The 113,651-nt window shown below is 63.3% G+C and carries 101 protein-coding genes (2 of these 101 running past the window's edge); 47 read left to right on the top strand and 54 right to left on the bottom strand.

Features of this window, described 5'->3' with window-relative positions; all coding sequences use genetic code 11:
• The 4 genes from F3J17_RS01510 to F3J17_RS01495 all read right to left on the bottom strand — a co-directional run.
• Positions 1–815 carry the 5' portion of a TauD/TfdA family dioxygenase gene (locus tag F3J17_RS01510; protein ID WP_167053105.1) on the bottom strand. The gene continues 130 nt to the left of window position 1, outside the view, so only the first 815 of its 945 coding nucleotides appear in the window; its start codon is at positions 813–815; its stop codon lies off the left edge, out of view.
• Positions 816–999: 184 nt separating this feature from the next.
• A complete protein-coding gene (locus tag F3J17_RS01505; RefSeq protein WP_167053103.1) occupies positions 1,000–1,839 on the bottom strand; it encodes an ABC transporter ATP-binding protein in 840 nt (279 codons plus the stop codon).
• A gap of 188 nt (positions 1,840–2,027) precedes the next feature.
• Positions 2,028–3,377 (bottom strand): dicarboxylate/amino acid:cation symporter, encoded by a 1,350-nt coding sequence (locus F3J17_RS01500; RefSeq protein WP_167053101.1) that lies wholly within the window; start codon positions 3,375–3,377, stop codon positions 2,028–2,030.
• 134 nt (positions 3,378–3,511) lie between these two features.
• Complete coding sequence (locus tag F3J17_RS01495) at positions 3,512–4,678, bottom strand: mandelate racemase/muconate lactonizing enzyme family protein (RefSeq protein ID WP_167053099.1); 1,167 nt, start codon at positions 4,676–4,678, stop codon at positions 3,512–3,514.
• Between the two features lie 128 nt (positions 4,679–4,806).
• Between F3J17_RS01495 and F3J17_RS01490 the strand changes: the two genes are divergently transcribed.
• On the top strand, positions 4,807–5,766 hold the full coding sequence (locus F3J17_RS01490; protein WP_167053097.1) for a LysR family transcriptional regulator: 960 nt from the start codon (positions 4,807–4,809) through the stop codon (positions 5,764–5,766).
• A 44-nt stretch (positions 5,767–5,810) separates the two neighbouring features.
• On the opposite strand, the gene F3J17_RS01485 is transcribed toward F3J17_RS01490, so the two are convergent.
• The 4 genes from F3J17_RS01485 to F3J17_RS01470 are packed head-to-tail and all read right to left on the bottom strand — an operon-like array spanning position 5,811 to position 9,140.
• A complete protein-coding gene (locus F3J17_RS01485) occupies positions 5,811–6,761 on the bottom strand; it encodes a homocysteine S-methyltransferase family protein (protein ID WP_205194579.1) in 951 nt (316 codons plus the stop codon).
• Between the two features lie 49 nt (positions 6,762–6,810).
• A complete protein-coding gene (locus F3J17_RS01480; RefSeq protein ID WP_167053095.1) occupies positions 6,811–7,578 on the bottom strand; it encodes an ABC transporter permease subunit in 768 nt (255 codons plus the stop codon).
• 10 nt (positions 7,579–7,588) lie between these two features.
• Positions 7,589–8,323: an ABC transporter permease subunit gene (locus F3J17_RS01475; protein ID WP_167053093.1), complete on the bottom strand. Its 735-nt coding sequence runs from the start codon at positions 8,321–8,323 to the stop codon at positions 7,589–7,591.
• A gap of 4 nt (positions 8,324–8,327) precedes the next feature.
• Positions 8,328–9,140, bottom strand: coding sequence for a transporter substrate-binding domain-containing protein (locus F3J17_RS01470; protein ID WP_167053091.1), 813 nt, complete (start codon positions 9,138–9,140; stop codon positions 8,328–8,330).
• A 240-nt stretch (positions 9,141–9,380) separates the two neighbouring features.
• On the opposite strand from F3J17_RS01470, the gene F3J17_RS01465 reads away from it, so the two are divergent.
• Together F3J17_RS01465 and F3J17_RS01460 are read left to right on the top strand one after the other, a co-directional pair.
• Positions 9,381–9,755, top strand: a complete 375-nt coding sequence (locus tag F3J17_RS01465) for a hypothetical protein (protein WP_167053089.1) — start codon at positions 9,381–9,383, stop codon at positions 9,753–9,755.
• Positions 9,752–9,949: a helix-turn-helix transcriptional regulator gene (locus F3J17_RS01460; protein ID WP_167053087.1), complete on the top strand. Its 198-nt coding sequence runs from the start codon at positions 9,752–9,754 to the stop codon at positions 9,947–9,949. Before F3J17_RS01465 ends, F3J17_RS01460 begins: the two co-directional genes overlap by 4 nt.
• A gap of 39 nt (positions 9,950–9,988) precedes the next feature.
• Here the strand turns inward: F3J17_RS01460 and F3J17_RS01455 are convergent, their stop codons facing one another.
• The 3 genes from F3J17_RS01455 to F3J17_RS01445 form a co-directional block, all read right to left on the bottom strand.
• Positions 9,989–10,399 carry a GNAT family N-acetyltransferase gene (locus F3J17_RS01455; RefSeq protein ID WP_167054401.1) on the bottom strand — a complete coding sequence of 137 codons (411 nt, stop codon included), beginning with the start codon at positions 10,397–10,399 and terminating at the stop codon, positions 9,989–9,991.
• Between the two features lie 80 nt (positions 10,400–10,479).
• Positions 10,480–11,175: a glutamine cyclotransferase gene (locus F3J17_RS01450; protein WP_167053085.1), complete on the bottom strand. Its 696-nt coding sequence runs from the start codon at positions 11,173–11,175 to the stop codon at positions 10,480–10,482.
• A complete protein-coding gene (locus tag F3J17_RS01445; protein ID WP_167053083.1) occupies positions 11,172–12,431 on the bottom strand; it encodes a helix-turn-helix domain-containing protein in 1,260 nt (419 codons plus the stop codon). Before F3J17_RS01445 ends, F3J17_RS01450 begins: the two co-directional genes overlap by 4 nt.
• A 171-nt stretch (positions 12,432–12,602) precedes the next feature.
• Here F3J17_RS01445 and F3J17_RS01440 point away from each other — a divergent pair, with 171 nt between their 5' ends.
• The 4 genes from F3J17_RS01440 to F3J17_RS01425 all read left to right on the top strand — a co-directional run bounded on the left by F3J17_RS01440 (position 12,603) and on the right by F3J17_RS01425 (position 17,033).
• The gene (locus tag F3J17_RS01440; RefSeq protein WP_167053081.1) at positions 12,603–13,367 is read left to right on the top strand and encodes a thioredoxin family protein; all 765 of its coding nucleotides are present in this window, start codon (positions 12,603–12,605) and stop codon (positions 13,365–13,367) included.
• Positions 13,368–13,375: 8 nt separating this feature from the next.
• Positions 13,376–14,140, top strand: a complete 765-nt coding sequence (locus F3J17_RS01435; RefSeq protein ID WP_167053079.1) for a DUF2182 domain-containing protein — start codon at positions 13,376–13,378, stop codon at positions 14,138–14,140.
• Positions 14,141–14,169: 29 nt separating this feature from the next.
• Positions 14,170–14,913, top strand: a complete 744-nt coding sequence (locus tag F3J17_RS01430) for a hypothetical protein (protein ID WP_167053077.1) — start codon at positions 14,170–14,172, stop codon at positions 14,911–14,913.
• A gap of 236 nt (positions 14,914–15,149) precedes the next feature.
• Positions 15,150–17,033: a phospholipase D-like domain-containing protein gene (locus tag F3J17_RS01425; RefSeq protein ID WP_167053075.1), complete on the top strand. Its 1,884-nt coding sequence runs from the start codon at positions 15,150–15,152 to the stop codon at positions 17,031–17,033.
• 60 nt (positions 17,034–17,093) lie between these two features.
• Here the strand turns inward: F3J17_RS01425 and F3J17_RS01420 are convergent, their stop codons facing one another.
• Positions 17,094–17,321, bottom strand: coding sequence for a hypothetical protein (locus tag F3J17_RS01420; protein WP_345891108.1), 228 nt, complete (start codon positions 17,319–17,321; stop codon positions 17,094–17,096).
• A gap of 347 nt (positions 17,322–17,668) precedes the next feature.
• Here F3J17_RS01420 and F3J17_RS01415 point away from each other — a divergent pair, with 347 nt between their 5' ends.
• Positions 17,669–18,388, top strand: a complete 720-nt coding sequence (locus F3J17_RS01415; protein ID WP_167053073.1) for a YceH family protein — start codon at positions 17,669–17,671, stop codon at positions 18,386–18,388.
• A gap of 99 nt (positions 18,389–18,487) precedes the next feature.
• Here F3J17_RS01415 and F3J17_RS01410 read toward each other — a convergent pair whose 3' ends face one another.
• Both F3J17_RS01410 and F3J17_RS01405 read right to left on the bottom strand, forming a co-directional pair.
• Positions 18,488–18,823 carry a hypothetical protein gene (locus F3J17_RS01410; RefSeq protein WP_167053071.1) on the bottom strand — a complete coding sequence of 112 codons (336 nt, stop codon included), beginning with the start codon at positions 18,821–18,823 and terminating at the stop codon, positions 18,488–18,490.
• Between the two features lie 213 nt (positions 18,824–19,036).
• Positions 19,037–19,414, bottom strand: a complete 378-nt coding sequence (locus tag F3J17_RS01405) for a DUF4148 domain-containing protein (RefSeq protein WP_167053069.1) — start codon at positions 19,412–19,414, stop codon at positions 19,037–19,039.
• Positions 19,415–19,835: 421 nt separating this feature from the next.
• On the opposite strand from F3J17_RS01405, the gene F3J17_RS01400 reads away from it, so the two are divergent.
• From F3J17_RS01400 to F3J17_RS01370, 7 genes are all read left to right on the top strand, one after another.
• Entirely contained in the window at positions 19,836–20,441 is a 606-nt protein-coding gene (locus F3J17_RS01400; RefSeq protein WP_167054397.1) for a sigma-70 family RNA polymerase sigma factor, read from the top strand.
• On the top strand, positions 20,438–21,175 hold the full coding sequence (locus tag F3J17_RS01395) for an anti-sigma factor (RefSeq protein WP_167053067.1): 738 nt from the start codon (positions 20,438–20,440) through the stop codon (positions 21,173–21,175). The genes F3J17_RS01400 and F3J17_RS01395 overlap by 4 nt, the downstream gene beginning before the upstream one ends.
• A gap of 139 nt (positions 21,176–21,314) precedes the next feature.
• Entirely contained in the window at positions 21,315–22,130 is an 816-nt protein-coding gene (locus F3J17_RS01390; protein ID WP_167053065.1) for a DUF1295 domain-containing protein, read from the top strand.
• Positions 22,127–23,215: a cyclopropane-fatty-acyl-phospholipid synthase family protein gene (locus F3J17_RS01385; RefSeq protein WP_167053063.1), complete on the top strand. Its 1,089-nt coding sequence runs from the start codon at positions 22,127–22,129 to the stop codon at positions 23,213–23,215. Before F3J17_RS01390 ends, F3J17_RS01385 begins: the two co-directional genes overlap by 4 nt.
• Positions 23,216–23,321: 106 nt before the next feature.
• Positions 23,322–24,662 carry an FAD-dependent oxidoreductase gene (locus F3J17_RS01380; protein ID WP_167053061.1) on the top strand — a complete coding sequence of 447 codons (1,341 nt, stop codon included), beginning with the start codon at positions 23,322–23,324 and terminating at the stop codon, positions 24,660–24,662.
• Positions 24,659–25,450, top strand: coding sequence for a DUF1365 domain-containing protein (locus F3J17_RS01375; protein ID WP_167053059.1), 792 nt, complete (start codon positions 24,659–24,661; stop codon positions 25,448–25,450). The genes F3J17_RS01380 and F3J17_RS01375 overlap by 4 nt, the downstream gene beginning before the upstream one ends.
• The gene (locus tag F3J17_RS01370; RefSeq protein WP_167053057.1) at positions 25,447–26,673 is read left to right on the top strand and encodes a cyclopropane-fatty-acyl-phospholipid synthase family protein; all 1,227 of its coding nucleotides are present in this window, start codon (positions 25,447–25,449) and stop codon (positions 26,671–26,673) included. Before F3J17_RS01375 ends, F3J17_RS01370 begins: the two co-directional genes overlap by 4 nt.
• Before the next feature lie 3 nt (positions 26,674–26,676).
• Here F3J17_RS01370 and F3J17_RS01365 read toward each other — a convergent pair whose 3' ends face one another.
• Positions 26,677–27,618: a LysR family transcriptional regulator gene (locus tag F3J17_RS01365; RefSeq protein ID WP_167053055.1), complete on the bottom strand. Its 942-nt coding sequence runs from the start codon at positions 27,616–27,618 to the stop codon at positions 26,677–26,679.
• Between the two features lie 214 nt (positions 27,619–27,832).
• On the opposite strand from F3J17_RS01365, the gene F3J17_RS01360 reads away from it, so the two are divergent.
• Entirely contained in the window at positions 27,833–29,344 is a 1,512-nt protein-coding gene (locus F3J17_RS01360; RefSeq protein ID WP_167053053.1) for a CoA-acylating methylmalonate-semialdehyde dehydrogenase, read from the top strand.
• A gap of 30 nt (positions 29,345–29,374) precedes the next feature.
• Here the strand turns inward: F3J17_RS01360 and F3J17_RS01355 are convergent, their stop codons facing one another.
• The 7 genes from F3J17_RS01355 to F3J17_RS01325 all read right to left on the bottom strand — a co-directional run bounded on the left by F3J17_RS01355 (position 29,375) and on the right by F3J17_RS01325 (position 35,700).
• Positions 29,375–30,085 carry a GntR family transcriptional regulator gene (locus F3J17_RS01355; RefSeq protein ID WP_240160714.1) on the bottom strand — a complete coding sequence of 237 codons (711 nt, stop codon included), beginning with the start codon at positions 30,083–30,085 and terminating at the stop codon, positions 29,375–29,377.
• A complete protein-coding gene (locus F3J17_RS01350; RefSeq protein WP_167053051.1) occupies positions 30,082–31,170 on the bottom strand; it encodes an ABC transporter ATP-binding protein in 1,089 nt (362 codons plus the stop codon). The genes F3J17_RS01355 and F3J17_RS01350 overlap by 4 nt, the downstream gene beginning before the upstream one ends.
• 25 nt (positions 31,171–31,195) lie before the next feature.
• Positions 31,196–32,002, bottom strand: a complete 807-nt coding sequence (locus F3J17_RS01345; protein ID WP_167053049.1) for an ABC transporter permease — start codon at positions 32,000–32,002, stop codon at positions 31,196–31,198.
• Between the two features lies 1 nt (position 32,003).
• Complete coding sequence (locus F3J17_RS01340; RefSeq protein ID WP_167053047.1) at positions 32,004–32,888, bottom strand: ABC transporter permease; 885 nt, start codon at positions 32,886–32,888, stop codon at positions 32,004–32,006.
• Between the two features lie 79 nt (positions 32,889–32,967).
• Entirely contained in the window at positions 32,968–33,999 is a 1,032-nt protein-coding gene (locus F3J17_RS01335; protein ID WP_167053045.1) for an ABC transporter substrate-binding protein, read from the bottom strand.
• Between the two features lie 100 nt (positions 34,000–34,099).
• Positions 34,100–35,062 (bottom strand): flavin reductase family protein, encoded by a 963-nt coding sequence (locus F3J17_RS01330; RefSeq protein ID WP_167053043.1) that lies wholly within the window; start codon positions 35,060–35,062, stop codon positions 34,100–34,102.
• A 350-nt stretch (positions 35,063–35,412) separates the two neighbouring features.
• Complete coding sequence (locus F3J17_RS01325; RefSeq protein WP_167053041.1) at positions 35,413–35,700, bottom strand: putative quinol monooxygenase; 288 nt, start codon at positions 35,698–35,700, stop codon at positions 35,413–35,415.
• 237 nt (positions 35,701–35,937) lie between these two features.
• Here F3J17_RS01325 and F3J17_RS01320 point away from each other — a divergent pair, with 237 nt between their 5' ends.
• Both F3J17_RS01320 and F3J17_RS01315 read left to right on the top strand, forming a co-directional pair.
• Positions 35,938–36,204, top strand: coding sequence for a hypothetical protein (locus F3J17_RS01320; RefSeq protein ID WP_167053039.1), 267 nt, complete (start codon positions 35,938–35,940; stop codon positions 36,202–36,204).
• Between the two features lie 29 nt (positions 36,205–36,233).
• Positions 36,234–36,785 (top strand): GNAT family N-acetyltransferase, encoded by a 552-nt coding sequence (locus F3J17_RS01315; protein WP_167053037.1) that lies wholly within the window; start codon positions 36,234–36,236, stop codon positions 36,783–36,785.
• 18 nt (positions 36,786–36,803) lie between these two features.
• Here the strand turns inward: F3J17_RS01315 and F3J17_RS01310 are convergent, their stop codons facing one another.
• The 6 genes from F3J17_RS01310 to glnT all read right to left on the bottom strand — a co-directional run bounded on the left by F3J17_RS01310 (position 36,804) and on the right by glnT (position 43,632).
• Entirely contained in the window at positions 36,804–37,490 is a 687-nt protein-coding gene (locus tag F3J17_RS01310) for a GntR family transcriptional regulator (RefSeq protein ID WP_167053035.1), read from the bottom strand.
• Between the two features lie 166 nt (positions 37,491–37,656).
• A complete protein-coding gene (locus F3J17_RS01305) occupies positions 37,657–39,048 on the bottom strand; it encodes an ammonium transporter (RefSeq protein ID WP_167053033.1) in 1,392 nt (463 codons plus the stop codon).
• Positions 39,049–39,239: 191 nt separating this feature from the next.
• Entirely contained in the window at positions 39,240–40,601 is a 1,362-nt protein-coding gene (locus F3J17_RS01300) for an FMN-binding glutamate synthase family protein (RefSeq protein ID WP_167053031.1), read from the bottom strand.
• A 45-nt stretch (positions 40,602–40,646) separates the two neighbouring features.
• Positions 40,647–41,336, bottom strand: coding sequence for a protein glxC (locus tag F3J17_RS01295; protein ID WP_167053029.1), 690 nt, complete (start codon positions 41,334–41,336; stop codon positions 40,647–40,649).
• Positions 41,324–42,232, bottom strand: coding sequence for a glutamine amidotransferase family protein (locus F3J17_RS01290; protein WP_167053027.1), 909 nt, complete (start codon positions 42,230–42,232; stop codon positions 41,324–41,326). Before F3J17_RS01290 ends, F3J17_RS01295 begins: the two co-directional genes overlap by 13 nt.
• 11 nt (positions 42,233–42,243) lie before the next feature.
• Positions 42,244–43,632, bottom strand: coding sequence for a type III glutamate--ammonia ligase (glnT, locus tag F3J17_RS01285; protein ID WP_167053025.1), 1,389 nt, complete (start codon positions 43,630–43,632; stop codon positions 42,244–42,246).
• Between the two features lie 261 nt (positions 43,633–43,893).
• Between glnT and F3J17_RS01280 the strand changes: the two genes are divergently transcribed.
• Entirely contained in the window at positions 43,894–44,496 is a 603-nt protein-coding gene (locus F3J17_RS01280) for an XRE family transcriptional regulator (RefSeq protein WP_167053023.1), read from the top strand.
• Between the two features lie 221 nt (positions 44,497–44,717).
• Here F3J17_RS01280 and hutG read toward each other — a convergent pair whose 3' ends face one another.
• Both hutG and F3J17_RS01270 read right to left on the bottom strand, forming a co-directional pair.
• Positions 44,718–45,527, bottom strand: coding sequence for an N-formylglutamate deformylase (gene hutG / locus F3J17_RS01275; RefSeq protein ID WP_167053021.1), 810 nt, complete (start codon positions 45,525–45,527; stop codon positions 44,718–44,720).
• A 571-nt stretch (positions 45,528–46,098) separates the two neighbouring features.
• Entirely contained in the window at positions 46,099–47,064 is a 966-nt protein-coding gene (locus F3J17_RS01270) for a LysR family transcriptional regulator (protein ID WP_167054393.1), read from the bottom strand.
• A gap of 180 nt (positions 47,065–47,244) precedes the next feature.
• Here F3J17_RS01270 and F3J17_RS01265 point away from each other — a divergent pair, with 180 nt between their 5' ends.
• Genes F3J17_RS01265 through F3J17_RS01245 form a run of 5 tightly spaced genes read left to right on the top strand, consistent with a single transcriptional unit; the run spans position 47,245 to position 52,492 of the window.
• The gene (locus F3J17_RS01265) at positions 47,245–48,432 is read left to right on the top strand and encodes an FAD-binding oxidoreductase (RefSeq protein WP_167053019.1); all 1,188 of its coding nucleotides are present in this window, start codon (positions 47,245–47,247) and stop codon (positions 48,430–48,432) included.
• A 22-nt stretch (positions 48,433–48,454) separates the two neighbouring features.
• A complete protein-coding gene (locus F3J17_RS01260; protein WP_205194577.1) occupies positions 48,455–49,228 on the top strand; it encodes an electron transfer flavoprotein subunit beta/FixA family protein in 774 nt (257 codons plus the stop codon).
• A 2-nt stretch (positions 49,229–49,230) separates the two neighbouring features.
• Positions 49,231–50,181, top strand: coding sequence for an electron transfer flavoprotein subunit alpha/FixB family protein (locus tag F3J17_RS01255; RefSeq protein WP_167053018.1), 951 nt, complete (start codon positions 49,231–49,233; stop codon positions 50,179–50,181).
• A complete protein-coding gene (locus tag F3J17_RS01250; protein ID WP_167053016.1) occupies positions 50,178–50,822 on the top strand; it encodes a HutD family protein in 645 nt (214 codons plus the stop codon). Before F3J17_RS01255 ends, F3J17_RS01250 begins: the two co-directional genes overlap by 4 nt.
• A complete protein-coding gene (locus tag F3J17_RS01245) occupies positions 50,819–52,492 on the top strand; it encodes an electron transfer flavoprotein-ubiquinone oxidoreductase (RefSeq protein WP_167053014.1) in 1,674 nt (557 codons plus the stop codon). The genes F3J17_RS01250 and F3J17_RS01245 overlap by 4 nt, the downstream gene beginning before the upstream one ends.
• 7 nt (positions 52,493–52,499) lie before the next feature.
• On the opposite strand, the gene F3J17_RS01240 is transcribed toward F3J17_RS01245, so the two are convergent.
• Positions 52,500–52,976 carry a VOC family protein gene (locus F3J17_RS01240; RefSeq protein ID WP_167053012.1) on the bottom strand — a complete coding sequence of 159 codons (477 nt, stop codon included), beginning with the start codon at positions 52,974–52,976 and terminating at the stop codon, positions 52,500–52,502.
• 248 nt (positions 52,977–53,224) lie between these two features.
• Here F3J17_RS01240 and bfr point away from each other — a divergent pair, with 248 nt between their 5' ends.
• From bfr to F3J17_RS01220, 4 genes are all read left to right on the top strand, one after another.
• Positions 53,225–53,701, top strand: coding sequence for a bacterioferritin (gene bfr, locus F3J17_RS01235; protein ID WP_167053010.1), 477 nt, complete (start codon positions 53,225–53,227; stop codon positions 53,699–53,701).
• Positions 53,702–53,836: 135 nt separating this feature from the next.
• The gene (locus F3J17_RS01230; protein ID WP_167053009.1) at positions 53,837–55,261 is read left to right on the top strand and encodes an ATPase domain-containing protein; all 1,425 of its coding nucleotides are present in this window, start codon (positions 53,837–53,839) and stop codon (positions 55,259–55,261) included.
• A gap of 68 nt (positions 55,262–55,329) precedes the next feature.
• Positions 55,330–55,716 (top strand): response regulator, encoded by a 387-nt coding sequence (locus tag F3J17_RS01225; RefSeq protein ID WP_167053007.1) that lies wholly within the window; start codon positions 55,330–55,332, stop codon positions 55,714–55,716.
• Positions 55,717–55,866: 150 nt separating this feature from the next.
• Complete coding sequence (locus tag F3J17_RS01220; protein ID WP_167053005.1) at positions 55,867–58,080, top strand: GAF domain-containing protein; 2,214 nt, start codon at positions 55,867–55,869, stop codon at positions 58,078–58,080.
• A gap of 27 nt (positions 58,081–58,107) precedes the next feature.
• Here the strand turns inward: F3J17_RS01220 and F3J17_RS01215 are convergent, their stop codons facing one another.
• Entirely contained in the window at positions 58,108–59,001 is an 894-nt protein-coding gene (locus F3J17_RS01215) for a LysR family transcriptional regulator (RefSeq protein WP_167054389.1), read from the bottom strand.
• 181 nt (positions 59,002–59,182) lie between these two features.
• Here F3J17_RS01215 and F3J17_RS01210 point away from each other — a divergent pair, with 181 nt between their 5' ends.
• Both F3J17_RS01210 and F3J17_RS01205 read left to right on the top strand, forming a co-directional pair.
• The gene (locus tag F3J17_RS01210; protein ID WP_167053003.1) at positions 59,183–60,634 is read left to right on the top strand and encodes an amidase family protein; all 1,452 of its coding nucleotides are present in this window, start codon (positions 59,183–59,185) and stop codon (positions 60,632–60,634) included.
• Positions 60,635–60,736: 102 nt separating this feature from the next.
• A complete protein-coding gene (locus F3J17_RS01205) occupies positions 60,737–62,248 on the top strand; it encodes a TIGR00366 family protein (protein ID WP_167053001.1) in 1,512 nt (503 codons plus the stop codon).
• Between the two features lie 29 nt (positions 62,249–62,277).
• Here the strand turns inward: F3J17_RS01205 and F3J17_RS01200 are convergent, their stop codons facing one another.
• The 3 genes from F3J17_RS01200 to F3J17_RS01190 are packed head-to-tail and all read right to left on the bottom strand — an operon-like array spanning position 62,278 to position 64,837.
• Positions 62,278–63,141: a CoA ester lyase gene (locus F3J17_RS01200; protein WP_167052999.1), complete on the bottom strand. Its 864-nt coding sequence runs from the start codon at positions 63,139–63,141 to the stop codon at positions 62,278–62,280.
• Positions 63,131–64,063 (bottom strand): FAD-binding protein, encoded by a 933-nt coding sequence (locus F3J17_RS01195; RefSeq protein ID WP_167054387.1) that lies wholly within the window; start codon positions 64,061–64,063, stop codon positions 63,131–63,133. The genes F3J17_RS01200 and F3J17_RS01195 overlap by 11 nt, the downstream gene beginning before the upstream one ends.
• Positions 64,064–64,087: 24 nt before the next feature.
• On the bottom strand, positions 64,088–64,837 hold the full coding sequence (locus F3J17_RS01190; protein ID WP_167052997.1) for an electron transfer flavoprotein subunit beta/FixA family protein: 750 nt from the start codon (positions 64,835–64,837) through the stop codon (positions 64,088–64,090).
• A gap of 221 nt (positions 64,838–65,058) precedes the next feature.
• Between F3J17_RS01190 and F3J17_RS01185 the strand changes: the two genes are divergently transcribed.
• Positions 65,059–66,192: a sterol desaturase family protein gene (locus F3J17_RS01185; RefSeq protein WP_167052995.1), complete on the top strand. Its 1,134-nt coding sequence runs from the start codon at positions 65,059–65,061 to the stop codon at positions 66,190–66,192.
• Between the two features lie 74 nt (positions 66,193–66,266).
• Positions 66,267–67,604, top strand: a complete 1,338-nt coding sequence (locus tag F3J17_RS01180) for a cytochrome P450 (protein ID WP_167052993.1) — start codon at positions 66,267–66,269, stop codon at positions 67,602–67,604.
• Here the strand turns inward: F3J17_RS01180 and F3J17_RS01175 are convergent.
• The 3 genes from F3J17_RS01175 to F3J17_RS01165 all read right to left on the bottom strand — a co-directional run bounded on the left by F3J17_RS01175 (position 67,601) and on the right by F3J17_RS01165 (position 71,337).
• Positions 67,601–68,473 carry a lysophospholipid acyltransferase family protein gene (locus F3J17_RS01175; RefSeq protein WP_167052991.1) on the bottom strand — a complete coding sequence of 291 codons (873 nt, stop codon included), beginning with the start codon at positions 68,471–68,473 and terminating at the stop codon, positions 67,601–67,603. The two genes, F3J17_RS01180 and F3J17_RS01175, sit on opposite strands and share 4 nt — an antisense overlap.
• Before the next feature lie 150 nt (positions 68,474–68,623).
• On the bottom strand, positions 68,624–70,282 hold the full coding sequence (locus F3J17_RS01170; protein ID WP_167052990.1) for an AMP-binding protein: 1,659 nt from the start codon (positions 70,280–70,282) through the stop codon (positions 68,624–68,626).
• A 92-nt stretch (positions 70,283–70,374) separates the two neighbouring features.
• The gene (locus F3J17_RS01165; protein ID WP_167052988.1) at positions 70,375–71,337 is read right to left on the bottom strand and encodes a cyclase family protein; all 963 of its coding nucleotides are present in this window, start codon (positions 71,335–71,337) and stop codon (positions 70,375–70,377) included.
• Between the two features lie 282 nt (positions 71,338–71,619).
• Between F3J17_RS01165 and F3J17_RS01160 the strand changes: the two genes are divergently transcribed.
• The 5 genes from F3J17_RS01160 (at position 71,620) to F3J17_RS01140 (ending at position 79,820) form a co-directional block, all read left to right on the top strand.
• Entirely contained in the window at positions 71,620–73,323 is a 1,704-nt protein-coding gene (locus tag F3J17_RS01160; protein WP_167052986.1) for an AMP-binding protein, read from the top strand.
• A complete protein-coding gene (locus F3J17_RS01155; RefSeq protein WP_345891107.1) occupies positions 73,320–76,643 on the top strand; it encodes a carboxyl transferase domain-containing protein in 3,324 nt (1,107 codons plus the stop codon). Before F3J17_RS01160 ends, F3J17_RS01155 begins: the two co-directional genes overlap by 4 nt.
• Before the next feature lie 40 nt (positions 76,644–76,683).
• Positions 76,684–77,508: a crotonase/enoyl-CoA hydratase family protein gene (locus F3J17_RS01150; protein ID WP_167052984.1), complete on the top strand. Its 825-nt coding sequence runs from the start codon at positions 76,684–76,686 to the stop codon at positions 77,506–77,508.
• Between the two features lie 19 nt (positions 77,509–77,527).
• Positions 77,528–78,406, top strand: a complete 879-nt coding sequence (locus F3J17_RS01145; RefSeq protein ID WP_167052981.1) for a crotonase/enoyl-CoA hydratase family protein — start codon at positions 77,528–77,530, stop codon at positions 78,404–78,406.
• A gap of 163 nt (positions 78,407–78,569) precedes the next feature.
• Complete coding sequence (locus tag F3J17_RS01140) at positions 78,570–79,820, top strand: mechanosensitive ion channel family protein (RefSeq protein WP_167052979.1); 1,251 nt, start codon at positions 78,570–78,572, stop codon at positions 79,818–79,820.
• A 21-nt stretch (positions 79,821–79,841) separates the two neighbouring features.
• Here F3J17_RS01140 and F3J17_RS01135 read toward each other — a convergent pair whose 3' ends face one another.
• From F3J17_RS01135 to F3J17_RS01100, 7 genes are all read right to left on the bottom strand, one after another.
• Positions 79,842–81,092, bottom strand: a complete 1,251-nt coding sequence (locus F3J17_RS01135) for a patatin-like phospholipase family protein (protein ID WP_167054383.1) — start codon at positions 81,090–81,092, stop codon at positions 79,842–79,844.
• 39 nt (positions 81,093–81,131) lie between these two features.
• Positions 81,132–81,914: a 3-hydroxybutyrate dehydrogenase gene (locus F3J17_RS01130; protein ID WP_167052977.1), complete on the bottom strand. Its 783-nt coding sequence runs from the start codon at positions 81,912–81,914 to the stop codon at positions 81,132–81,134.
• 28 nt (positions 81,915–81,942) lie between these two features.
• Positions 81,943–82,758, bottom strand: a complete 816-nt coding sequence (locus F3J17_RS01125) for an acetoacetate decarboxylase (protein WP_167052975.1) — start codon at positions 82,756–82,758, stop codon at positions 81,943–81,945.
• 367 nt (positions 82,759–83,125) lie between these two features.
• A complete protein-coding gene (locus F3J17_RS01115) occupies positions 83,126–83,674 on the bottom strand; it encodes an acyloxyacyl hydrolase (RefSeq protein WP_167054381.1) in 549 nt (182 codons plus the stop codon).
• Positions 83,675–84,129: 455 nt separating this feature from the next.
• Positions 84,130–84,465 (bottom strand): NIPSNAP family protein, encoded by a 336-nt coding sequence (locus tag F3J17_RS01110; protein WP_167052971.1) that lies wholly within the window; start codon positions 84,463–84,465, stop codon positions 84,130–84,132.
• 14 nt (positions 84,466–84,479) lie between these two features.
• On the bottom strand, positions 84,480–86,234 hold the full coding sequence (locus tag F3J17_RS01105; protein ID WP_167052969.1) for an FAD-dependent oxidoreductase: 1,755 nt from the start codon (positions 86,232–86,234) through the stop codon (positions 84,480–84,482).
• Between the two features lie 39 nt (positions 86,235–86,273).
• Positions 86,274–87,101 (bottom strand): SDR family oxidoreductase, encoded by an 828-nt coding sequence (locus F3J17_RS01100; RefSeq protein WP_240160712.1) that lies wholly within the window; start codon positions 87,099–87,101, stop codon positions 86,274–86,276.
• Between the two features lie 150 nt (positions 87,102–87,251).
• Here F3J17_RS01100 and F3J17_RS01095 point away from each other — a divergent pair, with 150 nt between their 5' ends.
• Entirely contained in the window at positions 87,252–88,148 is an 897-nt protein-coding gene (locus tag F3J17_RS01095) for a helix-turn-helix domain-containing protein (protein WP_167052967.1), read from the top strand.
• 12 nt (positions 88,149–88,160) lie between these two features.
• Here F3J17_RS01095 and F3J17_RS01090 read toward each other — a convergent pair whose 3' ends face one another.
• The 3 genes from F3J17_RS01090 to F3J17_RS01080 form a co-directional block, all read right to left on the bottom strand.
• Positions 88,161–88,640: a pyridoxamine 5'-phosphate oxidase family protein gene (locus tag F3J17_RS01090; RefSeq protein ID WP_167052965.1), complete on the bottom strand. Its 480-nt coding sequence runs from the start codon at positions 88,638–88,640 to the stop codon at positions 88,161–88,163.
• A gap of 94 nt (positions 88,641–88,734) precedes the next feature.
• Entirely contained in the window at positions 88,735–90,168 is a 1,434-nt protein-coding gene (locus F3J17_RS01085) for a nicotinate phosphoribosyltransferase (protein ID WP_167052963.1), read from the bottom strand.
• Between the two features lie 85 nt (positions 90,169–90,253).
• Positions 90,254–91,291, bottom strand: coding sequence for a bifunctional nicotinamide-nucleotide adenylyltransferase/Nudix hydroxylase (locus tag F3J17_RS01080; protein ID WP_167052961.1), 1,038 nt, complete (start codon positions 91,289–91,291; stop codon positions 90,254–90,256).
• A 249-nt stretch (positions 91,292–91,540) separates the two neighbouring features.
• Here F3J17_RS01080 and F3J17_RS01075 point away from each other — a divergent pair, with 249 nt between their 5' ends.
• Positions 91,541–92,005 carry an SET domain-containing protein-lysine N-methyltransferase gene (locus F3J17_RS01075; protein WP_167052959.1) on the top strand — a complete coding sequence of 155 codons (465 nt, stop codon included), beginning with the start codon at positions 91,541–91,543 and terminating at the stop codon, positions 92,003–92,005.
• A 305-nt stretch (positions 92,006–92,310) separates the two neighbouring features.
• Here the strand turns inward: F3J17_RS01075 and F3J17_RS01070 are convergent, their stop codons facing one another.
• Positions 92,311–93,690: a replication initiation protein gene (locus tag F3J17_RS01070; RefSeq protein WP_167052957.1), complete on the bottom strand. Its 1,380-nt coding sequence runs from the start codon at positions 93,688–93,690 to the stop codon at positions 92,311–92,313.
• Positions 93,691–95,037: 1,347 nt separating this feature from the next.
• On the opposite strand from F3J17_RS01070, the gene F3J17_RS01065 reads away from it, so the two are divergent.
• Together F3J17_RS01065 and F3J17_RS01060 are read left to right on the top strand one after the other, a co-directional pair.
• On the top strand, positions 95,038–96,246 hold the full coding sequence (locus F3J17_RS01065) for an AAA family ATPase (protein WP_027816482.1): 1,209 nt from the start codon (positions 95,038–95,040) through the stop codon (positions 96,244–96,246).
• The gene (locus F3J17_RS01060) at positions 96,243–97,235 is read left to right on the top strand and encodes a ParB/RepB/Spo0J family partition protein (protein WP_167052955.1); all 993 of its coding nucleotides are present in this window, start codon (positions 96,243–96,245) and stop codon (positions 97,233–97,235) included. The genes F3J17_RS01065 and F3J17_RS01060 overlap by 4 nt, the downstream gene beginning before the upstream one ends.
• A 2,523-nt stretch (positions 97,236–99,758) precedes the next feature.
• On the opposite strand, the gene F3J17_RS01055 is transcribed toward F3J17_RS01060, so the two are convergent.
• The 3 genes from F3J17_RS01055 to F3J17_RS01045 all read right to left on the bottom strand — a co-directional run bounded on the left by F3J17_RS01055 (position 99,759) and on the right by F3J17_RS01045 (position 102,561).
• Entirely contained in the window at positions 99,759–100,349 is a 591-nt protein-coding gene (locus F3J17_RS01055) for a flavin reductase family protein (protein ID WP_167052953.1), read from the bottom strand.
• Positions 100,350–100,446: 97 nt separating this feature from the next.
• Complete coding sequence (zapE, locus tag F3J17_RS01050; RefSeq protein WP_167052951.1) at positions 100,447–101,529, bottom strand: cell division protein ZapE; 1,083 nt, start codon at positions 101,527–101,529, stop codon at positions 100,447–100,449.
• Between the two features lie 99 nt (positions 101,530–101,628).
• Positions 101,629–102,561 (bottom strand): LysR family transcriptional regulator, encoded by a 933-nt coding sequence (locus F3J17_RS01045; protein WP_167052949.1) that lies wholly within the window; start codon positions 102,559–102,561, stop codon positions 101,629–101,631.
• Positions 102,562–102,779: 218 nt separating this feature from the next.
• Between F3J17_RS01045 and F3J17_RS01040 the strand changes: the two genes are divergently transcribed.
• The 3 genes from F3J17_RS01040 (at position 102,780) to F3J17_RS01030 (ending at position 108,610) form a co-directional block, all read left to right on the top strand.
• A complete protein-coding gene (locus F3J17_RS01040) occupies positions 102,780–103,553 on the top strand; it encodes a putative hydro-lyase (protein WP_167052947.1) in 774 nt (257 codons plus the stop codon).
• A 49-nt stretch (positions 103,554–103,602) separates the two neighbouring features.
• The gene (locus F3J17_RS01035; protein ID WP_167052945.1) at positions 103,603–104,901 is read left to right on the top strand and encodes an MFS transporter; all 1,299 of its coding nucleotides are present in this window, start codon (positions 103,603–103,605) and stop codon (positions 104,899–104,901) included.
• Positions 104,902–104,971: 70 nt separating this feature from the next.
• Complete coding sequence (locus tag F3J17_RS01030; RefSeq protein WP_167052943.1) at positions 104,972–108,610, top strand: hydantoinase B/oxoprolinase family protein; 3,639 nt, start codon at positions 104,972–104,974, stop codon at positions 108,608–108,610.
• A gap of 1 nt (position 108,611) precedes the next feature.
• Here the strand turns inward: F3J17_RS01030 and F3J17_RS01025 are convergent, their stop codons facing one another.
• Entirely contained in the window at positions 108,612–109,853 is a 1,242-nt protein-coding gene (locus F3J17_RS01025; RefSeq protein ID WP_167052941.1) for a DUF2252 family protein, read from the bottom strand.
• A gap of 363 nt (positions 109,854–110,216) precedes the next feature.
• Between F3J17_RS01025 and F3J17_RS01020 the strand changes: the two genes are divergently transcribed.
• The 3 genes from F3J17_RS01020 (at position 110,217) to F3J17_RS01010 (ending at position 113,471) form a co-directional block, all read left to right on the top strand.
• Entirely contained in the window at positions 110,217–110,675 is a 459-nt protein-coding gene (locus F3J17_RS01020; RefSeq protein ID WP_167052939.1) for a hypothetical protein, read from the top strand.
• A 100-nt stretch (positions 110,676–110,775) separates the two neighbouring features.
• Positions 110,776–112,890, top strand: coding sequence for a phospholipase C, phosphocholine-specific (locus F3J17_RS01015; RefSeq protein WP_167052937.1), 2,115 nt, complete (start codon positions 110,776–110,778; stop codon positions 112,888–112,890).
• A gap of 137 nt (positions 112,891–113,027) precedes the next feature.
• Positions 113,028–113,471, top strand: a complete 444-nt coding sequence (locus F3J17_RS01010) for a GFA family protein (RefSeq protein ID WP_167052935.1) — start codon at positions 113,028–113,030, stop codon at positions 113,469–113,471.
• On the opposite strand, the gene F3J17_RS01005 is transcribed toward F3J17_RS01010, so the two are convergent.
• Positions 113,453–113,651 carry the 3' portion of a LysR family transcriptional regulator gene (locus F3J17_RS01005; RefSeq protein WP_167052933.1) on the bottom strand. The gene runs 674 nt beyond the window's last position, so 199 of the gene's 873 nt are visible here — the last part of the coding sequence; its start codon lies beyond the right edge, outside the window; the stop codon is at positions 113,453–113,455. The genes F3J17_RS01010 and F3J17_RS01005 overlap by 19 nt on opposite strands.

Genomic DNA, 113,651 nt, shown 5'->3' with positions numbered 1-113,651 from the left:
TTCACGGCGTAGTGCTGGGTCGCGCGGTTATCCCAGATCGCGACGTCGCCGCTCTGCCAGCGCCAGCGCACGATGTTCTCCAGACGCGTGATATAGCCCTGGAAGACTTCGAACAGGTGATTGGACGCCGAACCCGGCAAATCGACGAAGCGCTTGAAGAAGTGACCCAGCACCAGCGTTTTCTCGCCGGTTTCCGGATGCACGCGCACCAGCGGATGCTCGGTTTCATAACGCGTGGAGACAAACACCTCGCGATAACGCTCGTAAGCGGCCTTGGCCTGCTCAGTGAGCGTGTTGCGTGCGTAGCTTGCGGCGGCCGCATAGTCGTAATCGTTGCTGTGCACGGCCCAGAGTTGTTCGGCCAGGGTCTTCAGCGTATCCGGCAGGTCGTCGTAGGCGGTGGCCGTGTTGGCCCAGACCGTGTCGCCGCCCACTTCCGGATTCGTCACGCCGCGCAGGATCGACGCCTTGGGATAGGCATCGACGAAGGTCACGTCCGTGTGCCACGAATTGGCGCGGCCGCCATGCAGCGAATCGAGTTCCAGCAGATATTCCGTGCCTTCGCGCACCGGAACGGTTGGGTGCGCCACCGGATCGCCGAGCAGCTTCGCGAATGCTTCCTGCTCCTGGTCCGTCAAATGCGTTTGATCGCGAAAGAAAATCACCTTATGACGCAGCAGCGCCGCATTGATGGCCTCCAGCGCAGCCGGTTGCAGATCGCCGGACAGACGCACGCCGCGAATCTCCGCGCCGATGCGACCGGTGATCGGATGGATCGACAGTTCGCCGTTTTCCACTACGTTGAGTTTCGACATTTTCTTTCTCGATTAAAAAAGGAATCCTTATGAACAAAAACGGAAAGACGAACATGGTGATTCGCTTTCCCCGTCATTCAGGCCGTTACCGTCGCTCCGTTATCTGCGATCACGACCATTGCAACCATGCTACCGGGACGCCGCGTGAATATCTGTCTATACCTTGACAGTCCAAAGCACACAATCAGCTATATGAATGCACGGAATGCACGGAATGCGTGGATTGCGTGGAATGCGCACCATGCCCCAGCAGCGCGTGAAGTCGTTCGCGCTCACGCTGGAAAGCGATGTCGGCGCGATTGCGCGGATACTCCAGATCGATCTCGACAGTCGCGCGCAGCGGCCCGGGACGCGGAGCCATCACCACCACGCGATCGGCGAGATAGACCGCTTCCTCCACATCGTGGGTGACCAGCAGCATGGTCAGATCGGCGGCGGCGCGAATACGCAGCAATTGATCGTGCATCTGCGAACGGGTGAGCGCATCGAGCGCGCTGAACGGTTCGTCCAGCAGCAAAAACGCGGGCCGCGCGACGATGGCGCGCGCAAGCGCTACGCGCTGCGCCATGCCGCCCGAGAGTTGATGCGGCAGCGCGCGCTCGAAGCCCGAGAGGCCGACCAGCGCGATGTGTTCGCGCACGCGCTGCTGCACTTCGGCGCGTGCGAGACTGAATCTCGCGAGTCCAAGCGCGATGTTTTGCTCGACGGTAAGCCAGGGGAACAGACGCGGGTCCTGAAACACAATGCCCGCTTCGTCGTTGCCAATCTTCGGCGCGATGCCATCGACGAGAATCTGCCCGTCATAGGCGCTATCGAGCCCGCACAGCAGGCGTAGCAAGGTGGATTTGCCGCAGCCGCTCTCGCCGAGAATCGCGATGAACTCCTCGCGGCGGATGTCGAGATCGAGATCGGCAAGAATGGCGCGCGTATGGCCGGCAAGCTGAAAGCGCTTGCTCACGCCATGCAGGCGCACGAAGGAATCGGACGCGCCAGCGCCGCGCGACGCCACTACGGGAGAGTTCATGGGGAGCCTGATTGTGGGGGCCGTAAGCGTCGGCGCGCTTCACGCGCGACGACGGATCAAGGCATCCATTATCAAAAAGGCTCGGCCGGGCTGTCTGTCAAAGAGTAGTCAGATTACCCGGCGATCTGGGGATATCGATATTCCTGGAATGGTATTACCGCGCGTTCCAGTGAAAGGTGCCCGCAAGCCTAGCGGCTCCGGCCGCCCGTTGCCGGGTCGCCCAAGGCGGGCGCATACGGCGCTTCCTCTGCGGCATCGACCACGCTGTAGTCGACCTCACGATTGAGGACTGCACGCGCACGGTCCCGATCCAGCGCACCCTCCCAACGCGCTACCACGATCGTCGCCACGCCGTTGCCAATCAGGTTCGTAACGGCGCGCGCCTCGTTCAGGAAGCGATCGACGCCCAGCAACAGCACGAGGCCCGATACGGGAATCTTGTGCATCGAGGCGAGCGTGGCCGCCAGTGCAACGAAACCCGCACCGGCCACGCCCGCCGATCCCTTCGACGTCAGCAGCAAAACGCCAAGGACGACAAGTTGATCGGTCAGCGTCAGATGGATATTCATGGCCTGCGCGACGAACATCGCCGCCATCGTGAGATAGATCGCGGTGCCATCGGCGTTGAAGGTGTAGCCGGTCGGCAGCACCATGCCCACCACAGGACGCGAGCAGCCGAGATTTTCCATCTTGATGAGCATCTGCGGCAGCACGGCTTCGGTCGATGCCGTGCCGAGCGTAATGAGGATTTCATCGCGGATATAGCGCAGATACTTCCACAACGACAGACCGCACAGCCGCATGACGACGCCCAGTACGACGGCGATGAAGCAGATCGACGTAAGGTAGAGGCAAAGCATCAGTTGTCCGAACGATGCAAGCGTGCCCAGACCATACTTTGCGATGGTGAACGCCATGCCGCCAAATGCGCCAATTGGTGCGACATACATGACGATGCGCACGACGCCGAACATACCTTGCAAGAACATGTCGAGCATATCGACCAGCGGCGCGGTGCGCGGCCCGAGTTTCGCGAGCGCAATCGCAAACAGGACGGAAAAGAAAATGATCGGCAGAATCTCGCCGTTGGCGAAAGCGCCGACGATACTGTTCGGCACGATGCTCATCAGAAAGCCGAGCGTGGTGTGTTCGTGCGCGGCGTGCGCGTAACTGGCGATGGCTGAGCTGTCGATATGGGCCGGATCGATATTCATGCCGCTGCCCGGCTGGATCACGTTGACTACGACCAGTCCGATTAACAGCGCAAGGGTCGAGGCCACCTCGAAATAGAGCACCGCCTTCACGCCAACGCGCCCCGCTTCGTGCAGGTCGTTCATGCGTGCGATACCCACGACGACGGAAGCGAAAATGATCGGCGCGAGCAGCATGCGGATCAGCTTGATGAACAGGTCGCCCAGTGGCTTGAGATCGACGCCAGTATCGGGGTAGAAATGGCCGACGAGAATGCCCGCCACGATGCCGATCAGCACCTGAACGTAGAGCTTCGAAAGATAGCGTTTGAGAGTCGAGGGCCGCATGTCTGTCTCCTGAGCATGGCGCCTTCATTGGACTGCGGGCGACCGCCAGGCGCCGTACGTGCGGCGCCTGTGTTTCCGGTCGCGGATCGATTCGATTTGCGCTGGATTTGCGCTGGATTTGCGCTGCGAAAGCGTCAGGCCGAAAGCTTCTGCATTTCCGCGTAAAGATCGGCTTTGCCTTCGAAGCCGATGCCCGGCAGATCCGGCATTGTGATGAAGCCGTTGTCGACTTTCACGCCATCGGGGAAGCCGCCGTAGGGCTGGAACAGATCGGGATACGATTCGTTGCCCCCAAGCCCAAGGCCAGCGGCAATGTTCAGCGACATCTGATGGCCGCCGTGCGGAATGCAGCGGGCCGGCGACCAGCCGTGCTGACGCAGCATGTCGAGCGTGCGCAGATATTCCACCAGGCCGTAACTCAGCGCGCAGTCGAATTGCAGCCAGTCGCGGTCCGCGCGCATGCCGCCATAGCGGATCAGATTGCGCGCATCCTGCATCGAGAACAGATCTTCGCCGGTGGCCATCGGCTTGTCGTAGTAGTTGCGCAGCGTCGCCTGCAGTTCGAAATCGAGCGGATCACCCGGCTCTTCGTACCAGAACAGATCGTATTGCGAGAGCGCTTTCGCATACTGGATCGCAGTGTCCAGATCGAAGCGGCCGTTTGCATCGACCGCCAGTTTCTGTCCATCGCCGAGCACGCTGAGAATCGAGTCGATCCGGCGCAGATCTTCGTCGAGCGACGCGCCGCCAATCTTCTTCTTCACGACCGTATAGCCGCGGTCGATATAGCTGCGCATCTCGTCCTTGAGCTTGTCGTGGTTCTGGCCGGGGTAGTAATAGCCGCCCGCCGCATAGACGAAGATCTTGCGGTTCGGCTGGCCGTCGCCATAACGGTCCGCCAGCAACTGGAAGAGCGGCTTGCCTTCGATCTTCGCCACCGCGTCCCACACGGCCATATCAATCGTGCCGATCGCGACCGAACGCTCGCCGTGGCCGCCCGGCTTTTCGTTCGTGAACAGGGTCGCCCAGATCCGGTGCGGATCGAGGTTGTCGCCCGCGTCGTTGACGAGCGTGGCCGGATCGGCTTCGAGGAGACGCGGAATAAAGCGCTCGCGCATGAGCGTGCCCTGTCCGTAACGGCCATTCGAATTGAAGCCGTAGCCCACCACGGGTTTGCCGTCGCGGATCACGTCGGTCACCACGGCGACGAGGCTCAAGGTCATCTTGCTGAAGTCGATGTAGGCGTTGCGGATCGGCGAACTGATCGGAACGGTTTTCTCGCGAATCTCGACGATTCTCATGGTGCTGTCTCCTGGACTGGCGTGTTTGCTGGATGCCTGCTTGCACGGGTACGGCTGCAATGGGACGTAGCATAGCCGCCGGAGATCGCCCTATACTTCACCTCAATTCATTTCATTTTTTACCAAAAGTGAGAACTGACTCCACTTCCGATTTCGAGTTCTTCGTGCAGCTTGCGAAACTCAAGAGCCTGTCCGGCGCAGCGCGATCGATGGGCATCACGCCGCCCGCCGCCACCAAGCGGCTGGGCATACTGGAAGAGCGGTTCGGCACGCGGCTGGTGAACCGGACCACCCGCAGCGTGAGCCTCACGCCCGAAGGCGAAACGTTCGCGCGCTACGCCTCGCAGATACTCGAACAGGTGCGGGAAATGGAAGACGCGATCGCCGGTTCGCCGGACGATCCGCATGGACGCCTGCGCATCAACGCGACGCTGGGCTTCGGACGCAACACCATCGCTCCGCTGGTATCGGAATTCGCCCGGCGCTATCCGCATGTCGATATCCAGTTCGTCGTTACGGATCGTCCCGTCGATCTGGTGGAAGGCGCGTTCGATATGGCGATCCGCTTTGGCGAGTTGCCGGATCAGCGCCTGCGTGCGCGCCGCCTGATGAGCAATCGCCGCTTTCTGTGTGCCTCGCCCAAGTATCTGGAACGGCACGGCGTTCCGCAGCGCAAGGAAGATCTGGTCGATCACCGCTGCATCATCCACACGCAGAACGACGATGCCTTCGGCGTGTGGCGCTTCATGCAGGAAGATCATCTGGAGGCGCTGAAGGTGAGCGGCTCACTGTCCAGCAACGATGGCGATATCGTGCTGCGCTGGGCGCTGGACGGGCATGGTATTTTGATCCGCTCGGAATGGGATCTGGCGAAATACATCCAGAGCGGCAGACTCAAGCTCGTGCTGCCGAATGTGGTGTTGCCGTCTGCGGACCTGTTCGTCTATTACCCTGGGCAACGCAACGAATCGACGCGCGCTCGGGCGTTCATCGACTTTCTGGTCAAGCACTTTGAAGCGCCATTCGTGCCGGTCGATGTGAATCAGGCGCTGCCCGAAAAGAAGAAGCCGGCGCGCGCACGTAAGTGAGCGCCGGGCCGTGGAGTGCGCGCGCGAAGGCCTCTTCCTGGTGCTTACGCGGAATGCGCGCTATCCCTCACCACGCTCGCAAGCCGCTCGATATGTTCAGGCCCGATCCCGCAGCATCCGCCGATCAGCGTCGCCCCCGCCTGCGCCCACGCGCGCGCGAACGCAGCGTAGCCGTCCGGTTCCAGATCGGCGCGCAAGGTGCTCAATCCGTCGTTGGCCGCCATCGATTCGCGCTCGGGCTCGAAGGCGTTCGCGTATACGCCCAGTTCCAGCGATGCGCCCTTGCGCTCGCGCACGACACGCGCTTCCTGCACGGCTGCGCGCATGATTTCGGCCTGACTGCAATTGAAGAGGAACGCTTGTGCACCCAGTTCCAGCGCCACCTCGACAGCCGCTTCAACCGTTTCGCCCGAACGCAGGCGCGCACGCGCGCGCCCTTCGGCAATCGCCTGCACGTCGCCGCTATCGTCGAGCGTGAAGGAGAGCCATAACGGGCGCTGATCTTCGCCGCGCTCGCCCCTGTCGCTGAGCGCCTTGCGCACCGCGCGCGCCTCGGCGGTCGAACTCAGCGTTTCGCCAAGCCACAGATCGACGTGCGCATCAAGCCCGCGCACGAGCGCGTCGAGCAAAGGCGCGGCTTGCTGCGCATCGAACAGATCGGGCCGATACGAGCCGAACACCGGCGGCAAGGATCCTGCCACCTGCACCGCGCGCGCCGTACCCGCCGCCGAAGCCGCCTCACGCGCGAGTCGGCCCGCACGGTCGGCCAGCGCCACGCCCTGTTGTGCGAAGCGCTCTGCCCCGATATGGAACGGCACGACCGCATAAGAGTTGGTCGTCACCACATCGGCACCGGCCCGCACGAAGGCGTCGTGTGCCGCGCGCACGTATTCGGGCGCTTCGATCAGCGCCAGTGCAGACCATTCCGGCTGTTTAAAGGGCGCGCCCATGCGCAGGAGTTCGCGGCCCATGCCGCCGTCGAGAATTCGGATCATCGTGAACAGGAAGTATTGGTCTGGATATCGATACGCGCGATTCCGGCGCTCAGCGCAACGCGCCGAAGGCATCCACGCGTGCACCGCGTCGCGCGGAACGGCCCTTGCCGCCCGCAATGTCGCGTACGAGGTAGCGATTGAGGCGCTTTTCCAGCAGCGATGCAGGCCATGTCAACGCCACGACGAGCACCACGTACACAATCGCCGCACCCGCGAGCGGCTCATAGACGCGCAAGGTCTCGAACCGCAGCGTATTCGCCGTGCCGAGCACGTCGAACACCGTGATGGTGGACGCCAGCACGGTCGATTTCATCAGCAGGATGGTTTCGCCGATCAGCGCAGGCAACGCAAGACGAAACGCGAGCGGCCCGACGATGCTGCGCAGCACCCGCCAGCGCGACATGCCGAACGCGTAGCCCGCTTCCACCTCTCCCGCCGGCACCCCGGCAATCGCGCCGCGCAGGATCGTCGCGACGTAGGCGCTTTCGTTGACGGCAAGCGCCACCACCGCATACCACCACGCATCGCGCAGGAACGGCGAAGCCCAGCTATCGCGCATCCATTCGCGCGGCAAAATCTGGCCGAAGCCGTAGTAAAGCAGATAGATCTGCACCAGCAGCGGCGTGCCGCGAATCAACGTGATCCACGTGCGCGCGGGCCAGCGCCACGCGATATTGCGCGCAGCGGCCGCAAACGCGAGCGGCACACCCATCGCGAGGCTCGCCGCGCCGGAAACAAAGGTGAGCGAGAGCGTGGTGGGCACCGCTTCGATGAGCTTCGGCATCACAGTGCCGGTGAGGAACGCGAGCGAAAACATCGGAGCGAAATCAGAGCGAAGCCAGTCGTACGCCGCGATTCACGCGCTTTTCGAGGCTGCCGAACACGGCCATCGAGCCGATGCTCAACACCAGAAATAGCGCTGCGGTGACGAGATGAAAAAACAGGTAGTGACGCGTCGCGCCCGCCGCAAGCTGGCTGGTCTTGAGCAGATCGGAGAACGAGCCGAGCACGCTGATATACGAAGCGTCCTTGGTTGCGTTGAGCCAGACGTTGCTCACGCCGGGCAACGCCAGGCGCAGCGCGAGCGGCAAACGCACGCGCCGGAACACCTGAGCGCGCGACATGCCAAACGCACTCGCGGCCTCCACCTGGCCAGCGGGCACCGCGATAAACGCGCCGCGAAAGATATCGGTGAGATACGCGCCCTGGATGAAGCCGAGCGAGCAGATCGCCACGGCGAGCGGATCGAACGCGAAACCGGGCGTCACCAGCCCCGTGGCATGCAACGCGCTTTCGAGCGCGGGTGCCAGCGCATAAAACGCGATCAGCAGGCAAAGCAGTTCGGGCAACGCGCGCACGATGGTCGTATAGCCCTGCCCGGCGAGGCGCAACGCGGCGTGCTGCGAGAGCTTCGCGCCGCTGCCCGCCAGACCCGCGAACGCGCCCACGCCGAACGAACCAGCCGCTACCGCGACCGTCTGCGCAAAGGCCGCCCCAAACTCCCGGCCATAGCCGCCGTTGCCGAACGACAGCAGCGCGAAGACGGAGGTATCGATCAGCACGGGATCAGTTGCTCTTTTCGATCGTGCCTTGCAGCTTCGGATAGCGCGCGGTGATTGCGTCCCACGTGCCGTCCTTCTGCACCTGGGCGATGGCGTCGGACAGACGCGCGCGCAGCGCATCGCCGCGACGCACGCCGCCGCCCACGCCAAGACCCAGCACCGGATCGTCCTTGCAGGCGCCCTTGATCTCGAAGTCCTTGCCGTCCGGCGAATTCAGGAAAGCCGTGAAGAGTCCCTTGCCTTCCTGCACGTAGTCGACGCGGCCCGCGACGAGATCGGCCAGCGCGTTGTCGAATTTGTCGAAGGACTTGATCTGCGCGTCGTGCTTGAAGCGCGCGTCGAGGAACGCGGAGAAGTTGGTGCCCGCCTCCACGCCGATCACGCGGCCCTTGAAGGTCGCGGGCACAGCGCAGTCCACCTTGCGCTTGTCGCTTTTCGCGCCGACGAAGACCGTGGGCGACTCATAGTACGGGCGTGTGAAGTCGATCACTTTCTGGCGCTCGCCCGTGATTGTCATCGACGACCAGATCACGTCGATCTTGCCGTTTTGCAGCGAAGGCACGAGCCCGTCCCATGCCACGTCCGTCAACTGGCAATGCACGTTCATCTTCGTGCAGACCGCGTTGAGCAGATCGATTTCCCAGCCTTTCCAGCTACCCGATGCGTCCTTTGAAAAGAACGGCGGATACGATTCGGCATCCACGCCGATGCGCAGCGTCGGCTGTGCGGCGGTGGCGGCAGTCGCCGCATTGGCGGCAAACGAAGCGGCGGTAAGGGACAGCAAGGCAGCGGCGAGACGGGCAATGCGAACGCGCATATCGGAATCCGGATTTGAAATGTTGTGAGCAGGAATCGGAGCGAAGTCCGCAATCTGCCTGGATCGGCGAGGGTGGGACTTTAGCGGCCCGCGCGCCAACCGCCAAATAACCATTGGTTGTTTGCATATGTTCGGGCTGCGTAGCGTTCATTCCACCGCATCAACACGTGTAAAGCGTGCTTTACATGTGTTCAAAGCGCTGCCACAATCGAGGCACTTAATTCTGAAGCGCTGCTCGCCATGAATCGCTATCGCAAGGAGATGACCGCCGCCATCGCGATGTATTGCATCGTGCTGGGCGTATCGCTCTGGTTGCTCTCATTAGTTGATCCCGCAACCAGTTCGCTGCGCGTCCTCATTACGTTATTGCCGATGTTGCCTGCGGTTGCCGTGTGCTGGGTGATCGTGCGCCGTGTGCGTGGGCTCGACGAATTGCAGCGGCGTATTGAACTGGAAGCGCTATCCGTGGCGTTTGCGGGCACGGCGCTGCTGACATTTGCGTATGGATTTCTGGAGAACGCCGGCTTACCGCGCCTTTCTTTCGTGATGGTGTGGCCGGTGATGGGCGCGCTGTGGATCGGCAGTTCGATCGTGTGCAGCCGGCGTTATCGATGAACAACGATTTACGGCGTCTGCGCACGGAAAACGGCTGGTCGCAAAACGATCTGGCGGAGCAGCTTGGCGTATCGCGGCAAACGGTCAACGCCATCGAGAACGGCCGTTACGATCCGAGCCTGCCGCTCGCTTTTGCCATCGCGCGTCTGTTTGGCTGCAAGATCGAGGATATCTTTGACGATGGCGCGTCCTGAGCGCTGAGGCTCTGAACCCGCTCATCGCCCTCCCAGCCTTTAAGCAAAGCGCTTCTTCATAAAAATCCGGCTGTGACCCGGCGGATAGTCCTCGATCACGCCAAACGCTTCATAGCCGAGCTTTTCGTAAAAGCCACGCGCCTGAAAACTGAAGGTATCGAGCCACGCCGCCAGACATCCGCGCCGACGCGCCTCCTCCTCGGCCTGCGTGACCAGTTGCGCGCCCAGCCCGCTGCCGCGCAGTGTTTCGGGCACGTACAGCAGATCGATATGAAGTTGCGTGAACGAAGTATCGGCCCACAAGCCGCCGACGATCTCGCCCGATGCGTCGTCCTTGAGCAGCAGCGCGAGCGTGCGGAAATCGACGGGACGCCCTGCTTCACGCGAATTAAATGCCTTGAGCGGCGCGCTGATGGCGTTGCGCATCTGCAGATCGGGGGCTTCGGGCATGACGATGGTGGGACGGGCGGGCTGCAAGGCGAAGCTCCAATGGGTTGCGCAAGCCTCAAACTCTAGCGGTTTTGACGCGCTTATGTCGCGTCCTCGTCGGCCGCGTTGTCGGCCGCGTTGTCGTCTGCGTTGTCGGCCGCCTCGTGCCGTGGTCTGCGCACCGCGCGAATCTTCCCGCTATTGCCGCCGCCACAGAAAAAGCGCTCGCCTCCGTCCGACTCAAGTCCGGAAACGGCGGTGCCTTCAGGCATCTGCAGCCGCTCCAGCACCTTGCCCGTCTGCGGATCGATACGACGCAGATCGCTTTCATCGCCTTCCCACGTGCCGTGCCACAACTCGCCATCGACCCAGGTCACGCCCGTGACGAAGCGGCTCGACTCGATCGTGCGCAGGATCGCGCCGGTCTGCGGATCGATCTGATGGATCTTGCGCGCGCGATATTCGCCCACCCAGAGCGTGCCCTCGGCCCACGCGAGGCCCGAATCGCCGCCATTGCCCGGCGCAGGGATCGTGGCGAGCACGCGGCCGCTCTCCGGGTCGATCTTGTGTATCTGCGCCTCGGCGATCTGAAACAGGTGCTGGCCGTCGAAGGCCGTGCCCGCATGCGCGGGCATGTCGATCGCGCGCTGGGTCTGTCCGCTTTGCGGATCGAGCGAAGCAAGTTTGTCGCCCGCCGCGAACCACACGCGGTCGCCATCCCAGGTAACGCCGCCCACCTGTTCAACGCCTTCAAAAGGACCATATTCGCGCAGGATGCTGGCTGTGGAATGCTTCATCGAGGGCTCCTTGCCGGTCGGTTCATACGCTCATCCTGCTCGCCTGGCAGCGGCGCGGGGAGTAACAAGGCCGTCGCGAATCCGGGCAGCGGCGGCATGGTCCAACGACGCGCGCGACCCACACCGACCGGCTGCACTTTGTGCGCCGACGTCAGCGCATCGAGCGCGCGCTGCACGGTGCGCTGACTCGTGCCCAGGGCCAGCGCGAGCGCTGAACTGGACCACGCCTCGCCATCGGCGAGCAGCGCCAGCACGGCGGCGTGCGGTTCCTCGACGGGGCGCGCCAGCACCACGACCTCGCTGGCCCGGGCCGGCACGAGTGCAAAGCCCTGCGGCGTCGCGTGGATACCGGCCAGATCGCCGAGCAGCGCGCGCAACCGGCCGATCTCGACGCGCAAGCGCGCCCGGTGCGTCTCGTCCGCGTGTTTCATGCGAAAGGCGCGTGCGATCAGCACGTCGCGCGGCGCATCGGCGGGCCACGCTTGCGCCAGCGCGCGCATCAGCACGAACAATATCGGCCTGCGGGCGAGCGGCACCACGCTGCCGGCCTCGCGCACGGCGTAGCGGCAGGCGTCGATCACCAGTGCGTTCGAGGCCAGTAATGTTTCGACCTCATCGAGCTTCAGGGAGCGCGTCTCGCCTCGCGCGATCAAGCGGGCGGCGGGCGCATCGAGCGATTGCGCCGCTCGCGCGACCTCAGCGGCCAACGGCGCGATGTTGGCGACGCGCACGGCTCGTGCGGCCTCCGCCAGTGCCTTGCGGGCCGCCTGCGGGCGGATCTGGCGCATCGCCACGCCGGCTGCAATCAGTTCGTGCGACGCCCTGAGCGCGGGCGGAAGCGGTTCGGGATTCATCTCGGCGAGCAATTGCGCCGCCTCGCTCAAGCGGCCGATCAGCAGCAGGCGGCGTATCGCCAGGTGGCGGGCGTGGGCGGCATTGAGCGCGTCGCCGTGCGCATCGAGCGTTTGCCGCGCCGCATCGAGCGCCGCCGACGGCCAGCCCAGATCGCGTAACGCCAGCGCGATCTCGGCCTCGGCGACGATGCAGCGCGCGCGGGCCACCGCCTCGCGTGCGCCGAAACCGCGTGCCGCGCTGCGCAAAAGCGCCTTCGCGCGTTCAAGATCCCCCAGTTGCGCCATCGCGATGCCGCGCAGCGCGAGCGCAGGCGCGTCGTCGCGCAGGGCGACGCGGTTCAGCGCGCCCAACGGATCACCGGCGGCCAGTGCGCGCGCGGCGGCAGTGATCAGCGAATCCATGCGTGGCCCGGTTCAGACGCAAAGCCCGACGCGAATCTCGACACACTTGTCACTCCCCTCGTTCGGCCGTCCGGACCTAATCTAACACGGCAGTCACAGCGCAGTTTCCACCCTGGTTCGCTGTCCGGGTCGCTCGCTTTCAGACCCCGGCAGCCCCGACAGGAGCACACGATGACCACGCATGCAACAGGCACCCGCGAACAATGGCTGGCAGCACTGCTCGATCTGCTGGCCGCCGAGAAAGACCTCACGCGGCGCAGCGACGCCCTCGCCCAGCAACGCCAGGCGTTGCCCTGGGTGCGCGTCGACAAGGATTACGCCTTCGACACGGAGCAGGGCCGCGCCTCGCTCGCCGATCTTTTCAAGGGACGCTCGCAACTGCTCGTCTATCACTTCATGTTCGGCCCCGATTACGCGGCGGGCTGCCCATCCTGCTCGGCGCTTGCCGATGGCTTCGACGGCAATGTCGCGCATCTTGCGCATCACGACGTCACGCTGATGGCGGTCTCGCGCGCGCCGCTCGCGAAACTGCTGGCCTATCGCGAGCGCATGGGCTGGCATTTTCCGTGGGCCTCCTCGCAGGGCAACGATTTTAATTTTGACTTCAACGTCTCGTTTACCGCCGAACAGCAGCGCGAAGGCAGCGTCGAATACAACTACGCGCGCGGCCGCCACGCGATGGACGCCGATCCGCCGCCCGCGCCCGTCGCCGAATTCGCCGCAACTTGCGGAACGGATGCCGCGACCTACGCGCGCGACCGGCCGGGCATGAGCGCTTTCGTGCGCGAGGACGGCGCCATCTGGCACACGTACTCGACTTACGCACGCGGACTCGACGCGATCTGGGGCATGTACCAATGGCTCGACCGCGCACCGCTAGGCCGCAACGAAACCGGCATCTGGTGGAAGCGGCACGACGAATACCCCGCGCGCTGAGGCCGATCATGTTTCCCATCGCACGAACGCGGGCCATTTTTGCTGTCGCGGCGGCGCTGCTGTTCGCTGGCAGCGCGACGGCAACGGTGCTGCGATTGATGTCGATGACCGCGATGAGCGGCACGCCCATGCCGGGCGGCTGGACCTTGTCCGCCACCTGGCTGCCGCTGTGCGGAAGAACGTGGCTGCAAACCGCGACGTCGTTCGTATCGATGTGGGCCACCATGACGCCTGCGATGATGCTGCCTGCACTCGCACCGATGCTCTGGCGCGAGCGCAGCACGCTTACGATTCATTCTGGATGGCTAATTATTTTGAATGCGGGTGGCTATTTCATGGTCTGGTTGCTCGCGGGCATGGCGGTCTTTCCGCTGGGCGCGGGGATCGCATCGCTTGCTATCCGCGTGCCGTCGATTGCACGCGCAGCGCCGGTCGCAACGGGCTTCGTTGTGATGGCTGCGGGCGTTCTCCAATGCACATCATGGAAGGCTAAACGCCTGCAATCCTGCCACTCGGTCCGGCAATGCCACGATGCGGTTTCTGCGGTGCGCGTTGGCATGCGTTTCGCCTTGCAGTGCGCAAGTTGCTGCGGCAACTGGATGGCGGTGCTGCTCGCGACCGGCGTGATGAACCGCGAGGCCACGCTCATCGTGAGCGCGGCCATTGCGATCGAGCGCGTTGCGGCTTCGCGCGGGGCGCTCGTGGGCATTTTCCGCGTGACCGGCGCGGCAAGCATGGCGGCGGGTTTCATGCTGATTGCGTACGCAATCTAATGCGCGTTCACACAGCCCGATTTGCGTTTATGCTTGGGTTCTGGACATCACAACAATCAGAAATGAAAGTCATCCGATATCTGGCGATTTTTGCAGTGTGCTTTATTGCGGCGTGCTATCTGGTTCCAGAATATCCCGAGTATCCAAAAACGAGCAGCGAATCGATCGACGAAATCAAGCTCAACGCCACGGGGGACAGGCTGCTGGTCCGCACGAACCTTTCCGATTACGACTTCGCGCTGCCCAGCACGGCGCTCAGCGCCGCGCTCGCGCCATTGAAACACTCGGCTCCCATTCGACCTTCCGATACGCCCTGGTACGCTCACGGCGAACTGGCCGATCTGCAGATCAACACCAATGGCAGCTTCAGTTCGCGTTTGACCGTGAAGTTTATCGGCTATGACCCGGATATCCGTCCGATGGATATCGGGTTGCCCCGCAAGGAAATCACCCGCCTGGAGCAATACGGTTTTACGCGGACCCAGGACCAGTACACCGGTGAATTCAATGCTGTCTGGAGCGCCAGCATCGTCGGTCATCAACACGATCACAACAGTCTGGGCGCATGGAGCGGCGCCGACCTCCTGACCTGCTGCAACAACGATCTCAATGTGATTCTGGAAACGCAGGAGAAGATCGAGCACAACCGGCGACTCAATGCGCGGTTGGCGCCCGTGGCCGTGGTGGCGAACGCCGTGAAGAGCGCGATCGGCGATTGCCTGCTGCTCATTTACCTTATTTTTGGCGGCAAGCTTGCGATACCTCGCGGTTGAGTTACAACTGGGGCGCGTCGCCCCAGCGCATTCCCCACGCGTACCTGTCATCGAAAAATCATATTAAAGCGGGACGCGTCGCCTAGAATTTACGCACTCAAGCGACGCCCGCCAGCTCCGCACGCGGGCCGCCCTTCCGGTTTTGTCCCATTCAATCCATCCCGCTGCCGATGCGCGCGGCGCGCTGGATTCGCCTCGCCACCTCTCGCCACCCATCTCCACAGGAGAGCGTCAACATGAGCGACATCGAATTGCAGGCTTATCGCGGCACCGACAGCGTGTTTCTCGCGTGGTGGCATGAGACGGCGATTCCTGATTGTCTCGGTTATGCGGTCCTGCGCCGTGTCAATGGCAAGAACGCCGCGCCGCTCAATGCTTATGTGGGCTTTTCGACGCAACATGCGGTGCAGTCCAACGCCGACGCGCAGCCCTCGACCTCCTGGCCGTATCAGCGCTTTACGTGGACCGATTTCGAGCCGCCTGCGCAAGGCAAGGTCGAATACAGCGTCATCGCCATGACGGGCGACACCGCGAAGCCTACCGAAAGCGATATCCAGTCGGCGTGGTTCGAACCGGCCACCCCGCAGCCCGAAAAGTACAAGCCGTTCTTTAACGTGGGAATCGTGGGCGCACGCTGGTTCGCGAAATGCGCCGAAGTCTATCCCGAGCAATTCGAAGCGCTGCGCGCCGCGCTCGCACCAAAGCACACGAAAGCCACTGGTGACGATGCAGGGGATCCAGACGTCGCGACGCAGGCGCTTGAAACGGTGCTGCAATTGCCCTTGCCCGCCGAAGCCGTTCCCGCCGCGGCGCACGCCAGGCCGAAACCGACCATCGGCAGCGAACTGGGCGGCGAACTCGCGAAGCAGATGCACGCGCTGCTCGACGAAGCCCAGCAGACCGAAGACATGCATCTGTACCTCGTGCTGTTCGAGCTTTCGGATAGCGACCTGATCGCGCGCCTGGCGAAGCTCGGCCAGCGCTGCCACCTGGTGCTCGCGAACGGCACGCACGAAAAAGGCAGCGACGAAAACGCCAGCGCCGCAGCCGCACTCACCGGCAAGGTCGATCTTTCGCGCCGCATTCTTAAGCCATCCGGCGTCTACGCGCACAACAAATTCGCCGTGTTCGTCACGGGCGGCGCGATCGGGAACAAGGGCAAGGCACAGAAGGTCTGGACCGGCAGCACGAACTGGACACCGCACGGGCTGTATACGCAGGTCAACAACGGCCTGCTGGTCGACGATGCGAAAATCGCCGTCGCTTATCTCGCCGAATGGCAGCGTCTGCGCGACGCCGACTTTCGCACGCCGCCGCCTGCCTCCGATGGCCAGGTTAACACCTTCAAGCACGGCAAGCAGACGACCTCGGTGTTTTTCAGTCCGCATCTGCCGAAGTCGATCGGCGCGAATTCACCCGATCTGGCCTATGCGCGCTCGCTGATCCAGAACGCGAAGTCCGGCATTCTCACGCTGATGCTCGATCCGGGCTGGCAAGGCAGTCTCTTGCAGGACATTCGCGAGCAGGCCGAAGCCGATGCGGGTCTCTACATCCGCGGCGTGGTCAACACCGACCCGACCATCCACGCGCACGCAGGCGACGCGACGGCCGTGGGCTTTCTGCACGGCACCGAGGCGGTGCCCTCGAATTACGACATCGTGCTACCGGCCACGCAGCATCAGAAAGGCGTGCCGATTCTCGATTATCTCGGCCGCGTAGGCATCGTGGTCGTCCATAGCAAGATCATCGTGATCGATCCGCTGGGCGATCATCCGGTTGTCATGACCGGGTCACACAACGCAGGCGTGAAAGCGGCCACCGTCAACGACGATAATCTCATCATCATCGAAAACGACCGCGATCTGGCCATTGCGTACGCAGTCAATGCCATCGCGGTCTTCAACCATTTCTGGTGGCGTCACAATATGGCGCCGCCCGCGAAACGCAAAAACGCCAAGGCCAGCGAGACCACCATCGGCGGTCCCTCGCATCTTACGTCGCCGCACGAATGGACCGGCCTGCGTCCGAACGACGGCTGGCAGGACAAGTTCTATGCGAGCGATGCCAGTGCCGGTGAAGCGCGTTTCTGGGGCCTGGAAGTGAAGGAAAAAGTGGACTGAGGAAGGCAGACCGAAGGCGGCGCCGCGTTCGACTCAAGCGCGGCGGCGCCTTCTGCTCATTCAGAAGGCGAGCGACGCGGCCGGGCTGTCCGGCATGCTGTCGAGCGCACGATCGCCGTCGCGGCGAGCTTCGTTCTCGCCGGCAAAGGTCGTATCGCTATAGGCAATGACCTTGAAGCCACCGCCTGCAGCGCGCGGAATGGTAATGCCCCAGTGCCAGCCGCCTTCCTGTTCGAAGACGTGCAGCTTTAGGGCCGTATGCAATATTGGCGATTGGGATGCGCTCACGACACGCCCTCCTTTTCGGAAAAGTTTCGAAGCAGGTTCGAAACGCCTGACGACTTTGTGCAGTGTAGGCATTCGCGTGTTGCAGTGCAATAAGCGTAAATCTCTATGCAGAAGTTTTTTAACTCGGGAAAATCCCGGATTTTGAACACGATTAGGTAATTGCGGGTAGCGGTTAGTCGCTTTCAGGGTTTGTGGGTAAAAGATACTAATAATCCCTGGGGAAACTTCTGTTGAAATGCAGTTCGTCGGAGGATCGCCAGCGGTGTCGCAGCGCGGCCCGGCCCCTGCGCAGCGGCGCGACGAGCGGGTATGATCGGAATCCCGTGAAAACTCCGCCTGACCCGCTTATGAATACCCCTGTCGATGCTCCCTCGCCCCGCGCGCTGCGCGCGCTCACGCCGCTGGAGGCCCGCATCGTCGGCGTGCTGATCGAGAAGCAGCACACGGTGCCGGACACCTATCCGCTATCGCTCAATTCGCTTGCCTCGGGCTGTAACCAGAAGACTGCGCGCTCGCCGGTCATGAACGTCAGCGAAGCCGAAGTGCTCAGCGCCATTGAAGACCTCAAGCATTTGAGCCTCGTGTTCGAAGGCAGCAGCAGTCGCGTGCCGCGCTTCGAGCACAACCTCAATCGCGTGCTGGGTGTGCCGGGCCAGGCGGTCGCCCTGCTAACGGTGCTGCTGTTGCGCGGCGCGCAGACGGCGGCGGAATTGCGCCTGAATTCGGCGCGGCTGCATGGCTTTGCGGATGTGTCGTCGGTCGAGGCCTTCCTCGACGAACTGGCCGAGCGCGAGCCGCCGCTCGTCGTCAAACTGCCGCGTGCGCCCGGCGAACGTGAAAGCCGCTGGATGCATCTGCTGTGTGGCGAAGTGAGCATGCCCGCTGCGGGCAGTTTCGACGGTGAATATGCGGGCTCAGCTGCGACCGGTGTTTCGAGCGCCGACTATGAATCGCTGCGCGCCGAGCAGCAGCGTCTGGCCGACGAAGTCGCGCGCCTGCAAATCCTCGTGCAACGTATGGCTTCAGAACTGGGTATGTCGATCGAAAAGCTCGAAGGCGAGGAATAAGGCGGCGCTGTTTCGCCCTGCTAAGCAATCCGATTCATCATGACAAAGCGGTCGAACGGAACTCCCCGTTCGACCGCTTTGTTTTTTCCGGCTTATCGCTCACTGGCCGATCTGGCGGCTGACGTGATTTTCCTGCTGGTTGAGCGCACGGTCCTCTGCACGCGTGATGTGGCCGTTGTTCTGACTCGCCATCATGCGTTCTTCGCCGCGAATCTGGCGGTCGTCGCGATGCAGACGCGCGGCTTCGCCGTGTGACATCTCGCCTTCGCGCACTTCCTGATGGATGCGGCGATCCTGATTCGAAAGACGATGATTCACTTCGGCGCGACGCGGATGCGTGGCGTCCCAGTGCGTATTCGGCGTGGCCGAGGCGGTGCCGGCGAAAGCGAGCGTGAGCGTGGCAACAGCAGCAGCGTAGAGGGGCAAGCGGCGCATGATAGGTCTCCCTGGGTTGAGTGCTGCGGTGAGCACTGCGGTGTGCACTGGGTTGTGCGGCGACGGCACGATGCCGTCTATTCGCAAAAACGCAGCCGCTCATGGCGCTGTTGACCCGGGAATTGTGAGTTCTGCAACGGGATGTATCCGCAGACCTATCACTTGCACCTGGGGCCGTCGCGAGCCAGCGCCCGCGACGGTCGCCGCCCTGCATTACGAGTGAGCGTAGATGGGTTCCAGGCCAACCACATCTTGCGGATCGCGGGTGTTGCCGCTACGCGAGGCATGCGATACGTGCGATACAGGCTGCATCGGCGCGACGGCTGCCGGTTCGCCTGCTGCCGATGCGTTGACGCTGCCGCCGTAAGCGGCGTTCGCATTCTGGGTTGCGGCGATGCGCGAGAGCGCGGCTTGCAGGTTTGCCGGGTACTGGTTGTTGTCGCTGGCCGCGTCATAGCCGGCTTGCTGAAGCTGGACCAGCTCGGCGCGCACTTCGGCGCGGGTGATCGTATGATCCTGGGCAAACGAGAGAGCGGGCACGGCGGCGGAAACGACAACGGCGGCGACGACGAGGGAGCGAACGAGGTTCATGACTTTCTCCAGTAACGGACACTTGGTCGTAAAAGATCGGGTTGGGTGCTGCACGCTGGGTTGCGCTGGTCGGGTCCGGCTGCAACGTTGCGTTAGATGTATTTGACGCCCCACACGTATCTCGCTTGTTTCCACTACCCCGGCTTATTGCAAGCGCGTTTTTCAGAACGCCGCGCAGACACATTGCGGTACAAAACTCGCCGCGCGCGCTGCGTCCGGCGGTGCGTGTCGCCCGTATATGCCCGTATATCGGTCAACTCCCTGCCTGCATGCCTCCGCTCGCGTGGAGGCCGCGCCGCCGCCCATGAAGCCTTTGCCCCTGCCGCTGTGCCAGCCGCCGCGTCGTCTGACGCCGGCGATGCTATATTTCGTCGGAACCTTCCGTCCCTTTGGCGCGGGCGCGGCACGCCCCTTCGAGCGCATGACCGACACGGCTGGCAATCTACCAGGCATCGACCCCACCGCACCCGATCCGGCGCGCGAGGCGGCACGTCGCACGCATCTGAACCAGTTGCTCACACGCGTGGGCCAGGGCGACCAGGGCGCGTTCGCCGAGCTTTACCGCCTCGCCTCTTCGCGTGTGTTCGCCACCATCGTGCGCATGGTTCACGACCGCGCCGAAGCCGAAGATCTGCTCCAGGAAGTCTTCACCACCGCATGGCGGCGTGCCGATCTGTTCGATCCCGCACGCGGCGGCGCGATGACCTGGCTGATCACGCTGGCGCGCAACCGCACGATCGACCGCCTGCGGCAGCACCACGAAACGCCGCTGGAGGAAGACAGCGAGCTGGAACTCGCCGACGATCACCCCACGCCCGCCGCCCTTGCCGAGGCCAGCGAGGACCGCCGTCGCCTTGAGCACTGTCTGGAACAGCTCGCCCCGCAGCAGCATCGCGCCGTGCGCGAGGCGTTCTTCGGCGGCGCGACGTACAGCGAGCTGGCCACGCAGTTGAGCGTGCCGCTCGGTACGCTGAAAAGCTGGATCCGGCGCAGCCTGATGCAACTCAAAACCTGCCTCGAGCGATGAGCACGCCCGCCGATCACGACCCCGAACTGCGCTGCGCCGAATACGCGCTGGGCGTCCTCGACGCTCCCGCGCGCGAGGCGCTCGAACAGGCCGTGCGCGCCGACGCCGATCTCGCCGCCACGCTCGCCCGCTGGGAGCGCCGCTTCGCGCCACTGGCCGAAGACCTGACGCCCATCGTCGCGCCCGCGCGCGTGTGGACCCGCATCGAGCGCGATCTCGGCTTCCTGCCCGCGCGTCAGCCCGGTGCGGCTGCGGCAGCGGGCTGGTGGAACGATCTGCGCCTGTGGCGCTTCCTCGGCATCGGCGCGAGCGTGGCCGCACTGGCGCTGGCCGCCGTCAACCTCGTCTGGATGCGCGCGACGCCGGTCACGACCCAGGTGGCAAGCTCCAATCCCTACATGGTCGCGACGATTGCCCGCCCCGACGGCGTCGCGCACTGGACCGCGACTTTCGACCAGCGCCGCCAGGACATCGTGGTGGTGCCCGCCGTGAAGCCGACGATCGAGGCGGGTCGCGCCACTGAACTCTGGTTGATTCCGCCCGGCGAAAAGCCGGTGCCACTGGGCGTATTCCCCGCCGACGCGCCCGCCACCCTGACGCTGAGCGCCGACGTCGCCGCGCGTATCAATGCGCGCGTGGTGCTCGCCGTCTCGATCGAACCGCCGGGCGGTTCGCCGACCGGTCAGCCGACCGGGCCCGTTGTCGCGACCGGCCCAATGAAGGGCGCGGCCTGACGCTGGGCGCGGCTTTCCAGAAAAGTTAGCGCCCACTTCGATCACAGCCAGGCGCGCTTCCCCCGTCCGCAGCCGCGCGCCTGCATCCGTTCGCGCACTTCATCCGTATTTCTGGCATCGACCTCCTGAGGGAGTCCGCATGCCCTTCGCCGCCGCGTTCGCTCTGGCCTTCGTCGCGCTCGTGATCGCCTTCTGCATTGCCTGGCTCGTGCAGTTGCGCACGCGCAATGCGGGCATGATCGATCCGCTCTGGGCGGCCACGCTCGGCCTCGTCGCCGTATTCGCGGCGGCGGTCGGGCCGGGAGCGGGCATCAATCGCACCGCCGTGGCGCTAGGCGGCGGCGCCTGGGGCGGGCGGCTCGCGCTGCACCTGTGGCGGCGCAATCATGGCCAGCCCGAAGACCCCCGCTACGCCGCCCTGCGCGCGCAGTGGGGCGACGCCGCCGCGCTGCGCATGCTCGGCTTCTATCTGCTTCAGGCGTGCGCGTCGATGATCCTGTCGATTGCGTTCTTCGTCCCCGCCTGGAGCACGGCCACGCCCGCGATCCCGCTGGTGGTCGCCGCGCTGGCGACGGGTTTCGCCGCCGTACTTGGCGAGTCCGCAGCCGACCGCCAGTTGCGCCGTCACATCGCCGATCCCGCCAATCGCGGCCGCGTTTGCACCAGCGGCTGGTGGCGTTACTCGCGACATCCGAACTACTTCTTCGAATCGCTGCACTGGTGCGCCTACACGCTTTGGTCGATCGGCCTGCCGTGGGGCTGGGTCACGCTTGCGCCGCCCTTTGCGATGGCGTGGCTGCTGCTCAAGGTCTCGGGCGTACCGATGCTCGAAGCGCGTCTCGTCCACAGCCGCGCGGGCTATCGCGAATACATGCGCACGACCAGCGCGTTCATCCCGTGGCCGCCGCGCCGGGAAGAACATCATCACAACAGCGAGAGGAGACCCCATCCATGACCACCACCGCGACCCGGCCCGACCACAATCCGCCCGCCGCGCCTTACGAGGAGAGTTGGCCGATCCGTTGCTGCGAGCGCGGCTGGCTGCCCGACTGGCTGATCCGCGCAGGCATGCGCACGCTGATCCGCCAGCGTCTGGCTGACGAACACGTCGATGACGGCGAGCTCAGCGCGAATGCCTTCGAAGCCCTCGTCGCGGCTCTGCGGGCCAGTCCCATCGCCCTGCACACCCAGGACGCCAATGCCCAGCACTACGAAGTGCCCGCGGCCTTCTTCGCGGCGCACCTGGGCGCGCGGCTCAAATACTCGTGCGGCTACTATCCGCGCGGCGACGAAACGCTCGATCAGGCCCAGGACGGCATACTCGCGCTCTACGCGCTGCGCGCGGGCATCGAAGACGGCCAGCGCATTCTCGATCTGGGCTGCGGCTGGGGCGCGCTCTCGTTGTGGCTCGCGCAGCGCTTCCCGCGCGCGCAGATCGTCGGTCTTTCGAATTCACACGGTCAGCGGGCCTTTATCCTGCAACGCGCCGCCGAGCGCGGGCTGACCAATCTGCGCATCGTCACCGGCGATGTCGCAAGCTTCGAATTCCCAGCCGAAACGCCCCGCTTCGACCGAGTGATCTCGATCGAAATGTTCGAGCACATGAAGCACTACGGCCTGCTGCTCGCGAAGATCGCGCGCTGGCTCGCCGACGATGGCCAGGTTTTCGTGCATCACTTCGCGCACCGGCTGCTGGCGTACCACTTCGTCCCGCGCGACGGCAGCGACTGGATGGCGCGCCACTTCTTCACCGGCGGCACGATGCCTTCGGCGAATCTGCTGCTGCGCTTTCAGGACGATCTGTGCGTGACGCGCCAATGGTGGCTGGACGGGCGACATTACGCGCGCACCGCGAATCACTGGCTTGCGGCGCTGGATGACGCGCGCGATCAGGTGCTGCCGTTGCTCGCGGCAAACGGCGATGCCCGCCAGGCGCTGCAACGCTGGCGCATGTTCTACATGGCGGTGGCCGAACTGTTCGGCTACGCGCGCGGCCAGGAGTGGGGCGTCGCGCACCTGCTGATGCGCAAGCGGCCGTGACGCGCGCGGCGGCGCGTGCATCCGTTCAGCGCCGCGCCGCGTATCTGCCTGCATTGGGGAACCAACAAAGACAAACGACAACGCAACAATCAGGGAGGCCATCAACATGCACGCGACGCACGCCACGCAAGAAGCACCCGCCGCCCTGCCGCCCGGCCAGCGCGTGGCCGTGGTTGGCGCGGGGATCGCCGGACTGGCAAGCGCGTGGCTGCTTGCGCGGCGTCACCGCGTCACGCTGTTCGAAGCCGCCGATTACCCGGGCGGGCACGCGCATACAGTGGATGTCGAGCTGGAAGGCCAGCGTCACCCCGTCGATACCGGCTTCCTGGTGTTCAACGACCGCACCTATCCGAATCTGATCGCGCTGTTCGCCGAACTGGGCGTGGCTACGCATCGCAGCGATATGTCGTTTTCGGTGTCCGTCGACCAGGGCGCGCGGCAAGGCGCGCTCGAATGGGCCGGCACGAATCTGAACACGGTATTCGCGCAGCGCCGCAATCTGCTTTCACCGAGCTTTATCGGCATGTTGCGCGACATCCTGCGTTTCAACGCCGCCGCCGCGCACAACTATGAGACCGCGCGCCGCGAACGGCTGTCGGTGGGCGAATTGCTGACGGCGGGCGGTTACGGCGCGCCTTTTCAGCACCACTATCTTCTGCCGATGGCGGCCGCCATCTGGTCGAGCGCCGCCGATGACGTGCTGCGTTTTCCCGCCGCCACCTTTCTGCGCTTTTGCATCAATCACGCGTTATTGCAGGTGAACCAGCGCCCGCCCTGGCGGACCGTCGCGGGCGGTTCGCGCGAGTATGTGGCGCGGCTGATCGCTGCGCTTGACGATGTGCGTCTGTCGACGCCCGTGCGTTCGATCCGCCGCGACGAGGTCACGCCCGGTGTCACCCTCGTCACCGATGCCGCCGGCCCTGAGCGCTTCGACGCGGTGGTGCTCGCGAGCCACGCGCCCACGAGCCTCGCCCTGCTCACGGACGCCGACGCCCAGGAACGCGCCACACTCGGCGCAATCCGCTACCAGCGCAATGTCGCGCTGCTCCATACCGATGCCGCCTTATTGCCGCGCCGCCGCCGCGTCTGGTCGGCGTGGAACTACTTGAGCCGGGGCGCGCTCGCGCACGGCGACGTCCAGCCGGTGTGCGTGAGCTATCTGATCAACCAGTTGCAGCCACTGCCGTTTCGCACGCCCGTGGTCGTCACGCTCAACGCCGTGGACGCGCCCGCGCCGCACACCGTGCTCGGGCGTTATGTCTACGAGCATCCGCTGCTCGACCTCGCCGCCATCGACGCGCAGCAGCGTCTGCCCGGCCTGCAGGGGCGCCGCCGCACCTGGTTCGCGGGCGCGTGGACGGGCTACGGCTTTCACGAAGACGGGCTGAAATCCGCGCTGCGGGTCGCGCGCGACTTCGGCGTGATGCCCGCGTGGGCGGCACTATGAACGCGCTCGACACCGCGCGTGCGGGCCTGCTGCTCACAGGCCGCGTGGTTCACGAGCGCCTGCGGCCCGTGCGCCATGCGTTTGCGTATCCGCTGTTCCAGCTCTGCTGCGATCTCGACCGGCTCGATACGCTGGCGTGCTGGTGGTTCGGCGTGGATCGTTGGCGCGTGTTCTCGCTCGCGTCGCGCGACTATGGTCCGCGCGACGGCCGCGCGCTCGCGCCGTGGATGCGCGCGCATCTGGCCGAAGCCGGCATTCCCGCCGATGGAGCGATCTGGCTGCAAACCGTGCCGCGCCTGTTCGGCCATGCGTTCAATCCCGTGAGCTTCTGGTATTGCCACGACCGCGACGGTCATCTGCGCGCGCTTTACGCGGACGTGCGCAATACCTTCGGTGCGCATCACGGCTATCTGCTGAGCGCGCCTGGACACGCCATCATCGACGCGCATACGGTGCTGGTCTGCCGCAAGGTGCTGCATGTCTCGCCTTTTTGCCGCGTCGAAGGCGGCTACGCATTCCGCGTGATCCAGCGCGGCGACATGCTGGCAGTGCGCATCGATTATCAGGATGCCGAAGGTGTCGTGCTGCGCACCGCGCTGGCCATGCGTGCCGCGCCGCTTACCGCGCCACGCGCGTTTGCGGCGCTGGCGCGTGCGCCCGGCAATGCCGTCAATGTTCTGATCCGGATTCACTGGCAGGCGCTGCGCCTCTGGCTCAAGCGCGTGCCCTTCCTCGGCAAGACGCCCGGCGCGCGTGCGCCGCATCCCCGACACGAGGCTCGTCCATGACCCTGTTGCGCTTGTTGCCCGGCATTTCGCATCGGCCGATACCGCTTTCTCCGCGGGTTTCCGCACGCGTTTTTCTGGCCCTGCTGCGCCGTGTCCGTCACGGCCATCTCACGCTCACGACGCCCGACGGCAACCGGCATGTGTTCGGCGATCTGCACGACAGCCGTGGCGCGGCGCTGCATCTGCACGACTGGCGCGCCTGCGCGGCGATCCTGCATGCGGGCGATATCGGCTTTGCCCAGGCGCTGCGCGAGCAATGGGTCGACTCGCCCGATCTGGTGGCGCTGCTGCGCCTGGCGATCCGCAACGAAGCGGCCGCCGCCGCGACGCTGCATGGTGGTCTGTTCGCGCGCCTGTGGTTCGCGCTGCGTCACCGCTTGCGCCGCAATACGCGCGACGGCAGCCGCCAGAATATCCACGCGCACTACGATCTGGGCAACGACTTCTACGCGCTCTGGCTCGACCGTAGCTGGACGTATTCGAGCGCGTACTTCGACGGCGATCCACAACGCCCGCTCGCCGATGCGCAGGCCGCGAAGTATCAACGCGTAATCGATACGCTCGGGTTGCGCGCCGGCATGGAAGTGCTGGAGATCGGCTGCGGCTGGGGCGGCTTCGCCCTGCATGCGGCGCGTCAAGGCATACGCGTGCGCGCGCTGACGATTTCGCAGGCGCAATACGCCCTGGCGGTAGAACGCGTGGAGGCTGCGGCTCAAGGCAAGCGCGTGAACATCGAGCTATGCGATTACCGCGACGCCGTGGGCCAGTACGACGCGATTGTCTCGATCGAAATGTTTGAGGCGGTGGGCGAGGCGTTCTGGCCGGACTATTTCGCCACACTGGAGCGTTGCCTGAAACCCGGCGCGCGGGCGCTGATCCAGTCGATCACCATCGCCGACGACCTGTTCGAGCACTATCGCGCATCGAGCGACTTTATCCGCGAAACGATCTTCCCCGGCGGCATGCTGCCGAGCCCCGCGCAATTCAATGTGGCGGCCCGGCGTGCGGGACTCGATGCGCGCGCAACCTTGGCGTTTGGCCGCGATTACGCGCAGACATTGCGGCTCTGGCGCGCATCGTTCGAGGCGCAACTCGACGCCGTGCGCGCGCTGGGTTTCGACGAGGCGTTCATCCGCGTCTGGCGGCTGTATTTCGCGTACTGCGAAGCGGCCTTCGACGAGGGCCGCACGGACGTGATGCATTTCATCGTCGAGCGAACCTGAACGCTAGTCGAGCGGAAAGCCCGCCTTGAACGTCTGGCGCAGAAAGTCCGCGAAACTCGACACCGCGCGCGGCACCTGCGCGCCATACGGCCGCACCACATGCAGTTGCGACGCGAACGCGCCCACCGGCCGCCAGTTGGGCAGCACCAGCACGAGCTTGCCTGCCTGCAAGGCCGCTTGCGCGCTGAAATCGGGCAGCAGCGCGATGCCCAGATGTTCGAGCGCGGCGTCACGCAGCGCCTCGCTGTTATTGGCGGAAAACGGCCCATTCACCGTCACGTTGACCCGCGTGTTTTCCGCACGGCGCGCCGTCTTTTCGAACGACCACGCGCCCGATCCCAACGCACGCGGATAAAACAGGCAATCGTGCTGGGCCAGATCGGCGGGCGTTTGCGGCGTGCCGCGCTGCTGCAGATACGCGCGCGTCGCGACGATCACCGACCGCGTGTCGCACAGCTTCCATGCCACATGCGTTTCCGGCACCTGCGCACTATGGCGGATCGCCAGATCAAAACCTTCGCTCGCGATGGAGGTAAGGCGGTCCGACATTTCCAGTTGCACGCGCACCTCGGGATGGGCGCGCGCGAATTGCGCGAGATGCGGCACCAGTTGCTGGCGCGCAAACGCCACCGGCGCGGTCACGCGCACCGTGCCGCGCGCGACATCGGCCATCTCGCGCACGCCTGCAAAGCTCGCGGCGATGCGCTCGAATTCGCCGCGCGTTTCCTCCACCAGCCGCTGCCCGGCCTCCGTGAAGCGCACGCTGCGGGTGGTGCGCTGCACCAGCGCCACGCCCGCCACGCGCTCCAGTTCCGCGATGCGCTGGCTCATCGCCGCCTTGCTCACGCCCAGCCGCGCGGCCGCCGCGGTATAGCTGCCCTGATTGGCGAGCACATTGAGCCAGTGCAGATGGGTCCAGAGCGATTCGGCTTTCTGCGTATCCATAGCGGGTTCCGACGTCCTTGATTGCGTGCCGATGATAGCACCCCATCACGCCATCTTTCAGGGTTTCCACGGGTGATTGTTCACGATGGAAAACAATCAATTCAGCCGACGTGTCTTTGCAGCGCCGCCCGCGCTTCGTACACTGGCCGTCATCGATTGAAACACCCCGGATCAAGCAGGATCACCCGGATCACCCTATTCCCGAGGAGATGACATGCAGGCCTTTACCGATTCCGCAGACGTAGTCCACTTCATCGGCGGCAAGACTGAACGCGGCGCGGGCGACCGCACCCAGGCGATCTTCAACCCGGCCACGGGCGCTGCGGCGCGCCGTCTGGTGCTGGGCGAAGTCGCCGACGTCGACGCCGCCGTGGCGAGCGCGAAAGCCGCGTTCCCGGCCTGGCGCGACACGCCGCCGATCCGCCGCGCACGCGTCATGCTGCGCTTCCTCGAACTGATGAACCGCCACAAGGACGAACTGGCCGCGATCATCACCGCCGAGCACGGCAAGGTCTTCGCCGATGCGCAAGGCGAAGTCGCACGCGGCATCGACGTGATCGAATTCGCCTGCGGCATCCCGCAACTGCTCAAGGGCGACTACACGGAGCAGGTCTCCACCGGCATGGACAACTGGACCGTGCGCCAGCCGCTGGGCGTGGTGGCCGGCATCACGCCGTTCAACTTCCCCTGCATGGTGCCGTGCTGGATGTTCCCGGTCGCGCTGGCCGCGGGCTGCACGTTCATCCTCAAGCCGAGCGAGCGCGATCCGTCGGCGTCGCTGTTCATGGCGCGCCTGCTCAAGGAAGCCGGTCTGCCCGATGGCGTGTTCAACGTGGTGCAGGGCGACAAGATCGTCGTCGATGCCCTGCTCGCGCACCGTGACGTGAAGGCCGTGAGCTTCGTCGGCTCCACGCCGATTGCGAACTACATCTACGAAACCGGTGCGAAGCACGGCAAGCGCGTGCAGGCACTGGGCGGCGCGAAGAATCATATGGTCGTGATGCCCGATGCGGACATCGACCAGACCGTCGATGCGCTGATCGGCGCGGGTTACGGTTCGGCGGGCGAGCGCTGCATGGCGATCTCGGTGGCCGTGCTGGTGGGCGATGTGGCCGACAAGATCGTGCCGCGTCTGGCCGAGCGCGCACGCACGCTCAAGATCAAGAACGGCATGGAAGCCGATGCGGAAATGGGCCCGATCGTCACGCGCCAGGCGCTGGAGCGCATCGAAGGTTATATCGCCAGCGGCGTCGAGGAAGGCGCGACGCTGGTGGTCGACGGGCGCGGCCTGAAGGTGCCGGGCCACGAAGAAGGCTTCTTCACGGGCGGCACGCTGTTCGACAACGTCACGCCGGAAATGCGCATCTACAAGGAAGAGATCTTCGGCCCGGTGCTGGCCTGCGTGCGCGTGGACGACTTCGCGCAAGCCGTGCAACTGATCAACGACCACGAGTTCGGCAACGGCGTGGCCTGCTTCACGCGTGACGGCAACGTGGCACGCGAATTCGGCCGCCAGATCGAAGTGGGCATGGTGGGCATCAATGTGCCGATTCCCGTGCCGATGGCGTGGCATGGCTTCGGCGGCTGGAAGCGCAGCCTGTTCGGCGATATGCACGCGTATGGCGAAGAAGGCGTGCGCTTCTATACGAAGCAGAAGTCGATCATGCAGCGCTGGCCGGAAAGCACCGAAAAGGGTGCGGAATTTACGATGCCGGTTGCGAAGTAAATCCGCACTTGCTGTCTGCTTGAGAAACCCTCAAGCAGGCAGCAGCGAAGCGGCGATTTCGGCGACGCGCACCACGTGCGCCGTCGCCGCTTCTCTCGCGCGCTCGCCATCGCGCGCGCGGATCGCCGCGACAATCTCGTTCATCTCCGCCACGGCCTGGCGTCCGCGATCGTCGGAGGCAATCGTCAGGGCGCGCAAACGCGTGATCCGCGCGTTCAGGCTCTGTACGATCTCCCACGCCACCGATTTCGCGCCGCTGCCGAACATCTGCTCGTAGAACTGCCCGGTGAATTCGCGCACCGCCGCGTGATCGTGCGCGGCGAAAGCGCGCTCGATCTGCGTCACGCACGCGGCCAGGCGCTCCACCGTCGCGGCGTCGCCACGCAGCGCGCAGGCCATTGCAGCGTCGCCTTCCACCAGCGCGCGAATCTCGTAGATCTGCGCGGCGGTGCTGGCGTCGAGGCGCGCGACGATCGGCCCCTGGTTGGGCAGCGTATCGACGATGCCTTCCGCTTCGAGATGGCGCAGCACTTCGCGCACCACCGAGCGGCTCACGCCCAGTTCCTCGCAAAGGGTGCGCTCGACCAGCCGTTCGCCCGGCGCAAAATGCGCATCGAGAATCGCCTGGCGCATCTTCTGCAAGGTGAGTTCGCGCAGCGTCGCCGAGGGCCGCTCCACGCGCAGCGTGGCCTGCGCGCTACGTGCCGACGGCGGCGGCGATTGCCCCAGATCGTTCATCATGCGTGCGCAAACAGACGCGTATCGCCTGCATCCCACTCCACGACCGCCTGGGCGCCCACCGCCAGACCGCTATCGTGGCGTTGCGCGGCGGGCAGACGGATCGAAATCTCCTGCGCCCACGGCGTGGCCACCGCGTAGTGCATGGCGTCGCCCAGATAGGTGATATCGCGCACGGTCACCGGCAGTCCGGCAGCCGTGCCTTCGCGCTGCGCGGTAAGGCGCATCTGCTCGGGGCGGATCATGAGCGTGCCGTCGTCGCCCGCAGCGAGCGCCGGATTGAAGTTGCCGCACGCCAGCGCGAGGCCGTTGGGGAACACACCGTTCGCCAGACCATCGCGGCTTGCCGTCACGCGCACCGGCAGGAAATTCGAGTTGCCGATAAAGCCCGCCACGAAGCGCGAAGCCGGATTCGCATACAACTCTTCGCCCGTGCCCACCTGCTCGATGCGGCCTTTGTTGAATACGGCAATACGGTCCGACAAACGCAGCGCTTCTTCCTGATCGTGCGTCACATACAGAATCGTCACGCCGGTTTCCTGATGGATGCGGCGCAGTTCCAGCTGGATTTCCTCGCGCAGCTTTTTATCGAGCGCGGAGAGCGGTTCGTCCATCAGCAGCACGGGCGGATCGTAGGCCAGCGCGCGCGCAATCGCCACGCGCTGCTGCTGGCCGCCCGACAATTGCGCGGGCATGCGGTCGCGGCATTCGGACAGATGCACGAGTGCGAGCATCTTTTCGACCTTCGCCTTGACTTCGGATTCCGGACGACGGCGCACACGCAGCGGAAACGCCACGTTCTCGCCCACCGTCAGATGCGGAAACAGCGTGTAGCGCTGGAACACCATGCCGATATTGCGCTTGTTCGGCGCGACGGAAAGCAGCGGCTTGCCGTCGAGCAGCACGCGCCCTTCGGTCGGCTCCTGGAAGCCCGCGACGATATACAGCGTGGTGCTCTTGCCCGAGCCGGACGGCCCGAGAAAGGTCATGAACTCGCCCTTGCGCACGTCGAGGGACACGCTGTCGATGGCGACCACATCGTCGTAGGTCTTGCGCAGGCGCTGGATTTGCAGGAATGCGGCAGTCATGGCTTACGTCTCCGGATCGATTCGATTACTGGATGGCCTGGCGGGCGCGGCGCAACAAGGCGCTCGCCAGCATCAGCACAGTGGTGAGCGCCACCAGCAGCGAGGACGCCGCCGCCACCACGGGCGTGAGGTCCTGACGCAGCGTCGCCCAGATACGCACGGGCAGCGTCTGCAGCGTGGGGCTCGCCATGAAGATCGACACCACCACTTCGTCCCACGAGGCGAGGAACGAGAAGATCGCCGCCGCCGCGATGCCCAGGCGAATCGCGGGCAGCGTCACGCGCCACTTCACCGCGAGCGGCGACGCGCCGCAAATCAGCGCGGCGTCTTCCAGCGCGGTATCGAAGGCAGACAGCGAATTGCTGATGGCGATGATCGAGAACGGCAACGCAATGATGAGGTGGCCGATCACGAAGCCCGTCATCGTGCCCGCCAGGCCAATGCGCAGGAAGAACGCATAGAGCGCGACCGCCAGCACCACCACGGGCAGCACCATCGGCGTGAGGAAGAAGGCCTGCACGGCGGAGCGGCCGCGAAACTTGCCGCGCACGAGCGCCAGCGAAGCGAGGAAGCCCAGCGCAACGGAAAGCACGGTGACGATCACGGCCAGCTTCATGCTGGTCATCAGCGAGTCGAGCCAGCCCGCGTCGGTGAAGAGCTGGCGATACCATTCCAGCGTCCAGCCCGGCGCGGGAAACGCGAGCCATTGCGAGTCGCCGAACGACAGCGCAACAATGAAGACAATCGGCAGCAGCAGGAACAGCGCCACCACTGCGCCGATGGCGACGAGCAGCGCGCGCACCGCGCCGAGACGATCGAAGTCGAGCAGCATGTCAGCGTCCTCCGGAAGTTTGGCGCGCGCCGTTGGTGAAACGCAGTTGCAGCGCGTAGAGTCCAAGCGTCACGGCGAGCAGCACGAAGGCGGCCGCACCGGCAAGACCCCAGTTCAGCAGTTCCTGCACCAGTTGCGCGATCAGTTCGGCGAGCATCATGTAGGACGGACCGCCGAGCAGCGCGGGCGTCACGAAGTAACCCAGCGCCATCACGAACACCATCAGCGCGCCCGAGGCGATGCCTGGCATCGCCAGTGGCACGAGAATGCGCCAGAAGGCCTGCCAGCGGCTTGCTCCGCACACGGCGGCGGCGCGCAGCGTGGCGGGATCGATGCCGCGCAGCGTCGCGTGCAGCGGCATCACCAGAAACGGCAGCATGATGTACGTCATGCCCACCGTCACGCCGATCAGATTGTTCACCAGCGTCAACGGCTGATCGATGATGCCCAGCGCCATCAACAGGCGGTTGATCGGGCCGGTCTGCTGGAGCAGCACCATCCAGGCGAAGGTGCGCGCAAGCAGATTGGTCCACATCGACAGCAGCAGGATCGAAAACAGCGTGGTGCTGAGCCAGCGCGGCGCGATGGCGAGCAGCCAGGCGGTCGGAAAGCCGATCGCCACTGTCACCGCGGTCACGACACCCGCCACCAGAAACGTATTGCCGAACACGCGCAGATAGGTGCTCGAACCCAGCAGTTGCGCGTAGTTGTGCAGGCCCGGCGTCGGCTCCATCACGCTGCGCAGGAGCAGCGACAGCACCGGCAGCACGAAAAAGATCGCGAGGAGTATTAGCGCGGGCGCAAGCAGCTTCGCATTGCGCCAGTTGCGCCGCTTCGGCGGCGCGTCGACCGGCGCATGGGCGACGGTGCTCAGAACATCAGGCATGATCTCTCCCGATCCGCGAGGAAGGACGGCGCGCGGACGCGCCGGGTTTCGCTTTATAAAGCCAGTTGCTTTGGCCTGCTTACTTTGCCTGCCACGCGTACCAGCGCTTGGCAATGGCATCGCGATTGGCGGCCCAGTACTTCATGTCGAGATTGATCTGCGACTGGGTGTACTGGTCGGGCAGCGTCTTCGCGACCGCAGGCGTCATGAGCGCGGCGGATTTCACGTTGATCGGCGCATAGCCGGTATCGGTTGCGAACTTCGCCTGGGCCTGCGGACTCGTTGCGGCCGCAAGGAACTTGAGCGCCTCGTCGCGATGCTTCGCGCCCTTCGGGATCACCAGCATGTCGGCGGCCGTGAGGTTCTGGTTCCACGAGATGCCCACCGGCACGCCGGTGGCCTGCAGTGCGTGCAGACGGCCGTTCCAGAACATGCCCATCGACGCCTCGCCCGAAGCGAGCAACTGCTGCGATTGTGCGCCGCCGCTCCACCAGACGATATCGCCCTTGATGGTGTCGAGCTTCTTGAAGGCGCGGTCGAGGTCGAGCGGATAGAGCTTGTTGGCCGGCACGCCGTCGGCGAGCAGCGCGATTTCCAGCACGCCCGGCGCGGACCACTTGTAGAACGTGCGCTTGCCCGGGAATTTCTTCGTGTCGAACAGATCAGCCCAGGTGGACGGCTGCGCGCCCTTGAACGCCGTCTTGTTGTAGCCCAGCACGAACGAGTAGTAAAAGCTGCCCACCGCCTGCGGCGACGAGAAACGCGGGTCCAGTTCGTCCTTCTTCACCACCGTGTAGTCGATCGGCTCGATCAGGCCGTCTTTCGCGGCGGCGTAGGCAAAGTCGCCTTCAACGTCCACCACGTCCCAGTTGACGTTGCCGCTTTCGACCATCGCCTTGAACTTGCCGTAGTCGGTCGGGCCGTCCATCAGCACGTTGATGCCCGAGGATTGCGCAAACGGCTGCGCCCAGTTTTTCTGCTGCGAGGCCTGGGTCGTGCCGCCCCAGCTGGTGAACACGATCGGATCGGCGGCAAGGGCGGGCGCGGCCGCCAGCATCATCGCGCTTGCCGCAATCAACGGCGCGGCGTACAGGGTCCATCTGCTGCTCATGACTTTCTCCACGGATCAAATGACTGCGAGTTGACTGCATGACAACGATGGCGCGAGTGCTTGAGGGTGGCGCGCGCCGGAATTCGGGCTGGGCTGGCGTTCAGGTCAGCGCAAGCGTCTGCACGGTGCCCGCTTCGCTATCGCCGACGTAGACGCCGAAGGCGTCTTCGTGGCGTTCTTTCACATAGCGCTGCAGCATCGAGCGCTCGGCGGGATCGCTCATTTCGTCCCAGGGCACCTGCGAAAGCGGCACGACGTTCAGCTCGGGCGCGCTCATGCCGCGTTGCGCGACCACGCGGCCACGGTAGAAGATGCGCACGCCGTCGCCACCTTGCTCGCGTGCCTGGGTCGATTCAAACACGGCAAAAATGAAGTCGAGATGCGCAACCAGGCCGAGGCTGGCAAGTACGCCGCGCAGACTCGATGGATCGTTGGCCGCTTCGAGGCGCGTGCCGCTCGGCAGGCGCAGGCCGTCCGGCGTGTCGAGCAGCACGACGCCATCCGAGTTTTCGAGGATCGCGCCCACGTGGGCGTGTTCGCTCGCAGCGCTCGCCGCAATGGCGTCCTGAGAAAGGCTGAAGCTCACATACGCGCCGCGGCAGTAACCCAGCGGCGTGAGCCCCGTGTGCGCGAAATCGAGCACGCGGCCAAGCAGGATGATGTGGTCGCCCGCGTCGATCACCTGCTGCGTCGAGCAGTCGAAGTGCGCCGCCGCGCCATGCATGACGGGCGCGCCCGTCGCACGGGTCTGCCAGGCCACTTGCGCGAATTTGTCGGGGCTCTTGGAGGCGAATACGCCCGAAACGTCTTTCTGGTCTTCGGCCAGCACGCTCACGGCAAATTGCGGCGCCTGCGAGAACACCTCGTAGCTCGACGCGCTTTTGGCGACGCAGACCAGCACCAGCGGCGGATCGAGCGACACCGACGTGAACGAATTCGCGGTAAAGCCGCGCGGCGTGCCGTCGGACTGGATCGTGGTCACGACCGTGACGCCGGTGACGAACGCGCCGAGCGCGTTGCGAAATCCGGTCGTATCGAAGGTGTCGGTATTGGGGCTGGTCATCTCGTACTCCTTAGGGGCGGCAGGGCTGCGTTCCGCTGCTCACCCGGCTTCCTGCTTGTCCGGGCGGTGACTCATCTTGCATGAGATTATGGTATGCCATGTTATAGCGGACAAAAAGGCAGTCAATATTATGGAATACCATGATAGATATGAGGATCGCGTTATTGGGGCGCGATTACGCCGTGTTCCTGCGGAGGCGGGAATTCAGAGGAAGGCTACGGAGGTGAGGCCGGTGATGGCCGCTGCGGCCATCATGGATTCGGAGCAGACCGGCAACGCGCGCCGATGTCGCGTCGCCTGGAAGGTCTGCTGCCGGGAGGAAATGGCGACTTCTAGCCGAAGGGATCTGCTCAGACCTTCGCCAGTTTCAGTACCGTCGCCGGACCAGCGCGAAACGCCTTGTTAGCCGCATCGGCTTCGATCATGTGCGGCGCGATATCGTGAGCGGCCAGTGCCGCCTCCGATTCCCATGTTTCGGTCAGCACGAATTGCTCTTGCTGGCCGCTCACGCGATGCAACTGGTATTCGATGCAACCTGTTTCAGCGCGCACCTTGGGCGCGAGTTGCTCAAACGCCTTCACTTGCTCGGCGGATTTGCCCGGTTGAGTCTCGATCAGAACAAGCAGGGAAATGCTCATGTGGGTAGCCCGATGTATCGCGCGATGTCGCGATGTGTCGTTAAAAAGCGGGCTGGCCAATATACAGGAACGACCGATGCGCGCCATTCGGTCAGCATGATCCGCGATATTTTTGTCGGCCAACGGGGATCGAGTCACAGCGGCCCGCGCGCTCACAAGGTCAACAGAAAATGCGCGCCTCGCGTAACATCGCGACCATTGTCAGGATTCACCACGCGCCCAGCCGCGCCGCATACCATGTTCGCTCTCATCGCCACCGTTGCCCTGCTCATCATGATCTACGTTCATGCGAGCATCCCGCGCTTTACCGACACGCGCCGCAAGCGCTTTATCGCACATGCCGTGTTGCTGCTGGTTGGGCTGGCGTTCGGCACGATCTCGGCCATGTTGTCCGGGACCATTGCGCCGCCGTGGGTGGTGATTTTCGGCGGCATGGGCGTGGTCCACGTGCCCGCGCTGTGTGTGCTCGTGCTCAAGCGCGTCAGGCACGAAGGCCAAAGCTGATTTCGTCTCACGTTCAAGAACAACACAACATGTTCGAACCCGTCTCGCTCTCCACCGCGCGTCTACGCATCCGCGCGCTTCGTCATGACGACGCGCCCGCGCTTTTCACGATCTGGTCCGACGCCGAAGCTATGCGCTACTTCTCGTTTGCGCCGATGCGTCATGTCGACGAAGCGCATGCGCGCATCGCAAGCACGCTCAAACCTTCGTCGGCCGGCAAGGATCTGGTCTGCACTGTCGAGGCGCGCGACTCGGGCGAGGTGCTGGGCACCTGCGATCTGTTTCATCTGCACGCGCAATGCCGCCGCGCGGAAATCGGCTTCAGCCTGCAACGTCAGCACTGGGGCAAGGGCTTGATGAGCGAGGCGGCGGCGGCCGTTGTCGATCACGCCTTCGACACGGTGAAACTCAATCGCATCGAAGCCGATATCGATCCGCGCAACGTCGCCTCGGCGCGCGTGCTGGAACGGCTCGGGTTCCAGCGCGAAGGCTTGCTGCGCGAGCGCTGGATCGTCGGCGAAGAAGTCACCGATAGCGCGCTTTATGGTCTGTTACGCAGCGACCGCCGTGTACGCGGCTGATAGGGGCCGCGCGCACCATCAAGCTTCGGCGTCGCTTTCGTCGAGCCCGGCCAGCGCCGCCATCGCCAGTTCCGCGGTGCGGCGGATGTGCGCCGACGAAGCCGCCGCCGCCGCATCGCCGTCATGGCGCTCAATGGCGTCGAGCATCGCGTTCATCTCGCGGTTCGATTCATTGCTGCGTCCAGGCGTGGCGATGGTGAGCGCGCGCAGCCGGTTGATGCGCGCATTGAGCGTCTTCACGACGCCCAGCGATACGCTCTTGCCGGCGCCTTCGAACAGGGCGTCGTAGAAGCGTTCGGTGTAATCGAGCACACGGGGCAGGTCCTGATCGACAAAGGCCGCCTCGATCACCGCGCGCAATTCGCGCAGTTCCTTCACCAGTTCCGGCGTCGAGTGTTCGGCGCAGGCGCGCGCTGCGTGCGCTTCAAGCAGGCCGCGCAGTTCGTAGATTTCGCCCACCTGCTGCGGATCGAGGCGCGCGACCACCGGCCCCTGACGGCCGACGGTCTCCACGAGCCCTTCGGTTTCCAGATGGCGCAACACTTCGCGCACCACCGTGCGGCTCACGCCGAGTTCGTCGCACAGCGTGCGCTCGACGAGACGCGCGCCAGGACGGAAGTAACCCTGCACGATCGCACCGCGCAACTTGTCGAGCGTGAGTTCGCGCAGGGTCTTGGCATTACGGTCGATTTTCAGGTCGGACATGGACGGCGGCAGGCTGGTAGGAGTTAGCAAAAACGATGGCACAATCCATCGGCGGCAGACGCGCGCAGCGCCCGCCTGCTCATGGCATGCCATATTATGCCTTCTCCCGCCCTGCCGCCCAACCGCGCGCGAGCGCGGCGGCCGCCGTGGCCGATTCATTTGCCCGTTACGCGTGATACGCCGTCTCGCCATGCGAGCTGACGTCGAGGCCTTCGCGCTCGCCTTCCTGATCCACGCGCAGGCCAAACACCTTGTCGACCAGCTTGAACGCCACGAACGACACCACCGCCGACCACACCAGCGACGTGCCCACGCCCCAGCATTGCGCGATCATCTGGCTGGCCATGTCGTAGTCGCCCACCTTGTTGGCCACGTAGTCATAGACGCCCGTGCCGCCCAGTCGCGGCGAAGCGAACACGCCCGTGAGCAGCGCCCCCGCAATCCCGCCGATGCAATGCACGCCAAACACATCGAGCGAATCGTCCACGCCCAGCATGCGCTTGAGGCCGTTGACGCCCCAGTAGCACAGCGCACCCGCCACCAGCCCCATGACGATCGCGCCCATCGGCCCGACAAAGCCGCAAGCGGGCGTGATGACGACGAGCCCCGCAATCGCGCCCGAGACCGCACCGAGCATCGACGGCTTGCCCTTGAACGCCCACTCCACGAAGGTCCACGCCACAGTAGCGGCACAGGTTGCCAGCAACGTCGTGACGAAGGCCAGCGTGGCCGCGCCGTTCGCCTCCAGGTTCGAGCCGACATTGAAGCCAAACCAGCCCACCCACAGCAGCGAACCGCCCACCATCGTCATCGTCAGGTTATGCGGCGCCATGTGCTCGCGCCCATACCCCGTGCGTTTGCCGATCAGGATCGCGCCCACCAGCGCCGCGATGCCTGCATTGATATGCACGACCGTGCCGCCCGCGAAATCGAGCGCGCCCTTCTGGAACAGAAAGCCCGCCGTCGCGTTGGCCTTGTCTGCTGCCGCTGCGCTGGTATAGGCGTCGGGACCGGGCCAGTACCACACCATATGCGCGATCGGCAGATACGAGAACGTGAACCACAGCACCATGAAGGCAAGCACAGCCGAGAACTTCGCGCGCTCCGCAATCCCGCCGATGATGAGCGCAGGCGTAATGGCCGCGAACGTCAGCTGGAACGACACGTAGATATATTCCGGAATCACCACGCCCTTGCTGAAGGTAGAGGCGGTGGTGTCGGGCGTCACGCCCGCGAGAAACAGCTTGGAAAAGCCGCCGAAGAACGCATTGCCTTCGGTGAACGCGACGCTGTAGCCATACACGGCCCACAGCACGCCCAGCAGACAGAAGATCACCAGCGTCTGCATCAGCACGGACAACATGTTTTTCGCGCGCACCATGCCGCCGTAAAAGAGGCCCAGCCCAGGTGCGGCCATCATCACGACCAGCAGCGTCGCGACGATCATCCACGCCGTATCGCCCTTGTTCGGCACCGGCGCGGCTGCGCCTTGCGCCCACGCGGGCAGCGCAAGCACCAGCGCACTGATCAGTGCGAGTAGTTTGCTCAAGCTCTTCATTGCACGATCCTGTAGAAAGGCCTCGGGCAGCGCCGCGACGGCCTGGTGTGGTGGACTGCTTCGAATGATTGGTGCGCGCATCGCCTTGAAAAAAGCGTGAGCGATGCGCGCGTAGCGGCCTTGAGAGCAGCGGCCTCTTTTCTATCACGCCGATTTACTACGGACTGCTTTTCAAAATAAATCGAAAGGCATCAACGCGTCAGGCCGGGAATCCACGACGTGCCCGCCAGCGGCACACGCGCCATCGCCGCGGCTTCCACGGTGAGCGCCACGAGATCTTCGGGCTCCAGGTGATGCACGTTCTGCTTGCCGCAGGCGCGGGCGATGGTGGTGAGTTCCATCGTCAGCGTCTTGAGGTAGTTGCGCACACGGCGCGCCCCCTCTTCTGGCTCCAGACGCTTTTCGAGCACCGCGTCCTGCGTCGTCACGCCGACCGGACACTTGCCCGTATGGCAGTGGTGACAGAAGCCGGGCGCGGTGTTGAGCGCCGCGTAATCCGCCACCGCCGAATGCAGCGCGCCGTTCTGGAAATAGCTTTCGCTATTGCAGCCCAACGCCATCAGCACGCCCTGACCGATCGCCACCGCGTCCGCGCCCAGCGCCAGCGCCTTCGCCACATCCGCGCCCGTGCGAACGCCGCCCGACACGATCAGTTGCACCTTGCCCTTCATATTCAGGTCTTCGAGCGCATCAACGGCCTGGCGCACCGCTGCCAGCGTGGGAATGCCCACGTTGTCGATAAAGCAGCTCTGCGTGGCGGCCGTGCCGCCCTGCATGCCGTCGATCACCACCACGTCCGCGCCCGCGTGCACCGCCAGCTTGACGTCGTTGAACGTGCGCGTGGCGGCGACCTTCACGTAGATCGGTTTCTCCCAGTCGGTGATTTCGCGCAGCTCCTGGATCTTGATCGCCAGATCGTCGGGGCCGGTCCAGTCGGGGTGACGGCTCGCCGAGCGTTGATCGACGCCCGCCGGCAGCGTGCGCATCGACGCCACGCGCGGATTCACCTTCTGCCCCAGCAGCATGCCGCCGCCGCCCGGTTTCGCGCCCTGACCGATCACGACTTCGATGGCATCGGCGCGGCGCACATCGTCGGGATTGAAGCCGTAGCGCGACGGCAGGCACTGGTAAACAAGGGTCTTCGACGACTGGCGCTCTTCCTGCGTCATGCCGCCGTCGCCCGTGGTGGTGGACGTACCCGCCGCCGTGGCGGCGCGGCCCAGCGCTTCCTTCACGTTGGCCGACAGCGCGCCGAAGCTCATGCCCGCGATCGTCACGGGCGTGTCGAGCACGATCGGCTTCTTCGCGAAGCGCGTGCCGAGAATCGTCTGCGAGCTGCATTTCTCGCGATAGCCTTCGAGTGGATAACGCGAAAGCGATGCGCCCAGAAACAGCAGATCGTCGAAATGCGGCACCGTCTTCTTCGAGCCGAGACCGCGGATTTCATAGAGGCCGCGCTGCGCGGCGGTGTGGATGTAATCGATGGTCTTGCGGTCGAAGGTGCTGGACTCTTCCTGTTGCAGACGCGCGAAATGAACCGGTTTGGTTTCCATGGGGACCTTCTCGATCTATGAGGTTCAGCGAGGTTCAGCGGGTTTTCAATATTCCTGGTCCGCGTCGGCGTTCCAGTGGTAGAGCGTGCGGGCCGAGGCGATACGGCGGAAATGCGCTGGATCGTGGTCGAGACCGGCGGCGTCGAGCAGTTCGCGCACAGCAGTGATGTCCGCATCGGTCATCGGCTCGAATTGCGCGTCCGCGCCCAGCGACTTCACTGCGCCTTTCACGTAGAGCACCGCTTCGTATAGCGAATCACCGAGTGCGTCGCCCGCATCGCCGCAGATCACCATGCGACCGGCCTGCGCCATGAAGGCCGAAAAACTGCCAACCGATCCGCCCACCACGATGTTGCCGCCCTTGAGCGAAATGCCGCAGCGCAGACCCGCGTCGCCGTCGATCACCAGCAGCCCGCCGTGCGCCGATGCGCCCGCGCCATTCGACGCAAAACCGCGCACGTGCACCTTGCCGCTCATCATGTTCTCGCCCACGCCGGTCCCGGCGCTGCCTTCGATCACGATGGTCGCGTGCTTGTTCATGCCGCCCGCGTAATAGCCCGCGTGACCTTCGACGCGCACCTGCACGTCCGCGTCCACGCCAACTGCGATGTTGTGCGCGCCGTTAGGCGACGTCACGCTGATTTGCTGGCCTTGCAGTGCGCTGGCATCGCCATGCAGGTACTGGTTCAGTTCCCGCACGCCCTGTTTTTCCAGATCGAAAATCACGCCTTCCATACGTACATCTCCTCGGGTGCGGGTTCGAAAACCTTTGCGTTGCGAATGTCGGGCAGATGCGCGAGCGAGCGGAACTCGGAAGCGATCGCCACGTAGTCGTCGTTTTCGGCCACGACAGCCGGCTTGCAGGCGAACGGATCGCGGATCAACGCGAGTTCGTTCGACGTGCCCATCAGGAAGGTGTAAAAACCATCGAGTTCCTCGAAGCCCTTTTGCAGCGCATCGGGCAACGCGTCGCCTTCGCGCAGACGCCATTCGAGAAAGCGGCACGCGGCTTCGGTGTCGTTGTCCGTATCGAAGCGAATGCCCAGCGGCTCCAGCTTGCGGCGCACGCCATAGGGATTCGACAGCGAGCCGTTGTGCACGAGACAGAAGTCCTCGCCCGCCGTGAACGGATGCGCGCGATCGGGCGTGACCGCCGATTCCGTCGCCATGCGCGTATGACCGACCAGATGCGAGCCCTTGAGCTTCGAAAAGTCATATCGCTCTGCAACTTCGGCGGGCGAGCCGATGTCCTTGTACAGATCGATCGAACGGCCCGTGGAAAGCAGGTAGAGCTTCGGATACGTCTCGTTGATCCACGCCTTCACTTTTTCCGCGCTGCCTTGCAGCGTGAGCACGGCGTGATTCGATTTCGCGTCGATGCGCGCGGTCACGTCCATCGCGCTATTGAGCTTGTCGAGCAGCGACTGCCACGGGAACTGCGCGCCTTCGTCGGTGAAACCCGAGTACAGGCTCAGTTTTCGCTGGCTCGCATCGAGTTCCTTGCCGAATACGGCTAGGCCAGCCGAATCGGGACCACGCTCGGTCATGCCGATGAGCATCGGCACCATCAGTTCGCCAAGCCGCTCGCGTAGCGCCGGCGTTTTCACCAGCAAGCCTACGATTCCGCACATAAACGTTCTCCTTAGAAAAATTCGAGGTAGCTCTTGAGTTCCCAGTCGGAAACATGACGCATGTATTCGAGCCATTCCATGCGCTTGAGCTTGATGAATTCCTGCGCGACGGGACCGAGCGCTTCGCAGATCAGCGTGTCCGCTTCGAGCGCGTCGAGCGCCTGTTCGAGGTTCTGCGGCAGCACCGTAATGCCGTGTTCCGCGAGCTTTTCGCTCGACCACTGGTAGAGGTTTTCGTTGGACGGCGCGCCCGGATCGAGATCGCTATCGATGCCGTCCAGGCCCGCCGCGATGACGGCGGCGGTGGCCAGATAGGGATTGCACGCGCCGTCGGGCAGACGCAGTTCGATGCGCTCGCCCGGCATGCGAACCATCGTCGAGCGGTTGTTGTCGCCATAGCTCACGTAAGCGGGCGCCCACGTAGCGCCCGTGAGCGAGCGGCCCACGACAAGGCGCTTATACGAGTTGACCGTGGGATTGCACAGCGCCGTGAGCGCAGGCGCATGCTTGAGCAGACCCGCCGTGAACTGATAGCCGAGCTTCGACAGCCCCATGCCCAGCGCGTCGCTCGTATCGGCGAACAGATTGCGCTTGCCGTCGCCGATCGAAATGTGCATATGCATGCCGTTGCCGGGACGGTTCGCAAACGGCTTCGGCATGAACGAGCAGATCATGCCCAGATCGTTGGCGATCTCGGAGGCGGCCATCTTGAAGAACACGTAGTGATCGCAGGACGTCAGGCAATCGGTGTACGTGTAATTGATTTCGAACTGACCGTTGGCGTCCTCGTGATCGATCTGATAAACGTCGATACCCACCGCGCGCATCGATTCGGTCAGGCGTTCGAGGAACACGCGCGTGCGCGACAGACCCTTGTAGTCGTAGCAGGGCTTGGCGAGCGTATCGCTCGGATCGCACGGTTCCAGCGTGCCGGAAGCCGAGCGGCGCAGCAGCGAGAATTCCGGTTCCAGGCCCGTAAACAAGGTCCAGCCGCGTGCATCGAGCCGCGCGGTCTGACGCTTGAGCGTCACACGCGAATCGTAGCCCCAGGCCTCGCCATCGACATGACCGTCGCAGACAATGCGCGCGACGCCCGGTTGCCAGGGCACCGGCGTGAGCGTGGAAAGATCGCCGACGGCCATGTAATCGGGACCATTCGGCTCGATGCCCACGCCCCAGATCGCGAAGCCCGCGAAACCGGCGCCGGCCTTGAGCACGCTTTTCAGATGCGCGAGCGGCACCGACTTGGCCTTGGCGACACCGTGAATATCGACGAACTGCGCCAATACATATTTCACGCCCTGCTGGCTAAGCCAGCTTTGCGCGTCCTCGGCCGAGTCAAAGCGCGGCACGCCGGCTGGCTCGTTGAGCGGCAGCTTGCCCGCATCGTTCAGATTCATCGCTACTCCTTGCAACAACTGCATTGGCGGTTGAAAGAGGCCGCGCGCCGGGCGCACGGCAGTTACGCTGCTTCAGACCTGACCGCCATTGCGGGGACGCCGGCTGATATCAGGTACTCCGATTTCTGGAACTGCTTTTCCTGTCATGCAACAATGCTTCCTGCGGTTAAACCTCTGGCGCGCGCGAAGTCGTGGTCGCCACGAGCCGGACCGCCCTACCTGGCAACCTGCAACCTGGCAACCCTTGCGCCGAGACCGACCATGCAAATCGCGGACGACAACAAAACCCCACTCGAACGCTACCTGGGCGCAACCTTGCGCGAACTGCGACTACGCCACGGCCTGACCATCGCGCAGGTTGCGGACCAGGCCGGCATCAGCCGCGGCATGCTCTCGAAAATCGAGAACGCGCAGACCTCGACCGGGCTCGACGTCCTGAACCGTATTGCGCAGACGCTGGGCGTATCGCTTTCCACGCTGTTTCGCCACTTCGACGTGCCGCAGGGCGGCGCACAACTCGTCAAGAAGGGCACTGGCATGGAGGTTGTACGCAAAGGCACCAAACGCGGCCACACCTACCATCTGCTCGCTTACGACCAGGGCCCGCGCAAAGCCTTCGAACCCTTCCTCATCACCATGGAAGACGAAGCGGAACGCTTCCCCACCTTCGAGCATCCGGGCACCGAATTCATCCACATGCTCAAAGGGGTACTCGAATACCGCCACGGCCAGCACACCTACGTTCTGCATCCAGGCGACACGCTCACCTTCCAGGCCGACATTCCTCACGGCCCCGAGCGCCTCATCAAGACACCGATTCAATTCCTGTCGATCTTCATTTATCCGCCGGGCAGCGCGGAGTGAAGTTCACGGGTCTCTCTTATGCAACCTCTGTGCCATGTTTATCTGCGTGAATCAAAATTTCCTGTAGATAAACATCTGGCGCGTCGTTCGGGGTTGGGATTGAGCTGGATCCTGTTTGTGGGGCGCGGTTCCTTGCCTGCGAACGGTGCGCGCCATTCCTGCCTGCGGCGCGTCTTTGCACTGAAACGGGACGGGTGCTTACGCTTCAGTATCAGAAGCGCTTATGCAAGCGTTGGGGCGAGTTTCTCTATTGCTTCGAGCGCTGCGCTGAGCATGCTGCGCAAGGTGGGCTGGATGGCTTCGGCTTTTTCGCTCTGATAGTCGAATGGCGCGGCTTCGTTCATATAGGTCGATTGGCACATCTCCAGCTGGATTGCGTGGATGCCGTTTGATGGCGCGCCAAAGCTGCGCGTGATGTAGCCGCCTTTAAATCTGCCGTTGGCAATTCCGGTGTAGGGGCTGGCGCTCATGGCAGCGATGGCGGCTTGCTGGACTTCTGGCGCGCAAGTGCGGCCGTCCTGGGTGCCTAGATTGAGGTCGGGCAGTTTGTTGTCGAAGAGGCGCGGCAAGATGCTGGCGATCGAGTGGGCCTCCCAGAGCAGCACGTTTGTGTGGCGCTTGCGCAGGCGGGTTAGTTCGGCGCTTAGTGCTGTGTGGTAGGGCTGCCAGTATTGCGCTACGCGCTCGGCGCGCTCTGTTTCGTTGGGGGCGCAGGCGGGTTTGTAGAGCGGTTGCCCGCGGAAGGTTTCTGTGGGGCATAGGCCTGTTGTTGTCTGGCCTGGGTAGAGGCTTTCGTCGTTCGGAGGGCGGTTTAGGTCGATGACGTAGCGGGAGATTTTTGCGCCTATTAGCGTGGCGTTCAGGGCTCGCGCGAAGGCGTATAGGCGGTCTAGGTGCCAGTCTGTGTCGGCTAGTTTTAGTGCTTCTTCTGTGTAGAGGTGCTGGAGATTTGCCGGGATTTGAGTGCCTAAATGGGGGATCGAAATTACTAGTGGCGCTGTGCCGCGTTCTAGTGTGTATAGGTCGGTCATTTTTCGGTTACTCCTCGGGTTTGGTTTGTTGTTGGCATTTCCTTGTGAGCGTGTCGGTCTATTAGTGTTGCCCCTGTGCGGGGCGGCACTTACTTTCTTTGCCGCGGCAAAGAAAGTAAGCAAAGAAAGCCGCTCACACCGCCAATGTGACGCAGTCCACCACTCGCCCATCAACAGAGTGGTGACTGGGCATTGCTCGCACCTCGCGCCATAAAACGAAATGACAAAGGACTCATTCATCCCGTTGCTCGCTACGCTCACAACGGTTGGGTGCGCGAGGGAAGACGCAAACCAACGGTTTTGGTTTTGGCTATGCCCCTCGGGGCGCTTGCGCCCCCGGATGTGCGGGCGTTTCCACTCTGTTATTGGGCGCGTGGTGCGGGCGCTGCCCGGGCGCCACTTTGTTTTATAGGCTGTGGGTGTACCGCGAAGCACTGGCGGTGTGAGCGGCTTTCTTTGCTTATCTTTCTTTGCCGCGGCAAAGAAAGTAAGTGCCGCCCCGCACAGGGGCAACGCTAATAGACCGACACGAATTCAAGGAAATGCCAACAATCAAAAAAACAAAAACAAACTACAAAATCGCATCCTCATCCAACCGCGGCAAAGCCTTAAAAAGCGCCGGCCGAATAGTCCCATCAATAACCCGCCGCGTAAGCGCCACAATTTCCTGCCCAAACGCATCCCACTCCCCCTGCCGATGCAGCAAGAAAAAATCACGCCGCCCAAGGCGCCCGGACGGCAAAGGCAGCACCGCAACATCAGCCAGATAGTGCCGCGCCTGCCACAAACAAAGCGGCGTAGAAATAGCAAACCCAAGCCGCGCAGCGACAAGACTCAAAAGCGGATCCGTAGCATCGAACTCATACCGCCGCGGACTATTAATCCCCAAATGGCGCGCATACCGCTCAACTTGTTGCCCAATAACAGACCGCGCCGTATACCGGATCAAAGGCAGCTCAAGCGCCAAAGTCCGCCAATCGACATTACGCCGCTCCGCGAGCCACCCCTTCGACACCACCACCACAAACGCCTCAGAAAAAATCGGCACTTCCACAATCCGCGCATCGTTAAGCGTAGTCTGCGTACACACCGCCAGATCCAGCTCGCGATCGTGCAACTGCTTGCTCAGCCCCGGCGTCAAGCCGGACCACAAGGCAATCTGCCGCGCCGACCCAGATACCGCCCGGATCAACTCCGGCCCAACGGTCGCCGCAAACGAATCGACACAGCCCAGCCGCACCGGCAAGGTGCCCGCATTCGACGCATCGCCAATGCGCGTACTCACCATCTGCGCATGCTCCAGCAACGGCGCCGCCAGTTCCAGCAACGCCCGCCCCGCAATATTGGGCCGCGGCGGCCGGCTTTCGCGGTCGAATAGCGTCACGCCCTGATCGCGTTCGAGCGCGGCAATCGCCTGGCTCACCGCGCTCTGGCTCACGCCCAGCTGCTTCGCCGCGCCCGTCATCGAGCCGGTTTCACATACCGCCAGAAAAGCCTGCAAGGCATTCAAATCGATAGGGGCCTGCGTGCGTCTCATGTCGACTCCAAAAATATCCGGCAATACACGCACCGCACTGGGCCACATCATGCCGCGCCCTGCGCCGTTCGCGCCGACGATGAGCAATCGCGCTCATCGTCCATAAGTTTGCCTAATACAAAAAAGCGTGGCGCAACGCCGACCCACAATGCGTTCCATCGTCCACCCACAGGGGGCCTCATGAGCCACTATGACTATGTCGTGATCGGCGCCGGCGTAATCGGCACGTCCGTTGCCCACCATCTCGCCGCGCTCGGCGCGAAAAACGTGCTCGTCGTCGATCAGGGCACGATCGGCGCCGGCACCACCTCGCAGTCCTCCGGGCTGCTGCGCACCCATTATTCGGTGCGCCAGAATGTCGAACTCGCCCGCGCCTCCTGGTGGGCATTCAACAATTTCGCCGATTACCTCGGCGACGACGAGGCCTCCTGCGGTCTCGTCAAGTGCGGCTATATGATCGCCGCGCCCGAAGGCGACAAGCTCGATCCGCTCGCGGCCTCGTTGCGCGCGCAACAGGATATGGGGATCGAGGTGCAATTGCTCGACCGCACGGAGGCTCAAGCGCGCCTGCCCATCGCCACCTTCGACGACGCCGCGTTGATCGGTTTCGAACCCGAAGCCGGTTTCGCCGATGCCTACCTGGTCGCGACGAGCTTTGCACGCTCGGCGCGCCGCCGCGGCGTCAAGATCATGGAAAACACGCGCGTCACCGGCGTGATCCGCGAAGGCCGTCGCGTGGTGGGCGTCGAAACCACGGCGGGACGCTTTAGCTGCGGCACGCTCATCAGTACGCAAAACATCTGGACGCCGGAACTGGCGCAATGGATCGGCGTGGATCTGCCCGTCAAGCCCGAACGCCATACCGTACTCGCGCTCGAATGCGACGCCGCGCCCTATACCTTTGCGATGCCCGCGTTCAAGGACCTGGGCTCGGCGGGCATGCTGTATTTCCGCAGCTACGGCGGCGCGCAGATGCTGGTGTCGGAAGGCGTGGTCGGCGATACGCTCAATGCGCCCGAAACCGAACAGGGCGACATCTCGCTCGACTATGTGGCCGAAGTAGGCGCGCAGGTGGCCGAACACTTCCCCGCCTACGAAACGGCGGGACTCGCTTCGTCCTGGACCGGCGTGTACGACGTCACGCCCGACTGGAACCCCGTGCTCGGCAGCGTCGCCGATGTGGAAGGGCTGACCGTGGGCTTCGGTTTTTCGGGCCACGGTTTCAAGCTCTCGCCTGGCATCGGCAAGCTGCTCGCGCAACATGCGCTCGGCCTGCCGACCGATGTTTCGCTCGACCCATATGCACTCTCTCGCTTCGCCAGCGGTGCGCTTCTGACCGGCAAGTACGGTCTGGGCGCGGTGTCCTGAAGTCAGACGCAAAGGAAACAACATGACTATCCGCATTCTCGTTCCCGTCAAACGCGTGGTCGATCCGAACGTGCGCGTGCGCCTGAGCGCCGCCGGCGCGATCGATACCGCCGGGCTGAAGATGTCGCTCAATCCCTTCGACGAATGCGCGCTCGAAAAGGCGCTGCAACTCAAGGAAGCGGGCGTGGCCGCGCACGTCACCGTGCTGACCTGCGGGCTGCCCACGCATCAGGACGTGCTGCGCACCGCGCTCGCCATGGGCGCCGACGACGCCGTGCTGATCGACACCGGCGCGGCCACGGCCACGCTCGATTCGCTGGCCGTGGCGCGTCTGATCGCGGCCCACATGCGCGATGCCGATTACGGCCTTGTGCTGTGCGGCAAGCAGGCCATCGACGGCGATATCGGCGGCGTGGCGGCGATGCTCGCAGCGCTGCTGGGCTGGCCGCAGGCGCTCAATGCGAGTGCGCTCGACGCCGTGGAAGGCGGTTGGCGTGTGAGTTGCGGCGACGACGCGGGCACCTCCACCTGGCAACTCGACGGTCCCGCCGTCATCAGCGCCGATCTGCGCCTGGCCGAGCCGCGCCGCGTGACGTTGCCGAGCATCGTCAAGGCGAAACAGAAGCCGCTCGCCGTGCTTGAGGCGGGTGTGACCGGCACATCGCTCGACGCGCAGAGCAGCGTCATCGCGCTCAACGATCCGCCGGTGCGCGAAGCGGGCGTCAAGGTGGACGGCGTTGGCGCGCTGCTGGATGCGCTGGCCGCTCAACGTGTATTCGAAACCGCAGGAGCATGACGATGAGAACGCTGGTTCTGGCCGATGGTGAAGTGGGCGCGCATGGCGTGCTTTCCGATGCAACGTTGCGCGTGATCGGCGCGGCGATCTCTTTGGCACATCCTGTCGATCTGCTGGTATTCGATGCGGCAAGTGCGGCGGCTGCCGCGCAGACAAGCGGCGTGGCGCGCGTGTTAAGCGCGTCGGCAGGCGATGCCGATACGCTCGCGCCGGAAACGGTGGCGGCGCAATTACAGGCGTTGACGCCTCAGTATTCGACGATCCTCGCGCCGCATCGCGCACGCGGTCGCGCCGCATTGCCGCGCGCGGCGGCGCTCACGGGCGGCGCATTTTTCGCCGATGTCATCGGCCTGCGCGAAGGCGCGCAATTCCTGCGCGGTCTCTATGCGGGCAGCGTGATCGCAACCGTTGCTAGCGCAAGCGGCTGCACGTTCGCCACGGTGCGCCCCACGTCGTTCGCGCCCGTCGCCGCCGAAGGCGGCACAGCGGAAATAATCGCGCTCGCGCCACTAGAACCGTTCACGCGTACCCGGCTGATCGAGCGCCGCGCCGCCGAACAAAGCGGCCAGGATCTGGGTAGCGCGCGCGTGGTGATCGCGGGCGGTCGCGGCCTCGCCTCGCCCGACAACATGACGCGCCTGGGCCATCTGGCCGATACGCTGGGCGCGGCGCTCGGCGCTTCGCGCGCCGCTGTCGATGCAGGATATGCGCCCAATGCCGCGCAGGTCGGACAAACCGGCCGCAGCGTCGCGCCCGATGTCTATGTGGCGTTCGGCATCTCGGGCGCGATCCAGCATCTCGCAGGGATGAAGGACTCCAAGTTCATCGTCGCCGTGAATAAAGATCCGGATGCGCCGATTTTCTCGGTCGCCGATGTGGGCCTCGTGGGCGATCTGTTCGATGTGGTCGGCGCGCTGGAAACGCGTGCGGCCATCCGGGAGTCCCGCGCATGAACGCCCGCCAGCCCGCCACGTCGCCCGACGCCGTCCATGCCATCGACGCCACAGCGGCAGTGCGCTTCATCGACAGCACGCGTCTTGCGCCCGAACCGTGGGCGAACGGCGGCGGCGTGACGCGCACGCTTGCGCGCGGTCCCGAACAGGGCGGCGCGCAAGCATGGCGCGTGAGCATCGCCACGCTCGACGGCGCGGCTAAGTTCTCGCAGTTCCCGGGCTACGATCGCACGCTGCTGCCCATCGACGACGGGCTGATCGACCTGCGTTCGCAGGACGGCCAGTTGCTCGCGCGGGCGGGTCAGCCGGTGCATTTCTCCGGCGATCTGCATGTGTGGGTGAATCTGCCCGCACGGCCCGTGAATGTGCTCAATGTCATGTGCAAACGCGGCGCGGCCCGTGCGCGCGTGAGCGTCGCCGCGCATTCGATGCACGTGACGCCAGCGGCGACGCATCTGCTGGTGAGTCTCGCCGGGCAATGGAGCGTCGAGAGCACACTGCTGCGCGGCGTGACGCTGCCGCCGCTGCACGCGCTGTGGATCAGCGGGCGACCCGAGGAACTCGCGCTGCGGCCGTCCGGACCGGGCGCGCAACTGGCGTCGATTGCCATCGAAACATTGTCGGGAGAGGCGAGCCGATGACGACGCAAGCGCTCATCGAGCAATACGGCCCACGCGAGTCGATGGAATACGACGTCGTGGTTGTCGGTGGCGGCCCGGCCGGGCTGTCGGCGGCGATCCGCCTGAAACAGCTGGCTGCCGAAAAAGGCGCCGACATTGGCGTGTGCGTGCTGGAAAAAGGCTCTGAAATCGGGGCACATATCCTCTCGGGCGCCGTCATGGACCCGCGCGCGCTCGACGAACTCTTTCCCGACTGGAAAGAGCAAGGCGCGCCGCTGAACGTCCCCGTGACGGAAGACAAGTTCCTGTTTCTGTCGGAAACGGGCGCTAAGTCCGTGCCCAACTGGGCGCTGCCGGACAACTTCAAGAACCACGGCAACTACGTCATCAGTCTCGCCAACGTGACGCGCTGGCTCGGTCAACAGGCCGAGGCGCTGGGCGTCGAGATTTTCCCGGGCTTCCCCGCTGCGGAAGTGCTCTACAACGACGACGGCTCGGTCAAGGGCGTCGCGACGGGCAACATGGGCGTCGGCAAGGATGGCGAGCCGACCGAGAATTTCCAGCTCGGCATGGAACTGCACGCGAAGTACACGCTCTTTTGCGAAGGCGCGCGCGGGCATCTCGGCCGTCAACTGAACGAAAAATTCAAGCTGGGCAAGGACGCCGATCCGCAGGTCTACGGTATCGGCATCAAGGAACTGTGGGAAATCGATCCGGCGAAGCATAAGCCGGGTCTGGTGATCCACACGGCCGGCTGGCCGCTGGAGAGCGACACCTACGGCGGCTCGTTCCTGTATCACATCGACAACAACCAGGTGATGGTCGGTTTTGTCGTCGGCCTGGCTTATACGAATCCGTATCTGTCGCCGTTCGAGGAATTCCAGCGTTACAAGACGCACCCGGAAATCCGCAAGTATCTGGAAGGCGGCAAGCGTGTGTCGTATGGCGCGCGCGCGATCACGGCAGGCGGACTGATGTCGCTGCCGAAACTCGCATTCCCGGGCGGCGCGCTCGTCGGCGACGATGCGGGCTTCCTGAACGCCTCGCGTATCAAGGGCAGCCATGCGGCGATCAAGACCGGCATGCTGGCTGCGGAAGCGGCGTTCGACGCGGTTCAGGCTGGTCGTCAGAGCGATGAACTGACGGCCTATCCGGAAGGCTTCAAGAAGTCGTGGCTGCACGAAGAACTGTACAAGGCGCGCAACTTCAAGCAGTGGATGAGCAAGGGCCTGTACCTCGGCACGCTGATGGTCGGCATCGAGCAGAAGCTGCTGGGCGGCAACGTGCCCTGGACGCTGCACCACCAGCATCGCGACAACGAAATGCTCAAGCCCGCGTCGCAATGCAAGCCGATCGAGTATCCGAAGCCCGACGGCAAGCTCACGTTCGACCGCCTCTCTTCCGTGTTCATCTCGAACACGAATCACGAAGAGAATCAGCCCGCGCATTTGACGCTGAAAAACGCCGATGTACCGGTCGGCATCAATCTGCTGACCTACGCGGGTCCGGAAGCGCGCTTCTGTCCGGCAGGCGTCTACGAATTCGTCAAAGAAGACTCAAACGCCGACCGCCTGCAGATCAACGCGCAAAACTGCGTGCACTGCAAGACCTGCGACATCAAGGACCCGACGCAGAACATCGTCTGGGTCACGCCCGAAGGCGGCGGCGGTCCGAACTATCCAAACATGTGAGCCGCGGCTATTTCCCGGCTGCCGCCCGCTCGATACCCGCGATATCGATTTTCTTCATCTGCATCATCGCTTCCATCGCGCGGCGGCCCACTGCCTTATCGGCGCTATTCACGAGTTCGAGAAGACGCTTTGGCGTGATCTGCCACGCGAAGCCCCAGCGGTCCTTGCACCAGCCGCATGCGACTTCCGCACCGCCATTGCCGACGATTGCATTCCAGTAACGGTCGGTTTCCTCCTGGCTGTCGGTCAGCACCATAAAGCTGACCGCTTCGTTCGGCTTGTGGTTCGGTCCGCCATTCAGGCCTACGAAGCGTTTTCCCAGAACCGTAAATTCCACCGTTAATTCGTCGCCCTGCCCGATGCCTTCGATCGGCGAGACGTTTTTCGCGTCGATGTGACTATCGGGAAAGGTTGCCGCGTAAAACTCCGCCGCTTCGCGCGCGCGGCCTTCGTCGAACCACAGACAGGTCACCAGTTCAGCCATCGTTCTCTCCCAGCAGAAAAAACCGCGTTCAGGCGAACGATCATAGCCCGAACCACGAAAGGCCCCCGCAAGGTGCGTCGCCCTTGCTAAGGGACTGGACCGATTAAATCTGCGCACGCAATGAGAAAAAAGAATGCATCTCGTTGCCACTCCCGTTCATGCACGGCGCGCGATGAGTGTCTATCCTCTCTCTATGCATCTCACCGCCCCCACGCCAAAGATCTGAAAAATCGATCTGGAGAGAGTTCATGCAATCCGATCCCAAAGTCATCGCCCTTCTCAACGCCGAGCTGAAGAACGAACTCACGGCGATTAACCAGTATTTCCTGCACGCGCGCCTCTACAAGCACTGGGGCCTCAATGCGCTGGGAAAACATGAGTATGACGAATCGATCGAAGAGATGAAGCACGCCGACAAGATCATTGAGCGCATTCTCATGCTCGACGGCCTGCCGAATCTCCAGGATCTGAGCAAGCTGCTGGTGGGCGAAGATGTCAAGGAAGCGCTCGAATGCGATCTGAAGCTCGAACGCATCGCCCAGGCGCAGTGCAAGGAAGCCATCGTCTATTGCGAATCGGTGCGCGATTTCGTTTCTCGCGAGATTTTCGTCGAGATTCTCGACGACACCGAAGATCACATCGACTGGCTGGAAACACAGCTCGGCCTGATCGACAAAGTCGGCCTGCAGAACTATCAGCAATCAAGCATGGGCTCGCTCAGCTGAAGCCACGCAGGCCTGCGTGGGCTTGAGCAGTCGCCATGAGCTGGCCCTTTGCCGCATAATGCAGGTTCGCGCCGCCACGGCGCGCGCGATCCTGCCGGATATCCGGCCATCCTCTTCGACGAATCCCTTCACGCGATGCATCAGACTCTGACGCGCTTGCACAGCGATGTACCCGGGCTCGACCCGATTCTGGGCGGCGGCCTCATCTCCGGGTCCGCGTATATTCTTCAGGGGCGGCCCGGCGCCGGCAAAACCATTCTTGCCAACCAGATTGCTTTCGCCCAGGCGAAGCAGGGCGGCAAGGTGCTCTACATCACGCTGCTGGCCGAATCGCACGACCGCCTGTTCCAGTCGCTCTCGGCGCTTGCGTTTTACAACGCGGAGCTGGTCGGCAGCGACGTCACCTATCTGAGCCTCTTTCGCACGCTGCGCGTCGACGGTCTGAGCGCGCTGGTCGATCTGCTGCGCAAGGAAATGGCGCGCCAGGGCACCACGATGCTGATTCTCGACGGCCTGCTCAATGCGCGCGAAAGCACGCACAGCTCGCTCGACGTGAAGGCTTTCGTGGCGGAACTGCAAGGCCACGCCGCATTCAGCGGCTGCACCGTGCTGTTCCTCACCAGCGCGCGCATCGACGAATCCAGCCCGGAACACACCATGGTCGACGGCGTGCTGCAGCTCGAAGAGGAGCTGTTCGGCTCGCGCACGGTGCGCCGCATGCGGGTGTCGAAGTCGCGCGGCAGCGCCTCGCTCGGCGGCCTGCATCACTACGAGATCAGCGATGCGGGCGTCACGGTGTTTCCGCGCCTCGAATCGCTGTATGGCCGCCCGGTGGGGCAGGATCACGCGCCCAGCGAGCGCGTTTCCTCCGGCGTCGACGAGCTCGATGTGCGCATCAAGGGCGGTTTGCCCGCCTTCTCGGCCACCGCGGTGGTGGGGCCGGGCGGCAGCGGAAAGACCAGTTTCGGCCTGAATTTCCTGCGTCTGGCCACGCCCGAGGACCCCGCGCTGCACTTCGGTTTCTACGAAACGCCCGCGCGTCTGGCCAGCAAGGCAGCGGCGCTCGGCATCGATATGGACGCCCTGGTGGCCAGCGGCGCCTTGACGGTGCTGTGGAATCCGCTCACTGAAAACGTCATCGACAGCCTCGCGTATCAGCTGCTCGACGCGGTTCGGGCACGCAAAGTGCGGAAGCTCGTCATCGACGGTCTCGCCGGGTTCGAGCGGGCGAGCGTCGATAGCCACCGGTTCACGGAATTTCTGGCCGCGCTCACCAACCAGTTGCGCGTCATGGACGTGACGACTGTCTGCACATGGGAGACGAAGGAATTGAGCGCGACGACGATGAACACCGCTTCGCCCGAGGCGCTGAGCCTGTTCGACAACGTCATCGGCATGCAGCTCGAAGAGGCTGACGACGCGCTGTATCAGGGGATGAAGGTGATCAAGATCCGGGACAGCGCGTTTGCGCCAGCGCTGACCAAGCTCATCATTCCAGACGCTACCTCGGTATTGATCAGGGACGCCAGCGCAGCAGTTTCCGACAAACCATCCCTCTGAAAGCAGTCGCCGCCGCAGGTTTTGAGTGAGCCTACAAGGCTCGCGGCAGGCAACGAGAGTGAGCCGGAATGACGACCATCGTTGTAGTCGACGACGAAACCCTGATAACCGATTTTCTCGCCTTCTTCCTGGAGGACGCGGGCTATATCGTGCATGTCGCCCGTAACGGCGTGGATGGCCTCGACCTGATCGGGCGCGTCGTGCCCGACGCCGTCATCACGGATTACATGATGCCGGCCATGTCGGGGCTGGAACTGGCGCGTGCGCTCAAGGCCAACGCCGCCCTCGCCCATATCCCCGTGATCCTGTCGAGCGCGGCGCTGGGCGCCTCGGCACGCGCGCAACCTGCGCTGTTCGCCGCCATCCTCGACAAACCCTATCCCGCGCGCAAGCTGCTGCAGACGCTCAGCACCCTGCTGGGCCGCCCCGCCGGCGTGGACGACGGCGAGCAATAACGCCGCCTCGCCGCGCCTGCGGGCTGTCCAGCACGTGATTCGCAGAAAACAGTCCGCAAACGAACTGGCAAACCGCACCGGCTTCACGGACAATACGCGGAACATTACGGCAGGCCTTCCACCGGAACACAGCGCGGACCTCATCACGAAGTGGACAAGCCCGAAATCAACGAAATCGTCGCGAACTGCGACAGCGAGCCCATTCATCTGCTGGGCCGCATCCAGCCGCACGGTGCGCTGCTGTGCTTCGACGCCGAAGGCCGCCTGATCGCGCGCAGCGTCAATGCGCTCGCGTGGCTGGGCGCGGTGCCCGAGATCGGTGAAGCGATCACCGACGCCCATCTGAGCCCGCTGTCGCGCCAGACCATCCGCGCCGCCCTCGCCGACCGCGAAATGACGAGCGAGAGCGTTGAATGCAAGGGCGTGACCGGCGAGCGTTTCGATCTGATCATGCACTGGTCGGGCGACACCCTCGTAGTGGAATTCGAGCAGATCAGCCTGAAGTCGCCCGCCGCCACCCAGTTCGCCCTGTTCGCCCAGCGCGCCATCCAGCGCCTGCAGGCCGCGCGCCACGACGACGTGCCGCAACTGCTGCAGGCCGCCGCTGAAGCGATCCGCTCGATGACGGGCTTCGACCGCGTGATGGGCTACCGCTTCATGGCCGACGGCAGCGGCGAAGTGATCGCCGAAGCCAAACGCGACGATCTCACGCCCTACCTCCAGCAGCGTTACCCCGCCAGCGACATCCCGCAGCAGGCGCGCCGCCTCTACGTGCTCAACCCGATCCGCCAGATTGCCGACGTCAACGCGCAGGCCGTGGCGATCGAACCGGCCGTGCATCCGCAAACGGGCGTGCCGTTCGACCTGAGCCATTCAGTGCTGCGCAGCGTCTCGCCGATTCACCTCGAATATCTGCGCAATATGGGCGTGGCCGCCTCCATGAGCGTGTCGATCGTGCGTGACGGGCAACTCTGGGGGCTGTTCGCCTGCCATCACATGTCGCCTTATCGCGCCTCGCATGCGGTGCGGTTGTCATCGACCGTGCTGACCCAGGTGGTGTCGATCCTGATCGCGCAGATCGAAGCGCAGCATCGCGCCGAAGCCGACCGCCGCATTCACGAACTGCGCACGCGCATCGCGGGCGAACTCGCGCAGGCCGAATCGCCGCTCGCGGGGCTGGTGCGCGCCGCGCCGGAGATTGCCGCGCTGGTGGATTGCGAGGCCGTGGCGCTGGTGGTGGACAACGAAGTGGTGATGCGCGGCAAGCCCACCACGGCGAGCCGCGAAACGCTCCTTGAACTCGCGCAGCACGTCGCCAACAAGCGCGTCGATCAGTTCGCCAGCGCGTGCGTGGGCGAAACGCTGCCGCAGGACATCGCGCAAGGACTGGCCGACGGCCGCGTGGCGGGCTGTCTGGCGATCCAGATGCTTGGCGACAGCCGCATCACCATCGTCTGGCTACGCGACGAACTGGTGGAAACCATCCACTGGGCCGGACCGCCCGACAAAGTCGTGGCGCAAGGGCCGAACGGGCCGCGCCTCACGCCGCGCGGCTCCTTCGAAGTCTGGAAGCAGACCGTCACGGGCCGCAGCCGCGACTGGACCGAATTCGATCAACTCGCCGCACGCGAACTGCGCTCGATCCTGCAGGAAATCGCCCTGGTGCAGATGCGCGAATCCGAACGCGCGCGGACCACGCTGCTGGCCACGCTCGGCCACGATCTGCGCGATCCGATCCAGACCATCAACATGGCGATGCTGCTGATGGGCCGTGGCCTCGCTTCGGGCAACGACACCGTCAAGCGCGTGGAAGGCTCGACGCGGCGCATGCAGTCGCTGATCGGCTATATCCTCGACGTGAGCCGCATCCGCTCCGGCATGGGCCTGGGGCTCAAGCGCGTCGATGTGGGGCTGCGCGAACTGCTGGAGTCGGTTTCGGAACAGACGCGTCTCGCGCATCCGGGCATGGCGCTGGACATGCAGATTGCCGGCGATCTGGGCGAAGCGCATATCGACCCCGACCGTCTTGCCCAGGCGATCACGAATCTACTGGGCAACGCACGCAAGCACGGCGACACGCGCGCGCCGGTTACGCTCACCGCAACGCTCGCGCATGGCGATCCGTCGATCGAGATTCGCAACCGGCTGCTGGAAAGGCCTGCCGTGCCGTTCGAGCGTCTGCTCGATCCGTTCAAGAGCGGCTCGCTCGACAATCCCGCCAATCGTGGTGGTCTGGGGCTTGGGCTGTATATCGCGCAGGCGATCGTCAAGGGTCATGACGGCACGCTCACGGGCCGCTTTACCGACGACGAGGCGATTATTCGTATCGTGCTGCCGCGAGAAAGCGCGGATGCGCAGGAGTAGTCAGGACGATGGTTGCGCGCGCAAGCTTCACGTCGCGCTGTCTGGCGACCAGATGCGCCTGAGCGTATCCAGAACAGCCTGAATCGCGGGATCTTCGTCGCGGCCTTCGGGCCAGGCGAACACCAGTTGCGTCGTGCATGCGTGTTCGCCGAAGCACACCACCTCGCCCGCCGCACCCGCCTCCTGCGCCAGCGCCTCGCGCAGCAATCCCACGCCTACGCCTGCCGCTACCAGCGAGCGCATCAGCTGCTCGTGATCGGCTTCGACCGTTTCGATGGGTTTGATGCCCGCTCCGTCCAGGATCTCGTCGAGCAGTTCGCGGTGCCCGCTGCGCGCCGCCATGCGGATCCACGGCAGCGTGCTCAACTGATCGAGCGACGCGCTCTCGAAGCGATCCGCCCAGACCGCCGGCACGACGAGGCGAAAGGTCATGTGATCGAGCACCAGCGTGCGTACGTTCGGCAGCGCGCGCTTGCTCACCAGCATCGCGCAGTCGATTTCGGCGCTGCGCAGCGCATCGAGCAGCCAGCTCGTCCGTCCCACCTGCAAGTCGATCTTGAGCCCCGGATGCGCGGCCACCATCTCGCCGAGCAAGGCGCCCACACGTAACACCGCAGGATCGAGCATGACGATGCCGATACGCAGGCGTCCATCGATCTGCCCGCGCAGCGCGCGCGCCGCATGCACGAAGTCGCCGAAACTTTCGATTGCCTGCTCGGCTCTTGCGAGCAGCGCTTCACCGCTTTGCGTCAGCACGACCGATGAGGTCGTGCGCGACAGCAGCCGCACGCCGATCTCTTCCTCCAGGCTGCGCAGTTGCGCGCTCACCGCCGGCTGCGTGACGTGCAGCGCCTCCGCGGCCTTGGTCACGCTCGCCAGACGCGCCACCGTCACGAAGGTGCGCAGTTGCCGGATGTCCATATGCACGGCCCTCGCCGCTCAGAAAGCGGGCTTATGAACTTCATCGCGAGAAGTGATTTCCCCGCGTTCGAGGCGCTGATTATTCTTGATCGAAACCGCGCGGGCAACTGGACAAACTCCCAGGACAGTGCGCCGGACGACGCCCGCATCCCTTCCAGTCATGTACGAGGAGCAGGAGACAATGAGCACGATCGACACGATTCAGCGACCCGACACCGCCGCCGACGCGCTTTGCGCGCTCAGCGCGAGCGCCGCCGTGGCGCTGCTGAAGAAACGCGAAATCTCGCCGCTCGATCTGGTCGATGCCGCTATTGCGCGCATCGAGCGCGTCGATCCAGTCGTCAACGCCTTGCCGATCCGCCGCTTCGAGGCGGCCCGCGCCGAAGCCAGGGATTTCCCGAAAGCCGATCCGCAGACGGCCGCCTCGCCCGGTTGGCTCGCCGGGCTGCCCATCGCCGTGAAGGATTACAACGACGTGGCCGGCCTGCCAACAACCTACGGCTCGCCGATTTACGCAGCCAATGTGGCGGCGCGCTCCGACCTCACGGTCGCGAGACTGCAGCGTCAGGGCGCGATTGCAGTGGCCAAATCGAATGTGCCCGAATTTGCCGGCGCGAATACGTTCAACACGGTGTTCGGCGCGACGCGCAACCCCTGGAACCCGCAACTCACGGTGGGCGGGTCATCTGGCGGTTCCGCCGCCGCGCTCGCCGCAGGCATGGTGTGGCTCGCCACCGGCAACGATCTGGGCGGCAGTCTGCGCATCCCCGCGAGCTATTGCGGCGTGGTGGGCATGCGGCCGAGCGTCGGACGCGTGCCGCGTCCCGTTTCGGTGATGCCCTACGATCCGCTGTGGGTCGAAGGGCCCATGGGCCGCTGTGTCGCAGATGTCGCGCTGATGCTCGACGCCCAGGCGCATTTCGACGCGCGCGATCCGCTTTCGTGGCCGCGGCCGCCCGTGCCTTTCGTTGAAGCGGTACGCCATCCGCGCGCACCGGCGCGCGTGGGCTTTACACCCGATCTCGGGATTGGCCGGGTGCAAGCCGAAGTCGCGCGGATCTGTCGCGATGCCACCCAGCGCTTCGCGACGCTCGGAGCAACAGTCGACGACGCCTGCCCGGATTTCAGCGGCGGCTTCGAGGCATTCCAGACTTTGCGCGCGAATCTCGTTGCGGCGGTGCGCGGGCCGCTGCTCGACACGCAGCGCGAGCGCATCTGCCCGGAGATCATCTGGAACATCGAAAAGGGTTTGCAACAGGACGGCACGGCAATCGCACGCGCGGAAAGACTGCGTGGCGAACTGTTCAACCGTGTGGCCGCATTCTTCGGCGAATACGACGTGCTGGCCTGCCCGACGGTCGCGCTCGCGCCTTATCCGGTCGAGCAGCGCTTTCCGCAGGAAATCGACGGGACGCCGCTCGACTCCTATATCGACTGGATGTACCTCACCTTCGTGCTCACGCTGACGGGCTGCCCGGCGATCTCCGTGCCGGTCGGGCTCACCGCCGATGGCCGCCCGGTCGGTTTGCAATTGCTGGGCCGCCCGCGCGGCGATTTTGAACTGCTCGGCGCGGCGCAACTGCTCGAATCGGCGCTCGACATGGCCGCTCAGGTTCCGCGCGCGCCGGGCTGAAGCATTTCGAACTGCGCATCGTTACATCGTTGCATGTCGCCTCCGGCTTCACAGCCGGCGGACGCTCAAGCCGTACAGCCGTATTCCGTCTGGAGAATCGCCATGTCTGCCCCAATCGATCGTGCGCTTGCGCGCGATGAGCATGCCGAACGTGTCGCCACCGATGTTTTCAGTCGCGCCCATCATGATTCGGATGACGAATCAATTAACCAGGCACCGCTGCTCGAACGGCTTGCGCTGCGCGTCACCGCATGGTGCGAAAAGTGGTATCCCGATGCGTATGTGTTTGTGGCGTTCACGGTACTAGTCGTGGCGCTCGGTGCGATGGCAATGGGCGCTTCGCCGCGTGCGGTGTCGGTGGCTTTCGGCAACGGCTTCTGGAGCCTGATTCCGTTCACGATGCAAATGGCGATGGTGGCGATCAGCGGCTATGTCATCGCGAGTTCGCCGCCGGTCGCACGGCTCGTCACGCGCGCTGCGCAGGTGCCCAGGCATGGCCGCGCCGCTGTGGCCTATGTCGCGTTTATCAGCGTACTGACTTCGCTGCTGCACTGGGCAATCAGCCTCGTGTTCGCGGGCCTGCTGGTGCGCGAACTGGCGCGCCGCACGGACCTGCGCATGGACTACCGCGCAGCGGGCGCGGCGGCCTATCTAGGTATCGGCGCGACATGGGCGCTTGGGCTCAGTTCGTCGGCGGCGCAGTTACAGGCGAATGCCGCCAGCATTCCCGCCGCCTTGCTGCCAATCACCGGCGTGATTCCATTCAGCGAGACGCTGTTCCTGTGGCAAAGCCTCGCCATCGCGGCGGCGCTGGTCATCAGTTCGACGCTGATCGCCTGGTGGACCGCGCCCGCCGCCGGACGCGCGAAAACCGCCCACGATCTGGGCATCCCGCTCGCCGCGATCGAAAACACGTTGCCGCCGCGCGAACGTCCCGGCGAATTCCTCGAATACAGTCCGGCGCTCACGCTCGTGCTCGTGGCGCTGGGCGCAGGCTGGCTCTGGAACGAGTTCGCCACACATAGCTGGCTGGCGGCCATTTCCGGACTTAACACGTACAACCTGCTGTTCCTGCTCGCGGGCATGCTGCTGCACTGGCGGCCGCGCAGTTTCCTGCAAGCCGTTTCGCGCGCCGTCCCGGCGACGGCGGGCGTGCTGATCCAGTTTCCGCTCTATGGCGCGATTGCCGGCATGCTCACCGGCGCGCGCGGTGCATCGGGCGAAACGCTGAGTCATCTGCTGTCGACGTTCTTCGTCAGCATCGCCTCGACGCATACCTATGCGTTGCTGATGGGCGTGTATTCGTCGGTACTGGGCTTTTTCGTGCCGTCGGGCGGCGGCAAATGGATCATCGAAGCGCCCTATGTCATGGAGGCGGCGAACCGGCTTCATGTGCACGCGGGCTGGGCCGTGCAGATCTACAACGCCGCCGAGGCGCTCCCCAATCTCATCAACCCGTTCTGGATGCTGCCGCTGCTCGGCATACTCGGGCTCAAGGCGCGCGATCTGGTGGGATTCACGTTTGCGCAGTTTCTTTGCAGCATGGCTATCGTCCTCACGCTGCTTTCCGTGCTCGCGCCCACGCTGGTTTGGCATGCGCCGGTGCTGCACTGAACGACGCGCCGTATGGCGAGACGTTTCGATCAGGTTTTCTTAAGCGCCGCCGCCAGCGCGAGAATCTGTTGTGCCCGCAACAACACCGGCCGATCGACCATCTTTCCGTCCACGGTGATTGCGCCCGCACCGGCCTGGCTGGCCGCTTCAGCGACGCGCGCGGCCCACGCCAGTTCCTGCTCGCCGGGACGAAACACGCTGTGAACGGCCTCGACCTGTTTCGGATGAATGCAGAGCTTGGCGCCAAAACCCAGCCGCTTGCCGTTGAGTGCATCGCGCCCGATACGCTCGATGTCGTGGATATCAGGCGTCACGCCATCGACGGGCGCGTCGATATTGGCGACGCGCGAGATCAGCGCAAGCTGGCTGCGGTAGTGATTGAGCGGCTCGCCGTCGTCGGGCATGCCCATTTCGGCGATGAAATCCAGCGTGCCGAACATCAGCCGCCGCACGAACGGCGCTTTCGCGATGGCCATCGCGTTCCACATGCCCAGCGCGCTTTCGATCAGCGGATAGACGCTCACGCGGCGGCGCGCCAGGGCAATCGTGGCGGTGACGTCTTCGGCGCTTTCGGCTTTTGGCAGCACGATTCCGGCCACGCCATCCAGCGCGCCAAGTTTCGCGTCCTGCTCGAACCACGGCGTGGCGCGGCCATTGATGCGCACCAGCACCGGATGCTTGCGCGAAACCCAGTTTGCGATGTTCTCGCGCGCCGCCTCTTTGGCGGCCGGCTCCACGGCATCTTCGAGGTCGATGATGACGGCGTCCGCGCCGCTTTCGAGCGCGCGCTCGAAGCGCTCCCGGCGGCTGCCCGGGACGAAGAGGTATGACTGCGGCGAGAACGCGGGCGATGCGCCGTCGTCGCCTGCCTGGCGGCGGAAATCAGAGGGCATGCTCAAGCTCCGGCACGACCGTGAACAGATCGCCGACGAGGCCGTAATCGGCCACGCTGAAGATCGGCGCTTCCTCGTCCTTGTTGATCGCGACGATGACCTTCGAGTCCTTCATGCCAGCCAGATGCTGGATCGCGCCCGAGATGCCGACCGCCACGTACAGTTGCGGCGCGACGATCTTGCCGGTTTGACCGACCTGGTAGTCGTTCGGCACGTAGCCCGCGTCCACTGCTGCGCGCGATGCGCCGAGTGCTGCGTTGAGCTTGTCAGCCAGCGGTTCGAGCACTTGCGTGTAGTTCTCGCCGCTGCCCAGACCACGGCCACCCGAGACGATGATCTTCGCGCTCGTCAGTTCCGGACGGTCGAGCTTCGTGACTTCGCGGCCCACGAAAGCGGCCTTGCCGTTGTCCGCTGCTGCTTCCAGCTTTTCGACTGCTGCGCTGCCACCTTCGGCTGCCACTGCATCGAATGCCGTCGTACGGACCGTGATGACTTTGACCGGATCGGCCGATTGCACCGTCGCAATCGCGTTGCCAGCGTAGATCGGGCGCTCGAACGTATCGGCTGCACAAACTGCGGTGATGTCCGAAATCTGCGCGACGTCCAGCTTCGCAGCGATACGCGGCGTCACGTTCTTACCTGCTGCTGTTGCCGGAGCCAGGATGTGCGAGTAGTTCTTTGCGATCGCGAGAATCGTCGCTTCGACGTTCTCAGCCAGACCTTGCGCGAGTTGCGGCGCATCGGCCAGCAGGACCTTCGAAACGCCTGCAATCTTCGCTGCTGCATCGGCAGCAGCCTGAGCGTTGTGGCCCGCGACCAGCACATGCACGTCGCCGCCGATCTTCTGTGCCGCAGCAACCGTGTTCAGCGTTGCAGCCTTGATCGACTGATTGTCGTGTTCAGCGATTACCAGATTCACCAGATTCGTCATTTTTCAATCGCTCCCTTACAGCACCTTGGCTTCGGTCTTCAGCTTCTCGACCAGCGTCTTCACGTCCGCGACCTTCACGCCTGCCGAACGCTTCGGCGGCTCAGCAACCTTGAGGGTCTTCAGACGCGGCGTGACGTCCACACCGAGGTCTTCCGGCTTGATCGTTTCCAGCGGCTTCTTCTTCGCCTTCATGATGTTCGGCAGCGTGACGTAGCGCGGCTCGTTCAGGCGCAGGTCCGTCGTGACGACTGCGGGCAGCGTCAGCGAGAGCGTTTCCGCGCCGCCATCGACTTCACGCGCAACCGTGGCCTTGCCGTCAGCAACCGTGATCTTCGAAGCGAAGGTCGCTTGCGGCAGGTCTGCCAGCGCAGCCAGCATCTGGCCCGTCTGGTTCGAATCGTCGTCGATGGCCTGCTTGCCCAGCACGATCAGCGAAGGCTGTTCCTTGTCGACAATCGCCTTGAGCAGTTTCGCCACCACCAGCGGCTGCAATTCTTCATCGGATTCGATCAGCACGGCACGGTCCGCGCCGATCGCCAGCGCAGTACGCAGCGTTTCCTGCGCCTGGGCCACACCTGCGGAAACAGCAATGACTTCCGTCGCGATACCCGCTTCCTTAAGGCGCACCGCTTCTTCAACAGCGATTTCGTCGAACGGGTTCATCGAAAACTTCACATTGGCGACATCCACGCCCGTGCTATCCGACTTCACCCGCACTTTGACGTTGTAGTCGACCACACGCTTGACCGGCACCACGATTTTCACTTTTGCTCCTCCACGCTTTCTATACGCGCAATTCGATAACGCATTACACCGTGGGATCGAGAGGAACAACAACTATCGATTAACTTTGCCGGTCATAGCCGAGGCCTATGGTCCGCCGGCACGCTGCAAAAGAATCACGTCCCCCACGCTCTATAATCGGTAGCCCTCGCGCCATACGTTGAAGGCCTTGATCCCAAGAACCGAAGAATAATGCCTGTCGCATGACTCCATCCGCTCTTGCCTGCACCGTAGGCGGCTGTCTGATCCTCGCGGAGCTCGTTGCGCTACGCCTCGTCCGGCGCGACCAGACAAGCTGGGCCGAGCTGGTTTTCAACCTGAATTCTGGCCATATCCTGATGTGGGTGTTCCGCGGCGTCGAGATCGCCGCCTATGCCGCCGTGCTCGCACAGTTCAACCTGCATTGGGTCGATCGCTGGCCGCGTGCGCTGCAATGTTTGTTCGCATTTTTCGCCTGGGATTTCTGCTTTTACTGCCGTCATCGCGCGCATCACACAATCGGGCTGCTCTGGGCGGTCCATGTGGTGCACCATCAGGGCGAGCATTTCGATCTGTCGCTGTGCAACCGCAACTCCTGGTATGCATCGCTCACCGACTTTCCCTTCACCGGCGTGCTTGCCCTACTCGGCTTGCCGCTCGATATCTACGTGGCAGTTTCTTCGTTTCACTACGCGGTGCAATTCTTCAACCATAGCGGCCTCGTGCGTTCTACAGGCTGGCTCGACCGCGTGCTGGTGACGCCGTTGCATCATCGCGTGCACCATCGCGCGGAAGCCCGTTATTTCAACCGCAATTTCGGCGGTACGCTGCTCCTGTGGGACAAGCTGCTCGGCACCTTCGAGCAAGCCGATCCTGCCGAAAAAAATGCGCGCTACGGCGTCGACGGCATCGCCAATAGCCGCAACCCGCTGCGCGCGAGCAACGAGCCGATCCTGCGCCATTTTGGCAGCGCATGGCCCGGCGCGTCCGGCGACAGTACGCGCGGCCTCAATGGCCTGTTCGTTGCGGTGGGCGGACTGCTGCTCTACATCCTGCTGATCTGCTGGCTCAATCAACAGCCCGATGGCGCACTTGTCTATGCTTCGCCGCTGATGGCCATTACGCTGTTCGGCACCATTGCGCTGGGCGCACATAGCGACGGCCAGCGTTGGGGCCTCGCCGGCTGGATTGCGTTGGCCTTCGTACTGCCTGGCCTGCCTGCGTTCGGCCTGCTGGAATGGGCCCCGCATAATGCAGTGCCGCGTGTGCTGTTGTTCGCCTTCGCCGCCCACGGCGCGTGGGGCTTCGTGTGGCTGCTGCGCGGCATCGCGCTCAAGCGCACCGCGTCGAATTTTTGACTATGTCCGCGACTTCGTCCATTTCCACGCCTCCCGCACCGCCTTTTTATCCCCCCGCGCCGACACCCCATCGTGTGCCCCTCGGTCCGCTTGCCCTGCTGCTGACGATCCGCCGCAATGTGCTCGATATCTGGACCGAGGCCGATTTCAGGCTGCCGCTCCAGATACGCAAGACCATCGTCGACCGCCGCGCGCTGATCAGCGACCCGGCCGCGATCCGCCATATATTCGTGGACAACGCGCGCAACTACGAGAAGAACGAATTGCAGTTGCGCCTGCTGCGTCCTGCACTAGGCGTCGGCCTCGTCACGGCGAATGGCGATGCATGGCGTCGGCAGCGCCAGATGCTCGCGCCGTTCTTCTCGCCGCCGCGCATGAATGCGCTTGCTGCCGCGAAAGACGCAGCCACAGCGCGATCGGCGGCACGCATCGGCGCCATTGCCCAGGCTGCAAATGGCGACAACACGCTCGATATCGCCGACGAAATGGGGCGCCTGACGCTGGAGATTCTTGAGCACACGCTCTTCAGCGCCGGGCTCGACTACGTGCCGTCGATGTTCCAGAAAGCTGTCGCGCAATATCTGGAAACGCTCGGGCGACTCGATTACCTCGATCTCATCGGTATGCCGGATTGGCTGCCGCGCTGGAACCGCTTCAAGGCGCGGCATACGCTGCGCTTCGCCGCCCAGGTGGTGGACGGTATGGTCGATGCGCGACGGCGCTTGATTGACGGTAGTCAGGATGGCGAAGGGGTGCCGCCCGATCTGCTCACGCATCTGCTGGGCGCACGCGACGCCGCAGGCCGGAATTTAAGCACGCGCGAGGTTCATGACAACATCGTCACGTTTATCGGCGCGGGACACGAGACCAGCGCCAATGCGCTGACCTGGACGCTTTATCTGCTCTCCCAGTCACCGCACTGGCGCGCGCGCGTCGAAGCCGAAATCGACGCTCACGCGCACGAAGGCCCGCATTTCGCCGACCTGCCGCTCACGCGCGCCGCAATCGAAGAAACTTTGCGCCTCTACCCGCCGATTCCGATGATGAGCCGCATCGCCCGCGAGGACGATGCGGTAGCGGGCATGGCGATTCCCGCGGGCACTATCGTGACGGTCGCGCCGTATGTGCTGCATCGGCACGAGACGCTGTGGCATGACCCGAATTGCTTCGACCCTGAGCGCTTTATCGGCGAGCAGCGCGCAAAGATTGCGCGTCACGCGTGGCTGCCGTTCGGCGCGGGCGCGCGCACCTGCATCGGCATGGGCTTCGCGATGAGCGAGATGATCGTTGTGCTGCGTCATTTGTTGCGGCGCTTTCGTTTCGATCTTGCGCCGGGACATCCTGTCATGCCGCAGGTGCGCGTGACGATGCGTCCGCAATACGGCATGAAAATGCGTGTGCAACTACGCTAGCCGGCGTCCATTTCTGTGCCCTCGTCTCCAAGCGCATAAGTGCGCGCGCGCAGCGTCTCTATCAACGCGCGGTCGCTGGGCGCGTCGCGCAGTTCGTCGCCCATGATCGGCATACCGATGCGTGCCGTCACCGACGTGCCGATGCGCGCAGCCACCTCGCGGAAAATCAGCGCGAGCTTGAGGGTGCGTTCGATATGGCTGGCGATCTGGAATAAGCGGCTATTCTGGCCGCAGAAGTAGACCGGCAGCACCGTCGCTCCGGTGCGTCGCACGAGTTGCGCGGAGAAGCTCCCCCATGCGGGATCGATCGCGCGTTGACGTCCCCATCGATCCGGCGAAACGGATATCAGCCCCGCCGGGAACACGATCAACGCGCCGCCGCGCTGCACGTGTTCGAGCGCCTCGCGTCGCACGGCAATATTGGTTGCCCGCGCCGTACCCCGGATCGACAGGTCGACGGGCAACAACCAGGGCTGCAATTCAGGCGCCTGCGCCAGCACGGAACTCGCCAGCAGCTTGAAATCGGGCCTCAAGCGCCCGATCAACCAGCACAGCGTAATGCCATCTAGCACCCCATAGGGATGATTGGCGATCACCACGAGCGGGCCTTGCGCTGGAGCACGCGCGAGCGCTTCGGCGTCATAGCGGATATCGAGTTCGAGCAGACGCACGGCCGCCTGCCAGAAGTTTTCACCCGCGACCGGATGCGAGCGGTTATGCCGGTACAGGCGCTCCAGTTTTGCGCGTGAGGTCCAGCGCTCGATGGTTTGGATCACGAAGCGCTTGAGCGGCGTCGTAACCTGTTCTGCATAAGAAAAACGTACTTGCCCTGGCGCGGCGACCACTTCCTCGCCGGCCTCCATTCCCATTCCAGCCATCTGCTTCTGTGCTCCCGGTCTCTGCTGGCCAATGCCTGTTGTCGTGCGTTTCGTCGCTTGCCAGCGTTGCGCCGGCAAGCGAGAGCACACTATATCGGTGAGCCAGTCCGGATGGCGGCGGGATGTACTCCAGACTTTGATCTAGCCTCGCAACTCGCGCCGCAAGATCTTGCCCGTCACCGTCTTGGGCAACTCATCGAGGATCGCGACGATGCGTGGATATTTGTACGCCGCCATCCGCGCCTTGCAGTACTCGACCAGTTCTTCCGGCGTCGCGCTCGTTTGCGGCTTGAGGCTCACGACCGCCTTCACGGTCTCGCCGCGATAGCTGTCGGGCACGCCCACCACAGCCGCCTCGCGCACGGCCGGATGCGTGTACAGCACATCCTCCACCTCGCGCGGCCAGACCTTGTAGCCGCCCGCGTTGATCATGTCTTTCTTGCGATCGACGAGATAGAACCAGCCTTGCTCGTCCATGAAGCCCACATCGCCGGTGCGAAAGAAGCCGTCGACAATCGCTTTCGCGCTTTCCTGCGGCTTGTTCCAGTAACCGGGCACCACCATCGGTCCGCGCGAGATGATCTCGCCCACTTCGCCGGGTGCGAGCGGCTGCCCTGTGTCGTCGCCGATATACGACTCCACATTGAACGCCGGCACGCCAATCGACAGCGTGCCCGATGCGGGGTCCACCGGCGCGTCGCGGCCCACGGGCACGACATGCGTGGGCGAATTGGTTTCGGTGAGACCGTAGCCGTTGTGGATGTAGTGGCCAAAGCGCGCGCGGAACGCCTCGATCACACTCGGCGGAATGGGCGCGCCGCCCGAATAGATGCGCCGCATCGAGGCGAAATGCTCGCGTGTCGCGCGCGCGTCGTTCATCAGCGCGATAAAAACCGTGATAGCGCCGATGGTGAATTCCGGCTTGTATTCGGCGATGGCGTCAAGGATCACGCCCGGCTCGAAGCGAAACGCCAGTATCAGCGGCGCGGCGCAGATAAAGGCCGCGCCCACATGGCCCACCAGCCCGGTGATGTGAAACAGCGGCGCGACGCCCAGAATCGGCGCGCCTTCGCGCAGGCCAACCCAGTCGCGATACACCTGCGCATTGAAGGCGACGTTACCGTGCGTATTCATCGCGCCTTTGGGCACGCCCGTGGTGCCCGAGGTATAGACGAGCATCGCCAGATCGTCACCGCCTGGCGTGATGGCGGGCGGCGTCTGGCCGCGATGCGCGGCAATCGCCGCGCCGAAGTCCTCGGCGTTTTCATGCACCGCCGGGCGCGTCATGCTCGCGAAGAGGCGCGGGTCGTCACGCGTCTGATATTCCAGCGCCGATGTCGTCATGACATGCACATCGACCAAGGCTTCTTCCGCCAGCAAGGGTCGCACGACGTCCTCGTAAAGCGTGCCGTGGCACACCAGCACGCGCGCGCCCGAATCCGCCAGCAATACGCGCAATTCGCGCGCGCGATTCATCGGATTCACGGGCACCGCCGTCGCGCCGATCTTCCACGCCGCCACCAGCGTGATCACGAATTGCGGCACGTTCTGCAGATAGATCGCGATGCGATCGCCACGCCCAGGGCCGCGTTCGAGCCACGCACAGGCAAGCGCATCGGACTGCTGATCGAGTTCGGCATAGGTCAGCGCGCCGTCGAAGTACAGCAGCGCCTTGTTCTGCGGTGCGCGCGCAACAGCGGCGCGAAACAGGCTGAGTGCGTCGGGATACTGTCGGGAAATCGTTGCCTCGTGACCGCTCGCGTAATGGGCGAGCCACGGTTTGCTGGCATAGGGCGTCATGAGCGCTCCTGCGAAAAGACGCGGGGGGCAGGCGCACGCAAAAAAAGCGTGCGCCGTGTCGGCATCGGATAGACGACGAGGCGATGCTACGCCTACTTCACCACCACCGGATTGACCGGCGCGCCGCTGCCGCCTACCACCTTGAGCGGTGCAGCCGTGTAGAGGAAGGACCATTGGCCGTCTTCGGCGCAATCGGCGGCGAGCGGATCGAGCTGCGCAATCTCGGTGAGCGTCACGCCCAGGTTGCGCATCAGCGCGTTATGCAGCGGCAGCGCCACGCCCGAGACCGGATCAACCGTCACTTCGTTGGCGATGGTGTCGGTGACCAGATTGGGAATTTCCATCCGATGAAACCAGTCGACCAGTTCGCGGCTATGTGTCAGCCCCGGCTCCACGAAGTTCTCGTAGAACTGCGCCTGGTCGCGCTCATAGAACGAGCCGATCCAGCCCGTGCGGATCACCAGAATGTCGCGCTTTTCGATGCTCACGCCCTGCGCCTTTGCCGCCGCGAGCAGGTCTTCGTGCGTGAAGGTTTCGCCCGGATCGAGCACGGCCTTGCCGCGATGGCGCGCCATGTCGATCAGCACGCCGCGCCCCACCACGCCACGCTCCGCGATCGGCAGCACGCTGGCCTTGTCGAGCCCGCCGATGGTCGACTTCGCGTCGTATCCGTTCCAGAGCTGGTCGTCGTACCAGACATGACCGAGCGCGTCGTACTGCGTCGAGCCTTGCAGGTACATGATCATCATGTCGTCGGCGTATTCGGCGAGCCCCGGAAAAAGCGGACCTTTCCCGCACATGTAATGGCCCTTGTCCATCACGTTGATGCGGCGCGCCTGCGAACGCCCCGGCCAGACCGGATCGCCCTTGGGATGCCCCATCTGGATCTGCAGCGTAAAGGTCTTGCCCGAGCGCACCGACGCGACGCCGCGCAGCACTTCGGCCTGGGTCAGATAGTTGAGCGAGCCGACTTCGTCGTCGCTGCCCCACTTGCCCCAGTTCTTCGGCGAATCTTCCAGCAGTTCAGCCACTTCGGGAACGTTCTTCGACTCCATGCGATGTCTCCTTTCGTCTCGCGTCGAAATGCGCGAGGAATCAGGTGATGCGTGGGCGATGCTCAAGGAATGCTCGGGGAATGCACGAACGCACTCGGCGTCCGCAGCGTCGAAATAAATCGCACGATCGTTCGCTAGTGTCAACCGGGAAAAACCGCAAGCGCGTGAAGCGGCAATCCTGCACATCATGGACGGTCTGCTCCGAAGTCCCTTCCGAAGCGCAATGGCGTAATTCACCGCGCATGGCGAACCGCTCCATCTGCCGAACCCGCGAGGCTTCCGATGAACGAACACGAGTATCTGGCGGATCTGCGTGAACGCTGGGCGCGCGCATGGCCCGCCGGCACGCCGCGCGAGCCGCAGTATCCGCTCGGCCAGCGCCCCTTGACGGCCTGTCTGCGCGAATGGGCGCGGCAAGATCCACAGCGCCCCGCCCTGCACTTCTATGGGCGCACGCTGAGCTATGGCGAACTCGACGCCCTGAGCGATCGCTGCGCCGCGCTGCTCGCGGAACTGGGCGTGCACACCGGCGATCGCGTGGCGGTGTTCATGCCCAACTGCCCGCAGATGCATATCGCGTTCTACGGCATTCTCAAGCTCGGCGCGGTGCATGCACCGGTCAGCCCCTTGTCGAAGGCGCTCGAACTCGGCTATCAGCTCAAGGACAGCGGCGCGCGGGTCGTGATCTGCGCGGATCAGCTATTGCCCGTCGTCGAGCAGGTGCGCGACGAATGCGGATTACACACGGTGATCGCAACGAACGTGGGGGAGATGCGGGGCGCGCAAAACCCTGACGCCGCGCCAGTGCCGCTGCCAGACGTTGTGCTCGCACCGAAATGCGTGAGCGGCAACGCCATCGATCTGCTGGCGGCGCTCGACAAGATCAGCGCGCCCGCGCCCACACACGAGCCGCAACTCGACGACATCGCCGCGCTCAACTACACGGGCGGCACCACGGGCCTGCCGAAGGGCTGCATCCACACGCATGGCGACATGCTCTACACCTGCGCGAGCTTCATGCCCGTCGCGCTGCGCGCCGACCGCGACGCCGTGTTCCTCAATTTCCTGCCTGAGTTCTGGATCGCGGGCGAAAACGCGGGGCTGCTGTTTCCCGTCTTCGCGGGCGCGGCGCTCGTGCTGCTGGCGCGCTGGGATCCGCTCGCGTGGATGCACGCCGTGGCGCACTATCGCGTGAGCCATTGCGGCATGCTGGTCGACAGCGTCGCCGAAGTGCTCGATCACCCGCGTGTGCGCGAGTTCGACACTTCCTCGCTGCGCCAGGTGGGCGCGATCTCGTTCATCAAGAAGCTCACGCGCGAATATCGGCAGCGCTGGCGCGACCTCACGGGCTGCACGCTCTACGAGTTCAGCTACGGCATGACCGAGACGCACACCTGCGACACCTTCACGCTCGGGCTCCAGGACGACGACGCCGATCTGCGCGCCCAACCCACCTTCGTGGGCCTGCCCGTGCCCGGCACCGAATTCAAGATCTGCGATTTTGCGAGCGGCGCGCTCCTGCCGCCGGGCAGCGAAGGCGAGCTTTGCGTACGTTCGCCTTCGCTGTTCAAAGGTTACTGGCAGCGCGAACAGGCCAGTGCCGAGGCGCTGCGCGACGGCTGGCTGCACACGGGCGATCTCGCCACCTTCACCGAAGAAGGGTTTATCCGCTATCTAGGTCGCCGCAAGGAGATGCTCAAGGTCAACGGCATGAGCGTGTTTCCCAGCGAACTGGAAGCGCTGCTCGGCCAGCATCCGGCGATTCTCGGCAGCGCCGTGATCGGGCGTCCCGATGCGGCGCGCGGCCAGCAACCCATCGCCTTCGTCGTGCTCAAGCCCGGCAGTGGCGCAAACGCGCACGAACTCGCCGCGTGGTGCCGCGCCTCGATGGCTGGCTACAAGGTGCCGGAAATCCGCGTGATCGACGCTTTGCCGATGACCGCGACCGGCAAGGTCAGGAAACAGGAACTGGACAAACTGCTGTGACGACTTCTGCCTTCAAGACAGCCGCTTTCAACTCGCCGATCAAGGCTGTGCTGATCGCCAACCGTGGCGAGATCGCCATTCGCATTGCGCGCGCCGTGGCCGAAGCGGGCCTTCGCAGCGTCGCCGTCTACGCCGAAGACGACGCCCGCGCGCTGCACGTGCGCCGCGCCGATGCGGCCGTCCCGCTTGCGGGCCGGGGCGCGTCGGCTTACCTGAATATCGATGCGCTGATCGAAGCCGCGCGCGCCAACGGCTGTGACGCCGTCCATCCGGGCTACGGCTTTCTGAGCGAACGCGCCGATTTCGCGCAGCGCTGCGAGGAAGCGGGCCTGCGCTTTATCGGGCCCTCGCCGGAGGTGTTGCGCATGTTCGGCGACAAGGCCCGCGCGCGCGAACTGGCGGCGCGCTGCGGTGTGCCGCTCGCGGCAGGCACGAACCGCGCGACCACGCTTGCCGAAGCGCGTGCTTTCTTCTCTGGACATCGCGCGATGATGGTGAAAGCGCTGGCAGGCGGCGGCGGACGCGGCATGCGCGCGGTGCGCGACGCCGCGGAGCTGGATGACGCCTTCGCGCGCTGCGAATCCGAGGCGCGCGCCGCCTTCGGCGATGGCGCGCTCTATGTCGAGCGCCTGATCGACGCGGCGCGCCATGTGGAAGTGCAGATCGTCGGCGACGGCGCGCACGTGAGCCATCTCTGGGAGCGCGATTGCAGCCTGCAACGGCGTCATCAGAAGGTGATCGAGATCGCGCCCGCGCCGGGGCTGAACACCGCGCTGCGGCACGCGATCATCGACGCGGCGCTGACGCTCGCGCGCGCGGTGAACTATCGCGGCATCGGCACCTTCGAGTTTCTCGTCGATACGGCGCGCGGCGACTTTGTGTTCATGGAAGCGAATCCGCGCGTGCAGGTCGAACATTGCGTGACGGAGGCCATCACGGGCGTCGATCTGGTGCGCGCGCAACTATCGCTTGCCCAGGGCGCGACGCTCGCCGATCTCAAGCTGACCGAGCCTGCGCCAGTGCGTGGCTACGCCGTGCAGGCGCGCGTGAATCTTGAAGCGATGCAGGCCGACGGCAGCGCACGGGCGGCAGGCGGCGCGCTCAGCGCCTACGAGCCGCCCAGCGGCGCGGGCCTGCGCGTGGACGGCTACGGTTATGCAGGCTACGCCACCAGCCCGAACTACGATTCCCTGATCGCCAAGCTGATCGCCCACGCCGACGATTTTCCGGGCGCGTTGCGCCGCGCCGCGCGTGGCTTGAGCGAGTTCCGGCTGGAAGGCGTCGCGAACAATATCGGCTTTTTGCAGGCGCTGCTGCAACGCGCCGAAATGCCCGACTATGCGGTGGACACGCGCTTTATCGAGCAGCATATCGGCGAACTGCTCGCGCCTGAAACGCGCAGCAAGCAAACCGAGCGTTTTTTCCGCGCAGAGGCAGGTAATGCCGCGCCGTCGCCCGAGGCGTGCGCCTTGCAGGCAGAAGCCGCCCCGCCCGGCTGCATACCGCTCAACGCGCCGAGCCAGGGCATGCTGGTGAGCCTCGACGTGCAGGCGGGCGACACCGTTGCTATTGGCCAGCAGATCGCCGTGCTCGAAGCGATGAAGATGGAGTTCGTCGTGCAGGCCGCGCAAAGCGGCATCGTTCGCGCCCTGGCCGCTGCGCCGAACGACGCCGTGTTTGAAGGCGCGCCGCTCGTCTACATCGAACCCGCCGATGTCGCCGCCGCGCAGGTGCAAAGCGAGGAAAGCCGCGATCTCTCGCATATCCGCGCCGACCTTGCCGACGTGCTGGAACGCCATGCGCTCACCCGCGACGAACGCCGCCCGCACGCCGTCGCGAAGCGCCGCAAGACGGGACAGCGCACGGCGCGCGAAAACCTCGACGATCTGCTCGACGCGGACAGCTTCGTCGAATACGGCGCGCTCGCGCTGGCCGCGCAGCGCGGACGCCGCCCGCTCGACGACCTCATTACGCAAAGCCCCGCCGATGGTCTGATCGCGGGCATCGGCACCGTGAACGCCGCGCGCGTGGGCGATGAGGCGGCGCGCTGCATGGCTATCGCCTACGACTACACCGTGTTTGCGGGCACGCAGGGCATGATGAGCCACAAAAAGACCGACCGCATGCTGCAACTGGCCGAGCAATGGCGTTTGCCGCTCGTGCTGTTCGCGGAAGGCGGCGGCGGGCGGCCGGGCGATACCGATCACGTGGGCGTTGCGGGTCTCGACTGCCGCACGTTCGCGAGCATGGCGCGGCTTTCCGGGCAGGTGCCGCTCGTGGGCGTGGTGTCGGGCCGCTGCTTCGCGGGCAATGCCGCGCTGCTGGGCTGCTGCGACGTCATCATCGCCACGCAAAACGCGAGCATCGGCATGGCGGGGCCGGCGATGATCGAGGGCGGCGGTCTCGGCAAGTTCACGCCCGAGGAAGTCGGCCCGGCGAGCGTGCAAGCGCCCAATGGCGTGATCGACGTGCTGGTGGACGACGAAGCGGCCGCCGTGAAGGTGGCAAAGCAATATCTCTCGTATTTTCAGGGGCCGATTGCAAATTGGACCTGCGCCGATCAACGGTTGCTGCGCGAAGCGATTCCCGAAAATCGCCTGCGCGTGTACGACATTCGCCACGTGATCGAGACACTGGCCGATCAGGATTCGGTGCTCGAACTGCGCCGTGCGTTTGCGCCGGGGCTGATTACGGCGCTCGTGCGCATCGAAGGTAAACCGTTCGGATTGCTTGCCAATAATCCCATGCATCTGGGCGGCGCCATCGACGCGCAATCCGGCGACAAGGCCGCGCGGTTCATGCAGCTTTGCGACACCTTCGGCCTGCCGCTGCTCTCGTTGTGCGATACGCCCGGCTTCATGGTCGGCCCGCAAGCGGAGAAGCAGGCTACCGTGCGCCACGTCTCGCGCATGTTCGTCGCGGGCGCGAACCTGCGCGTGCCCTTCTTCACCGTGGTGCTGCGCAAGGGCTACGGTCTGGGCGCGCAGGCGATGGCGGCGGGCAGTTTTCACGCGCCGCTCTTCACGATCGCGTGGCCAAGCGGAGAATTCGGCGCGATGGGGCTGGAAGGCGCGGTGCGGCTGGGCTACGCGAAAGAACTCGCCGCGATCGACGATCCCGCGCAGCGCGAAGCCGAATTCGAGCGCAGGGTCGCCGACGCCTACCGCAACGGCCGGGCAATCAATATGGCGAGCTTCCTTGAAATCGACGGCGTGATCGACCCGGCGGAAACACGCCGCTGGCTCATGCGCGGACTCAACGCGAGCCACGGTTTTACGGATCGCGAGCGCACGGGCCGGCGTTTCGTCGATACATGGTGAACCCACCAAACCCCACGAACACGATAAGGAAGGAGTTGGCATGACCCAGGATACGACCTCGCTCGTCGAGATTTCCATCGCGGACGGCGTTGCGGATGTGCGGCTCAATCGTCCGCAGAAAATGAATGCGCTGAGTCCCGCGATGTTCGACGCGATTCTCGCCGCGGGCGAGCGCCTCGCGCACGAAGCCGATCTGCGCGCCGTCGTGCTTTCCGGCAATGGCCAGGCGTTCTGCGCGGGCCTCGATCTGGAGAGCATGGCCGCGCTCGATCAGGTTGGGCGCAAAACGCCCATCGTCGAACGCACGCACGGTCTGTCGAACTACGCGCAGCAGATCTGCATGCTCTGGCGCGAACTGCCGGTGCCGGTGATCGCGGCCCTGCACGGCGTGGCCTATGGCGGCGGCCTGCAACTCGCGTTGGGCGCAGACCTGCGCTTCGTTGCGCCTGACACACGGCTTTCGGTGATGGAAATGAAGTGGGGGCTCGTGCCCGATATGGGCGGCATGGTGCTCACGCGCGGCCTGCTGCGCGAGGACCGCCTGCGCGAATTGATCTACACGGCGCGCGTGGTGAGCGCGAGCGAAGCGGTCGAGCTGGGTCTTGCGACGCGTGTTTGCGACGATCCCCTCGCGCAGGCGCTCGCGGCGGCACGCGAAATCGCTCAGCGCAGTCCCGATGCGATCCGCGCAGCCAAACGCCTGCTGCACGTTGCCGCGCAAGGCGATGCGGCGGTCACGCTGCTCGCTGAATCGATCGAACAGAATGCGCTGATCGGCGGCGCGAATCAGCGTGAAGCCGTGGCTGCGAACCTGCAGAAGCGCGCGCCGGCTTTTGCGCCCGCCTCCGAACCGCCTGAATATTGAGCCCACGACTGAGGACACCATGACCGACACTACCAGGCCATCGTTCGAGACGCTGCTCTACGCCGTCGAGGACGGCGTCGCCACCATCACACTGCATCGCCCCGAGAAACTCAACGCCTTCACCGCGACGATGATGCAGGAACTGATCGCCGCCTTCGATGCCACCGATGCCGACGACGCCGTACGCTGCGTGATCGTCACCGGCGCAGGCCGCGCCTTCTGTGCGGGCGCCGATCTGTCCTCGGGCGGCGAAACCTTTGACTACGCGAAGCGCCTGGGCACGAGCGTAGAAACCGTGCACCGCGATGGCGGCGGGCGCGTGGCGCTGCGCATCTTCCGCAGCCTCAAGCCCGTGATCGCGGCCGTGAACGGCCCAGCGGTGGGCATTGGCATGACGATGCAGTTGCCGATGGATATCCGCCTCGCGTCGAGCGATGCGAAGTTCGGCTTCGTGTTCGGGCGGCGCGGCATCACGCCGGAAGCCGCGTCTTCGTGGTTTCTCTCGCGCGTGGTGGGCATATCATCGGCGCTCGAATGGTGCTACACGGGCCGCGTGTTCACGGCAGACGAAGCGCTCGCGCGCGGTCTCGTGCGCTCCGTGCATGCACCGGACGATCTGCTGCCCGCAGCGTGGGCGCTCGCACGCGAGATCGCCGACAACACCGCGCCGGTTTCGGCCGCCATCGCTCGCCAGATGATCTGGCGCATGGCGGGCGCGAGCCATCCGATGGAAGCGCACAAACTCGACAGCCGCGCGATCCAGTCGCGCGGGCGCTCGGCCGATGCCGCCGAAGGCGTAAGCGCCTTCCTCGAAAAGCGCCCTGCCGCGTTTCCGAACCGCGTTTCCACCGACATGCCGGACTTTTTCGACTGGCAGAGCGAACCGCCTTTCGAGTAATCCACGTACGTCAACAACCGCGCGCGCGGAACCCAGGCTCGCGCGCACGGTCCCTTTCAAGTACCCTACGACCTCCGGCGCGGTGTGCTCCCCGCGCCGGTTTCTTTTTATCCGTGCGTTTTAAATCGCTTCAGGCGTTTGAAAAAGGAAACTGCAACACCCCATGAATGTGAATCAAGTCTGGTTTGAGCCGTTGGTCGGCTCGCTCGTTTTGCTCGCTGCCGCAGGCGTCGTCAGCGCCGCCGTCCACTTCCTGCTGTTTCGCGTCGTCGCGCGTCTTGCGCAGCGCTCCACGACGCGCATCGACGATGCGCTGTTCGAGTTCGGCGCGTTCAAATGGCTGAGTCGCGTGACGCCTTTCGTGGTGATCCGCCTGGGCATCGGCATGGTGCCGGGCGTGCCCGAGTCCATCGCGCAGACCGTCGATAAAGTCAGCTTCGCGCTGATCGTCATGCTGGTGACGATGACCATCAGCGCCACGCTCTCCGCGTTCGAGCACGCGCATCGCACTACGCGTCAGGATCAGCCGCGCCTCTCGCTCAAAGGCGCGATGCAACTGGTCAAGCTCGTCATGTTCATCACCGCCGCGCTGGTCGTGATCGGCGATGCGACGGGCAAGCAGATCGGCCTGCTGCTTTCGGGTATCGGCGCGATGTCGGCGGTGCTCATGCTGATTTTCAAGGACACGATTCTGGGCCTCGTGGCGGGCGTGCAGCTTTCGTCGAACGACATGCTGCGTATCGGCGACTGGATCACGATGCCCAGCGCCGGCGCGGACGGCACGGTGATCGACATTACGCTCAATACCGTGAAGGTGACGAATTTCGATCACACCATCATCACGATTCCCACCTGGAAGCTCATCACGGAGAGCTACCAGAACTGGCGCGGCATGACGGAGGCGGGCGGGCGGCGCATCAAGCGCGCGCTCTTTATCGACGCCACCAGCGTGCGCTTTCTCGAAGCCCAGGCGCTGGCGCGGCTCGAACGCTTCACGCTGTTGCAGGATTATCTGGCGCACAAGCGCGATGCGCTCACGCAGTTCAATGGCGCGCTCGGCAATGCGGGCGAATGCGCGGCCAACCGCCGGCAGCTCACGAATCTGGGCACATTCCGCGCCTATGTCGAGCAATATCTGCAACGTCACCCGGGCATTCATCGCGAGATGACCTGCATGGTGCGCCAGTTGCCGAGCAGTGCAGAAGGCGTGCCGCTCGAACTCTATTGTTTTACGAATACCACTACGTGGGTCGAGTATGAAGCGATCCAGTCGGATCTGTTCGACCATCTGATCGCCGTGCTGCCCGAGTTTGGGCTGCGCGTTTATCAGCATCCTTCGGGCTACGACATGCAGCAGGGTTTGCTGCGCACGCAGGAAAAACGCGGCGAACGCGAAAGCGCGCTCGCCGCGTGACCTGATGCCCCTCAGCGGGATTTATGCGGGCAGTTGCACGTCCACCGGCTCGTGTGCGGTCGGCAGATCGTTGCGGTCGGATTCGGGCACTTCGCCCGCGCGGCGATGGATATCGTGCGTCACGAAACCCTGCTCGCGGCTCGGCACCGCGAACCAGTCAGGATGCGAGAACGACGCGCGAATATCCTCCAGTCCGCTCGACCAGTGCTCCTCCATCGTATCGATGCTGAACTCGTAGTCCTTGTAGTGGCCTTCATACGGTTTGTTCTTGTAGATCAGATGCACGACGTTGATCGACGAGCCGTCGGCCACGGTTTCAGCGAGGCGAAACAGCGGGTCGCTGCGGCGCGCTTCGGCCGGGACGTGCTCCAGCAGTTCCTTGATGAAGCGCGCGTGCTTCTGGCGATCGGCGAGCATGTTGGTAATCGCGCGCGTGCGGCTCGAATACTGGATGTCCTTGGCGCGCTCGGCGACGTCCATGAAATCGGCGGGCACATTGCCGTTGGCGCTCCATAGATCGACCTGGAACACCAGTGTGTCCTTGTGATCCGCATCGCGCAGCACTTCCGTGAGCGGCGTATTCGAAACCAGACCGCCGTCCCAGTAGTATTCGCCTTCGATCTCCACCGCCGGAAAGCCCGGCGGCAAGGCACCCGATGCCATGAAATGCTCGGGTTCCAGGCGCATTTTCGTGTTGTCGAAATACACCAGGTTGCCGCTGCGCACGTTCACGGCGCCTACTGACACGCGTATCGGACCATCGTTGATGCGGTCGAAATCGGCAAAGCGTTGCAGGGTGGCCTTGAGCGCGGCCGTATCGTAATAGCTCACGGCGCTGGGCTGCGCCTTCTGCCAGCCCGCGACCGGCAGCGGCCGGCGCGGCGCGAAGAAGCCCGGCTGACCTTCGGTCAGCGCACGGCCCGCGGCCCACATGCTGGCCCAGCGGCGCGCCAGATCGTTGTGACCGAACAGCGGCAGCGCCAGTGAGCCGAGATTGCCAAACCAGTCGAGCGGATGGCAGATCGACTCCCAGAAGCCGCGCAAAGCGGCCACGCGCTGATCCGGCGCATTGCCTGCAATGATCGCCGTATTGAGCGCGCCAATCGACACGCCCGCGATCCAGTGCGGCTCGACACCCGCCTGCGCGAGGCCTTCGAACACGCCGGCCTGATAGGAGCCGAGCGCGCCGCCGCCTTGCAGGACGAGTGCGATTTCGTCATAGCGCGGCAGCTCAAACGGCTTGCGCTGCGGGTTGCGCTCTGCGTTGTGCATCGTGTTTGCGGTTGTTTTGCTGCTGCGCATAGACCCTCCTTAGTGCATCGACCAGCCGTGCGTGACGAGCACCGATTGCCCCGTCAGCGCGTTGGACTCGAAGCCCGCGAGGAAGGCGACCGTAGTGGCGACATCGGCGAGCGTGGTGAATTCGCCGTCCACGGTGTCCTTGAGCATCACGTTCTTGATGACGTCCGCTTCGGAAATACCCAGCGCCTTGGCCTGTTCCGGAATCTGCTTGTCCACCAGCGGCGTGCGCACGAAGCCCGGACACACGACGTTGGCGCGCACACCGCGCGAACCGCCTTCCTTGGCGACCACGCGCGCAAGGCCCAGCAGGCCGTGCTTGGCGGTCACATACGCGGCCTTGAGTTTCGAGGCTTCGTGCGAATGCACCGAGCCCATATAGACGATCGAGCCGCCCTTGCCGCTGCTGTACATATGCTTGAGCACGGCCTTGGTGGTGAGGAACGCGCCGTCGAGGTGAATCGCCAGCATCTTCTTCCAGTCGCTGAAGGCGAATTCGTCAACCGGGCTGATGATCTGGATGCCCGCGTTCGAAACCAGCACGTCGATGCCGCCGAATACTTTCGCCGCTTCTTCGATGCCCGCATTCACGGCTTCTTCATTGGTGACGTCCATCGCCACGGCCAGCGCACGGCCACCCTCTGCGTTGATGCTGTCGGCAACCTTGCCCGCCGCGGCGAGATTCAGGTCGGCGATCACCACCGCCGCGCCCTGCTGCGCAAAATGACGTGCGCAATGTTCGCCAATACCGCTTGCTGCGCCGGTAATCACGGCCACCTTGTTCTTCAACGACATAAGTAATCCTTATTGAATCAGTTAAAAATCAGACCAGTGCGGGTTCTTCGTCGCTATGACGCGCCGGCTTGTTACTTGCGCCGGTCGCGCTGGACGTATCGGCGAGGTAGTCGAAAGCGACTTCGCCAATATCGAGCGTGAGGTTCGCGATCACATGACGCGCACCGACCACGCGACGCACCGGCAGATCCGCGACGGGCGCGAGGGCATGCGGATGCAGTTCGAGTGCAGCGGGACCGCTCCACGCGCCGGTGACCGTCACATCGCGCAGATAGAAGCGCACGAGTTCGCAGATGCGCGCCGTGCCGTCCACATGCGGAATCACCTTGAGCAGATAGTTCGGCGTATCGGCGAGTTTGCGGCGCTCGTCTTCGTTGTTGAGCACGTGATGCTTGTAGCCCATCGTGCCCGTGGCCACACGTTGCGTGCCGTAATCGAGCGTGCCGAGCAGCGTGTCGTTACCATCCACGCCCAGCACCGGTCGCGCGAGCTTCTTCGGGAAGCCCCAGATCTCGCGGCCGCCGGCGATCGGGCCTTCGTCGTCGAGATACATGGAGTGGGTGTAGTTGCCAAGACGTCCTTGCGGATCGCGCACCGACACGACCTGGCCGCTTTCGGTGTAATCGCCGAAACCCGACGAATCCGGCATGCGGATGAACTCGTAATGCACGAGATTGTTCTCGGGCTTGAGCGGCTCCGGCACGATGGCGCGCAGCGCTTCGGGATCGGTTTCGTAGGTGATGATGAAGTATTCGCGATTGACGAAGCGAAACGGCGGTCGCGGATACGCGGGATTGTGTACCGGCATTGCAAACGCCTCGCGGCGGATTTGTGCTAGATCCATGCTGTCCTCATGTCTGAGCTGCGGTAAAACGTCGCGACTAATCATAGAGGCGAATGGATCGTCTGGTGAGATTCGATAGCAACAAACACCATTGCGATTCCGGCAATTAAAAAGGCGTTTGAAAGGAAATACCCGTATATTGTTCTCGCTTTCATCATGCCCCCGCTTTGCCCGATATCGATTTGTTTCGTTTTTGTACCTGCTGCGTTGCACAAATCGATTAAACGCCCGACCCAAAATAATAAGGGGACAAATGCTTGGCGGTTGCGAATCGCATTAGTTGCGTACGCAACCTGTAATGTGAAGGAAAAATGAAACCACGCGCAAGCGTGATAACGCATGCGCGCGTGTAAAGCGCGGCTACGTTTTAAAAATTGTATTGGACGTAAATCTGGCTGAAATTGATGCCGGGGTTCGGATGTTTGAGCCCGGCATTCGATAGATGCTGGAAGCGGAAGCCTGCCTGGTAATTCTGGTGTTCGCCGAACTGCGCCCCCACCCCTACCATATCCGCGAACTGGAACGAGGACGAAAAGCTCCGGTCTGGCGTTTCGTCCACGTGCGAGAGCAATCGCACGCCCACGCCCGCTTCGATGAATGGGCGGATAAAGCCTGAATTCTTGATGAAGCGGAACACAGGCGTAAAGCCGAATTCCCAGATGTTCGCGTTGGCGGACGGCTTCTCGCGAATGTCCCAGTAGGCCACATGGCCTTCGCCAACCACGGTGAAATGATAACCGCCGATATTCCACCACTGCCAGCCGGGGTCCCAGACGACGCCGAGATCGGCTTTTTTCACGTCGTGGTCGGCAACGCCGCCGGCAAACTGAACGCCCCATTGATCTGCGCGCGCGGCGCTTGAACCGAGGCACACTCCTGCAAAGAGAACGGCGAGCGGTAGTCTTCTTTTTCGCATTTTCTCACTCTTTCGAATTCTGATTCTGGCGCACATGAATGTTCGAATCTTTAAAGCGCCAAATCGCACGACCGGCGGATTATAAATTCAGTGACATGTTTGTTTGCGTCACGCCAGCGCAATGCTTTATTTACGAAAGAGGGAAAATCGAAATGCGTTCAAGATTCGCAATAACGTGTTGCGATGGTTGCCGACAATGAAAAAAAAGACCTCCGCCTTTGCGCAAGCGGAGGTCGAAGTCGGTTTGGAGACCAGCGTTGTTCATCGCCTGAACAACGCCGGCAGATAATAATCAGCCTGGGCTACGCGATAAATGCGAAGCTGCGCATTAGTCAATTGCAATCAGCGCAGTAATAGGGCTGCTGCATTCATTTTTTCGTGCGCTTTATATGCTGGCTTAGACAAGCCAGCGACCTTCGACGTTGAGCACCGCCTCTCATGAATTCGCTTCCCTTTCAGCGTGTGAGAGGCGAGAGGCTTTTGAACTCCACGCGACGAATGATGCGGCTTTCCTGCGCGACAATCAGATGCCCCGACGCCTGCAGATACGCGGGCCAGTGCGGATCTGCGTCGCGCGCGGTGCGACGCGCGTCGTAATCGGCAATGCTTTCGTACGCCCACAGATGCACGACCTGATTCAGCGCGCCGATATCGCTCATATAGAAGCCGGCAGGCGCGCCCAGGTATTTCAATTGGATCGGCATGGCGAGGCGATCGAATACGTCGATAAATTCCGCCATGCCACGCGGGCGGATCGTATAGATGCGATGATCGATAAAGTCTTTGCTCATGGTCTGAATCGCTCTCAGGCTGCCGCCGATACGTTATGGAATGCTGATGACGCGCCCCTATCAATTCGCCCGGCGATGTGATTGCCGGTGATATAGCCGAAGGTCATGATCGGGCCCAACGTGATGCCCGCACCCGGATAGTTGCCGCCCATGATGCTCGCGCGGTCGTTGCCCACTGCGTAGAGACCGGCGATGGGCTGGCCGTCGTCGGCAAGCACTTCGCCGCTTACGCTCGTGCGCAGGCCATCAAACGTGCCCAGGTCGCCCATGACCACGTTGAGCGCGTAATACGGTCCCGCTCGCAGCGGCGCGACGCATGGGTTGGGACGTTGCGCGGGGTCGCCCAGATAGCGGTTGAACGCCGTCGAGCCTCGGCCGAATTCGGGGTCTTCGCCGCGCGCGGCGTGCTCGTTGTAGCGGCGTACGGTCTGCTCAAGATTGTGCGCGTCGATGCCCGCGCGCTGGGCGAGTTCGGCGAGCGTTTTGCCTTTGTGCAGATAGCCGTTGCGCAACAGCGCGCCGAGCGGCACCGGCGCGGGCTTGGCGTAACCCAGCCCGTATTTGCGCAACGTCGCGTGATCGCAGATAAGCCACATGGCCGTTTCCGCTTCGTCGCGACAGGCTTCGATCATCGCCGCGCCCACGTCGTGATACGAATTCGATTCGTTGGTAAAGCGCCGCCCGTGACGCGTCACGCCGATCACGCCCGGTTTGTAGCGGTCGAGCAAATGCGGAAAGACGGCGTATCGTCCGTTGCCCAACGGCACGCGCGACACCGGCATCCACGCTGCCGCTTGCGGATAGTGCAACACCGCTTTTGCACCCGCCTTTTCAGCGAGTTTCGCGCCATCGCCCGTGTTGCTTTGCGGAACCGGCGATGCATGGACCCCGCCGCGCTGTCGATGGGGATAGGCGTTCAGTGTGCGCTGCGCGTCATGCGAAAAGCCGCCGCTTGCCAGCACCACCGCGCGCCGCGCCATGATGCGTTGCTGCGTACCGCTCGATTCCACCAGGATGCCGGAGACCCGCGCCGCTTCGCAGATCAGTTCGCGCGCAGCCACGCCGGTAAAAATCGGAATGCCTAGATCGAGCGCGGATTTCGCAAGCCGCGCAGCCAACGCATTGCCGCTCGTCACCTGCACGCCGCGCCGGTGCACCGCCAGATCCTTCAGATGCGAGGCCAGGCGCTTCGCCACATACCACGCGGACGCCAGCGAGCGCGTCGCGTTGAAGAAGTGCTTGAGGTCGCCATTGGACGAATTGAACATCATGCCGATAAAGGTGATGGTCTTGAGCGGCGGGCGCAGCCGCGCGAGATCCCGGCCCAGCAGACTCGCATCGAATGGTGCTGCCACCACCGAGCGCCCAATATCTACGCCGCCTGGCGCGTCGGGGTGATAGTCGGGATAGAGCGTGGGCAGGAACTTGACGTCGGTCTCGCGCTCGAAGAAGTCGAGCATTTGCGGACCGTAGTCGAGAAACGCCTCAATGGCGGCTTCGTCGAAGAACGCGCCGGCTTCATGGCGCAGATAGGTGCGCGCGGCTTCGCGCGTATCCTTCGCACCGTTCGCGGCGCCATGGCGGTTTCCCGGTATCCAGAGCACACCGCCCGAAAACGCGGTGGTGCCGCCGAATACCGGCTCTTTCTCGATGACGACGACATCGAGCCCTGCCTTGCGCGCCGTGATGGCGGTGGACAACCCACCTGCTCCCGCGCCAACCACGAGCACGTCGCACACAGCTGGCAATGTTGTTGTGCTGCTTTTCATGGCGTCTCCTCCATTCATATCGATTTCGTCTTGATGCTTCTAGCGCGCGGCTGCGTAGCCAGGGCGCGGCACGAGGTCCATCAACATGCTGTCAAGGCCGCCGTCGACCACCAGTTCGGCGCCATTGATGTAGTCCGCGCGCGGACTGGCCAGAAACGCCACGGCGTGCGCAATATCGTCTGGCTGGCCAATGCGGCGGTTGGCGGTCATCGCGCTGCGGCGCGCTTCGATATCGCCGTGGGTGTAGAAGGACTCGGAAAGCGGCGTGCGGATCATGCCGGGACACACCGTGTTGCTGCGCACGCCGCGTGGCCCCCACTCCGCAGCAAGCTGGCGCGCCAGCATCGCCACCGCGGCCTTGCTCGCGCTATAGGCGCCGCTGTGCGTCTGCGGGTAACGCGCCGCAATCGACGCGACATGCACCAACGCGCCCGAACCACGTGCAAGCATGGAACGGCCGAAGCTTTGCGAACACAGCATGTATCCGGTGAGGTTCACGCGCAGCATCGCGTTCCAGTCTTCGAGCGAAAGCGTTTCGATACCGCCTGGCCGCAGCAGGCCCGCGTTATTCACGAGCACGTCCGCCACACCGAGTTCACGCTCGACCTGTGCCACGGCGTCGCTCACGCTCGCGGGTTCGCCGATATCGCAGGCGATGGAGATCGTTTGGGTCTGCGTTTTCAGTTGTTGCGCGAGCGTCTGGACTTTCTCCCTATCGCGATCGAGCAAGGCGAGGCGTGCCCCAGCGGCAGCAAAAACCTGTGCAATCGATGCGCCAATGCCGCCCGCTGCGCCCGTCACTACACATACCTTGTCCTGCAGTTGCAACCAGTGCCCACCCGCCTCTTTCTCCATTTCTCTATTCATCTGCAATCCTTATCAAATGATGACTTCGCATGCGATGATTCGTGTCCCCGCATGAGTTCTGTTGCAAAAAAGTATAGAGGCGCGACGAGCGCGCAAAGTGGACAAACGCGTCAGTCAACAGGACAATTTGTACACAGGAGGCGAGATGGCATGAGGAGAATCCCTAACTACGACCTGTACGGCGAATCCGCGCGGCCGCCGTGGTACGGCGCATTCAATTTCGAATGGATTCCGGAGCGCAGCCGTCCGAACGACTGGCGCATCGACGCGCACCGGCATGACGCGCTCTTGCAGATTCTGTACATACGGGGCGGCGCGGGCCATGTGGTGATCGAGGGCGTAAAGCACACGTTCGAGCCGCCCTGCCTGGTCGTCCTGCCCGCGCAGACGGTGCATGCGTTCGATTTTTCGCCGCAGATCGACGGTCTGGTCATCACGGCGGCGCAACGCCCGCTGGAGGCGCTCGTTAAAGTCGCCGCGCCGGGCATTGCCTCGATCCTTACACGCGCCGCGGTGATTCCCGTGCGCGGCGCGGACCCGAGCGTCGCCATGCTCGCGCCGCTCTTTGCCCTGCTGGAACAGGAGTACCGCAGCGGCGCGCGCGGCCACGCAGCGGCGGGCATGGCGCTGATGGTAACGTTATTTGTGCACGTCGCGCGCCTTGCGGATCTCGCTGCCACGCCTGCGACGCCAGGCGGCGACCGGCGTGCGGAGTTGTTGCGGCGCTTCCGCGACCTCATCGCCGCGCATTGCCGCGATCACGAGCCGGTCGCGTTCTACGCGAAGCGTCTGGGCTGCGCCAGCGCGCATCTTGCACGCGTGTGCCGCGAAGCGCTTGGGCACGCCCCCACTGCGCTCATCAACGAACATCTGATTCGAGAGGCGCAACGCGAGCTGGTGTATTCAGCGCTCAGCGTGAAGCAGATCGCACATGCGATGGGCTTCGAGGATAGTGCTTATTTCAGCCGCTTTTTCCGCAAGCAGACGGGGCTGACGCCGGTGGCGTTCCGGGAATCAGCGCACCGGCAGTTGATGGACGAGACCTGATGAGCGTCGTGCTCAGGCATGCGTGCGCAGCATGGCGATCTGTTCGCGCCAGCGCGCAATGACGCTCGCGCGCTCATAGAGGCGGAAGGTCACGCCGCCCAGCACCTCGGCATATCGGGCGCGATGCTCGTCCACCTTTTCGATTTGTAGACGGAATACGCAGAGTGCCAGTGCCGTTTGCTGTTCGGCCACGAGGCTCGCGTGCGCGCGTATTTCCAGCAGCGCGCCGTCGTGTACGAGGGAAAGCGTAAGACGTCCATCGCGACGCATGTTCTGCGCCGTGTTCGAGTTGGGCCACATCGCCACGAGCAGCGTGTGCGCGTCCAGCGCGAGCACTTCGCCCACGCTCAGCTGCGCGCCATGCGGCCAGCCGTCCGCGCCAACCGTGGAAACGCGGATCGCTTCGTGCGCATGTTCATCAAGGTGATCGCCATCGAATGCGGTGAGCAGCGGCGGCGGCAACGCGCGCGCATCGGCTTGGGGATCTTGCATCGGTTTCTCCAGATCGTCTGAGGCGACGCCAATCTACCGCATTGTGCGCACGTCCGGCGTGAGGCGGGTTCCAGACGCACGCAGCGGTGCCGGTTTAAAGCTCGTCGGCGTGGGCGCGCTCGCGGATTGTATCGAGGCTCACGTCCACGCACAGACGGCCGTTCTCATAGACGGTTTCGAGCGCGTCTTCCCAGTCGCGCTCAAGCAGCCGGTCTTCCCACGCGAGCGGCAGCGTGGCCGTGCGGTACTCGCCGGTGCGGCGATTGCGCAGCAGCGTGAGGCGGCCCATTTTCGAGCGCTTGCCGCTGTCGGTGATGGGATCCTTGCGCACGCCCGTCCACGTATCGCCCAGTCGGATCGCCGAGCACTTCATCGCGAAGCGCTGCGTATCGCGGTCCACGCGCTGCAACAGCGCGCCGCCCATGCCAAAGGTGACGTTGTCGGCCGCGTAACCCGCATCGTCGAGCGCGGCAAGGATCGCGCCGATCGAGGCCTCGTCCACGCCGTCGCCCTGAATCACACGCACGGTGTTCAACACACGGCGGCCGCAGCGATTGATCGTGGAGCCGAACGAGGCGTCGAGCGCGCGCACAGTCTTCATCACGATATCGACAGGTTCGCCGGAGTCCGGCCGGATCACCAGCGTCGCGCCGGAGTCCAGCACGGCCTGTTTCAACTCGCCGCCCCACAGGTCGAGCGCCGCGAACAGATCGTACGAATCGGACACCACCGAGACGATCGCACCGGGCTTGCCAAATTGCGCGAGCATGTTGCGATAGGCATCGGCCTCGCGCTCGCGGCCCCAGGACGTGATGGTGCTGTGCTCGGCGGCCGGCACCGAGTACGCCGCCATCTGCGCGTTATAGAAACGGTTCGCGGCCATCACGCCCAGCACGGTATCCGAACCCATGAAGCTCACCAGGTGCGCTGCGCCGCCAATGGCCGCGCTTTCCGCGCTCGATACACCGCGTGCGCCGAAGTCGTGCAGCTTGAACGGCAGCTGCGAAAGATCGTCGCTGGTCTTGCGCAGATAGCGGCCGATGGTTTTGCGCAGATGCCAGCTTTGCGTTGCCACGGTGATTGGATACCAGAGACGCAACAACATCGATTCGATGTACGAAGCAATCCAGAATACACGGGGATCATCGCACTCGACGGTCATGAGGACGTTATGCGTCGGCACCACCGAGCCTTCAGGCACGGCACGGATGCGCACCGGCAGATAGCCGTCGTATTGCTCGACGATATAGCGCCAGTCGGCTTCGTTGAACGGCTCGCCGTGTGCGCCAAAAAAGAACCGGGCTTCTTCGATCATCTGCGCGGTGATGGGCCTGCACAGATATTCCTTGGCCAGCATCTGCAGGCCGAAAAATACGGTGCGGTCGTAGCGACCGCCGCGCGATTCGACATACGAGAACATGCCGGTCGCTTCGGGCGGATATTGCACGAAGTGGGACGCCTTATAGGAGTCCGTATTAACGATCGGATTGGCGAGAATGGATGCGAACGAGTCGAATTGGGCTTGCATGGCTAGAGCTCCTCTATGCCGTTGAAAGTCCGCCGGGTCTATCCCAGCGGGGTAAAACGATCGATATGCGCGCGTGGCTGTGCGCTCAGAGCTTCCCGAGGAAGTGGTAAGCGATGTCGAAGTGATCCTCGAACATCACGTCGCGCATACGTGCAAAGGTGTTGAGCGGCACCCAGCGGGCCTTGTCGGCATCGTCGCCGCCCTTCACGCGCGGCAACTCGCCCACCGGAAAGTGGAATAGAAACGCATGCGTAATGGTGCGCCCGCGCAGCGAACGCTGCGGATGATCAAAGACCTGACGATCCTTGATCGAGCCGCGCAGGACGGGTTCGGGCAGCTTGAGGCCGGTCTCTTCGCGCAGTTCGCGGATGCACGCGGTTTCGAGCCGCTCGTCCTGATTGACGAAGCCGCCCGGCAGCGCCCACAAGCCGCGCCCCGGCTCGCTGCGGCGACGCACGAGCAGGATATGGCCGGAGTGCACCACGAGCGCGTCGACGGTCACGAAGGTGACGGGATAAGGCGCAGCCGCCCAGGCCTTTTGATAGCCCGCGATGAACTCGGCTTCCGATTTCAGCTGCGCGAACTCGGGGCGCGTGCGAAAGGCTTCGAGCCACGCATGGACGGGCGCCGGCACGGCCCACGAAACGAAGCTGTTGTTGCGCTCCGCGAACAGCTGCTCGCGGATCTCGGTGGCCGAGATGTCCTCGGTGGCATCCGTTTCCACGAACTCCCACTGCGGAAACATGCGCAGATAGTAAGAGCTGGCGTCTTTTTCGTGGCCGATCAGACCGATACGTCGGCCCGAGGTGTCGCCCAGTTCGGAGGCCACGGCGTCCTGAATCCAGCGCAGCCAGTCGCCGTCGTTGTACATCGAGTCCTGCACCGGCGCGATGACGACACGCTCGCGCTCGTCTTCATCGAGCAGGGCGAGAATCATCTGGCGGCGTTCGTCGTACGAGAACGGATCTTTGATGGTGCGCGGACGGTCGGTCGAGCCGATCAGGATGCACACGCGCGAAGACTGGCTGAGCGCACGGCGCAGCACATCGAGGTGACCACGATGCGGGGGCTGGAAACGGCCAATGAAAATCAGTGCGTCGAAACGCTGGGTATTCTTGCTCATGAGGCTCCCTCAAGAGATTGGCGGTCGTGGGTCTGTCCCTTGACCGTGGGTGAATCGTAACGCCGCGCGGGCGATCGCGTCAAACGGTTTTGTCCTGGGCAGATAGCGCGACCCTTGCCGCGAAGCGGGTCCTGCATATTCGAAACGTCATATTCGCGACTATTTTCTCGACTTATACTCGGCGCGAATGCAGGCCCTGGCTGCCTCGTCTCCACTCCCGTTCGCGCTGTCGTTCCTGGTGCTGCGATCATGAAACGTGTGTCCGTCCGGCAATCGCCGGTGCATGGCAAAGGCGTGTTCGCGCTGTGCTCGTTGCGCGCGGGAGAGCGCATCTTCGAATACAAAGGCATGGTGACGACGTGGCGCGAAGCCGCGCGCTGGAACGAGCGGCGCGAGGTTTCGGGGCATACCTTTCTGTTCGGGCTTTCGGATGGACGCGTGATCGACGGCGGACGCGGCGGCAACGGCGCGCGCTGGCTCAATCACGCCTGCGCAGCGAACTGCGAGGCCGTCGAAGGCGATGGTCGCGTGTTTATCGACGCCATCCGCGATATTGCCGCCGGTGAAGAACTATTCATCGATTACGCGCTGGAAATCGGGCACCAGGTGGACAGCGAGGCGCAGCGCGAATACGCCTGCCGCTGCGGCACACATTGCTGCCGGGGCACCATGCTAGGCGCTCAAGCATCGCCCATGCAGGACGTTGCCGCGTGATCTTATAAGGATTGCCAGGTAATTTTCAGACGTGACGCGGCGTTGCGCTCGTATCGGGAAGGCCAAAAGATGGCCCTGATTCCTCTGCGAAAGTTATCCACAGTTTTCGGGGATAACTTTGTGAATATCACCTGGGACGAATGACCCAAGTCATTGATCCAGTGCTGGAATTTTCCCAGCCCCATCGCCCGCGCTGTGATGCCTGCAAGCTATGCGGCCCTTCGTGCTTTTGCAGCAACGCGAGCGACGTTTTCGTCGCTCTACGCGGCGGGAAAGGTGCGGGGAAGACGATGCGAAACCGCCCTTCAAAGGCCGGTCTGCTTGAGCTTGCCGTAGACGAATTGCCCGAAGTACCAGGACAGATCGGAATGGTTGAGGATGTTCACATCCGACAAGGCGCCTGCCTCCAGCTTCAGGCGGCGCAGCATCAGCTTGCCAGCCTGCGAGGCGATATAGAGGCGCACGAGCTCCTTGCGGGTCTTCTCGTCGGCCGATTCGAAGTGTTCGCGGCCACGCTGCACTTCATCGTTGCGACGCGTGCGCGCCTCTTCGTCGCGCGCGGCGATGCTCTGCTTGACCGCGGTGGTGACCGCGGCCTTGGCGGTTTCCTCGGCGTCGACCGCAGCGGCGCGCTCGCTCTGGATCGCGACCATCTTGCGCTCGGCCTCCGAGACCTGCCAGTTGTGGCTCAGCGCCTTCATCAGGTAGCCAGCAGGGCTCTTCGTGACCTTGCCCTGGTTCAGACGGAAGCGCGTGTATTCGATCGCCTGCTGGATGCGCTCGTCGGTCCAGTTCATACGATGTTCGGCGATCACGTCGAACTGCTTGTTGCTCAGGCCGAACTCCTCCTTGAGCGTGAGCAGAAGGTCGTGTGCGTCGGGCTGACGGCTGAGCATCGCCGCGACCGTGTCCTTGCGCTTCAGACGAAAGCGGATCTTGTTGATCTTGCGCGAGGTTCCCGAATCGGCGCGCGTCTCGTAGCTCACCTCGATATCGGAAAGCTCATTGATCTGGTTCACCGCCGGGTCGAGGTACTTCGGCCGGAAATGCTTGAACTCAGACGCGCTCGAGCCGAGCTTGCCCGGCCAGCGACGCATGACGTCGAGCTCGATCCAGTCGGTCAATCCCGCCGCTACGTAGGGCTGCACGTAGTCGTAGATCGCCCGCGCAAAGGTCTGCGAGAACGCCGCCGTGATGCACAGGTTGAGCCAGTGGTGCTTTTCCGGACCAGTGATGTGGCGCAGCATCAGCGGCGGAATGCGGAACTGGATGCGCCCCTTGCCGATCTTCACGCTGCCCATCAGCTGCTCGGAAATCCACTGATCGTCCTCGCTGGGAGCGCGTTCTGGCGGCGTGTCGGTCACTTCGATCAGCACACGCTGCGCTTCCTTGATGACGCTCTGCAGATGCCGCACGTTGCGGCTCTCGTAGCGCATCAGCCACTTGAAGTAGTTGAGATCGACGTCGTAGGTCTCGTGCGGTACCGGCTCCTGGGCGGCAATGAAATACGCAGCGTCGATGAAACGCCGCGACGACAGGCCAAGCCCGTTGATGGCAACGAAAACGTTGTTGCGCTGAAAGCCGATCTCTCGCGTGCTTTCGCTGATTGGCTGCCCGGACATCTCTTCGAACAACCCAAGCGACATTTGCTGGGTCGTCGTCCTGCGTCCGCTGTCCTCCGACATTCGTGTGCTCTCCGTCGATATTGGCGGGGACTCTATCACTCCGTTTACACAAGTCAACACAATAAACGTTACCTCAAACAGGGCTTATAAAAGCGCTCGCACAAAAAACGTGCCGAACTGCACATAGACCTCTGCATTGCCTGCACAAAAAACGACACCCGTTTGCACATAAAACGATGCATCTTGCACATAGACCGGTGCTTTTGAGATCCAAGTATCTGAAATCAAAGGTTTAGAAGGTCTACGTTAGTGGGTTTGTGGGTTTTCTGTTTTTAAGTAAACAAACCAACCCCGCAAGCAAAGAGATGCTTCGCGTGAAAATTTGCGCTGAGTGACTTTGAGAGCTGGACGGATTTTGAGACTTTTCGTGGAAAAGTTACCCGCTCAAGGGGCTATTGGCTTATTTGATGAGCATCCCAGGGTTTACGCGATGAAATTGAACATGTTCTGAGATGCCATCGGGCAACGTTTTGTGTGCAAGGTTGGGAGTTCACGGTAACGATTAATGTGCAGAGGCCTGTGACGATGGGAAGGGGAGAGTTCTTTGGCGCGGAATCATGTGAATCGATCGCTAAGGTAACGGTTTTTGTGTGCATTCGAATCACGTAGTCTGGGGTAGTGGTTTTTGTGCAGATATGTTGGCCACTACAAAGGTCACGTTTATTGTGCGAGCCCGCTTCGTGTCCGCTTAGAGCATTGATTGGCCGCGCATTCCCGGGCTAGGTAACGATTTTTGTGCACAGAGCGGCTCCAGCTTCCCTGCGTTCGTTTTGCGTTGCCTTCTGTGAGAACGAGTGTCCGGGTGTTTTTGCGGAACTGCGGAATTGAGGTCACGTTTTTTGTGCATTTCTCTGGAAGTGCACTAGCGTGGGAAGGGAGTCGATCGGTTGGTAACGGTTTTTGTGTCGAGATCGCAAAGAGGTGTCCTCACAGAAGGACTGGCCGCACAAAATTCGTTACCGTGATTCCGTTATGCCGAAGCCCACTTTCGTTGATCGACGAAAGTGCACAAAAAACGTGACCTCGATATCCATCGGGCTTCATTCGGCTCCCGCTAGAAGAAGTTTCGGGACAAATCAGGCGCGACAGAACTAGCTGGGGTGGTGGCGCAATGACACGGCGCGGACCAATTTGCCTAAAAAATAGGCAAAGCCACGGAAAGGCGCTTAATCGCCCGCTGGTGGGGCTGGCCGTTTGGGATAGGCTCTAGGCTGGACTTGCCCGTTAGAGGCCGTCTAAACGCGAATAAAAGGGTCGTTTTTTTCTAAAAGCGGTCTCAATCAGTGTGTTTCGATACGCTTTTCCTGTATTCTACGCTTTATCTAAATTCCGATGAAAAGCGTATTAATGGCAAAGACTATCGAATTTCCATCAATTGACCGACGCGTTGATCTTTCGGCGGTAACGCAGTTCGCGGAAGAGGCGGGTCTTCTGTCAGAAGAACTTCGGGAAATGATGCTGGCGCCGAAGCCACGCAAGATGGCACCGACATTCACGTCGGCGCAGGTCGCGGAGATGTGCGGCATCGACCGGATCAAACTGAACAATCTGCTGGCGACGCGCGAGGGACTGCCCCAAGGCGAAGCGCAAGGATCGGGGCGCAGCCGGGTGTTTACCTTGCCCGAAGCGCGTGTCTGGGTCCAGCAGGTTTCCGATATTTATCAAACGCCGCTTCACACCGGCGTGCGTGACGCCGACGGCAAGGTCATTCTGGTCGCCAACTTCAAGGGCGGCTCGACGAAAACCACCACGACGATGTGTCTCGCGCAGGGCCTGACGCTTCGCGGCCGTCGCGTGCTGCTCATCGACCTGGATCCGCAAGCATCGTTGACCGAGCTTTGCGGTCTCTATGCGGAAAAGGAAGTGACGGAGGACAGTACGGTCCTGCCGTATATTTACGATCCGCAAATGGAAGGCGGGCTGCTGAATTTTGTTCAGCCGACTTATTGGGATGGCCTCGATGTCATTCCAGCACACCCGACGCTGTTCTCCGCGGAATTTCATATTCCCGGTACCGTGATCAAGAACCCGGGCTTCAAGTTCTGGGATCTGCTGCGCGAAGGCGTACAGACGCTGCGTCAGCACTATGACTACATCATTCTCGATACGGCGCCGTCGCTGTCATATCTGACGATCAACGCACTGATGGCCGCCGATGCAATGGTGATGCCGCTCGTGCCGGAGAGCCTGGACTTCATCAGCTCGGTGTCGTTCTGGAGTCTGTTCTCTGACCTCGCACACACGATCATGGAGCGCGGCGACGAGAAAACCTACGACTTCGTCTCCGTGCTGCTATCGAAGGTGGATTACGGCAAGACGTCGTCGGCACCGGTCGTGCGCTCGTGGGTGCAGCGTACCTACAAGGATTGGGTGAGCTCAGTCGAGGTGCCTGCCAGCTCGGCGATGAGTAACGGCGCGCTGGCGATGGCAACGGTATTCGACATCAGCAAGGGCGATCTCGCGGACAAGACAGTGGCACGCGTGCGACAACCGCTCACGGACTACGTGCGGTGGATCGACGATCTTTATGTTGAACAATGGAGGGCCGGGAAATGAGCTCGTTCCGCGACAAGATGGCGGCCAAGACCGCTGAACTCGGCTCAGCGTCTGAGCGACAGACCACCGAACGTCCGGCGCCGGCCGCACCCGAGCCGCGTCGCAGCAGCGCGTTCAAGACCGGGCCGGGTATGTTAGGTGCGCTTGCGGTTGCTCAGCAGCGTATTCAGGAACTGGAGACGAACAGCGACAAGCTGCTGCTTCCGGTCAGCGCAATCCAGCCGAATCCCTGGCAGCCGCGCAAGATTTTCAGCGACGAAGGGCTGGCATCGCTTGCCGAGTCCATCCGCGAAGTCGGGCTGGTTGAGCCGGTTGTCGTGCGTCGCGCAGATCACGGGTATCAGCTGATTGCTGGTGAGCGTCGTCTGCGTGCGCACGTCATCTTGCACGCGGAGGAGATTCGCGCTTCGGTGATCGAGTGTTCCGACCAGGATATGGCGGTGCTTGCGCTGGTCGAGAACGTTGGGCGCGAAGACCTGACGGACTATGAAATCGGCCAGTCGCTGCGTCGCGCGGAGCAGGAATTTCCGACGCGCACGCGTATGGCCGAGGCGTTGGGTATGTCGCGCAAAGGCCTGTATCGGTTTCTCTCGTTCGATAAGCTGCCGGATTTCATTCGACGTGATCTCGATCTGAACCCGCGTTTGCTGGGTGGGTCGGCGGCGGACGAGATCGTCTCGGCGATCAAGAAGCACGGTGCGGGCGGGTTGCTGGCCGCGCGTGAACTTTGGCCGGCGGTGGTGGCGGGTACGCTGGATCAGGGCAAACTGGCAGCGGCGATTGGGGCTCAGTCGAACCGTAGTGAAACCGAGCAGAGCGTTTCGGAGCGCAGTATCGAGAAGATTTTTTCGGGCAAGAGCCACGCGGGCAGCATTACGAAAGACACGACTAGCTTCACTGTGAAGTTGAAAACTGGTGTGCTGTCAGATGCGCAAGAGACGCAAATTCGTGAACTCATCAGCCAGTTGTTTAATGTGAAGCCTGGTTGAAGCGATTTGCCGGCGAAGTGACGATTGAATGGAGCCCGCGAAAGCGGGCTTTTTTATTGCCCGGCGGTCGGCTGGATTGTGTCGAGTCGACACGGCGGTGGTGAGGGGAGGGCGGATTGTCGTGTGGGATTTCTCGGACTGACAGACGAGACGGGGATAGGGGTAGGGGAGGGGCGCGTGAGAGTTGGGACGTTGCTTCAGTCAGCTTCCGGTGATTTCGGGATCGTGTGTCAAGTCGACACACACCGGCGTCCCATAAAGTTGGGGTCGCGGAACTCTCTAGGCGTATGGCACGGAGCGGGTGTCAGCGACAGGTTAGATGTGTCGGGTCGACACATCGTTTTGCGTCGTGTTCGAAGTCGCGCGATCACCAGCAGGGTGAGTCGGACGAGTAGCGATCGAAGATCACCAATCATGAGTATCGAGTGCGTCGATGCGATACGGTTGCTGAGTGACGACGCCTCGTGGCTGCGTGTCTGGCACTCACTCATTCGCTTGCTCCGCGCAGGATGTGTCGACTCGACACAGGGCGGGAGTTCGGTTCGATCCAGAGATTTCCACGGAGCTGAACAGTGACGAATCGGTCACTTCGTAGCGTTTGATAAAGGTTGACGTAGGCACTTGCGCTGATGACGCTGAGCAAAGAGAAATCGGTGCCGGCCGCCGAGTTTCGTACGGGCTCAGTAGATTGCGTGGAGCGTTGCCTACGCGGAGGCGTCGGCCATCGCCCCTCGCTGAGTCACTCAGCAAATGTTCGTGTGTCGACTCGACACACGGCACCCGCGCGACTGCGGGTACGACGTATCTGCGATGCACTCGGTGTGGAGAATTCAAGCGAATACGCGATCCGTCTTCGACAACTCGCGGCGCTGGCCCGTCCCACGTAGCCGTTGCTCTTCGGCTGTCCACGGTTGCCACGCGGAGCGATGTGGCTAGGGGACGCGAATCACGAGCCCCCGCCAAGATATTGAGACGCGCGGAAAACATCAAGGCCTCTCGAACCAGCGTTCACCGCACGGCACTCGTCCTCTCTCAAATCAAACAACTCACTGTGCCGTGAGCAACGCACCTACAGTCGGCGCATTCGTATCGAGTTCTGAATAGTCTATCGGGCGTGCAGAGTGCAGTCCCCTAGCGCACCTATCGAAGCAAGAGATATTTAAAAGCTCACATTCTGCTACTCAGGCGAGGCATGCGTAAGTGCAAGTTGTCATTCGTTTGAATCACGCCAAGAGGGTGTGTCGACTCGACACGACGTGACTTCGGCCTCTACAGCTTGCGAGCAAGAAGCGCTCTGAAGTATGGAATCAGTTCGAGGGTGAGGCGAGTGCCAGCAACTGATTATGTAGCAGAGGATCTCGTCTGCGCTCGACTCGACACACTCCCGTGTACGGCGAACCTGTTCGATTCCGGTCAGTGATTCGCGTTACGCCGAATACACGATCACGGCTAGCGTCTGACTCAGGTGACGGTGAAGGTTCCCGGATTGCCAAGCTGTGTCGAGTCGACACAATACGCACTTGACTGCCTGCTCATGGTTGGGAAGCATGCCCGCCTCAGTCGCAAGTCGCAGGCGGCGCAGCGCAGAGAGGCCTATCTATCGGAACAGTGGGCGATAGATAGGGGGCTGAACTTCCACGCGCACCAGCGCGAATATCCAATCAAAGGACTGGATGGCAGATTTCGCCCGCCGGTGGCAAGAGTCGAACACAGGGGTAGCATCGCTGACCTCCGCGTTTGCACTGCGGCGCGTGGATGTGAGACGGCAAGGGGAGCGGGATACACGATTGGCAGGGGCTTCGATCAACGACAAATTCTTGTTTCGTCGCCAGCACATGCTCGACGTGTTCGTGCAAGTGACCCGTACATCTCAGGATGCTGCCGGTAGATGTCACACGGTTCTTTCTTCGTGTCCATCATTCGCAAATTTTCTCCTCTGTCCTTCTTTCAGAGGATCACATTGACCTGCAGCTCACGGTGACTGTCCACAGCACATGTAACGACAAATGAGGCTGCGCAATCAGGCAACTGGAGGTCGCGTAAATGAAATTTCATATTGCAACTAACAGATTAAATAGACTTAAATTATCTATATTTCCGAAATCGAACCTGTTGGTTGCTCGACGCCCCCGCGCAATCTCTCCGGCGCCCAACCTGCTTCGGCTATCCAACAGCGCCTGCAGACCAAAACGCTCAATTTTTCACCCAATCTAGCGCCATAAACGCGCCAAATCCCCTCAATTTCCACCCCGCGTGAAACATTCGCATCAAATCGAAGAAAACGGTAAAATCCTTATGCAACAAGGCTTTGCGACTCATAAAATCACTGCGGCGAATGATGTTTCACGCTAGGATGCGTTTTCGGACCCTAAAAAATCTACAGCCGACATTCACATCGCGCAAACAAGCCAAAGGTCACCCAATTCGTATCTTTTGCTACGTAATCTGTAGTTAATAGAATAATCGACCAGCACTGTAGCGGCGACTCAACCGCCGCCGCCTCAACGAATCCGCGCTAAACCCTTACCCAGCAAGCGTCTTCGCCTTTACAGCATCACTGGCGAGAGCAAAATTCCCCGCCCCCAGATGATGAATCGTGTGCAGATCGCGATTGCTGTCGTCAAATACCCAGTGGCCGCCGCTAAAAACTCGCGGATCAGCCGCTGCCGACACAACCTCACAAAAACACGTGTCGTAAGCGTCTTCAGTATGTTTCTCGGGGATGAGCTTGCATTCCATCCAGGCTGCGATGCCCTGCTCCAACAGCGGTAAGCCGAGCACCGGCCCTTTCACCGGGTCGATATCAAACTGAGCGAATTTATCGCCGTCACGTCCGCTAACGCTCCCAACGGCAAAAGTCAGATCCATCGCCGCCGCACCCGGCACGCAGATGCCGAAAGTGCCGCTCGCATGAATCAATTCACGCGTGAAAGTTTTCTTGTCAATCACAACGGCAATGCGCGGTGGCGTGAATTCGACGGGCATCGACCAGGCCGCAGCCATCACGTTGTGACGCATGCCATCGGAGCTCGTGATCAGCACAGTCGGGCCGTGATTGATGAGGCGGCTCGCGTGTTCGAGCGCAACTGGTTTGAAACGGGAGAGGGTATCCATCGTGTTGTTCGTCCTTCGTGTCAGGGTGCGAGGGACTGTACAACAGTTGGAAAGAAGACGCGGAGCGTGTCGGCGCGCGACACGCTAACGGGGGAGTTTAGCGAGCGGGAACTGAAGAGGAAGCGTTCGCAACGCCATGCGCCGGTTCGAGTTCAATCGCGTAAGCGCCCGATTGCATTTCCGCGAGCCGACTGGTGGTGCGCGACACATCGTGCGCTGTGTCGAGTCCTTCGAGCGCTGCGCGCACCGGCCGGTCCGACGCGATGAACAGCGCGTGCCTGCGGTCGTAAAGAATATCGATCAACCAGACGAAGCGCTGGAGCACATCGCGCCGCTGGAGCATCGGGGTTTCGACGCGGTCGAGAATCACGCCGCGCCAACGCTCGGCCAGCGCAAGATAGTCCAGATGCGAGCGGGGCGTGCCGCACAGCGCGTCGAAATCCACCCATACCAATTGCTTGCCTGCCGCCGTAACCGGTAGCGAGCGCCCGGCCACTTCGACATCGGCGGGATGGATGGCAGCCTGCGCTTCGTATTGCGCGAAGATCGTCCAGAGCGCTTCGCGTGTGTCGTCGAGCGGCGAGAAGTAGCGAAGTTGTGTCGAGTCGACACAGTTTTCGCGGTAGTCGCGCGGACCGTCGAAGTTGACGATGTCGAAATGCCGTTCGATGCGGGCGATGGTCGGCTCGAAGCGTTCGTGAAATTCGGGATCTGGCAGCAGATTGCGCGGTGCGTAATTCGAGGTGAGCACGATGCGCGTGCCGCACGCAAGCGCCGTTTCCAGAAAGCGGCCGATCAGAAATGCGTCGGCGATATCGTGGACATGGAATTCGTCGAAGTAGAGCAGATCGACGCCGTCGAGCCATGCGCGCGACACATCGCCCAACCGGTCTTCGCTGCGTGGCGCCTGCACGACCAGCCGGTTGATGTCGCGGATGAACTGATGAAAATGGATGCGCCGCTTCGCGCAGGGCGCGAGCGCAAAAAGTGTGTCAACGATCAAACTCTTGCCGCGTCCAGGCAAGCCGTGACAGTAGACGCCGCGATGTTCGCGCTGCGCTGCATCGGAGCGCGAACCCTGGAGGAGCGCGCAAAGTGTGTCGATCGCCCGTTGCTGGCTGTCGTCCGCGACGATTGCTTTTTTCGCGAGTGCGTGGGCGATGGCGGACGGGTCGATCATGCGGATGCTTTCAAGGCAGTAGGGTAGAAAAAGCGCTGCATATCCTGCACGCGCGGACGCGCCAGTTTATCAGCGAGCCTCTTCGACCCCGCGCCAGCCCTACAGTCGCTCGATCAGCCGCGCATCGCCGTGTTCGCAGTAATCGTGGCAGGCGGCGCGCGCGGCGTTGGCGGCGCCGTGAACAAAGAGCGGCGCGTCGCTGCGCCGCGACATCGACACCACGATCGATGGCGGCGACGGATGCAGGGGCAGTTCGACCACTTCGCCCCGCGCGATGAGTTCGTCGACAAAAAGGCGCGGAATCGCGGCCACGCCAAAACCGTCGCGCACGAGCTGGACGATCACCGAAATCGACGGCGAACCGGTGATGCGCGTCTCCGAGAGCGGCACGCCGTTCGCAAGCGCCAGCTTGCCGACGATATCTTCCAGCGCGCGATGCGGCGCGGTTCCGCGCCCGAAAGTCAGTATCGGCTGCCGCAATACGCGCTTTGCCAGGCCGCTGCGTGAAAGCGGCAGCAGTCCGGCGCGCGCGATCCAATGCACCGGATAATTTGCAAGTGCATCACATACTACGGACTCCTCATCACTACCTTCCACACGTACGATCAGATCGAGTTCGCCAGCCATCAGGCGTCGTTGCAGCACGACGCTTACGTCCACCGCAAGCTCGACTTCCAGCTGTGGATAGTCGTTCGCCAGACGCCGCATATAGTCCGCGAGCCAGCTATGTACGACGGTTTCGATCACGCCCAGCCGGAGTTTGCCGCGCATTGCGCCTTCGTTGGACGCGGCAGCCTGCAACTGACGGGTCGCCTCGACCACGGCCTTCGCATAGCCAAGCAGATATTCGCCATTCGGCGTGAGGCGGAATTCGCGGCTCTCGCGATCCACCAGCACGGTCTGCAATTCTTCTTCGAGTGCTTTCAAACGTTGCGAAATGGCCGCGGGCGTGGCGTGTAGCGCGCTTGCAGTGGTGCGAAAGCTGCGCAGCTTCGCAAGCGTGACGAAGGTCTCCAGAAAGCGTGTGTTCATGGCAGGCAGCGCGCGTGTCGAGCGCTTCAAAAAAAGCAACGTGACTCGGGAAAACCCGTGGTTTTGTTAAGAAATTCTATTCGTGAGCGGCTAAAAAAACTAGTTGGCGTCAAATTTTCTTCTTTTCTAAGCTGTGTCAAACAGCGAACGACTCGCAACGCATCGATTTCGCTGCCATTGCACCCACCCTCCGTCATCGATAGAAGCAGACTCAACCCATGACTCCGTATGAATTCCGCCAGGCCGTTCGACACGGCGATTTCCGTGGACCGACCGCCGGCCATTGCGGCGACTACGCACAAGCCAATCTGGCAATCCTGCCTGCCGCATTCGCGCACGACTTTCTGCGCTTTTGTCATGCGAATCCGAAGGCGTGCCCGTTGTTGGGTGTCAGCGAGCCGGGCGATTTCCGCGTGCCGATGCTCGGCCGCGATATCGACATTCGCACCGACGTGCCCGCGTATAACGTTTATCGTGACGGAATCCTAAGTGAATGCGTCGAATCGATCGAAGCCGTGTGGCAAGACGATTTCGTGGTTTTCGCGATTGGCTGCTCGTTCTCGTTCGAGCAGATGCTCGCGAAGGAAGGCATCGGCCTGCGCCATGTTGAGGAGGGCCGCAATGTTCCGATGTATCGCACGCAGATCGCGAACCGCCGCGCGGGAGCGTTTGGCGGCGAACTGGTTGTGTCGATGCGTCCGCTGCGCGGCGCCGATGCGATTCGCGCCGTGCAGATCACGAGCCGCTTTCCTGGCGTGCACGGCGCGCCCGTGCATATCGGCGAGGCGGCGGAACTCGGTATCGCCGATCTTGCACGGCCTGAGTTTGGTGACGCCGTGACAATCCGGCCGGGCGAGTTGCCGGTCTACTGGGCCTGCGGCGTGACGCCTCAAACGGCGTTGATGGCCGCAAAACTACCGCTCGCGATTGCCCATGCCCCCGGTCACATGCTGATGACCGATATCACCAACGCATCGCTGGCCGTGTTCTAGGCCAGACGACGCCACAGATTCCCCACGCGTCTATCAACAGGAGCGACAGATGGACAGCAAGACATTCGCAGCCAGCGCGGGCGAGACCGCCGCAGAAGAAAGCGGTTCGCAGCTTTCCTGGTACGCAGAAGCGGGCCCTCGCGCACGCCGCGCGTTCTGGAGTTGCAAAGTCGGGTACATGCTCGACGGCATGGACACGCAGATGCTGTCCTTTGTGATTCCCACGCTGGTCGCCACCTGGGGCATTTCGCTGGGCGATGCCGGCTTTATCGGCACCATGACGCTCCTTTCGTCGGCGCTGGGCGGCTGGATCGCGGGCATTCTCTCCGACCGCATTGGCCGTGTGCGCACGCTGCAATTGACCGTGCTCTGGTTCGCGCTTTTCACGGGGCTTTGCGGCCTTGCGCAAAACTACCATCAGTTGCTCGCCGCGCGTGCGCTGATGGGATTCGGCTTCGGCGGGGAATGGACGGCCGGAGCCGTGCTGATCGGCGAAGTCATCCGTGCGCGCGATCGCGGCAAGGCCGTGGGCCTGGTGCAATCGGGCTGGGCGATTGGCTGGGGCATCGCTGCGCTGCTTTATGCCGTGCTGTTCTCGATCATGGCGCCGGAAATGGCATGGCGCGCGCTGTTCCTGATCGGGCTCGTGCCCGCCTTGCTGGTTCTGGTGATCCGTCGATATGTCAAGGAACCCGAAGTATTCGAGCAAACGCGCAGCGCACAAAAGGAGGCGAACGATACGCCGCGCTTTACCGAGATCTTCGCGCCGAAGCTGCTCTCGACGACCTTGCGTGCCGCCTTGCTGACAACGGGCGCTCAGGGCGGCTACTACGCGATTACCACCTGGCTGCCGACCTTTCTCAAAACCGAACGCCATCTCACCGTAATGGGCACCGGCGGCTACCTGGCGATGATCATTGTCGGTTCCTACGTCGGCTATCTGTCGAGTGCGTGGCTCACTGACCGTCTTGGCCGCAAGCCGAACTTCATCCTGTTCGCGGTCGGGTCGATGGCGATCGCATTCGCCTATACCTCGCTGCCGCTGACGAACGCTTCGATGCTGTGGCTGGGATTTCCGCTGGGCTTCTTCGCTTCCGGCATCTTTTCCGGCATGGGCGCATTCCTCACCGAACTCTTTCCCACCCGCGTGCGCGGTTCGGGGCAGGGCTTCTGCTACAACGTCGGTCGTGCGATCGGGGCGCTGTTTCCCGTGTTGATCGGTGCGCTGTCCAAACAGTTCGGGCTGGGCACGAGCATCGGTATCTTCGCCGTTGCCGCCTACGGCGTGTTGATCGTCGCCGCGCTGACGCTGCCCGAAACGCGCGGCCGCGAACTCGAATCTACCTGATTTCAAGGCTCGCGACGAGCGAGCCTTATTTCGATCGATATTATTTCGTCATCCTTATAGAAAACGCGCCATGAATCACGCTCAAACCCCTGACGCATGCACGCCTTCCCGCTGGCAGTTCTGGATCGACCGCGGCGGCACGTTCACCGACATCGTTGCGCGCCGCCCCGACGGCACGCTCACGACACACAAGCTGCTCTCGGAGAATCCCGAGCAATACCGCGATGCGGCGGTGGCCGGCATCCGTCATTTGCTGGGCCTGAACGCCGATCAACCCATCACACCGCGCGACGTGGAAATGGTCAAGATGGGCACCACGGTTGCGACCAACGCGCTGCTGGAGCGCAAAGGTGAGGCGGTTGCGCTCGTAACCACGCGAGGTTTTCGCGATGTGCTGCGCATCGCGTATCAAAACCGGCCGCGCCTGTTCGATCTCGACATCGCTTTGCCAGAAGCGCTCTATGACCGTGTGGTCGAAATCGACGAACGGTTGAGCGCGCAAGGCGACGTAGTCGAATCGCTCAATCTGGAAAGCGCGGAAAACGCGCTGCGTGAGGTCTATGAAGCTGGCATCCGCGCGCTCGCTATCGTGCTGATCCACGGTTATCGCCATACTGGACACGAAAGCGCGCTCGCTGCGCTGGCGTGGCGCTTGGGATTCACACAGGTTTCGGTGTCGCATGAAGTTTCGCCGCTCATGAAGATGGTGTCGCGCGGCGATACCACGGTCGTGGACGCCTATCTGTCGCCGATCCTGCGTCGCTATGTCGATCAGGTCGCGAGCGAAATGCCGGGCGTGAATCTGCAATTCATGCAAAGCAGCGGCGGCCTGACGCGCGCCGATCGCTTCCAGGGCAAGGACGCGATTCTGTCCGGGCCGGCCGGCGGCATCGTCGGCATGGTGCGCGCGGCGCAAGCGGCGGGCTTTGACCGTGTGATTGGTTTCGATATGGGCGGCACGTCAACCGACGTGTCGCATTTCAACGGCGAATTCGAGCGCGTGTTCGAAACCCAGGTGGCCGGTGTTCGCATGCGTGCGCCGATGATGAGCATTCACACGGTCGCCGCGGGCGGCGGTTCGGTGCTGGGCTTCGACGGCGCGCGGCTTCGCGTCGGCCCCGACTCGGCGGGCGCGAACCCCGGTCCGTGCGCCTACCGCAGAGGCGGCCCGCTGACCGTCACGGACTGCAACGTCATGCTCGGCAAGATCCAGCCCGACTGGTTTCCGCGCGTGTTCGGGCCGCAGGCGAACGAGTCGCTCGATCACGCCGCGGTCGTCGCGCGCTTCAAGGCGTTGGCCGACACGATTTTCGCTGCGACCGGTCAGCGCCGCACGCCGGAAGAGATCGCCGAAGGCTATCTGGAGATCGCCATCGGCAGCATGGCGAATGCCATCAAGAAAATCTCGGTGCAGCGAGGCCACGATGTTTCGCAATACGTATTAACGACATTTGGCGGTGCGGGCGGCCAGCATGCATGTGGTGTGGCAGACGCTCTGGGCATGAGCCGCGTGTTCGCGCATCCCCTCGCGGGCGTGCTGTCGGCGTTCGGCATGGGACTCGCCGATCAAACCGCGATGCGCGAGCGCGCACTGGAACGGGTGCTTGAGGAATCGTCGCTACCGGGCGTCGAAGCGGCGCTCGACACGCTCGCGCAGGAAGCCGTGGGCGCGCTGCGCGAGCAGGGCGTGGACGCCGCGCGCATCAGCACCGCGCGTCGCGTCCATCTGCGTTATCAAGGCACGGATTCGGCGCTCGCGGTGAATGCGGGCAGCGTCGACGCCATGCGCGCCGCGTTTGAAGCCGCTTATCGTCAACGCTACGCGTTTCTGATGCCCGACACGCCACTGGTGGTCGAACTCGCGTCGGTCGAAGCCATTGGCCACGCCGATGCCCAACCTGTGACGGCCATGCTCGCGTCGCGCGAAGCGGGCGGCGCGCCGCAGAAGCAGGCAAACGTGCGTTTCTACTCCGGTGGCAACTGGCACGACGCCGCGCTCTACCAGCGCGATACCCTGCTGGAAGGCGATGTGCTCGACGGCCCGGCGATTATCGCGGAGAAAAACGGCACCACGGTGGTCGAGCCTGGGTGGCAGGCCGCGCTGACCACGCAGGGCAACGTGATCATGACGCGCGTGCAGCCGTTGCCCACGCGTCGCTCGATGGGTACCGAGGCCGATCCCGTGCGCCTTGAAATTTTCAATAACCTCTTTATGTCGATCGCCGAGCAGATGGGTTTGCGCCTGCAAAACACGGCCTATTCGGTCAACATCAAGGAGCGCCTGGACTTCTCGTGCGCGATCTTCGACGCGGCTGGCAACCTCATCGCGAACGCGCCGCACATGCCCGTGCATCTGGGATCGATGGGCGAAAGCATCAAGACCGTTATCGAGCGCAATCGCGGCACGATGCGCGACGGCGACGTCTTCATGCTCAACGATCCGTATCACGGCGGCACGCATTTGCCCGACGTGACAGTCATCACGCCCGTCTTCGCGGACGGCAGCGCAGAGCCCCTGTTTTATGTTGGTTCGCGCGGTCATCACGCGGATATCGGCGGCATTACGCCTGGCTCGATGCCCGCGGCCTCGACGCATATCGAAGAGGAAGGCGTGCTGATCGATAACTGGCAACTGGTGTCGGCGGGCGTGTTGCGTGAGCGCGAAACGCGCGCGTTGCTGGCGTCTGGGCGTTATCCGGCGCGCAATATCGATCAGAACATGGCCGATCTGCGCGCCCAGGTTGCTGCGAACCAGAAGGGCGTCGACGAGTTGCGCCGCATGGTTGCGCAATTCGGCCGCGACGTGGTGCTCGCCTTCATGCAGCACGTGCAGGATAACGCCGAAGAAGCGGTGCGCCGTGTGATTGACGCGCTCAAGGACGGTGCGTACCGCTACGAACTGGATAACGGCGCGGTGATCGAAGTGTCGATTCGCGTGGATGCCCGCATGCGCAGCGCGACGATCGATTTCAGCGGCACGTCGGCGCAATTGCCGAATAACTTCAACGCGCCGAAGGCCGTGTGCATGGCGGCGGTGCTCTACGTATTCCGCACGCTGGTGGGCGACGACATTCCGCTCAATGCAGGCTGCCTGAAACCGTTGAGCGTGATCGTGCCCGAACGCTCGATGCTCAATCCCGTGTATCCGGCGGCCGTGGTGTCGGGCAACGTCGAGACGTCTTCGGCAATCACGAATGCGCTTTATGGCGCGCTTGGCATCGTGGCGTCGAGTCAGGGGACTATGAACAATTTCACCTTCGGCGATGCGCAGTATCAGTACTACGAAACGATTGCGGGCGGCAGTGGCGCGGGCGAAGGTTTCAGCGGTGTGGACGCGGTGCAGACGCATATGACGAACTCGCGTCTGACCGATCCCGAGGTGCTCGAATGGCGCTATCCCGTGCGGCTCGAATCGCATCTGATCCGCGCGGATTCGGGCGGGGCGGGGCGCTGGCGCGGCGGCAACGGCGCAGTGCGGCGCATCCGCTTCCTCGCGCCGATGACGGCTTCGATCCTCTCGAACAATCGCATTCACGCGCCCTTTGGCGCAGCGGGCGGCGCGGCCGGGAGTGCGGGCCGCAACCATGTCGAGCGCGCGCGCGGCGAAGTCGTGGCGCTCGGCCATATCGCCAGCGTGGAGATGGCCGAGGGCGATGTGTTCGTCGTCGAAACGCCGGGTGGCGGCGGTTACGGACGCCTGGACGCCTGAGCTAGTTCACGCCGGTGGCAAAACGCCGGCAGTGTTCCAGATACCCCGCCTCATGGCTGCTCGCGAGTTGCACCACGCTGTTCCAGAGCCACAGCGGCGCATCGATCGTCTTCGAGCGATTGCGCCGCAGTTCCGCGAGCCAGCCACGCCGTGTGGGCGGGTCCATCTGCCGCGCGTGCGCCTTGCCCACTACCGCGGCTAGATAGAACGCCACTTTGCGCGCGTCGTCCTTGTCGAGTTCGTCGATTTCGAGCTTGAGATCCTGCGGCAGCAATTCGCGGATCACGACGGCACGATCGAGCAGGCGCGCCGCGCGCATGCGCTCGCCCAGAAAGGGCGACAGGTGGCGCGCGCCTTCCACCACGCGTTCGGCGTTATCGCGCGGCATGGACGCATCTTCGTAACGCGGCGCGGCGGCTTTCACGCCCTCCTTGATATCCATGAGGCAAAGATCGTCGCCTTCGATCACGCCGCCGTCCACGTCCAGCAACACCGCGTAGCGCAGGCGCCCAAGCGAGCTGCAGCCCTTCACCCAGTACGCGGCGTCCAGCACTTCCACTTCGCCAGAATCGTTGCGCCCGCGCAGACCCGTGGGCAAGCTGGCAATCGCTTCGTCGGCGAAGAGTCCTGTGATCGCCTTGCTTTCTTCGCGCGTGAGCGGCCAGAAACGCTTGCCAAGTGGAATCGTCGGCTTGAGATCTTCGATGCGCTCTTCCGCGAGATGCCGCCAGGAACGGCGCACCGCGAGCTTCATCGCCAGATGAACCGGCTCGGGCCGCTCGGGCAATTCGGGCTTTTTACGCCTGGTGTCGAACGCCGATTCATACCCCGCCGCGAGCGCCTCCATCATATGCACGATGGTCAGCCCGGAAAGCGACGACCCGCGCGCCGCAGTCGCAAGCGATAGCCCCAACCGGATGAGATCGTGCGCGGGATTGCCGATCACGGTCTGATCGAGATCGCGGATATGGATTTCGACCTTGCCGTCCTGATTCGCAACGGGGCCGAGATTACCCGTATGGCAGTCGCCGCAGATCCACACAGCGGGACCGCGCGGCAGCGAACCGCCGTTGGCCTCGACGATCCATTCGTAAAACTGCTCAGTCGCACCGCGCACATAAGCATGCGGCGAGCGCGCCATTTTCAGGCGGCGCTGTTCGGTGAGGATCGCCTGGCGTTGCGCGGGCTTGGGTAGTTTCTTCGCGCGCCGGGATTCGAGTTTCGCATCCTTTGAATCGAGCATCAGCGCGCTTTCTTTCTCATTGCGTTTATTGCTGAGTTTGTCGTTCTTTGTCGCCGGTTTGCTTTTCGTTTTGCTGCTTGCCTGGCTTTTCATCGGCGCCCCCTTTGCTTTGACGGACGGATATTCGCGTTGTGCTTTTCCATTGTGCGCGTTTGCCCGTGCAAGCGGCGTGCCGCGAGTTTTATTACGATCTGAAAGCATTATGGCTGGTCGAATTAAAAGCGCTCGCGGCCACGCGTCATAAAACTTAAAAGCGTTTTCGTTATGCTCCATCGCGCCTTACCGCTGCTTTCACCGCGTTAAGGCGACGCTCGGGCCGCCTCCTCGAGCCGTTGTTGTGCCTCTATCTGTTCGGAGACTTCGATGACGGTCGAATTCGTGCCGGCGCGCCCGCGTATGCGGAGCGTGCCGCGCAAACGTTTGAGCCTGCCCGGCGTTCTGCTCAGCAGCGTCATGGCTGCATGGGTGATGTGCGCGACAAGCGCATGCAGCGATCGCGCCGACGACGCACGCGTTGCGCTCACCACGAGCGCCGCGCGTGAACTCGCACAAACGCAACCCGCGCCTGCCATTGCGGCACCACCCGCCCCGCAGCAGGGCGCGGCACCGCTTGCGGACACGGTTTCAACCTCATCGACTTCCCTGGACAGTGCGAACGGCAGCGCCGCCATCGGCGTGCAAGCCATTCGCTCGCCCGCTCGCGCGCCAGCCTCACCCGACGGCGCGAGCAGTGCGGACAGCATCAACAGCGGCGCGGATGTCGCCAACACCGCAACCAGCAACGCGCCGCTCGCCCCACCCGAGATTCACACCGCCGATTGACAACGGACTGCACCCGGCCGCGCGACCCGCGCCGCCTGCCGTCGCTCGTGACGGCGCGGCGTCGCGCGTGCTTTCTCAACCTGAAGATGGAAACCACAACATGACTTCGAGAAGCCGCCGTGACTTTCTCCGCACCGCCGCGATGAGCGCCGGTTCGGCCACCGCCCTGACGATGCTGCCGCAAGGCATCCGCAACGCGCTTGCGATCCCTGCGAACAATCGCACGGGCAGCATCCAGGACGTCGAGCACATCGTCATCCTGATGCAGGAAAACCGCTCGTTCGACCATTACTTCGGCACGCTGCGCGGCGTGCGCGGATTTGGCGACACGCGCACTATCACGCTGCCCACCGGCAAGCCGGTGTGGAACCAGCCGCTCGCGGCGGGCATTGGCGAAGTGCTGCCGTTTCATCCGACGGCCGCCAACCTGGGCCTGCAGTTCATCCAGGATCTGCCGCACGACTGGCCGACCACGCACGCCGCCTGGAACGGCGGCCGCTATGACCAGTGGGTGCCCGCCAAGGGCACGACGACGATGGCGTACCTCACGCGCGACGACATCCCGTTCCACTACCAGCTCGCCGACGCGTTCACGATCTGCGACGCCTATCACTGCTCGACGCTGACCTCGACGGACCCGAACCGCTACTACATGTGGACCGGCTGGGTCGGTAACGACGGCAGCGGCGGCGGCCCGGTGGTCGACAACGCGGAAGCGGGCTACGGCTGGTCCACCTATCCCGAAGTGCTGCAGAACGCGGGCATTTCGTGGAAGATCTACCAGGACATCGGCGAAGGTCTGGACGCCAAGGGCTCGTGGGGCTGGACGGGCGACAATCCGTACATCGGCAATTACGGCGACAACTCGCTGCTTTACTTCCATCAATATCAGAACGCGCAGCCGGGCAACCCGCTCTATGACCGCGCTCGCACGGGCACCAACGTGCTCGCGGGCGGCGGCTATTTCGACGTGCTCAAACAGGACGTGGCGAACAACACGCTGCCGCAGGTGTCGTGGATCGTCGCGCCCGAAGCCTATTCGGAACATCCGAACTGGCCGGCGAACTACGGCGCGTGGTATGTCGATCAGGTGCTGCAGATCCTCACGTCGAACCCGGACCTGTGGAGCAAGACCGTCCTGCTGGTGAACTACGACGAGAACGACGGCTTCTTCGATCACCTTGCGCCGCCGTTTCCGCCCGCATCGAGCGCGAACGGTCTGTCGACGGTCGACACCACCAACGAAATTTTCCCGGGCAGCAGCAAATACGCATCGGGACCGTATGGGCTTGGACCGCGTGTGCCGATGATGGTGGTGTCGCCCTGGTCGCGCGGCGGCTGGGTGTGCTCGGAGACCTTCGATCACACGTCGGTGATCCGCTTCATCGAAAAGCGCTTTGGCTCGCATCACGATCTGGCCGAACCGAACATCACGCCGTGGCGTCGCGCCGTGTGCGGTGATCTGACCTCTGCGTTCAACTTCGCCACGCCCAACGCCGCGCTGCCGACGCTGCCTTCGACGACGGGCTACGCGCCGCCCGACAAGCTGCGGCATCCCGACTACGTGCCGGTGCCGCCGCTGGTCGGCAGCGTGCCGAAGCAGGAGAGCGGCGTGCGTCTCGCGCGTGCGCTGCCCTATGAGCTGTTCGTGCGCTTCAATGCGAACGCGTCGACGGGCAAGGCGAAGGCGCACTTCATCAACACGGGGCGCGCGGGCGCGGTGTTCCTGGTCTATGCGACGGGCAGCGCGGCTGCGCCGCTGACCTACACGGTCGAAGCGGGCAAGCGACTTGAAGATCAGCTGACGATCGGCGCCACGGGCGCGTACGATTTCACGGTGCATGGTCCGAACGGTTTCCTGCGCCGCTTCGCGGGCAAGCAGACGCAGACGGGCTGGTTCAGCCACGGCGAGACGGCGCGTCCCGAAGTGGCCGAAGGCTACGACGTGGCGAACGGCAATCTGCAATTGCGCCTTGAAAACGTCGGCGGCGCGCGTTGCCAGTTCACGATCGTCAATGCCTACGACCCGGGCACGAAGATCCAGCGCACGGTGCGCGGCGGCGACACCGAGCAGCTCTATCTGGACCTGCGCAACGCCTACGGCTGGTATGACCTGACGATCACCGTCGATAGCGATTCGACCTTCGTGCGCCGCATTGCGGGTCACGTCGAAACGGGCCACCCGAGCTATAGCGATCCGGCGCTGGGCGGCTGATAGGCGGTTTTCTCGGGCTGCAAAGACCACGGTTGCGCTGCGAAGCGCGCCGTGGTTTTTTATTGGCATGACACGCAACAAAGGGGGAGGGCGCGAAACGTGGTCAAATCGCGCGCATCAAACTAAAGGGAGACGTCATGGGCGATTCCACCCAGCTTGCCTGCCTTTGCGGCGCGGTCAAAATCGATCTGATCGGCGAACCTGCCGCGCGCGCGAACTGCCACTGTGCAAGCTGCCGCGACTTCTACGCCACGTCGATGCTTTCGGCTACCGCATGGCCAAGCGGGGACGTCGTGACGCAGGGCGCGCTACAGGTCTTTCAGCATCCCACGAAGCAGATGTCGCGCGCGTTTTGCCCGGCGTGCGGCGAGACGGTGTTCGGCACCAATCGTCTTGGCTTGCGAGTGGTGCTAAACAGCCTGCTCGCGCGTGCGCACGATGGCGCGCTGCCCGAAAACCGCACGCCGACGATGCATCTGTTCTACCGGCATCGCGTAGTCGAAGTGCGCGATTCGCTGATCAAATACCTCGACGGCTGGGACGGCCCGACCATCGACGACGATCACCCCACCGCACCCTGACCCGCAAGCAACCCAAGCAGTACCCTTGCCGCTTCGCTCATCTGCACGGCGTCGCGATGCACGACGCCGATATCGCGATGAAACGTATGGTGACCGAGATCGATAGCGCGCACGTCCGCGGGCCAACGTCGCCAGGTGGCGGTCTGCGGCACGAGCGCTACGCCCACGCCATTGCCGACC

The sequence above is a fragment of the Burkholderia sp. Ax-1719 genome (assembly GCF_011753055.1).
Taxonomy (GTDB): domain Bacteria; phylum Pseudomonadota; class Gammaproteobacteria; order Burkholderiales; family Burkholderiaceae; genus Paraburkholderia.
Note: the sequence above shows the minus strand (reverse complement) of the source record. Positions and strands in the feature narration are given on the sequence as shown.

What these genes read in the sequence shown, in the direction of transcription:
- F3J17_RS01445 (WP_167053083.1), bottom strand. Translation starts at nt 12,431, where the DNA reads ATGGATTCGCTGATCACTGCCGCCGCGCGCGCACTGGCCGCCGGTGAT.
- F3J17_RS01170 (WP_167052990.1), bottom strand. Translation starts at nt 70,282, where the DNA reads ATGACGCCCTATGCCAGCAAACCGTGGCTCGCCCATTACGCGAGCGGT.
- F3J17_RS01295 (WP_167053029.1), bottom strand. Translation starts at nt 41,336, where the DNA reads ATGGAAGGCGTGATTTTCGATCTGGAAAAACAGGGCGTGCGGGAACTG.
- F3J17_RS01330 (WP_167053043.1), bottom strand. Translation starts at nt 35,062, where the DNA reads ATGACCAGCCCCAATACCGACACCTTCGATACGACCGGATTTCGCAAC.
- F3J17_RS01385 (WP_167053063.1), top strand. Translation starts at nt 22,127, where the DNA reads ATGACCACCACCGCGACCCGGCCCGACCACAATCCGCCCGCCGCGCCT.
- F3J17_RS01150 (WP_167052984.1), top strand. Translation starts at nt 76,684, where the DNA reads ATGACCCAGGATACGACCTCGCTCGTCGAGATTTCCATCGCGGACGGC.
- F3J17_RS01175 (WP_167052991.1), bottom strand. Translation starts at nt 68,473, where the DNA reads ATGGGAATGGAGGCCGGCGAGGAAGTGGTCGCCGCGCCAGGGCAAGTA.
- F3J17_RS01215 (WP_167054389.1), bottom strand. Translation starts at nt 59,001, where the DNA reads ATGGACATCCGGCAACTGCGCACCTTCGTGACGGTGGCGCGTCTGGCG.
- F3J17_RS01095 (WP_167052967.1), top strand. Translation starts at nt 87,252, where the DNA reads ATGAGGAGAATCCCTAACTACGACCTGTACGGCGAATCCGCGCGGCCG.
- F3J17_RS01060 (WP_167052955.1), top strand. Translation starts at nt 96,243, where the DNA reads ATGAGCTCGTTCCGCGACAAGATGGCGGCCAAGACCGCTGAACTCGGC.
- F3J17_RS01145 (WP_167052981.1), top strand. Translation starts at nt 77,528, where the DNA reads ATGACCGACACTACCAGGCCATCGTTCGAGACGCTGCTCTACGCCGTC.
- F3J17_RS01185 (WP_167052995.1), top strand. Translation starts at nt 65,059, where the DNA reads ATGACTCCATCCGCTCTTGCCTGCACCGTAGGCGGCTGTCTGATCCTC.
- F3J17_RS01310 (WP_167053035.1), bottom strand. Translation starts at nt 37,490, where the DNA reads ATGTCCGACCTGAAAATCGACCGTAATGCCAAGACCCTGCGCGAACTC.
- F3J17_RS01375 (WP_167053059.1), top strand. Translation starts at nt 24,659, where the DNA reads ATGAACGCGCTCGACACCGCGCGTGCGGGCCTGCTGCTCACAGGCCGC.
- F3J17_RS01345 (WP_167053049.1), bottom strand. Translation starts at nt 32,002, where the DNA reads ATGCTGCTCGACTTCGATCGTCTCGGCGCGGTGCGCGCGCTGCTCGTC.
- F3J17_RS01200 (WP_167052999.1), bottom strand. Translation starts at nt 63,141, where the DNA reads ATGCCCTCTGATTTCCGCCGCCAGGCAGGCGACGACGGCGCATCGCCC.
- glnT (WP_167053025.1), bottom strand. Translation starts at nt 43,632, where the DNA reads ATGAATCTGAACGATGCGGGCAAGCTGCCGCTCAACGAGCCAGCCGGC.
- F3J17_RS01245 (WP_167053014.1), top strand. Translation starts at nt 50,819, where the DNA reads ATGACGACGCAAGCGCTCATCGAGCAATACGGCCCACGCGAGTCGATG.
- F3J17_RS01495 (WP_167053099.1), bottom strand. Translation starts at nt 4,678, where the DNA reads ATGAGAATCGTCGAGATTCGCGAGAAAACCGTTCCGATCAGTTCGCCG.
- F3J17_RS01415 (WP_167053073.1), top strand. Translation starts at nt 17,669, where the DNA reads ATGAATACCCCTGTCGATGCTCCCTCGCCCCGCGCGCTGCGCGCGCTC.
- F3J17_RS01500 (WP_167053101.1), bottom strand. Translation starts at nt 3,377, where the DNA reads ATGCGGCCCTCGACTCTCAAACGCTATCTTTCGAAGCTCTACGTTCAG.
- F3J17_RS01400 (WP_167054397.1), top strand. Translation starts at nt 19,836, where the DNA reads ATGACCGACACGGCTGGCAATCTACCAGGCATCGACCCCACCGCACCC.
- F3J17_RS01255 (WP_167053018.1), top strand. Translation starts at nt 49,231, where the DNA reads ATGAGAACGCTGGTTCTGGCCGATGGTGAAGTGGGCGCGCATGGCGTG.
- hutG (WP_167053021.1), bottom strand. Translation starts at nt 45,527, where the DNA reads ATGACCGACCTATACACACTAGAACGCGGCACAGCGCCACTAGTAATT.
- F3J17_RS01290 (WP_167053027.1), bottom strand. Translation starts at nt 42,232, where the DNA reads ATGTGCGGAATCGTAGGCTTGCTGGTGAAAACGCCGGCGCTACGCGAG.
- F3J17_RS01085 (WP_167052963.1), bottom strand. Translation starts at nt 90,168, where the DNA reads ATGCAAGCCCAATTCGACTCGTTCGCATCCATTCTCGCCAATCCGATC.
- F3J17_RS01160 (WP_167052986.1), top strand. Translation starts at nt 71,620, where the DNA reads ATGAACGAACACGAGTATCTGGCGGATCTGCGTGAACGCTGGGCGCGC.
- F3J17_RS01465 (WP_167053089.1), top strand. Translation starts at nt 9,381, where the DNA reads ATGAATCGCTATCGCAAGGAGATGACCGCCGCCATCGCGATGTATTGC.
- F3J17_RS01280 (WP_167053023.1), top strand. Translation starts at nt 43,894, where the DNA reads ATGCAAATCGCGGACGACAACAAAACCCCACTCGAACGCTACCTGGGC.
- bfr (WP_167053010.1), top strand. Translation starts at nt 53,225, where the DNA reads ATGCAATCCGATCCCAAAGTCATCGCCCTTCTCAACGCCGAGCTGAAG.
- F3J17_RS01135 (WP_167054383.1), bottom strand. Translation starts at nt 81,092, where the DNA reads ATGCACAACGCAGAGCGCAACCCGCAGCGCAAGCCGTTTGAGCTGCCG.
- F3J17_RS01045 (WP_167052949.1), bottom strand. Translation starts at nt 102,561, where the DNA reads ATGAACACACGCTTTCTGGAGACCTTCGTCACGCTTGCGAAGCTGCGC.
- F3J17_RS01450 (WP_167053085.1), bottom strand. Translation starts at nt 11,175, where the DNA reads ATGAAGCATTCCACAGCCAGCATCCTGCGCGAATATGGTCCTTTTGAA.
- F3J17_RS01130 (WP_167052977.1), bottom strand. Translation starts at nt 81,914, where the DNA reads ATGTCGTTGAAGAACAAGGTGGCCGTGATTACCGGCGCAGCAAGCGGT.
- F3J17_RS01455 (WP_167054401.1), bottom strand. Translation starts at nt 10,399, where the DNA reads ATGCCCGAAGCCCCCGATCTGCAGATGCGCAACGCCATCAGCGCGCCG.
- F3J17_RS01395 (WP_167053067.1), top strand. Translation starts at nt 20,438, where the DNA reads ATGAGCACGCCCGCCGATCACGACCCCGAACTGCGCTGCGCCGAATAC.
- F3J17_RS01410 (WP_167053071.1), bottom strand. Translation starts at nt 18,823, where the DNA reads ATGCGCCGCTTGCCCCTCTACGCTGCTGCTGTTGCCACGCTCACGCTC.
- F3J17_RS01340 (WP_167053047.1), bottom strand. Translation starts at nt 32,888, where the DNA reads ATGCCTGATGTTCTGAGCACCGTCGCCCATGCGCCGGTCGACGCGCCG.
- F3J17_RS01100 (WP_240160712.1), bottom strand. Translation starts at nt 87,101, where the DNA reads ATGAATAGAGAAATGGAGAAAGAGGCGGGTGGGCACTGGTTGCAACTG.
- F3J17_RS01250 (WP_167053016.1), top strand. Translation starts at nt 50,178, where the DNA reads ATGAACGCCCGCCAGCCCGCCACGTCGCCCGACGCCGTCCATGCCATC.
- F3J17_RS01300 (WP_167053031.1), bottom strand. Translation starts at nt 40,601, where the DNA reads ATGGAAACCAAACCGGTTCATTTCGCGCGTCTGCAACAGGAAGAGTCC.
- F3J17_RS01390 (WP_167053065.1), top strand. Translation starts at nt 21,315, where the DNA reads ATGCCCTTCGCCGCCGCGTTCGCTCTGGCCTTCGTCGCGCTCGTGATC.
- F3J17_RS01305 (WP_167053033.1), bottom strand. Translation starts at nt 39,048, where the DNA reads ATGAAGAGCTTGAGCAAACTACTCGCACTGATCAGTGCGCTGGTGCTT.
- F3J17_RS01010 (WP_167052935.1), top strand. Translation starts at nt 113,028, where the DNA reads ATGGGCGATTCCACCCAGCTTGCCTGCCTTTGCGGCGCGGTCAAAATC.
- F3J17_RS01230 (WP_167053009.1), top strand. Translation starts at nt 53,837, where the DNA reads ATGCATCAGACTCTGACGCGCTTGCACAGCGATGTACCCGGGCTCGAC.
- F3J17_RS01325 (WP_167053041.1), bottom strand. Translation starts at nt 35,700, where the DNA reads ATGAGCATTTCCCTGCTTGTTCTGATCGAGACTCAACCGGGCAAATCC.
- F3J17_RS01090 (WP_167052965.1), bottom strand. Translation starts at nt 88,640, where the DNA reads ATGCAAGATCCCCAAGCCGATGCGCGCGCGTTGCCGCCGCCGCTGCTC.
- F3J17_RS01470 (WP_167053091.1), bottom strand. Translation starts at nt 9,140, where the DNA reads ATGCGCGTTCGCATTGCCCGTCTCGCCGCTGCCTTGCTGTCCCTTACC.
- F3J17_RS01360 (WP_167053053.1), top strand. Translation starts at nt 27,833, where the DNA reads ATGCAGGCCTTTACCGATTCCGCAGACGTAGTCCACTTCATCGGCGGC.
- F3J17_RS01380 (WP_167053061.1), top strand. Translation starts at nt 23,322, where the DNA reads ATGCACGCGACGCACGCCACGCAAGAAGCACCCGCCGCCCTGCCGCCC.
- F3J17_RS01105 (WP_167052969.1), bottom strand. Translation starts at nt 86,234, where the DNA reads ATGAAAAGCAGCACAACAACATTGCCAGCTGTGTGCGACGTGCTCGTG.
- F3J17_RS01055 (WP_167052953.1), bottom strand. Translation starts at nt 100,349, where the DNA reads ATGGATACCCTCTCCCGTTTCAAACCAGTTGCGCTCGAACACGCGAGC.
- F3J17_RS01370 (WP_167053057.1), top strand. Translation starts at nt 25,447, where the DNA reads ATGACCCTGTTGCGCTTGTTGCCCGGCATTTCGCATCGGCCGATACCG.
- F3J17_RS01025 (WP_167052941.1), bottom strand. Translation starts at nt 109,853, where the DNA reads ATGCTCGATTCAAAGGATGCGAAACTCGAATCCCGGCGCGCGAAGAAA.
- F3J17_RS01205 (WP_167053001.1), top strand. Translation starts at nt 60,737, where the DNA reads ATGTCTGCCCCAATCGATCGTGCGCTTGCGCGCGATGAGCATGCCGAA.
- F3J17_RS01480 (WP_167053095.1), bottom strand. Translation starts at nt 7,578, where the DNA reads ATGTTTTCGCTCGCGTTCCTCACCGGCACTGTGATGCCGAAGCTCATC.
- F3J17_RS01240 (WP_167053012.1), bottom strand. Translation starts at nt 52,976, where the DNA reads ATGGCTGAACTGGTGACCTGTCTGTGGTTCGACGAAGGCCGCGCGCGC.
- F3J17_RS01505 (WP_167053103.1), bottom strand. Translation starts at nt 1,839, where the DNA reads ATGAACTCTCCCGTAGTGGCGTCGCGCGGCGCTGGCGCGTCCGATTCC.
- F3J17_RS01115 (WP_167054381.1), bottom strand. Translation starts at nt 83,674, where the DNA reads ATGCGAAAAAGAAGACTACCGCTCGCCGTTCTCTTTGCAGGAGTGTGC.
- F3J17_RS01075 (WP_167052959.1), top strand. Translation starts at nt 91,541, where the DNA reads ATGAAACGTGTGTCCGTCCGGCAATCGCCGGTGCATGGCAAAGGCGTG.
- F3J17_RS01260 (WP_205194577.1), top strand. Translation starts at nt 48,455, where the DNA reads ATGACTATCCGCATTCTCGTTCCCGTCAAACGCGTGGTCGATCCGAAC.
- F3J17_RS01225 (WP_167053007.1), top strand. Translation starts at nt 55,330, where the DNA reads ATGACGACCATCGTTGTAGTCGACGACGAAACCCTGATAACCGATTTT.
- F3J17_RS01140 (WP_167052979.1), top strand. Translation starts at nt 78,570, where the DNA reads ATGAATGTGAATCAAGTCTGGTTTGAGCCGTTGGTCGGCTCGCTCGTT.
- F3J17_RS01355 (WP_240160714.1), bottom strand. Translation starts at nt 30,085, where the DNA reads ATGATGAACGATCTGGGGCAATCGCCGCCGCCGTCGGCACGTAGCGCG.
- F3J17_RS01265 (WP_167053019.1), top strand. Translation starts at nt 47,245, where the DNA reads ATGAGCCACTATGACTATGTCGTGATCGGCGCCGGCGTAATCGGCACG.
- F3J17_RS01070 (WP_167052957.1), bottom strand. Translation starts at nt 93,690, where the DNA reads ATGTCGGAGGACAGCGGACGCAGGACGACGACCCAGCAAATGTCGCTT.
- F3J17_RS01065 (WP_027816482.1), top strand. Translation starts at nt 95,038, where the DNA reads ATGGCAAAGACTATCGAATTTCCATCAATTGACCGACGCGTTGATCTT.
- zapE (WP_167052951.1), bottom strand. Translation starts at nt 101,529, where the DNA reads ATGATCGACCCGTCCGCCATCGCCCACGCACTCGCGAAAAAAGCAATC.
- F3J17_RS01125 (WP_167052975.1), bottom strand. Translation starts at nt 82,758, where the DNA reads ATGGATCTAGCACAAATCCGCCGCGAGGCGTTTGCAATGCCGGTACAC.
- F3J17_RS01430 (WP_167053077.1), top strand. Translation starts at nt 14,170, where the DNA reads ATGCTTGGGTTCTGGACATCACAACAATCAGAAATGAAAGTCATCCGA.
- F3J17_RS01320 (WP_167053039.1), top strand. Translation starts at nt 35,938, where the DNA reads ATGTTCGCTCTCATCGCCACCGTTGCCCTGCTCATCATGATCTACGTT.
- F3J17_RS01350 (WP_167053051.1), bottom strand. Translation starts at nt 31,170, where the DNA reads ATGACTGCCGCATTCCTGCAAATCCAGCGCCTGCGCAAGACCTACGAC.
- F3J17_RS01035 (WP_167052945.1), top strand. Translation starts at nt 103,603, where the DNA reads ATGGACAGCAAGACATTCGCAGCCAGCGCGGGCGAGACCGCCGCAGAA.
- F3J17_RS01335 (WP_167053045.1), bottom strand. Translation starts at nt 33,999, where the DNA reads ATGAGCAGCAGATGGACCCTGTACGCCGCGCCGTTGATTGCGGCAAGC.
- F3J17_RS01080 (WP_167052961.1), bottom strand. Translation starts at nt 91,291, where the DNA reads ATGAGCAAGAATACCCAGCGTTTCGACGCACTGATTTTCATTGGCCGT.
- F3J17_RS01165 (WP_167052988.1), bottom strand. Translation starts at nt 71,337, where the DNA reads ATGGAGTCGAAGAACGTTCCCGAAGTGGCTGAACTGCTGGAAGATTCG.
- F3J17_RS01040 (WP_167052947.1), top strand. Translation starts at nt 102,780, where the DNA reads ATGACTCCGTATGAATTCCGCCAGGCCGTTCGACACGGCGATTTCCGT.
- F3J17_RS01030 (WP_167052943.1), top strand. Translation starts at nt 104,972, where the DNA reads ATGAATCACGCTCAAACCCCTGACGCATGCACGCCTTCCCGCTGGCAG.
- F3J17_RS01440 (WP_167053081.1), top strand. Translation starts at nt 12,603, where the DNA reads ATGACCACGCATGCAACAGGCACCCGCGAACAATGGCTGGCAGCACTG.
- F3J17_RS01435 (WP_167053079.1), top strand. Translation starts at nt 13,376, where the DNA reads ATGTTTCCCATCGCACGAACGCGGGCCATTTTTGCTGTCGCGGCGGCG.
- F3J17_RS01270 (WP_167054393.1), bottom strand. Translation starts at nt 47,064, where the DNA reads ATGAGACGCACGCAGGCCCCTATCGATTTGAATGCCTTGCAGGCTTTT.
- F3J17_RS01110 (WP_167052971.1), bottom strand. Translation starts at nt 84,465, where the DNA reads ATGAGCAAAGACTTTATCGATCATCGCATCTATACGATCCGCCCGCGT.
- F3J17_RS01405 (WP_167053069.1), bottom strand. Translation starts at nt 19,414, where the DNA reads ATGAACCTCGTTCGCTCCCTCGTCGTCGCCGCCGTTGTCGTTTCCGCC.
- F3J17_RS01425 (WP_167053075.1), top strand. Translation starts at nt 15,150, where the DNA reads ATGAGCGACATCGAATTGCAGGCTTATCGCGGCACCGACAGCGTGTTT.
- F3J17_RS01015 (WP_167052937.1), top strand. Translation starts at nt 110,776, where the DNA reads ATGACTTCGAGAAGCCGCCGTGACTTTCTCCGCACCGCCGCGATGAGC.
- F3J17_RS01365 (WP_167053055.1), bottom strand. Translation starts at nt 27,618, where the DNA reads ATGGATACGCAGAAAGCCGAATCGCTCTGGACCCATCTGCACTGGCTC.
- F3J17_RS01460 (WP_167053087.1), top strand. Translation starts at nt 9,752, where the DNA reads ATGAACAACGATTTACGGCGTCTGCGCACGGAAAACGGCTGGTCGCAA.
- F3J17_RS01210 (WP_167053003.1), top strand. Translation starts at nt 59,183, where the DNA reads ATGAGCACGATCGACACGATTCAGCGACCCGACACCGCCGCCGACGCG.
- F3J17_RS01020 (WP_167052939.1), top strand. Translation starts at nt 110,217, where the DNA reads ATGACGGTCGAATTCGTGCCGGCGCGCCCGCGTATGCGGAGCGTGCCG.
- F3J17_RS01485 (WP_205194579.1), bottom strand. Translation starts at nt 6,761, where the DNA reads ATGATCCGAATTCTCGACGGCGGCATGGGCCGCGAACTCCTGCGCATG.
- F3J17_RS01315 (WP_167053037.1), top strand. Translation starts at nt 36,234, where the DNA reads ATGTTCGAACCCGTCTCGCTCTCCACCGCGCGTCTACGCATCCGCGCG.